Here is a 110,478-nt window from a genome sequence, read left to right on the forward strand (position 1 = left end):
AAGCTATTGAGATACCCTAAAAGTTACGCAGGGTGTGGGGGGTGTTTTAATTTTTTGACCGAATAAAGGTGTCTGAGCGCAGCGAGTTCTTTTTCGGCCAAAAAATTAAAACACCCCCCACACCCTGCGTAACTTTTAGGGTATCTCAATAGCTTACTAGGGTCTGTCTTGGGTTAATCCGTTTTGCCTTTTGCGTCAGCACTGATTCTTTCAACCAAAAAGTCTTTTAATCCAGCGGAACCGCCGTGGTCAACTAGAGCGGGGTGGTGGGGTATTTTTTTCCGCCGGAAATGAATGTCTGAGCGCAGCGAGTTTCATTTCCAAGGCAAAAAATACCCCACCACCCCGATCAATCCCCCACAACCAACAGTCTGGGAGCCCAAACCCGCTCCAAACTCAATAGCGGGAATGCCACACCTCAGGCCGGGGCACACAGAACGCGAACACGAGGCCAAACACCAGGGCCGCGACACCGATACCAAAAGCAGACACCAGGGTACCGCCGGAGTCGAGCCACTGCTTGGTGAGCCACGGCCCCACCATCTGGGTGAAGCCGTAGAGGGCCACCATGGCTGCGGACAAGCGCGGGCCCTGGTGGGGATGGAGAGCGCGGCCGATGCGTTGGGTGAGGAGAACAGTGCCCAGGAAGGTGCCTCCGACCAGGACCGCGCACAGCACCAGACCAATGGCCCCGGGCCAGAGCACGGCAGCCAGGACACCGGCCAACTGTATGATGAAATTCAACCGCAGCGCCGGCAGGTCGCCCATGATGGCGCCGAGTTTGTTCCAGAGCCAGGGCGCGGGGATGGTGAACAGGGCGACCAGCATCCAGGTGCCATCCTGCAGGAAGTGGCCATCCGGCAATTCGATTTTTGCCAGCAGCGGCAGGAAGGTCATGGGCAGGATGTAGCCCAGGCCGGCGCCGGCGTATGAGAGAAACAGCGGGATGCTGGCGCGGTCGATCAGGGGGGTGTTGGTGATGGCCTGGCCGGAATCATCGTGTTCCCGCACCGGCACATCCAGCTTGCGCAGCTGCATGACACCCCACCAGGCCAGCGGGATGGACACCACTGCCGCCGGCCACCATCGCTGGGCACCTTCGAGGAAATCCGCCGTGCCGGATACCAGGCCGCTGGATACCAACAGGCCGGCACCCACGCCAATGTACACGAGGCCACTCATGGTGGCGCGGTTGCGCAGGACCAGCCATTCCAGGATCAGCGCCGGAGCCTGTACAAACACCACGCCGTTAGCCACGCCATTGAGCCAGCGGGTGGTGGAGATGACCGTGAGGTTGTCGGTCTGGGTCATGATCAGGGTGGTGAGTACATGCACGGCCAGGAACAGTGGCAGCATGAAGCGAATCTGGTCGATGCGATGCCAGCGGATGGCCAGCATGGCGCCCATCAGGTAGCCCAGATAGTTCCAGGTGGCGACCGCGGCGCCGTCCGGCGCGCTGAACTGGTTATCCGCCACCAGGTAGGGCAGCAGCGGCGTGTAGATAAACCGGCCAAGGGTGTGCACCACCAGCAGCACCAGGCTGCCGGCCAGCAGTACCGTGAACAGCTGTTTCGGAGTGGCAGTCGGGGAAGATGTCATGAGTGTGGCCCGGTTACTGGTGGCTGGGTATCACAGCCGGGCAGTGTAAGGGAGGCGCCGGGTTTTGTCAGTGGGACCTTGGCCCAAGCCCCTCAGGCTCCCGAAGCCCGGGGGTCATTTGCCTTCGCCCACTGGTAGATCCGCTCATAGGCCTGCACCAGTTCTTCCGGCTTGTGGGGAGGCTGGATCAGCGCCTGCAGTTTTCCCTGCGGGTTCAGCAGGGCGAAGTGGCCGCTGTGATCTACCAGCAACTGGCCATCAACCTCCCGGTGCACAAACACCGCGCTGACACTTTTCGCCACTTTCCGAAGGGTATCCAGGTCGCCGGTCAGGCCATGGAAGTTTTCACCGAAGAAGCCGGTATAGGCTTTGAGTTTTTCCGGGGTGTCGTGTTCCGGGTCTGCCGTCACCAGCAGGTAATCCGGCCGGGGCAGTTCCGCCGGCAGCAGGCTGTTGGTTCGGCGCAGGTTTGCCATGGCCGCGGGGCAGATGTCCGGACAGTTGGTGTAGCCCACAAACACAAAGGTCCATCGGCCTTTCAGGCTGTCCCGGGTCACGGTTTCACCCTGCTCATTGGTCAGGGTGAACTCGGCAAGTTCACGGGGCTGGTCGTACACGTAGGTGTTGTACTGGCTCAGATCCGGTGCCGGCGCGGGCTCACTGCTGCTGAGGAACACCTGCCGGCCGACGGTCAGGCCAAAGATCAGCACAACAAGCAGTAACAGTACAAACAGCGTAATGCGTAACGACCGCCCCATGGGGCCTCCAACTCAGGTTAGTGCAACCGCCTCTGTTCAGAAAAAGACGAAGTGATCCACCAGTAACACCACGAACAGCGCCATCAGGTAGGTGATGGAGTATTTGAAGGTGTTCAGGGCTACCCGGCGATCATCCCCTTTCAGCAGGCGGATGGCATATTGCAGGAACCTCAAGCCTAGCGCCAGGGCACCGATCAGGTAAATACCGCCAGACATCCCTGTGACAAAAGGTAGCAGGCTCACCGCCAGCAGCATCAGGGTGTACAGCAGGATGTGCAGTTCGGTGTACTTGTTGCCGTGGGTAACGGGCAACATGGGAATACCGGCCTTGGCGTATTCTTCCTTGCGGTGGATGGCCAGGGCCCAGAAGTGGGGCGGGGTCCAGGCAAAGATGATCAGCACCAGCAGCAGCGCATGGCCTTCCACCTGCCCGGTGACCGCGGTCCAGCCCAGCAGCGGTGGCATGGCACCGGCCAGGCCGCCAATGGTGATGTTCTGGGGCGTGGCCCGTTTCAGGAACAATGTGTATACGCCGGCATAGCCCACCAGAGACGCCAGGGTCAGCCAGGCGGTCAGTTCGTTCACCTGCCAGATCAAGACAATCATGCCGGCGGCCGCCAGCATCACCGCAAACAAGATGGCATCGAAGGGAGCAATCCGGCCGGTGGCTACCGGGCGCTTGCGGGTGCGGGCCATGACGGTGTCGATCTTCTGGTCCACTACGTGGTTCACCACTGCCGCAGCCCCGGCCAGCAAGGCAATGCCCAGGTTACCGAACAGCAGGATGTCCCAGCCCGGCACCCCCGGCGCCGCCAGCAACATACCGATCACCGAGGTCAGGATCATCAGGGCCACCACCCGGGGCTTGGTCAGCTCCAGATAGTCGCGCCAGGAAATCCGGCCCGATACCGACTTTGCACTGTGCTGGGCCGGCAGCGCCTTTGCTTGCTCGCTCATGCCGTAACCTCCCGGTTTATGGTTGTTGTATGGGATTCTGTTGAGGCAGCCCTGGATGCTTGTGGCTGCGGTAGCTGGTGATGCCGCCAGATCAGGTGGATGACGGACAACAGCAGGCCCGCCCCCATCGCGTTGTGGCCGACCGCAATGGCCAGCGGAATGTGCAGCCAGACGTTGGCCAGGCCAAGGCTGATCTGTAGCACCAGTGCCCCGGCCACCAGCAAGACGCTGTTTTCCAGCCGGCTTTCACCCCGCTGCTGCCATAGCCTGAGCAGCAGGAAGCCCAGATACACCAGCACTATCAGCGCACCTAACCGGTGAGTGACGTGAATGGCCACCCGGCCGTCGGCTGTCAGCTGGCCGCCCAGATAATTCGGGCCTACATGCTGGGCAATATCGAAGCCATGGCGGAAATCCATCCCTTCCGGCCACCACTGGCCCTGACAGGTGGGCAGGTCGGTGCAGGCGACAGCGGCATAGTTGGCCGCCGTCCAGGCTCCCAGGGCAATCTGCAGCACCACCAGTAGCAGGCCGCCATAGAGCCACGGACGAAGCCGGGCAAGGGACAATGAAGCAGTAGCAACTGCCGGCGGCTCACCCCGGGCCCGTTTGCGCAGGCGCAGGGTCAGCAACAACAGCATGCTGAGGGTCGTGAAGCCTCCGAGCAGGTGCAGGGCCACCACCTGGGGCCAGAGCTTCAGGGTAACCGTCCACATACCGAAAGCGCCCTGCAGCACAATAAAACCGGCAATAAACAGGGGCAGCCGCAACGGCAACTGCTCCCTGCGGTGCCGAATAGCGGCAATCGCCAGGCCGAACACCACCAGCCCCAGGGTACCGGCGGCATAGCGATGGATCATCTCCGGCCAGCCCTTGGACACATCCACCGGAGTTTCCGGGAAGCGGGCGTTGGCAATGGCAATGCTGGTTTCACTCTGGGGTACGGTCAGAAAGCCATAGCAGCCAGGCCAGTCCGGGCAACCAAGCCCGGCGTCCACCAGCCGGGTCCAGGCGCCCAGCATGATTACCACCACCGCCAGGCCGCAGGCAAAAGCGGACCAGCGGGCCATGGGTTTGGCAACGGATGGCTTTTTCGCCTCAGGCAAAGACAGCTCGGGGTTCAATTCCGGTTTCACGGCCCTGACCTCCCGATCAGCCAATCTGGGACAGCTTCAACAGGTGTTTAAGGTCTTTGAGCATCTGTTTGCCGGTGTGCTCGGTTCCGTAATGCATCATTACGTTACCAAACGGATCGACCAGCAGAATCCGGGGCTCGTTGGCGGGGTTCACGCCTGCAGGCCAGGCCGGTGTTGCTCCGGGAGCAACCCGAAGCCGCTCCATCAGGCTGTATTCCTCGCTCCAGCGGGCTTCCAGTGCGGCCGGGGTGCTAGCAAGGTACGCCGCGCGGCCAACCCTCGGGGCATTCTTGCCCAGGGCAATGTTCACCTGCCGGGCCAGGTACAGTAACTGTTCGCAATCCTTCTGGCAGCTGCCGGCGGTAACCAGCATCAGCCACTTGGCTTCCGGCTGGTCTACCCCAAACCGGTCGGCCAGGGGTACGCCACTTCCGGTTTCCAGGTTCAGTGCCTGTACCGGCACCACGGGCTGCAGCAACTGGCCCTGGTTGGAATGGCCGGCGGGGTTCAGCCAGCCGGTATAAAACATGATGGTGGCCAGCACCATGGGGCCAAAGCCCACTGCAAACAGCAACAGTGCGGTACGCCGGCCACGGCGGGTCTGTTCGGGGGTGGGCTCAACACCGGGAGTCACGTTATCAGCCGTTGTCGTTGTCATTATCGGCTCCTGTCTTTCAGTTCTTTCGAGGTATGGCTGTTCTTTTTATAACTCGCCACTTTTTAACTCGCTACTTTATAACTCGCTACTACAGTCAATATAGTCAGTGCTGCGGCAAGCGCAAACCACTGGGCCGCATATCCGTAGTGGGTCTGCGGGCCCATTACATCCGGCACCCGGTCGGCCCGGTAGGCGCCGGGTTGCTGGCTGTCGGCCAGGGCAACAATCATGGCTGCAGGATCAACGCCCTCCCCGGCCACCAGCTCTGCCGGCAATGCCTGAACCCTTCTTGGCCAGGAACCGGATTCCGGCTCCGTAGCTGCCAGCACGGGTGGCTCCGGGTAATCCGCCAGCCGGCCATTCAGGGTGTACAGATCCTCCGGCGTGGTTACCAGTGGTAACTGGTCCCGGGTGCGCGGCGCCTGTATCCAGCCCCGGTTCACCACCACCGGCGGGCCTTCAAGGGGGTGGAACAGCGTCAATACTTCGTACCCGGGCATGCCGTCCCGGGTACGGTTATCCAGCAGCCAGGTCTGTTCACCATAAAAACCGGTGAGCGACACCGGTTGCCCGGGTTTCAGCACACCGGCGGACTGTTCAGCCCAGGCCTGGCTGGCCGACTCTGCCTGCCAGGTTTCCAGCAGCGCGGTTTTCTCCGCGGCGCGATTCAGTTGCCACACGCCAAGACTGATCAGCAGGGGCAGAAACAACCCGGAGAACACCAGTAATCGCCAGTCAAACTGCCAGTGGCGAGCCATCAAACAGGTCTACCCATGCTCTGCTATAGTGAGTGAAAGCTAAAAATAACGGGAATTCCCATGCTCAAGATTGCCATCGTTGTGTTGCTCGTTGCGGTTATGGCCAGCCTGTTCAGCGGTCTGTTTTTCCTGATCCATGACGGCGGCAAAACCCGGCGCGTGGTGAATTCCCTCGCAGTCCGGGTTGCCCTGAGCGTGCTCCTGCTGGCGCTGATACTTGTAGCTCTCTGGTCCGGAAACCTGACCCTGAACCCCACGCCGTAACCGCTCCGTCAGATTACATACACAAAGACGAACAGCCCCAGCCACACCACATCCACAAAGTGCCAGTACCAGGCGGCCGCCTCGAACCCGAAGTGGTTGTCTTCCGTAAAGTGCCCCTTGATGATCCGCACCAGCATGATAAACAGCATCAGGGTACCCAGCATTACGTGGGCGCCGTGGAAACCGGTGAGCATAAAGAAGGTGCTGCCGTAGATACCGGATTGCAGGGTCAGGTCCAAATCACCATAGGCGTGGGCGTATTCATAGCCCTGCACAAACATGAACACCACCGCCAGGGCAATGGTGGCGGCCAGCCACAGCTTTACCTTGGCCCGGTTACCGGCTTTCAGGGCGTGGTGGGCGATGGTGACGGTGAACGATGAGGTCACCAGCAAAATGGTGTTGATCAGCGGCAGGCCCCAGGGGCCGATCACTTCTTTCGGGCCCTGATACACCTGTGGGTCCGGGTTGTTGATCAGCGGCCAGCTGGCCTGAAACCCTTCCCAGAGCATGTTGGTGCTGCCCTTGTCGCCTTCACCACCCAGCCAGGGCACCACAAACACCCTTACGTAGAACAACGCCCCGAAAAAGGCGGCAAAGAACATGACTTCCGAGAAAATGAACCAGCTCATGCCCCAGCGGAACGAGCGGTCCATCTGATCGCTGTACAGGCCGGCCCGGCTTTCGCGGATCACGCTGCCAAACCAGCCAAACAGCATATAGGCCATGATCAGCGCGCCAATCCAGAACATGAACCAGGAGCCGCCGGTGCTCTCGCCCTGATTGCCGTTCACCATGATTGACGCTGCGCCATACAGGGTTACGCCCAGGCCCACGGTGGCAACGATGGGCCATTTGCTCTGTTCGGGAACGTAGTAGGTCTGGTGATCCGCCATAGCTGTCTCCGATGGCTTAGCCGTTATTGTTGGTTGTTGTTGCGCCTGCCCTGGCCGAACCGGATACCCTTGCTTCTGGGTCCTGGTCGTAGAGGGTGTAAGACAGGGTCAGCTTGGTAATGTGTTCCGGCAGTTCCGGGTCGACAATGAACACCAGGGGCATTTCCACGCTTTCCCCGGCGTCCAGGGGCTGCTGGTTGAAGCAGAAACACTCGGTCTTGTGAAAATACAGGGTGCCTTCGGAGGGCGACAGGCTGGGTACCGCCTGCCCCACCATGGCATGGTCGGTGGGGTTGGCGGCATAGAAGTTCACCGTGACCGCCTCACCCGGATGCACCTTCACACTCCGCTGTACCGGCCGGAACTCCCAGCTCATACCCGGGCCATTACTGGCCAGGAACTGCACGGTGACCGTGCGGTTCTCGTCCACCTGGTTCGACACCCCGGTTTCATAGCGCCCGCCGGTCTTGCCGTTAATGCCGGTGATTTCACAGAACACGTCGTACAGGGGCACCAGGGCAAAGCCAAAGGCAAACATGCCCACCACGCCGGCCATGCACCAGGCGATCACCCGGCTGTTACTGCGCTTGCCCTGTTGTGGTTGCTGTTCGGCCATGGTGACCTCCCGGTTATTTCACTTCCGGCGGTGTAGAGAAAGTGTGATAGGGCGCCGGCGACGGCACCGTCCATTCCAGCCCTTCAGCTCCATCCCACGGCTTGGCCGCGGCCTTTTCGCCACCGCGCACGCACTTGACGACAATGAACAGGAACAGCAGCTGGGTAACACCGAACATGAAGGCCCCGATACTGGACACCATGTTGAAGTCCGAGAACTGCAGGGCGTAGTCCGGAATCCGCCGGGGCATGCCCGCCAGCCCCAGGAAGTGCATAGGGAAGAAAGCCAGGTTCATGCCGATAAACGACAGCCAGAAGTGGGTCTTGGCCAGGGTTTCGTCGTACATGTGGCCGGTCCACTTGGGCAGCCAGAAGTAAGCCGAGGCGAAGATACCGAAGATGGCACCGGGTACCAGTACATAGTGGAAGTGGGCCACCACAAAGTAGGTGTCGTGGTACTGGAAGTCCGCCGGGGCGATGGCCAGCATCAGCCCGGAGAAGCCACCGATGGTAAAGAGGATGATAAAGGCCACGGCAAACAGCATGGGTGCTTCAAAGCTCAGGGAACCCCGGAACATGGTGGTTACCCAGTTGAACACCTTCACCCCGGTGGGCACGGCAATCAGCAGGGTGGCATACATAAAGAACAGCTGCCCCGCCAACGGGATGCCCACGGTAAACATGTGGTGCGCCCATACCAGGAAGGAGAGCAGGGCAATGGCGCCCACGGCATACACCATGGAGGCATAGCCGAACAGCGGCTTGCGGGAGAAGGCCGGTACGATATGGGAAATAGCCCCGAACGCCGGCAGGATCATGATGTACACCTCCGGGTGCCCGAAGAACCAGAACACATGCTGGAACAGCACCGGGTCACCACCGCCGGAAGCATCGAAGAAACTGGTGCCGAAGTTGATGTCCATCAGCATCATGGTGACCGCACCGGCCAGCACCGGCATGACGGCAATCAGCAGGAAGGCGGTGATCAGCCAGGTCCAGACAAACAGGGGCATTTTCATCATCTTCATGCCTGGTGCCCGCATGTTCAGGATAGTGGCAATCACGTTGATGGCGCCCATGATGGAAGACACGCCCATAATGTGGATGGCAAAGATGAAGAAAGTGGTACTCGGGGGCCCGTAAGTGGTTGATAGCGGGGCGTAGAAGGTCCAGCCAAAGTTGGGCGCGCCACCCTCCATGAACAGGGTCGACACCAGGATCAGGAAGGCACAGGGCAGCAGCCAGAAACTCCAGTTATTCATCCGTGGCAGCGCCATATCCGGCGCGCCGATCATCAGCGGCAGCATCCAGTTGGCCAGCCCCACAAAGGCCGGCATCACCGCGCCGAACACCATGATCAGGCCATGCATGGTGGTCATCTGGTTGAAGAACTCCGGCTGCACAATCTGCAGGCCGGGCTGGAACAGTTCGGCCCGGATCACCATCGCCATACTGCCGCCCAGCAGGAACATGGCGAAGCTGAAGATCAGGTACATAGACCCGATGTCTTTATGGTTGGTGGTCAGCAGCCAGCGGCTGATGCCTTTGGCCGGGCCGTGGTGATGTTCCTGGCTGTGGGTATCTGCAACCGCACTCATGAAAACCCCCGTTACCGCCGTTTTTTATGGCTGGTGATTGTTGTTATCTGGCGTCGATTACTCTTGGTTCTTGTAATCAAAAATCTCTTTCGGCGTGACCATCTCGCCGGTGTTGTTACCCCAGGCATTCCGCTCGTAGGTAATCACCGCGGCCAGGTCCACCTCACTCAGCTGGCTGCCAAAGGCCTGCATGGCGGTGCCGGACACGCCGTTCACCACAATGTCCATGTGCGCATCCATGTCTTCCAGGGCAATCTGGCTGCCTTTCAGGGCCGGGAAGGCCGGTGGCATGCCAGTACCATCTGGCTGGTGACAGGAAGCACAGGCACTGGCGTAGGCCTTCTCGCCCCGCTCCATCAGCTCATCCAGGGTCCAGTCTTTCTCGGTCAGCTGGCGCTCGGTTTCTGCGGCGGCTCGCTGTTCAGCTACCCAGGCGTTGTATTCCTCTTCGGGCACCGCCTCCACCACTACCGGCATAAAGCCGTGATCCTTGCCGCACAGCTCGGTGCACTGGCCGCGATAGATGCCCGGCTCGTCCACGCGGGTCCAGGTTTCGTTGATAAAGCCGGGGATGGCGTCTTTCTTCACACCGAATTCCGGCACCCACCAGGAGTGGATAACGTCATTGGCGGTGAGCAGGAAGCGCACTTTCTTGCCCACCGGAATCACCAGCGGGTTGTCCACTTCCAGCAGGTAGTTCTCACCCTTGGCCTGGCGGTTCTCGATCTGCTCCCTAGGGGTGGACAGGCTGGAGAAATAACCGAAATCGTCGTTGATGTACTCATAGCGCCAGCGCCACTGGTAACCGGTAACCTTGATGTCCACCTCGGACTCGCTGGTGTCGTACATCTCCACCAGGGTTGCCGTGGCAGGCACGGCCATGGCCACCAGGATGGCCAGGGGAATAATGGTCCAGAGGATTTCCACCACGGTGTTTTCGTGGAAATTGGCGGGCTTGGCACCCTGGGATTTACGATGGGCAAAGATCGACCAGAACATGACCCCGAACACCACCACACCGATGGCCACGCAGATCCAGAGAATGGTCATGTGAAGGCTGAAAATCTGGTTGCTGGTACCGGTTACCCCCGGAGCCATATTCATGGTCCAGTCCGCCATGACTACAGCCGGTGACAACAGACCAGCGGCTAGGGCAACTGCCCGCTTGGCATGCACGCGCATACTGTGTCTCCACAGAGTGTTATTCTTGTCGGATTTTGCGTCATCCCTCTGCGGTCTGTTCCGAAGCTCGCAACAGCGGAACCACCGAGAGTGAAAGCCTGCTTACGGATACATCAAATGTCAGTGTAGACACAGATCAAAAAAAGACTAAAAAATCATTAAACCTAAAATGGATAAGTAACCCGTTTTGATAAACAGAATTTATAAGGCCGTTGTTCACCCTACCGATCGCCGCCTGTGGACACTGGCCTGGCCGCTGATGCTGACCAACCTCACCGTGCCCCTGCTGGGGTTGGTGGATACGGCCGTGCTCGGCCACCTGGACAGCCCGGAATACCTGGGCGCGGTGGCGGTGGGCGCCAACCTGTTCACCATCCTGTACTGGACCTTCGGCTTCATGCGCATGGGCACCACCGGCCTGGCCGCCCAGGCCTGGGGCCAGCGGGATGCCTTTGCCCAGGTGGCACTGTTATTGCGTTCGCTGTTGCTGGCCGTAGGCATTGGCCTGTTACTGATCTTGTTTCATCAGCCGCTGATTGCGTTGGGCCTGAAGTTGATGAACCCCAGCCCGGATGTCGCCGCACTGGCTGCGGAATATGCTGCCATAAGGATCTGGAGTGCCCCGGCCGTGCTGTGCCAGTACACCCTGGTGGGCTGGTTGATTGGTACCCAGTTCCCCCGCGGGCCCATGGTGATGCTGATCATCGCCAACGGCATCAACATCGTGCTGGACGTGTTCTTCGTGACCGTTCTGGGCTGGAACAGCCGGGGCGTGGCCATGGCCACCGTGATGGCCGAATACGGGGCCACCGCCATCGGTGTAATGATCGTGCTCAAACGCATGCCGGAGGGCCAGCAGCTGACCCGGGAGCTGTTCGGCAAGGTATCGGATTACCTGCGCATCCTGCAGGTGAACCGCTACATCATGGTGCGTACCATCGCCCTGCTGCTGTGCCTGGCCTTCTTCACCGCCCAGGGTGCCCGGCAAGGGGATGTCATCCTGGCCGCCAATGCCGTGCTGATCACCTTCCTGCTGGTGATTTCCAATGCCCTGGACGGCTTTGCCAACGCGGCCGAAGCGCTGATCGGCGAAGCCATCGGCCGGGGCAGCAGGCGACGCTTCAAGGCGGTGTTCGCCAGCGCCCTGCGCTGGTCACTTTGGGGCGCATTGCTGCTGACCATCGGCTTTGTACTCGGGGGCCGCTGGCTGATCTGCCTGTTGACCGGCATTGAAGACGTACAAACCACCGCCTGGCAATACCTGCCCTGGCTCTGGATGTTACCGTTCGCAGCAGTGTGGAGTTACCTGCTGGATGGCGTCTTCATCGGGGCGACCCGCACCCGGGAAATGCAGGACACCATGCTGTTCTCAGCGCTCGGGGTGTTTTTGCCGGTGTGGTGGCTGACGACCGGCTGGGGCAACCATGGCCTGTGGCTGGCACTGATCAGCCTGATGCTGGCCCGGGCGGCCAGCATGGGCTGGCTGTGCTGGCGCTACACCCGGCAGGATGTGTGGTTCCAGCCCCGCTAACGATCAGGCATTACGGTTTTCCACAGAGGATTTTGCCACCAGCCGGCAGCGCCATAAAAAATATTGGCTACACTGTTTTTAAACGGCAGGCAGTTCAGCTGGCCAGCCCCGCTGAATGCCCATTGGTTGCTCCTGGAGAAGGGGAGGCGCCTTGCGACCTCATTTTGTACCTACATCGGCATCTCCTGACATGACACCACAGGCAGTCCTCGAGATTATTGACCAGGCACGTCGCCAGGAAGCCCGCTCGGGGAGCTTTCTCCGGCAGCTGAAAGACAAGGCGACCAGGCTGCCGTCATCGATCGTAATCGACGGCCAGCCTGCCACCTGCCTGTTCCAGTTTGCCGTGGAATACATCGAAATGGCGCCACGGCTGATCGAGTGCGTAGACACCTGCGCCATCGACGCCGGCACCAAGCCCCTGTTCCAGCCATTTATTGATGCCGCTATCCGCTATTTCACCCAGCCCTCGGTGCTGCTGGTCCGCTACGACGGCCTCGACGGCCTGCTGATCCGGGCTTACCTGTGCCACCGGCTGATGGAAGAAATGCACGACAACAACCGCTCGATCCGGGCCGGCGAGCTGATAGATCTGGAAGCCACCCGGGCCAACCTGCTGGCCCACGAACTGATCGGCGAGCCGTTCGCCAACGAGCTGGACGATGCCATCACCGTGACCGTATTGCAGATTGCCGGCACCCCGGATTACTACGACCTGGACCTTGACCCCTTCGTGGAGCAGTTCAACAACCGGGCCTGGGACTGGATGCGCAATTACTGGGAAAACCTGCTGGAGCGGAACCACATCCGGTTTTCCCTTGGCCCAGCCCTGTAAAACAGCATCCTGACCAACAAGTCACTGAATTTCTGTGCAATAACCCTGTATCCTTCGGCCATCCATTCACTGTTCCGGAGGCTTGCCCTGTGCTTGAGAATACCGACCTTGGAAAACTGATTGTCCGGCTCACCCTCGGTGGCCTGCTGCTGTTCCACGGCATCGCCAAACTGCTTAACGGTATCGGTTTTATCGAGGCCCAGCTGGCCAGCCATAACCTGCCGGCGATACTGGCGTACGGTGTGTATATCGGGGAAGTGGTGGCACCACTGATGGTGATTCTGGGGTATCAGACCCGCATTGGCGCGCTGATCATTGTCTTCAACATGCTTGTGGCCATTGTGCTGGTGCACAGCCACCAGCTGCTGTCGCTGGCCGGTAACGGCGGCTGGGCACTGGAACTGCAGGGCTTTTTCCTGTTTACCTCGCTGGCCGTGGTGTTTATGGGGCCGGGCAAGTACAAGCTGAAGAACTGAGTGTCAGCCCCGGTCTGCCGGGGCAACAGCCTCATCACGCCACACCTCGACCCGGTTGCGGCCGTTGGTCTTGGCGGCATACAGGGCTTCGTCGGCACGGCGCACCAGCTCCTGGCTGCCCGCGCCGATGGCCGGGCGCATGGTGGCCACACCCACGCTGATGGTCAGCTCCACCGGTGTACCGCCCTGCCCGGAAGGAACGGGTTTACCCGCCACGGCCTGGCGCATGCGCTCAGCCACCTGGCGGGCGCCTTCGCCGTCTGTCGCCGGTAACAACACCGCAAACTCCTCGCCACCATAGCGGGCCACCAGGTCGCTGGCGCGCAGAATCTCGCCCTGCAGGGTTGCTGCCAGCGAGACCAGGCAATCATCACCCACCAGGTGGCCAAAGCTGTCATTCACCTTTTTGAAGTGATCGATATCCAGCATCAGCAGGCTCAGTTCCTGGTCGTGGCGCATGGCCCGGTTCCACTCGATGTCCAGCTTGTCGTCAAAGCGCCGCCGGTTGGCGACCCGGGTCAGGCCATCGGTCAGGCTCATGGAGCGTAGCTGGTCGTTGGCCTGCTCCAGCTCCTCGGTGCGCTCCCGAACCCGGGTTTCGAGCATCAGATTGGCTTCCCGCTGAATATCCAGGGCATGCTCCTGGGCTTCCTGTCGGCGCCGGCGTTCGAGGTTGATGCGATAGGCCAGCGCCAGTGACAACACCACCACCTCGATAGCCACACCCACCTGGGGTGCTACCTCGATGGCCCGGTTGCTGGGAATCAACCCAAGCTTGGCCAACGCCAGTAACAGGTGGGCAATCAGCAGCGGTGTCCAGGCCACCACATAGAAACCGGCCAATACCTGCCCGCGCCGCCACACCAGCACACCCACCGCCCACGCCGCTGCCGTCACGAAGGCCGCCAGGGTGCTGATCAGGGCAATGGCGCACTGATAGGAACCCAGCAATCCGTAACCGATGGCGAACAGGCAGGCCATCAGCAATACCTGGAGTAACCGGTAAGCGCCCCGGCTGTATTGCCGCACCGACAGGAATTTCATGGTGAACACCAGGGCCAGCGACAGCCCCAGGGGAACCATAACAGCGGTCAGATACTGTTTGACCACCGGCAGGTCCGGCCAGAACCACTGGAACAGCAAGCCGTTGAAATTCAGCTGAACCAGGCCGGCACTCAGCACCGTGAGGACGTACCACAGATAAGTCGGGTAGCGAACAATGGCGAACAGAAACAGGTTGTACAGGGCCAGCGCCACCACAACACCAACGAACATGGCTTGCCAGCCATAGGCAATCTGCTCGTAGGCGAGGAATTCGGCCGACGGTGTGACTTTCACCGGTATCTGGATGGAACCCTGGGTTTTCACCCGCACCCAGGCGGTCACCGGTTCGGTATTGGAAGGCACCAGGAACACGAAGGTACGATGCTCTATCGGGCGGGAACGGAACGGCAGGGTATCGCCGGTATGCCAGGTTTCAACGATATTCCCGGCCTGCTCCCAATAAACAGATACTTCATCAAGCAGGGGATAGCCTACCTGCAGCAGCCGGTTACGGGGCTCGGGCGGAACCTCGACACGCAACCAGAAGGTACCGTCACTGAACCCGAGGTTCAGTACCGTATCGGCCTCGTGGGCCTGCCAGCGGTCTTGCAGCAGGCTGCGCACCCCGTCGATATTCAGTGAATCATCCGGCACCTCCAGCCATCGGAATCCCACTGGATCTGCCTGCGCTGCAACCGCACCCAGCGCCAGGAAAAGGCACAAAATGATTTGCAGAACAGCAGCGGAAAAGCCTTTCATTCAGGTTCGGAGTCCCGGTTGGTACGGTCAGGTATACTCTTCAGTCTAACCCGAAACCGGCACCGGATCCCTTATCATTAGGGGATAGATCAGCACTACCACCCGCGAGGACAGCATGTCAGAACGAAAACGCCCTATAGAACCGGGCCGCTACCGGCATTACAAAGGCCAGGATTACGAAGTGATCGGCGTGGCCCGGCACAGCGAAACCGAGGAACCCCTGGTGGTGTACCGCTGCCTGTACGGCGACTACAGCCTGTGGGTAAGGCCCCTGGCCATGTTCCGTGAAACCGTGGAAGTGGCCGGCGAACAGGTACCGCGCTTTGCCCGGGTGGATGCTGACTGACCGTTACACAACCACTTTGACTGATGCGGTCATTTCCTGCACATTAGCGCACTTTTCGTGCCGCCGGTGCCCAAAAGGTGCCGGTAAACCCAATATTCCTACCCGGAGTCTGCCATGAATGCCGTTGTTGCCGCGGTACTGATCATGCTCGTACTGAGCCTGTGCCGCATCCACGTTGTCGTTGCCCTGATCATCGGTGCCATTTCCGGTGGCCTGGTGGCCGGAATGTCCCTTGAAGACACCATCAATGCCTTCAACTCCGGCCTCGGTGGCGGCGCAACCGTGGCGCTGTCCTACGCCACCCTGGGCGCCTTCGCCGTGGCCATCGGCAAATCCGGCCTGGCCCACGCGTTGGCCGACAAAGCCCTGGCCATGGTAGGCCGCCAGGATGAAGGCGGCGCGGCCACCGGCATCCGCTTCATGATCATCGGCCTGCTGCTGGCCGTCGCCATTTCGTCCCAGAACATCCTGCCCATCCACATCGCCTTTATTCCCCTGGTCGTTCCGCCGTTGCTGTTTGTCATGGCCAAGCTGCACATGGACCGCCGGCTGGTGGCCTGTGTACTCACCTTCGGCCTGATTACCCCGTACATGTTCCTGCCGGTAGGCTTCGGTGGTATCTACCTGAATGAAATCCTGCTCGCCAACGTGGCCGACAACGGCGTAGACGCCAGCGAACTGAACGTCATGTCCGCCATGGCCCTGCCGGCCCTGGGTATGTTCATCGGCCTGCTGATCGCGGTGTTCTTCAGCTACCGGGGTGGCCGTGGCTACGACATGAAACTCATCGAACGCACCGAGCGGGTGGATGTGAAATACAGCCCGAAAACCCTGATCATGGCGCTGGTGGCCATTGTGGTGGCATTCGTGGTTCAGCTCTGGCTGGGCTCGATGATTCTGGGCGCACTGGCCGGCTTTGTGCTGTTCAACATTTCCGGTGTGGTGAAGTGGAAAGAAGCCGATGACCTGTTCACCGAGGGCATGAAGATGCTGGCGATGATCGGCTTCATCATGATCGCCGCCAACGGCTTTGCCGAAGTGATGCGGGAAACCGGCGAGATCAAGAGCCTGGTAGAGGGCTCTGTGGCCGCCATCGGTGAGAACAAGGCCCTGGCCGCACTGCTGATGCTGGTGGTCGGCCTGCTGATTACCATGGGTATCGGTTCGTCGTTCTCCACCATTCCCATCATCGCCGCCCTGTACGTGCCGCTGGCCTTGCAACTGGGTTTCAGCCCCCTGGCCATCGTTGCCCTGGTCGGTACCGCCGGTGCCCTGGGTGATGCGGGTTCACCAGCGTCTGATTCCACCCTCGGGCCAACTGCCGGCCTGAACGTGGACGGCCAGCACAACCACATCTGGGATACCGTGGTGCCTACGTTCCTGCACTACAACCTGCCTCTGCTCGCCTTCGGGTGGTTGGCGGCTATGGTGCTCTGACCCTCTACTTTGGAGTTTGCCGTCCTGATCGTAGCCTGCTGGTTTTGGGGGCTGCGATGGGGTGGGTCAGGTTTTTTCCCTTGGAAATGCAACTCGCTGCGCTCAGACATCCATTTCCGGCGGAAAAAAACCTGACCCACCCCCTCACGTCGTACCAATGAGGGGTACGGAAGGAAAAGAAGAAAAAGAGAAAGGAAATGTTGAAGAAACTGGGGAACTAGATGGTCTGAGAAAGAGATACCAGGATTAGCGACTCACTGAAAAAGTAACAACACCGCCAGATTTCTCCTGAAAAATCAGAACACTTGAAAAAGCCAAACCTTCAACAAGCGATTTCCGTGCGGTCCGGCTTAGAGGGTACGGGGGTGCTTTTCTGCAGGGAAAAAGATGTCTGAGCGAAGCGAGTTGTTTTTCCCGGAAGAAAAGCACCCCCGTGGCCTCTACCCCCCCAAAACCGGCAGGCTAGGGCCCAAGCCAGACCTATTCTCCAGAGTCAGAGCCGGACTTAAAGAACACCACCTGTTTGACGGTATGGTCATCGGTGTTGCCCTTTTTGTTTACCCGCGTTTCGATTTCCGGGGCCTCGGGTTGGGGCTGGTCGGACAACGCATCGGTGTAGCCGCAGGCCACGCACTCGCGAACCTGGTCGCCGGCGTCGGTGGTGAACATGGTAATTTTGTCCATCTCGGCGCAGCGGGGACACACGGCGCCGGCGATGAAGCGTTTCGGACTTGCCATAACGTTACTCCAGAAGAACACCCGGTTGCCGATACGACAACCGGGGTGGATTGTATCAGGCAGCTTCGTCCGTGATGCCGGTTTGTTTCAGCAGGGCATCCACCTGCGGTTCGCGGCCCCGGAAGGCTTTGAACAGTTCCATGGGCTCCTGCGAGCCGCCTTTTTCCAGGATGTTGTGCAGGAAGGCCTGGCCGGTTTCCGGGTCGAAGATGCCTTTCTCTTCGAACAGGGAGAAGGCATCCGCTGCCAGCACTTCCGCCCACTTGTAGCTGTAGTAGCCCGCGGCGTAGCCACCCGCGAAGATGTGGGAGAAGCCGTTGGGGAAGCGGTTGAATTCCGGCGACTGCACCACCGCGATGTCTTCCCGCACCTTGCGGTGCATGTCCAGCGGGTTGGTGGGGGCTTCGTCGGTGAATTCCGCATGCAGGCGGAAGTCGAACAGCGAGAATTCGAGCTGGCGCACCATGCCCATGCCGGACTGGAAGTTCTTGGCCGCCAGCAGTTTTTGCAGCAGGTCTTCCGGCAGCGGTTCGCCGGTTTCGTGGTGGCTGGCAATCAGGGCCAGGGATTCCGGGTTCCAGCACCAGTTTTCCAGGAACTGGCTGGGCAGCTCCACCGCATCCCAGGCCACGCCGTTGATGCCGGATACGTCCATCACCTCCACCTGCGTGAGCATGTGGTGCAGGCCGTGGCCGAATTCGTGGAACAGGGTGGTGACTTCGTCGTGGGTCAGCAGCGACGGCTTGCCATCCACCGGCGGGGTGAAGTTACAGGTCAGGAACGCCACCGGCAGCTGCAGCTTGCCGCGCATATCGCGCCAGCGCACCCGGCAGTCGGCCATCCAGGCACCGCCACGCTTGCCCTGACGGGCGAACAGGTCCAGGTAGAACCAGGCGATGGGCTGGCCGTTGCGGCTAATGCAGTAGGCCTTGGCGTCTTCGTGCCAGGTTTCTACATCTGCGTGCTCCTCAATCTGCACATCAAACAGCTTCTCCGCCACCCGGAACAGGCCCGGCACCACCTTATCCACCGGGAACCAGGGCCGCAGGGTTTCCGGGGAGATGTCGTACTGCTTCTGGCGCAGCTTCTCGCTGTAATAGCCGATGTCCCATGCCTGCAGGTCGTCCACGCCGTGCTCATCTTTCACAAACGCCTTCAGCTCGGCAATTTCCTTCTCTGCCTGAGGCTTCGACTTGCCCGCCAGCTGGTTCAGGAAATCCAGCACCTCGTCGGTATTGCGGGCCATCTTGGTAGCCAGAGACCGCTCCGCATAATTATCAAACCCGAGCAGTTGGGCCAGGGCGTGACGACGTTTGAGGATTTCTCCCATCACCGGCGTATTGTCCCAGGTACCCGCATCCGGGCCCTGATCAGAGGCGCGAGTGACAAACGCCTCGTAAACCTCCCGGCGCAGCTCCCGGTTGTCGCAGTAAGTCATCACCGGGTAGAAGCTCGGGAAATCCAGGGTAATCACATAGCCATCCAGCTCCTTCTGGCGGGCCGCCTGCTTGGCGCCCTCAATGGCGGTTTCCGGCAGACCGGACAGCTCGTCCACATCGGTAATGTGCTTGAACCAGTGCTGGGTAGCATCCAGCACGTTGTCGCTGAACTTGTTGGACAACTCCGCCAGCTCCCGGGACAGATCCGCATAACGCTTCTTCTTGTCCTCCGGAAGATCCACACCACCCAGACGGAAATCCCGCAGGATGTTTTCAATGGACTTGCGCTGGGGCTCACTCAACTCCTTGAAATCCTCCCGTGCAGCCAGCTTCTTATAGGCCTCGCACAGGGCACCGTTCTGGCTCACCTCCGTGCTGTACTCAGTCAGCTTCTCCAGGCAGTTCTTGTACACCTTGCGCAGGTCGTCGTTGTTCATCACACCATTGAGATGGGAAATCACCGACCAGGCGTTACTGAGCTTGTTCTCCAGCGCCTGCATGGGCTGGGCCAGGGTGTCCCAGGTGGGATCATCCTGCTGCGCCAGCTCCTGAATTTTCACGCGGTTTTCGCTGAGAATCTGGTCAATCGCCGTTTCCATGTGCTCGGTGCGGATGTGACCAAATTTCGGTAACAAATCATCTGTCAAAAGCGGGTTATTCATAGGTCCCCTTCTCAGCTGTCCGGGTTTAGGTTACTTTCAGGCAACTCCAATGCTTGGGGGAGTCTTTGGGAGGAGGGCTTTCCAAAAATTTGCGGAGCCATGGATGGCGGAGCAGAAGCGCCACAGGGATGTGCCGCAGGAGCGGTTTTTGGAAAGCCCTCCTCCCAAAGACTCCTTCCCCTCAATTCGAGGCCAGTCAAAAGGTATATGTAATGGCGAATGTACGAACTCACAAGGGTATCACACCACAATTTGGCGAACGCACCTGGGTAGACGATAGTGCGGTAGTCATCGGAGACGTTCAAATGGGCGAAGACTGCTCCGTATGGCCCATGACCGTCATCCGCGGCGACATGCATAAAATCCGCATCGGCGACCGCTGCAGCATCCAGGACGGCTCCGTACTGCACATCACCCACGCCAGCGACTTCAACCCCGGCGGCTGGCCGCTGATCCTCGGCGACGACGTCACCGTCGGCCACAAAGCCCTGCTGCACGGCTGCACCATCGGCAGCCGCGTACTGGTGGGCATGGGCTGCACCGTCATGGACGGCGCCGTGGTGGAAGATGAGGTGATAGTTGGCGCCGGCACTCTGGTGCCCCCGGGCAAACGACTGGAATCCGGCTATCTGTATGTCGGCTCCCCCTGCAAACAGGCCCGGGCCCTGAGCGACAAGGAAAAAACCTTCTTCAAATACACCGCGGCTAACTACGTGAAACTGAAAGACGAATACCTGAACGCCTCCGAATAACGACGCTTTCCGCCCCTGATTCAGATCAAATTCTGATCAGGGGCACCTTGAAAATTTCCCGCCTGCACCTACTTTCCTCAATAGCAGAAGTTCACGGAGTCCATCCGGGGGCGCCACCGGGTTGGAGCTGTTCCGCGAGCGAAGCTGATGACCATCTCAGATTCGACATCGTTAAAGGAGGAGTTCCCATGAGCAACATTACACGCTGGAATCCGATCAGTGAGTTCGAAGACATGATGAACCGCTACAACCGGATGTTTGGCCTGGCCCGCGCCAATGGTGAACGTGAAGGCAAGGACCTGTTCAGCCGCAGTGACTGGGCACCGGCAGTGGATATCAAGGAAACCGCCGATGCCTTCACGGTAGAAGCCGAACTGCCGGGCATGAACAAGGATGATGTGAAGGTCACCGTGCACGACGGCGTGCTCACCATTCAGGGTGAACGCAAGAGCGAGGAAGAAACCAAGGACAAGAAGCTGCACCGCATCGAGCGTTTCTACGGCAGCTTCATGCGCCGGTTCACACTGCCCGACAACGTGGACGAGAACAGTGTGAAGGCTAACTTCAAGGATGGCATGCTGACGCTGACCCTGCAGAAGGCCGAGCCGAAAGAACCCAAGGCCATCGAAGTGGAAGTGCAGTAACCGCCCGGTTCAGTCGTTACGCAGCTCGTCGATCACGGGTGCGGTCTCAGGCCGCACCCCACGCCATACATAAAACGATTCTACTGCCTGCTCCACCAGCATACCCAGCCCGTCAAACACTCGGGTAGCGCCGTTGTCCTGCGCCCATTGGTTGAAGGTGGTGGTCTGCAGGGAATACATCATGTCGTACACCACCGTATTGCCCGCCAGAATCGACGCCGGCACCGGCGGCAGGTCACCCTGAAGGCTGGCGCTGGTGCCGTTGATCACCAGGTCAAACGCTCCGGCTGCCTGTTCGAAACCGCAGGCAGAGAGTGCGGTATCACCGGCCTCACCGGCAAACAGGCGCACCAGCGCCTCGGCCTTGGCCACGGTGCGGTTGGCGATGGTCAGGCTGGCGGGTGCTTCTGCCAGGATCGGCCCCAGCACACCCCGCACCGCACCGCCGGCACCCAATACCAGGATACGCAGGCCTTTGAGGGCCACGCCGTGGTTGCGGGTGAGGTCCCGCACCAGGCCAACACCGTCGGTGTTGTCAGCCACCAGGGCATCGTCGGCATCCAGGTACAGGGTGTTGGCGGCACCGGCCTTTTCGGCCCGCGGAGTGCGATGGTCAGCCAGGGTCCAGGCTTGCTCCTTGAACGGTACGGTTACGTTCAGGCCTTTGCCGCCACGCTCGAAAAAGTGCCTGATGGTGCCGGTAAAATCGTCCATGGGCGCCTGGATGGCGGTGTACTCCACCGGCTCGCCGGTCTGGCTGGCAAACAGGCTGTGAATACGGGGGGATTTGCTGTGGCTGATGGGGTTACCCACCACCGCATAGAGTTCATTTGTCATCGCTTTGCTCCAGCCAGTTCCGTCCGGTCAGGAAATAATCCGTCAAACGCGCCTCTTCGCTGCCCGGCTCCGGCTTCCGGTCGTAGTCCCAGCGCACCAGCGGCGGCAGTGACATCAGGATCGACTCGGTGCGCCCGCCAGACTGCAACCCGAACAGGGTGCCCCGGTCGTACACCAGGTTGAACTCCACATAGCGACCACGGCGGTAAAGCTGGAATTCCCGCTCCCGTTCGCCCCAGGGGGTGTCCATCCGGCGCCGGACAATCGGCTCATAGGCTTCAATATAACTGTCGCCCACCGCCTGCATAAAGGCAAAGTCCTGCTCGAAATTTCCGGTGTTGTAATCATCGAAGAACAGGCCGCCCACGCCCCGGGGCTCCTGGCGGTGCTTCAGGTAGAAATAGTCGTCGCACCACTGCCTGAACTTCGGGTACACCTCGTCGCCGAACGGCTGGCAGGCGTTACGGGCCGTCTGGTGCCAGTGCACGCAATCGTCATCAAAACCGTAGTAGGGAGTCAGATCGTAGCCGCCGCCAAACCAGTACACCGGCTCGCCGTCTTTCGGGGTGGCAATGAAAAAGCGCACGTTAGCGTGGGAGGTCGGCACATAGGGGTTCTCCGGGTGTATCACCAGTGATACACCCATGGCCTGCCAGGGAGCACCGGCCAGGTGCGGGCGATGCGCCGTGGCAGAAGCCGGCATGGTATCGCCCATCACATGGGAAAAGTTCACCCCGCCTTTTTCGATCACACCGCCATCGGCCATCACCCGGCTGATACCACCGCCACCCTCCGGCCGGTCCCAGCTGTCACGAATGAAGGACGCACGGCCATCCACGGCTTCCAGCCGCTGGCAAATGCGTTCCTGGAGGCCCAGAAGGTATTCTTTTACGGCCCGGGTATCCGGCTGCTGTGACATGCTTGCTCCTAACGAAACTGTTTTCCGGTAACGATATCAATAATCCGGCTGGGTTTGCGGTTGCCGCCCAGGGCGCCGGGCACGATGCGGTCGAGCTGGTTGCCGAAATAGCGGCGCACCTGCCAGATGTTGCGGGCCGGCTGGCGGCCAGCCGGGTTGCAGGAAGTCGACACCAGCGGCATGCCGGTGGCCTCGCACAGGTCCCGAACCACCGGGTGGTCACTCACGCGCACGGCAATGGTGCTGTGCCGGCCGCGAACCCAGTCCGGGATCTGTACCAGCACATCCGGCACCAGGCAGGTGATCGGCCCGGGCCAGTGTTGCTCGGCTTCCCATTGCAACACCCGGGGCAGGGGATCCAGCAGGAAGCGTACCTGCTCCACCGAGGCGGCCACCAGGATCATGCCCTTTTCCATGGGCCGCTGCTTGAGCTCCAGGATCCGCTCAACCGCGTCCTGGTTCCAGGGATCGCAGCCCAGGCCCCAGACTGCTTCGGTAGGGTAGGCAATCACGCCGCCGGCCAGCACGGTGCGCCGGGCACAGTGTAATTGCCAGGGATTCAGGGAAGACTTCGCCGCCATAGTGAAACCGGTCAATCCACACAGATTATGGGTGATGATGCACCGGTCAGCCGGCTCTCAGGTAACCTCCCGGAGCCGAATGGGCCAGCCCTTCCAGTTCCAGTAACAACAGGGACTGCATCAGCTGGTCCGCTGGCAGGCCGGTGAGCTGGCTCAGTGCATCGGTAGATTGCGGATCATACCCCAAAGCCTCGAATACCGCGATTTCCCGGCTATCCAAACCGGCCAGCGCCGGCCCGTTATCCACAGCCTCCCCGGCCTCCGGCTGCGCCTGCATTGACCACCAGGTGCCCAGTTCTTCCAGGATGTCATCAGCGGTTTCCACCAGCCGGGCCCCCTGTTTGATCAACTGGTGGCAGCCCCGGGCTACCGGGCTGTGCACCGAACCGGGAATGGCGAACACTTCCCGGCCCTGTTCCAGCGCGGTACGGGCCGTAATCAGCGAACCGCTCTTCAGGCTGGCCTCCACCACCAGCACACCCCGGCTAAGGCCACTGATAATCCGGTTACGCTGGGGGAAGTAAGCGGCCCGGGCCTGGGTGCCGGGCGGGTATTCCGAGACAATCAGGCCGTTTTCGATAATCCGGTGTGCCAGCTGCCGGTGCTGGGCGGGATACAACCGGTCGAGCCCGCAACCCACCACGGCCACGGTCGGGTGGCCGGCATCCAGGGCACCTGCATGGGCGGCACCATCAATCCCCAAAGCCAGGCCGCTGGTCACCAGCAAACCCCGCCGGCCCAGCTCGGCAGCGAATTTCCGGGCATGGTCCAGGCCCGTACGGGTGGCGTTGCGACTGCCCACCACGCCGATCTGGTCCTGCAGCAACAAGCCGGTATCGCCCAGTGCGTATAGCAGCATGGGCGCATCGTGTATCTGGCGCAGGGCTTCCGGGAAGTGGTCATGGTGCTGGCCGATCAGCCGGATACCGTGCTGCCGGCATTGCGACCGGATTTTCATCAGTTCCGCCAGCACCGGGTGGGACAGGTCTTCGGCTTGCCAGCCATGGATCGCCGACATGGTTTCAGCCGACAGCCCCAGCGCTTTCAGGGTGGCCGGGTTCATCGACAGGACGTCAGTCAGGCAGTCGGCATTGGCCAGCACCCGCTCGCGGGCACGGGTGGCAAAGCGGGGTAACAGGGAAAGCAGCAGCCACTGGTTGTCCAGCGACCGGTCAAGACTCGATACAGACATTTTTTCATCCTTGAAAACAACAATGGCCGGACACTCCGGTCCGGCCATTTTACCTCAGCACACAGGCCTGATCAGGCCCGGGCTCAGGGGTTAACTACCTTGTCGCCCACCGCCAGCGGGCGGGTCGCCTTGAGAATCAGGCCGTAGCTCATCTTCTCGTAGGTCTGGAACACCATCAGCAGGCCGGCACGCTCGGACGGCAGCTCGATGGTTTCATTAGTAACCGGGTCACGCACCAGGTTGCCACTCTTGAGAATGGCCATCACGTTGCCAGGCTTCAGGCCTTCACGCTCGCCACGGTTGATCGCCACCACGTTGTACTGGCCAATCTGGTTTACACCACCGTCTACCGAGATCATCACGCCTTCGATGTCCTGATCCGGAGAACTGGGCACAAAGTTGGTGGTCAGGCGACGGTCTTCGTTCACCAGCAGGCGATCGCCAATGCGCACTTCCTCGCTGGACTTGTTCAGGTTAACGGTCAGGACGTCGCCGTCCTCAGCCGCAACGGTACCGCGGGCAATGCTGCGGGCTTCCAGGCCCAGGAATTCGCCGGTTTCCGGATCACGGAATTCCTTGCTGCGGCGGAACACACCCACGCGGTCGGCGGGCTTCTCGCCACGGGCGTAGATCTTGTCGCCGGCACCAGTAATGATGCGGCTGTCTTCACCTTCCAGCACGTAGGGCGCGCCGCTCAGTTCTTCCGGCGACACAATGCGGGTATCGGTCAGGAAGCTGGCAATGGCGTCCAGCGGGATGGCAGGAATTGGCGTGTCGATGGCTTCAGAGCGAACCTGCGGCGACAGCTTCACCACATCGCTGGTGGCCACCTTGGTGATGCGTGGCTTGCCGTCGATATACACCAGTGCCAGGCGATCGCCCGGGTAGATCAGATGAGGGTTGGCAACCTGCGGGTTCACGTGCCAGATTTCCGGCCAGTACCAGGGGTTATTCAGAAATCGCCCTGAAATGTCCCAAAGGGTATCCCCTTTCACGACAGTGTAACGCTCAGGATGATCAGCCCTGAACTCGGGTTCTGCATGGGCCCAGGAGGTAAACAGCAGCGCCGTGGCTGCCAGAGCGTACAACAGTTTCCTCATTGTCTGTATCCTTGATCGCGTGCCTAGAATCTATGCGTTAGGTAATGCCGCTGCGGTATGACGGCAGCTTATTACGTTGTTATTCCCGTTACTATAGAAGAAGTCTGGCGATTTGTGATGTTATCTTTTGTTCTTCCAGTGAATTCTTTGGTTTCCCTGAAAGATTTTAGCTATCGACTGATCAGTTTGTACTCAATCGGTAATTTATCGGATAATACAGGCCAAGACGTTACTTCATGATAGGTTCATGAAGAAATTTTGCGCAGACCGCTGTCGCATTTCAGAGAAGCCAAGGCACTATGATTCTAGAAATTCTTGAGTATCCGGATCCCCGTCTTCGCACCATCGCCAAGCCGGTGAATGAGGTGACCGACGAAATCCGCACCCTGATCGACGATATGTTCGAGACCATGTACGATGCCCGCGGCATCGGCCTGGCGGCTACCCAGGTAGACGTACACAAGCAGATCATCGTGATGGACCTGTCCGAAGACAAGAGCGAGCCCCGGGTATTCATCAACCCGAAGGTGGAAGTGCTGGACGGAGACCTGGAAGCCATGCAGGAAGGCTGCCTGTCGGTACCAGGCTTCTACGAAGACGTGAAGCGTATCGAACACTGCCGGATTACCGCCAAAGACCGTAACGGCGAAGAGTTCGTCCTTGAAGCCGAAGGCCTGCTGGCCGTGTGTATCCAGCATGAAATGGATCACCTGAACGGCAAGCTGTTTGTGGATTACCTCAGCTCGCTCAAGCGCAACCGCATTCGCAAGAAGCTGGAAAAGCTGCACAAGCAGAGCGCCTGAGACAATGGCTGAAGCATCGCCAGCGCAGAACTGAATTCAGACCGGGTTACGACCCGGTTTTTTCGTATCAACGACACAGAGAAGCAACCACCGTGCGCATTGTTTTTGCCGGAACACCGGATTTTGCCGCCATTGCCCTGAAGGCCCTGCTGGAAGCCGGCCATAATGTGGTGGGCGTATACAGCCAGCCCGACCGCCCTGCTGGCCGTGGCCGCAAACTCATGCCCAGCCCGGTCAAACAGGTGGCACTGGATGCCGCCATTCCCGTGTTCCAGCCGGTCAGCCTGAAGCCCGAAGAGGCCCAGCAGGAGCTGGCGGCACTGCAACCGGATGTAATGATCGTCGCCGCGTACGGTTTGATCCTGCCCAAAGCCGTGCTGGAGATCCCGACCCACGGTTGCCTGAATATCCACGCCTCCCTGTTGCCGCGCTGGCGCGGTGCCGCTCCGATCCAGCGGGCCATTGCCGCCGGCGATGCCGAAACCGGTATTACCATCATGCAGATGGATGAAGGCCTGGACACCGGTGCCATGCTGCTGAAAGTGAGCACTCCGATAAACGCCGACGACACCGGCGGCAGCCTGCACGACCGACTTGCCGACATGGGCGGCGAAGCCATCGTGGACGCACTGACCCGGCTGGCGCAAGGGGAGCTGACCGGAGAGCCCCAGGACGATGCCGACGCCAACTACGCCCATAAGCTGTCCAAGGAAGAAGGCCACATCGACTGGAGCCGCAGCGCCACCGACATCGAACGACTGATCCGCGCCTTCAACCCCTGGCCCGGCACCTTTACCGACCTGGGCGAACAACGCATCCGCATTCACCGGGCATCTGCGCTGGAGCAGGGCAGCGGCAAAGCCCCCGGCACGGTACTGAGCCGGGAGCGGGATAGCGTTGAGGTGGCCTGCGGCACCGGCAGCCTGAAAATCACCTCGGTCCAGTTGCCGGGCAGCAAGGCCCAGAGCATCAACGACCTGATCAACGGCGGCAAGCAAGTACTGTTGCCCGGCCAGGAGCTGAACTGACCATGGCCTACCAGCCCCTGCCGTTTCGTGCCGTCGCCGCCAACGTGTTGCTGGCGGTAGAAAACGGCCAGTCATTAACCCAATGCCTGCCGCCGGCCCTGAACCAGTTACCGCCGGAGCAACGGCCCCAGCTGCAAGCCATCTGCTATGGCACCTGCCGCTGGTTTCACCGGCTTGACGGCGAGCTGAACCAGCGCCTGAAAAAGCCCCTGCGCAAACCGGACCGGGTGATTCACCACCTGATGCTGGTGGCCCTGTTCCAGCTGAGATTCAGCGAACAAGCCACCTACGCGGTGTTGAACGAAACCGTAGAAGCCTGCCGGGCGCTGGACAAGCCGCACCTGACCGGGCTGGTCAACGGCGTATTGCGGGCGGCGGAAAGGGAAGGGGCGCCGGAGCCGAACGACGACAGCAGCCGCTACAGCCACCCGGTGTGGATGGTGGAAAAGCTGCGTCACAACTGGCCGGAAGACTGGCAGGCCATTCTGGACGCCAACAACACCCAGGCCCCCATGACCCTGCGGGTAAACGCCCTGCGTTTCCGCCGTGACGAATACCTGGATTTGCTGGCCGAGGCCGGTATCGAAGCCAGGCCAACCCGTTTTGCCCCCCAAGGCATTCAGCTGGAACGCCCGGTACCGGTCGAGCGCCTGCCCTGGTTCGAAGACGGCGGTGCCAGCGTCCAGGACGAAGCCGCCCAGCTGTGTACCACCCTGCTGGACCTGCAACCCGGCCAGCGGGTACTGGATGCCTGCGCCGCGCCCGGCGGCAAGACCTGCGCCATCCTGGAAGCCTGTGGCGAACTGGATGAAGTGGTCGCCATCGACGAATCAGCCGAGCGCCTGCCCCGGGTCCAGGAAAACCTCGACCGGCTCGACCTGCACGCTACCCTGACCCAGGCCGATGCCGCCGATATCGACAGCTGGTGGGACGGCACCCCGTTCGACCGCATCCTGCTGGACGTACCCTGCAGCGCCACCGGCGTGATCCGCCGGCACCCGGACATCAAACTGCTGCGCCGGGAGTCCGACATTGTGCCCCTGGCCAGCATCCAGCTTGGCCTGCTCGACGCCATGTGGTCTATCCTGAAACCGGGTGGTCGGCTGGTGTATGCCACCTGTTCGGTGTTTCCCCAGGAGAACCACCGTATAATCCAGCGATTCCTCAAGCAGCAGGAACAGGCAACGCTGGTTCAGATCAATGCCGACTGGGGCCGCGACATGGACACCGGGCGCCAGCTGCTACCAGACCCGGACAGCCACGACGGCTTTTTCTATGCCGTGCTGGAGAAACCTGACGCATGAAAATCCTGATTCTCGGCGCCGGCCAGGTGGGCGGCACCCTCGCTGAAAACCTGGCCAACGAAGCCAACGACATCACCGTGGTGGACAACGACAGCGTGCGCCTGCGGGAACTGCAGGACCGGCTGGATATCCGCACCATGCACGGCCGGGCCTCGTACCCCACCATCCTGAAAGATGCCGGCGCCGAAGACGCCGACATGGTGATTGCGGTGACCAACAGCGATGAAACCAACATGGTGGCCTGCCAGGTCACCAAGCTGCTGTACAAAACCCCCACCACCATCTGCCGCGTGCGCGCCGGGGCGTATCTGGGCAAGCAGGAACTGTTCTATAACAAGGACACGGAGAAAGAGCTGGACCGTTTGCGGGGCTTCCCGATTGATGTACTGATCAGCCCGGAACACCTGGTGACCCAGCACATTACCCGGCTGATCGAATATCCCGGCACCCTGCAGGTACTGGAATTCTCAAAGGGCCTGGCAAGGCTGGTAGCCATTCGGGCGACCCAGGGTGGCCCGCTGGTCGGGCGGGAGCTGTCTTACCTGCGCACCCACATGCCCAAGATCGACACCCGGGTAGCGGCCATCTTCCGCAAAGACCGCGCCATCATGCCCCAGGGCGACACGGTGATCGAAGACGGCGACGAGGTGTTCTTCATTGCCGCCGCCGACCACATCCGCTCGGTGATGAGCGAACTGCAGCCGCTGTCCAAACCCTACAAGCGCATCTTTATCTGTGGTGGCGGCAACATCGGCTACCGCCTGGCCAACACCCTGGAAAGCCGCTACCAGGTCAAGATCCTGGAGCGGGACCACGAGCGCTGTGTGATGCTGTCCGAGCGCCTGCAGAAAACCGTGGTGCTGGAAGGCAATGCCGCCAACAAGGACATCCTGCTGGAAGAAAACATCGAAAGCACCGATGTATTCTGTGCCGTCACCAACGACGACGAAGCCAACATCATGGCGTCGTTGCTGGCCAAGCGCCTGGGTGCCCGCAAGGTACTGACCCTGATCAACAACCCGGACTACGTAGACCTGATCCAGGGCGGCGACATCGACGTGGCGATTTCTCCCCAGCAGACCACCATCGGCAGCCTGCTCACCCACGTGCGCCGTGGCGACGTAGTAAATGTTCACTCACTGCGCCGGGGCGCGGCCGAGGCCATCGAAGCGATTGCCCATGGCGATCACCGGTCCTCCAAGGTGGTGGGCAAGCGGCTGGATGAAATCCACCTGCCGCCGGGCACCACCATCGGCGCCATCGTGCGCCATAACGAAGTGCTGATCGCCCACGACCACCTGCGGGTGCAGCCGGACGACCACGTAATCCTGTTCCTGGTGGACAAATCCCGCATCCGGGATGTCGAAAAACTGTTCCAGGTGGGCCTCACCTTCTTCTGATTGACCCCAGACAAAACAACACCCTGGCTGGCACTTAGAAATGCAGCGCCAGCCAGCGTATAATGCGCGTTTTCAAAATTCGGAGTGCTCCGTAACGCGGGGCGCCACACACAGACTGACCAGCAGGCAAACGTCGTGACAGACAAGGCAACCAACAACTCCGCGCCGGATATCAAGACCTTCCAGGGTCTGATCCTGGCATTGCAGAATTTCTGGGCGCAGCACGGCTGCGTGGTTCTCCAGCCCCTCGACATGGAAGTGGGCGCCGGTACTTTCCACCCGGCCACTTTCCTGCGATCCATCGGCCCGGAAACCTGGAACTCCGCCTACGTTCAGCCCAGCCGCCGCCCGACCGACGGCCGCTACGGCGAAAACCCGAACCGCCTGCAGCATTACTACCAGTTCCAGGTAGTGCTTAAACCGTCACCGGACAACATCCAGGAGCTGTACCTGGACTCCCTGCGTGCCCTGGGCCTGGACCCGCTGGTGCACGACATCCGCTTTGTGGAAGACAACTGGGAATCCCCGACACTGGGCGCCTGGGGCCTGGGCTGGGAAATCTGGCTGAACGGCATGGAAGTCACCCAGTTCACCTACTTCCAGCAAGTGGGCGGACTGGAATGCTATCCGGTCACCGGCGAGCTGACCTACGGCCTTGAGCGCATTGCCATGTACATCCAGGGCGTGGACAGCGTGTACGACCTGGTCTGGACCAACGGCCCGGATGGCGTGGTCACCTACGGCGACGTGTTCCACCAGCAAGAGGTGGAGATGTCCACCTACAACTTCGAACACGCCGACACCGAGTTCCTGTTCCACAGCTTCGATGTGTACGAGCGGGAAAGCGCCCGCCTGATCGAAGCCGGCCTGCCGCTGCCCGCCTACGAGCAGGTACTCAAGGCCTCCCACACTTTCAACCTGCTGGACGCCCGCCACGCCATTTCCGTGACCGAGCGCCAGCGTTTCATCCTGCGCGTACGCACCCTGGCACGTTCAGTCGCCCAGGCCTACTTCGAAAGCCGCCGCAAGCTGGGCTTCCCGCTGGCTCCGGAGCATCTCCGCAAGGAAGTACTGGCCGCCGCTGAAGCCGCCGACGCCAAGGCAAGCAAGAAGGGCAAGAAAGCCAACAAGGCACCGCAGGAACAGGGGAACGCATAATCATGGCAACACAGGATTTTCTGGTCGAACTGGGTACCGAGGAACTGCCTCCGAAAGCCCTCAAGCCACTGTCTGACGCCTTCACCCAGGGCATTGTCAAAGGCCTGGAAGAAGCCGGCGTAGAATTCGGTGCCGTGGAAAGCTTCGCGGCCCCCCGCCGCCTGGCCGTGCGCATCCGTAACCTGGCCGATGCCCAGCCTGACAAGGCGGTCGAAAAGCGCGGCCCGGCCGTGAAAGCCGCCTTCGACGACTCCGGCAACCCCACCCGGGCGCTGACTGGCTTTGCCACCTCCCTGGGCATTACCCCGGACCAGCTCGACACCCTGGAAACCGACAAGGGCGCCTGGCTGGTGTATCGCACCGTCGAAAAGGGCAAGCCCACCGTCGAACTGATGCCCGAGCTGGTGGAGAAATCCCTGGCCGCACTGCCCATTCCCAAGCGCATGCGCTGGGGCGCCGGCAAAACCGAATTCGTACGCCCGGTGCACTGGCTGGTGCAGCTTTACGGCAACACCGTGATTGAAACCCCGGTGATGAACCTGAAGCCCGGCAACAAAACCCGCGGCCACCGGTTCCACTGCCCGAAAGAGCTGATTGTGCCGACCCCAGCCGACTACGAAGTGGTGCTGAAGCAGGAAGGCTACGTACTGGCGGACTTCGCCGAGCGCCGCGAGCAGATCCGTGCCGGTGTCAACGCCCTGGCCGAGAAAGAAGCTAACGGCAAGGCCGTGATCGACGAAGACCTGCTGGACGAAGTCACCGCGCTGAACGAGTGGCCGGTACCGCTGATGGGCCGCTTCGAAGACCGCTTCCTGGAAGTGCCGGCCGAAGCGCTGATCTCTTCCATGAAGGAGCACCAGAAGTACTTCCACGTGGTGGATGCCAGCGACAACATGCTGCCGCTGTTCATCACCGTGGCCAACCTGGAAAGTAAAGATCCTTCACAGGTGATCTCCGGTAACGAGAAAGTGATCCGCCCGCGCCTGTCGGATGCCGCCTTCTTCTACGAGACCGACCGCAAGACCAGGCTGGAAGACCGCATCGAGGCCCTCAAGCCCATCGTGTTCCAGGACAAGCTCGGCAGCATTTACGACAAATCGGTGCGGGTAGCAGCCCTGGCGAAGAAGATCGCCGAGGCCATCAACAGCGACCCGGCCCTGGCCGAACGTGCCGCCATGCTGGCCAAGACCGACCTGGTGACCGAAATGGTGCTGGAGTTCACCGACCTTCAGGGCATCATGGGCCAGTACTACGCTGCCAACGATGGTGAGCACGAAGACGTCGCCAAGGCCCTGAACGAGCAGTACATGCCGCGCTTTGCCGGCGACGACCTGCCCACTACCCTGACCGGTTGTGCGGTGGCCATCGCTGACCGTATCGACTCGCTGGTAGGCCTGTTCGGCATCAACCAGCCGCCGTCCGGCACCCGTGACCCGTTCGCCCTGCGCCGGGCTTCCCTGGGTGTGCTGCGCATCATCATCGAGCGTCAGCTGCCGCTGGACCTGCAGACCGTGTGCGAATGGGCCGAGCAGAACTTCACCGTGCTGACCGAGAACAACACCGCCAGCACCGTAGTGGACTACATGCTTGACCGCTTCCGCGCCCATTACGACGAGCAAGGCATTGGCGCTGAAGTGTACCTGGCCGTACATGCCCGCCGCCCGACCCGCCCGCTGGACTTCGACCGCCGGGTAAAAGCGGTGGAAGCCTTCCGCCAGCTGCCGGAAGCCCAGGCCCTGGCCGGCGCCAATAAGCGGGTGTCCAACATCCTCACCAAGCAGGGTGGCGACAGCATCGGCGAGGCTGTGGATAACTCACTGCTGCAAGATGCCGCCGAAAAGAACCTGGCCGCCAGGGTAGAAGAGCAGGCGCAGAAAGTGCTGCCGCTGTTCGAACAGGGTGACTACGCCAGCGCGCTGACCTCCCTGGCCAGCCTGCGCGAGCCGGTAGACACCTTCTTTGACGAAGTCATGGTGATGGCAGACGACGAGGCCGTGCGTAATAACCGCCTGGCCCTGCTCAACCGCCTGCGCAACCTGTTCCTGCGGGTAGCCGACATCTCCCTGCTGCCAACCGCAGGCTGAAGGGCGGCTCCGCAGTTATACGGATAAATTTCCCCACGGATGGGGGTAGTAAAACGGCCGGCAATCCGTATAATACCGGCCGTTGATCGGCGTGTAGCGCAGCTTGGTAGCGCACTTCGTTCGGGACGAAGGGGTCGGAGGTTCGAATCCTCTCACGCCGACCATTTTCCCTCCTTGTTTTGTTTTTTCCTATTTTAGTTTTCCAACGCTGTTCCATTCCGGGTTCTTACACCCCAAGCCCATGAATTTCTGTATCCTTAGTAAATCTGCTCATGATTAAAGGGGTATTTTGATGAATGAGGCGATCGCCCGGCTACGTCAGTTCCGGGATGACAGAGACTGGAAACAATTCCACAACCCGAAAGACCTGTCGCTGGCCCTGAGTATCGAGGCGTCGGAACTGCTGGAGCTGTTCCTGTGGAAATCTCCGGACCAGGCCGATGTCAGTAAGGTAAAGGAAGAACTGGCCGACGTGATTGCCTACGCGTTGCTGCTGGCAGACAGCTATGAGCTGGACGTGGAACAGATTGTTCTCGACAAGATTGCCCTGAACGAAAAGAAATACCCGGTCAGCAAAGCCAGGGGCACCGCGAAGAAGTACACCGAGCTATGAGCCATTCGCCGATGGTGGAGATTCAGCGCTACCCCTTCAGCCGGGATGCCCTGAACGACCTGCGCGATAATGCTTTTGCCGCGGGCAACTGGCCCCTGGTTTACGTACTCAGTGACGAAAAGCGCCGGCGCGCCTACATCGGCGAAACCACCGACACGCTCACCCGCATGAGCACCCACCTCAAGCATGACGAAAAGCAGCTGCTGACTGCGGTTCACCTGATCACCAGCGAGTACTTCAACAAATCCGCCACCCTGGATGTGGAATCCCTGCTGATCAAGTACATGGCCGCCGATGGCAAGTACACCCTGCTCAATGGCAACCTGGGGCTGGCTGACCACAACTATTACCAGCGCGGTGCCCTGTATGAAGAGGTATTCCGGGAAGTCTGGAACCGGTTGATTGCCAAGGGGGTTGTGTCCCGCACCCTGGACCACCTTGATAACTCCGATGTCTTCAAATACTCCCCTTACAAATCCCTGTCCTTCGATCAGCGCCAGGGCCTGCTCACCATCATGCACGAGCTGCTCAACCCCGGTGTGAAGAACATCGTGGTGGAAGGTGGAGCCGGCACCGGCAAATCCGTGCTGGCGATCTTTCTGTTCAAGCTGCTGCATTCGGAAGAACACCAGGTCAATCTGAGGGAATTCTCCGAGGAAGAGGCCGAAATCCACTCTTTGCTCTCGTCGCTCAAGGCCCTCATGCCAAAACCGAAAATGGCATTGGTGGTGCCCATGACCTCGTTCCGAACCACCCTGAAGAAAGCCTTCAGGCATGTTGCCGGGCTCAGCCCCGACATGGTCATCAGCCCGTCTGAGCTGACCAGACAACGCTACGATATTGTGCTGGTGGACGAGTCCCACCGCTTGCGCAAACGCAAGAACCTGGGTGCTTACTTCGGCAGTTTCGACAAGGCCTGTACCGCGCTGGGCATGGACAAGCACACCTGCAGCGAAGTGGACTGGGTGTGCCAGCAGGCGGACAAGGCGATCTTTTTCTACGATGAAGGCCAGTCCATCAAACCGTCTGACGCCAATGTTGAGGTGTTCCAGCGCCTGAAAGCTGCCAGCGGCTCGGTAACCCACCGGTTACTGTCCCAGTTCCGGGTTAAGGCCGGACAGCCCTATGTGGAGTTTGTGGATAAGTTACTGAACGGCCGTGTTGATGACGGCGTGGTGTTCACCGCCAAAAACTACGAGTTTGAGGTGTTCGACTCCCTCAAGGACCTGGTCCGTACCATCAATGAAAAGGAGGAGCAGGTCGGGCTGTCACGGCTGATCGCCGGTTACTCCTGGCCCTGGGCCTCAAAGAAGGATAGTGAGGCCTACGACATCGTGATCGACGATGTTCAGCTCCGCTGGAACAGCACTAATACCGACTGGATCAACAAGGATGGCTCACACCGGGAAGTCGGCTGCATTCATACCACACAGGGCTATGACCTGAACTATCTTCGGAGAGGAGATCCGGTACGACCCGAAAAGCCAGTCCATAGTCATCGAAAAGGATAACTACCACGACCGCACCGGCGGCCAAGGCATCAAAGACCCGGAAGAGCTGAAGCAATACATCATCAACATCTACCGAACCATCATGCTGCGCGGCATCCGCGGCACCTTTGTCTACGCCTGTGACGATGCACTGCGCGAATATCTGAAACAGCACATTCCGGTTCATGCTGCTCACGTCGAAAAGCCTGAAGCCACCAACGTGGTGGAGTTGAAACCTTATGTGAACGCCGTGCCGCTGTTTGACCTGCAGGCGGCTGCGGGGGATTTCGGAGCACTCAGTGATGTCACCGACCTTGACCCTACCCAGCACCCAGACTGGGTCGCAGTTCCCGACGGAGTCCGGGTCCGCGAAGACATGTTTGCCTGCCGGGTGATCGGCGAATCCATGAACCGGGTTATTCCCAATGGAGCCTTGTGCCTGTTTCGGACGGAGCTTGGCGGGTCCAGAAACGGAAAGACTGTTCTGGTGGAGAGTATGGACAGCATTGATGCCGATTCAGAGTCACGTTACACAGTGAAGGTTTATGAAAGTTTCAGAGCGGAAGACGAGAATGGTTGGCGTCACGAACATATTCGGTTGAATCCCAACTCCCATGATGAAAGCTTCCAGCCACTTGAACTGAACGATGAAGAGGCTTTTCGATACCGGGTGGCGGGAGTGTTTGTATGTCTTATTGACGAGCAGCACACCTAGAATCTCTAAACTGATAGATTCAATAAAATATCAAAAGATAAGCAATTAAATTGATTTTTATCGACTAAAAAACCATTATAGTGGCTATTAGTTTCAATAAGTCTTTGAAATATCACTTTACTGATAAGCCGGCAAACATCATGCAAACCAAACAGGCACTACTGACAGCTATCACCGAAGAGATCCGCCATCTGCAGACCCTGGCGGAGCGCATCGAAGCGTCTGAAGAGCCGGACTTACACCCGCTCTCCGAGTTGGCGGAGCTGCTTCAAGCCCGCAGAAAGGCGCTTGACCTGAATGCGGCAGACGTAGGCGAACTGTGTGGCATCTCACCCACCACCTACCGGGCCATAGAGAACGGCACTGGCAACCCCACACTTCGCACCCTCGAAGGCATAGGGTCGGTCCTTAACTTCCGGATCTGGATCGAACTGAAATGAAAGCCCGGGTAAAAATGAAGGGCCTGGTTGCGGGAATCCTGGAAAGGAAGGGGAGCACCGTTCGCTTCCAGTACGACAAAGCCTACCTGCAGCTAGGCCAGCCAGCCCTCAGCCTTAGCCTGCCACTGCGTGAACAACCCTATGAATCAGAGGGGTTACCGGCTTACTTCAGCGGCCTTGTCAGTGAGGGTTGGCTGAAGCGGGTGCAGGCGACTGAGCAACACATAGACCCGAACGACGAGTTTTCCCTGCTGGTACACAACGGCAACGACCTGCCCGGAGCAGTAACCATTGAACTGTTTGATCTGTCTTAAATCACTGCCCGAGAGCGCCCGTATTCAGTACCACGGTGCCTGTCTTGGGCAGCTGTTTGGCACCCGAAAGGTCAACCTGGCATTGGCAGAAAGCCGCAAAGACCTGGTGACAGCCATACCACGGAAAACCCATGGTTTCTCGATCAGCGGCGTCCAGATGAAAGCCCAGCTAGCCATCGAGGCGGGTAAGCTCAAGCTTGTGGACAGTAACGGCCAGTTCATCATGAAACCCTCACCGGAAGAATATCCCTACGTGGCCGAAAACGAGCATGCCACCCTTACACTGATGCGGAGAGTCGGTTTCCCGGTGCCCCCATGCGGACTTATAAGCCTGAAGGATGACCACCTGGTATTTGTCATCCGCCGCTACGACCGGGACGTTGAAAGTGGTGCTCGAATCCACCAGGAAGATGCCATGCAGGCTTTGGGGATTTCCAACGCGGATTCCTCCCGAAAATACACGGCGGCCAGCTATCAGGAAGTCATTGAGCTGGTGATTGAGCACGGCGGCATGGCAGTTGCCATGGAGCTTCTGGAAAGACTGGTGTTCAGCTATCTGGTGGGCAACGACGACCATCACCTGAAAAACATCAGTTTCTTCCATGAACCGGTGTTCAAACTGACCCCTTGCTACGATGTCCTCGCCTCATCCCTTTACAGTTCAAAGGCGGAAAACCCCATGGCACTCAAAGTGCTGAAAGACGGGGAGCCCGAATATTACCGAACCATGGGTAATGGCTATTATGCCGGCTCGGATTTCGTGGAGCTCGGGGTTAAGGCAGGGCTGATTGGCAAAGTGGTAAAAAATCGTATCCAGGGTCTGGCCATGAAAGTTCAGAAAACCGCCCCAGCCATAATCGAGGCTTCGTTCATGCCAGAGGACATGAAAAGTCGTTACCAGTCACTGGTCTCGGAGCGGCTGCGGTTTGTTTCGCTACTGGAGCCTGGTCCGGAATGACAGAGCCTCACTGCTCCACCACAATCAACTCCCCAAGCTCAAACCCCTCAGCCTCAGCCCGCGCCTTAAACGCCTCCAGCACCTCGTCACTCACTTCCGGCGTGCGGGACATCAGCCACAGGTAATCCCGGTTGTAGCCAGTCAGGTAGGCGGTGGTGTAGCCCGAACACCACGTAAGAGCCGTAGAAAGGCCCGAAGAAGGACACTTTCAGGTAGCCCACGTCGCTGGCGCCGACAAATTTTGCCCGGCCTTCGGCTTCTTGCCATTCGCCTTCCTCGGCGTTGTAGCCCCGGTTGATGACCTTGATGCTGCCGTCGTCGTTCAGGGTGTATTCGGCAGTCACCTTACTCAGGCCTTCCTCGAAGGAGTGGTCCAGGCGGGCGATTTCATACCAGGTGCCCAGGTAGCGATCTTTGTCGAAGCCGGTGACCGGTTCGATGCCTTCAGGCAGGCCGGTGCAGCCGGAGAGCAGGATCAGGGCGGAAAGCAGGAGTGTTATCGGTTTCATGCGGCAGGGCTCCGGGCTGGAAGGATCTGGTGCCAACCATAGCAAAGCGGCAAGCAAAGATCCCCATGCGGGTGTTAAGCTCCAAAACGCTGTGGCGCTCGTATACCCAGCGTTAACCAACCAAGGAGTCGAATATGATCGGATACGTAACCATCGGCGTCAGCGATATGAACCGTGCGAAGCAGTTCTACAGCGACCTGCTGGGCGAGCTCGGCGGCAAGGTGCTGCTGGACATGGAACGCATTGCGTTCATTGGCGAGAGCATGGCCAAGCCGATGCTGGCAGTCTGCACCCCGTTCAACGGCGAGCCCAACCATCCGGGCAACGGCAACATGCTGGCCATTCAACCGGGGTCCAAGGAAGCTGTGGATAAGTTCTACAAGAAGGCCATCGACCTGGGCGCTACCTGTGACGGCGAACCGGGCCAGCGTATTCCGAACCAGTTCTACGGCGCTTACGTGCGCGATCCGGACGGCAACAAGCTGGCGTTCTATCACTTCGGCTGATCAGCCGCCGGCAACGGGGCCAGGCACATGCTGTCGGCCCCATTGCCTACCTCATTCCCTACGTTTTTATAGCCTCACACCGACAGATGGCGCCGGAACAGCGCCAGTGCGCTTGAGAAAAACACTCCGCCAATGGCCACCAGCGCCAGCATTTGCGGCCACACCACCTCCAGCCCGGCACCCCGGTACAGAATAGCCTGGGCCATGCTCACAAAGTGGGTAGTGGGGGCGGCCAGCATGATGTTCTGCACCAGGTCCGGCATGCTTTCCCTTGGGGTGATGCCGCCAGACAGCAGCTGCAAGGGCAGGATGGTGAGGATCAGCAGCAGACCGAACTGGGGCATGGTGCGGGCCACGGTGCCGATCAGGATGCCGATGGCGGTGGTGGAGAACAGGTGAATGAGCGCCCCCAGCAGGAACAGCCACACAGAGCCGGCAATGGGTACGTTCAGCCAGCCCTGAATCACCAGGGTGATCGACACAGACGCCGCCAGCAACACTACCAGGCCGTTGGCCCACACCTTGGACGCCATAATCTCGAACGGCCGCAGCGGCATCACCATCAGGTGCTCCACGGTGCCGTGTTCGCGCTCGCGAATCAGCGCTGCGCCGGTCAGGATGATGCTGATCAGGGTCACCTGGGTGATCAGCTCCATCACACCACCAAACCAGGTGCCATCCAGGTTGGGGTTGAAACTGGCGCGGGTCACCAACGTCACCGGCAGGCCGTCGGTGGAACTGCCCGGCTGCAGGAATTCCGCCACTTCGGTCATGGCGAAGCGTTCTATGTAGGTGGTGCCGATAAAAGCCTGGCTCATGCGGGTGGCGTCTATGTTCAGCTGCAGGCTTACCGGCTGGCCCTCGCGCACCTTGCGCTCGAAGCCTTCCGGGATCACCAGGGCGAAGGTGTGGCTGCCCTTGTCCAGCAGGTCGTCTATCTGGTCATAGCGCACCATGTCTGGCGGCAGAAACCAGGGCTGCTGCAGGGCATTGATGACCCGGCCGGAGAGCACGGTCTGGTCTTCATCCACCACCGCCACCGGGGCGTTGTGCAGCTCCATGGAACCGGCGGAGCCGGCGGTGTAAATCATCAGGGTGAAGGCCACCAATACGAACACCATCAACACCTTGTCCTGCCAAAGGCTGCGCAGTTCCTTGATGCCCAGATGCCAGATGTTACCGAGAGATTCCATCATCAGCGCCCCTGTTTCCGCAGCAGTACCATGGCCAGGCCGGTCAGCACCGGAATAAACGCCGCCAGCGCCAGAAACGCGCCCTGCATGTCTGCCAGGGTCAAACCCTTGGTGAACACGCCCCGGCTGATCTGCAAAAACCAGGTGGCCGGCCAGAAGGGGCCGATCCAGGCGCCAGCACCGCTCAGGGACGATACCGGCTCGGTCAGGCCGGAGAACTGCACGGTGGGCAGAATACTGAGTATGGCGGTGGCCGCCAGGGCGGCAATCTGTGTGGAGGCAAAGGTGGACATCACCTGGCCCAGGGCGGTGGTGGCGGTGACAAACAGCAAGGCGCCAAAGGTGAGGGTAAGCAGGCCGCCCTTGAGGGGCACATCAAACACATAGACCGCCAGCAACACCAGGCTGGCGTAGCTGACCATGCTGAAGGCGATGTAGGGCAACTGCTTGCCCAGCAGGAATTCCAGCCGGGTGACCGGGGTTACGTACAGGTTGGTGATGGAGCCCAGTTCTTTCTCCCGGACAATGCCCAGGGCCATCAGTATGGCCGGGATGAAGATGAGCAGGATCGGAATCACCGCCGGCACCATGGCATCCAGGCTGCGGAAATCCTGGTTGTAGCGGTAACGGTCTTCCAGGCTGACCAGGCTCAAGGTGGGTACTTCGCCCCACGCCTGCCGGGCCTGTTCGCTCAGGTAACTGATGTGCATACCCTGCACGTAGCCGAGGATGGTTTCGCCCCGGAACGGCATGGCGCCGTCCACCCACACCGCCAGCTCGGTGTCGCGGCCCCGTTTCATATCCCGGCCAAAGCCGGAAGGAATCTCGATAGCCAGGCTCAGCTCCCCGGAGCGCATGCGCCGCTCCAGCTCCTCCGCCGTCGACAGCGCCGGTTGCTCGACAAAATAGCGGGAGCCGGAGATCGCCGCGATGTAATCCCGGCTCTGGGGCGTCTGGTCCCGGTCCAGCACCGCAAAGGGCAGGTCTTCTACATCCATGGTGATGCCGTAGCCCAAAATCAGCATCAGCAGGGCCGAGCCGATAAAGGCAAAGGCCATGCGGATCGGGTCCCGCAGCAGTTCCCGGGCTTCGCGCCGGCCGTAGGCCAGCAGCCGTTGCGGGCTGAAGGTCTTGGGACGTTCCGGCAAACTGCTGTCCCGGCTCAGCAGTTTGCCGCTGGTCTGGCTTTCCGGTTCCTTGTCCACCGCTTCCAGGGTGGTCATAAAGGCGCCTTCCAGGCTGTCACTGCCGGTTTGTTCGATCAGTGCTTGGGGTGTGTCGCAGGCCAGTACTTCGCCGGCGTGCATCAACGAAATGCGGTCGCAGCGCTCGCCTTCGTTCATAAAGTGGGTGGAGATAAAGATGGTCACCCCGTCTTCCCGGGACAGCCGCATCAGCAGCTGCCAGAACCGGTTACGGGCGCCGGGGTCTACGCCGGATGTGGGTTCATCCAGAATCAGCAGTTCCGGCTCGTGCACCACCGCCACCGCTAAAGACAATCGCTGGCGCACCCCCAGCGGCAGTGCGCCGGCCTGGTGGTCCAGCACCTCTTCCAGGCCGAATTCCCCGGCCAGGCTGCTGATGCGCCCGGCAATTTTTGCCTCCGGCAGGTGGAACAGCCGGGCGTGCAGGTCCAGGTTCTGGCCCACGGTCAGCTCGCCGTACAGGGAGAACGACTGGGACATGTAGCCCACCTTGCGGCGGGTGGCCAGGTCTTTGGCATTCAGCGGCTCACCGAACAACGCCACCTTACCCTCGGTGGGGGTCAGCAGGCCGGTGAGCATTTTCATGGTGGTGGTTTTGCCGCAGCCGTTGGAGCCCAGAAAACCGAAGATCTCGCCTTTCGGGATGGTAAAGCTGACGTCTTTGACCGCGGTGAAGCTGCCGAATTTCAGGGTCAGGTTCTCCGCCACGATGGCCGGAGTGCTGTTTTCGGGAGTGGGTGAAGCTGTCGCTTGTGCCGATACCGGCACGCCCAGCTCCTGCTCCCGGCGGCTGTCCGGCAGCAGGGCGATAAAGGCGTCGTCCAGGTTATCGGTGCCGGTTTGCTGGCGCAGCTCGGCAGGGGAGCCGGTGGCCAGCACTTTGCCTGCGTCCATGGCCACCAGCCAGTCGTAGCGTTCCGCTTCTTCCATGTAGGCGGTGGCGACCAGCACGCTCATGCCACTACTTTGCCCGCGGATGGTGTCGATCAGGTCCCAAAAGCGTTTGCGGGAAAGCGGGTCTACGCCGGTGGTGGGCTCGTCCAGAATCAGCAGGTCCGGGTTGTGGATAAGTGCGCAGCACAGGCCCAGTTTCTGCTTCATACCGCCAGACAGCTTGCCGGCGGGGCGGTCCCGGAAGGCCAGCAGGCCGGTGGCATCCAGCAGGCGGTCGATCTGCAGCCGGCGGGAGGCGCCGGTGAGGCCGAACAGGTCGGCAAAGAAGGCAATGTTCTCGTCCACCGTCAGGGTGTGGTACAGGTTGCCGCCCAGGCCCTGGGGCATATAGGCAATGCGCGGAGCGGCCCGGTTGCGAAACCGGTGGCTGGCCATGTCGCCGCCCAGCACCTGCAAACGCCCCTGTTGTAACTCCCGGGCACCGGCAACCAGCCCCAGCAGGGTGGATTTACCCACCCCGTCCGGGCCGATCAGGCCCACCATGCAGCCAGCGGGGAAATCCAGCGTAATGTCGCACAGCGCAGCGGTTTCCCCGTAGCGGTGGCTGATTCCTTCCAGCCGGGCTACGGTGTCAGTCATTGGGCAGGCTCGCCTTCAGGCTGTCGGGCCAGGGCAGGCTTTCATCCAGCCGCACATAGGCTTCGCCCGGCACACCGGTTTTTACCCGGTCCCGGTAAGCTTTGAGCAGGTCCGGATTGATGCGGATGCGTACCCGGAACATCAGCTTCTCCCGCTCGCTGCGGGTTTCTACCGATTTGGGGGTGAACTGGGCTTCTGCCGCCACAAAGCTGACCTCCGCCGGCACCACGTAATCCGGCAGGGCATCCAGGATGATGCGTGCTTCCGAGCCTACCCGCACTTTGCCGGCCTGGGCCGTGGGCAGGAAGATGGTCATGTAGACGTCGGTCACATCCAGCACTGTGGCCACCTTGCCGCCGGCGGCCAGTACTTCACCGGGTTCCGCCAGCCGGTAGAGCACCCGGCCACCCACCGGGGTGGAAAGCTGGCTGTCATCAATGTTGGTCTGGATCTGCCGGATGGCGGCCCGGGCCGATTCAATGCCGGCATCGGCCGAAGCCACCTGTACCCGGGCCGCCTGCAGGGCAGCCCCGGCGGTTTCTGCCGCCGTGCGGGTGCGGTCCAGCTGCTCCCGGGAGGCATGGCCCCGGTCGACCAGGGTTTCAATACGGGCGAGTTCACCACGGGCATAGCGCTGCTCGCTTTCCCGCTGCACGACGATGGCTTCAGCCAGCAGCCGGGCCTGTTCGGCCTGGTGCAGGTTGGCTTCGGCAGCCGCCGCACGGGCCTTGAGTTCGTCGGTGTCCATTACCGCCAGCAGCTGGCCGGCTTCTACCATGTCGCCTTCACGCACCTCGAAGGATTCAAGGCGCCCGGGTATGCGGGTGGCGATATCCACTTCGGTGGCTTCAATACGGCCGTTGCCGGAAGCAATGTGCTCGGGGAGTTCGTCGCCGTGCGGCATCAGGTACCAGACAGCAGCCGCTATCACAGCCACAATCAGCAGTGCCAGCAGGAGTTTGGAGGCAATTTTGGCGCTTTTACCGGCCATATGACGTCCTTGATCAGATGAGTACTACGGAAGGGAAGTATAGAAAAAAAGTGTGACGATAGGGCTGACAGGAGTCAAGATAGCTTACGATCTATCCCGTCTGTCAGCCTGCGACACCCCTAATAAGCGCCGCGGATCAGATCAATTCCCGGCTTCAACACTTCCCGCCAGGCTTCGCGCAGTGCCGGCGTGTATTCAGGATCGTGCGTGCGCACGGTTTTCAGCAATGAGTCTTCCCACAAGTCATACCACTCAGGCTGGATGTTGTGGTTGTGCCGGTTGTGGCTTTCGCCCAAGTCCTTGAGTTTGCGATCAGACATTCCGCGGGCGACCAGGATGATCTGCATAACACCATTACGCAGCAGGTGGCGCTGGGCGCCCATGTCGGTATTCTCAAAGCGGTTGCGAATGGCATCGGAGCTGGACATGAAGAAGTTGTAGAAATCCACGAAGAATTCATCTTTGCGGCAACATCGGCCATAACTCTGAAAAACCAGGTCCGTATTGTTCATTTGCAATGGGTGTCCTTGAAACAGGCGGAATGATGTGATGATGGCGCGCATTCTAAGCTTGCGACCGAAAATAGCCATAGCGGCATCCCGCTACTACCAATGGCTGCGACAAAATGCCGCCACATCAGGGGGCTCAGGGCAGGCAATCAGTGGCTGTCGGAAAACCACCAACGGGGCAGCAAACGATTAACGCCGGGTTGCAGGAAACGATCGTCAATCAACCAAATGATACCCCGGTCGTCCGGGGTGCGGATCACCCGGCCGGCAGCCTGGGCCACCTTCTGCAGGCCGGGAATCAGGTAGGTGTAGTTGTAGCCTTCGCCAAATCGTTGCTGCAGGCGGTCTTTGAGGATTTCATGCCAGGCATCGAACGGTGGCAGGCCGAGGGTAGCCACGAAGGCGCCGATGAGCTGGTCGCCGGGCAGGTCGATGCCTTCACTGAACACGCCGCCGAGTACCGCAAAGGCGACGCTGCCTTCAGGCTTCTGGAACTCCGCCAGAAACTGCCGGCGCTGCTCCGGGCTCATGCCCGGCTGCTGGGCGCGCTGGGGAATATCCGGTGCCTGCTGCGCCAGCGTGTCACTCACTTCCTTCGCATATTTAAAGCTGCTGAAGAACGCCAGGTAATGGCCCGGCCGTTCCCGGTACTGCTGGGCGATCAGCGCAGCAATGGGTTGCAGCGAGTCCTCCCGGTGTACCTGCCGGGTGCTGATGCCGGGGGTGAACTGGACCTGCAATTGTTCGGAGCTGAACGGGCTGGGCAGGGAGGTGAAGCGGGCGTCTCCAGGCAGGCCCAGCAGGTCCCGGTAATAGACGCCGGGGCTGAGGGTGGCGGAGAACAGCAGTACCGAGTGGGCGGCCTTGAAGCGCTCGGTGAGGAAATCCGCCGGGACCAGGTTCTGGATGGTCAGGCTCGCGCGGCCCCGGCCGGTGCGCTGGAATTCACACAGGGAGTGGTCACCGAAGCTGTCCGCCAGCTTCATAAACGCCACGCTTTCGAACATCACTTCCTGCAGGGCCAGGTCCGGCGGGTTGTCGGCCAGGTAATCGGTAATCACCGAGACCATGGCCTGCAGTGCACCCAGTAATTGCGGCGGCAGAGTCGCCAGGAACACCGGCTGGGCCTGTTCGCCGTGATCCCGGATCAGCGCTTGCCAGGCCCGGGCGGTGCGGTCGAGCGCTGCTTTGACCGGTTTCGGGGCGATCTTCTTCAGCTTTAACAGCCGCTGCTGCTCCAGCTGCACCGAGTACATACCCCGGGCGCGATCCACCAGGTTGTGGGCTTCGTCCACCAGCACGCTGGCTTGCCAGTTGTTCTGGCGGATCAGGCCGTGCAGTAGGGCGGACTGGTCGAACAACCGGTTCACATCGCCGATCACCAGATCGCTCCAGCGGGCCATTTCCTGGGCGAGAAAATACGGACAAATGTCATGACCTGCGGCGATTTTCGCTAAATTCTGCTGGTTTAACGGCTCTTTGCTCTGCACCGCCTCGGCCCGGGCGTCCGGCAGGCGGTCAAAAAAGCCTTTTGCCAGGGGACAGGATTCGCCGTGGCAGGCTTTGTCCGGGTGTTCGCAGGCGTCATCTTTCGACACCAGCTCCAGGGTGCGCAGCGGCCAGGGCTGCAGCTCATCTTGCGCGGCCCGCAATTTATCCACAGCATCCAGCGCCAGCTGCCGGGCGGTGTTGCGGCAGGTGAGGTAGAACAACCGGTCCTGCCTGGCGGCAGGCATGGCCATCAGGGCCGGGAACAGGGTGCCCAGGGTTTTGCCCAGGCCGGTGGGCGCTTCCAGCAGCAGGGTGCCCGCTTTGACGGAATTCTTGTACACGGTTTCCGCCAGCTGCCGCTGCCGGGGGCGAAAGTCCGGGAACGGAAAGGTCAGGGTGGCCAGCAGGGTATCGCGCTGCTCCCGGTGGTGTTCTTCCTGCTCGGCCCAGGCTTGGTAACGGCCACACAGGGTTTCGAGTTCCTGCCAGAGCTCGTCGGCTTTGGCGGTTTCGGTGAGCACCGTTTCCTTGTCCCGGCCGGTGTCGTAATACACCAGCGCCAGCTCCACGCTTTTGCGGTTTTCCTGCCGGCACAGCAGGGCACCATAGGCCCGCAACTGGGCCCGGTGCAGGGCACGCTGGTGGGGGCGGATACGTGACACATCGCCCCGGTGGGTTTTGATTTCTTCCAGCCGGTTCTTGTGCGGGTTATAGCCATCGGCCCGGCCTGAAAGCTCCAGCCCCAAGCAATTACCAGTAAGTGAATACTCGCTTTTATAGCCATAGCCACGCTTTGACTGGATGGCCTGATGGCCGGCTATGCCCTCTTCGCTGGTGGGTGCGGGGGTGTAGCGGAAGTCCAGGTCGCCGTGGCGGGCCGCGAATTCACACAGGGTTCGGACCGCAACTTTCACACGCTTGCCTCATCGTCCTGCCAGCGCACATAGCAGACGCTGGCCGGGATGCCTTGCCGGGCGAAAAAGTGTAACCAGCGAACCTGGTGGTCCTGCAACCGGTCGCCGGGGCCTTTTACTTCGATCATTTCATAACGCTGTTCAGGTTGCTCGGCATCCGGCACCAGCCGGATCAGGTCCGGGAAGCCGCTGCGATGTTCCTTGATGTTGTGAAGCAGCCGGCGGAACAGGGCATCCAGGTGGTGGGCGGGAATGCAGTGCAGCGCCAGTTCCAGCAGGGCTTCATCCAGTACCGGCCAGAATACGAAGGGATTGGCGATGCCCTGTTTGGCCTGAAAGGTGTCGCGAATGTGCTGTTTATAGGCATGGGTTTTCAGCAGGCCAAAGCGCTCCTCAAAGGCCTGCGCGCGTCGGGCGACAAAGTCTTCCCGGGTCAGGTCCGCCGGGCCGATATGGAACGGATGGAAGAAGGCGCCGGGGATGGGTTTGAAGATCACTGGCCAGCACAGCAGCCCGAACAGGGCATTGATCAGGGTGTTTTCCACATAGACCACCGGTGCCGCCTCTGTGCTCAAGTGCTGAACCGCCGCCAACTCCACGGTGCCGGTGTCTGGCCTTGGCAAGGTGAGGGTGAATTCCCGCAGCGGAGGGTTATCCACAGGCTCGGGTTTGTCGGCCCCCACCTTGGGCGCCAGCCGCTTCAGCAGGCGACCCAGGCCCTGGGCTTCGGCGTCGCTCAGGTCACTGGTTCGCCACTGACAGGCAATGCCCCAGGCCTCCTGAAAACGCTTCATCCGTTCCAGTAAGCGAAGCTGTTTCAGCCGCGCTTCCCGGTGTCCGCTGTTTTCCCAGACCTCAAGCGCCAGTTCCCGTTCGCCCTGTCGCTCCGCCTGCCGGCCCAGTTCCAGCAACAGCCGGTCCCGACGGCTGGTGAGCCAGGGGTTATCCACAGGCCCGGGGACATCGGGCCAGACGTCCGCCGCCGGTTCGCCGATATCGAGCCGTTCCCGGCACTGGTGCATCTGCAGGTAATAATCCACTTCTGCCCGGCGCTGAAAGGCGCGGGATTCCGGGGTGAAGGGCACCGGCTCGAACTGCTGCACGCCCAGTTCCACCAGCACAAAGTCGGTCCAGCTCTGGCGCAGGTTGCCGAAAAACATCAGGCGGATGCGGTCGAACAGGGCCATGTCCTGGAGCTGGACCACTTCCGGGGCCTGTTCACCGACTGCCTCTGCCAGCCAGTGCTGCAGGGGCTTTAGTTCACTGAACGCTTCCGCCAGCAACTCCCGCATCTGAGCTTTTCCCAGCGTTTTCGGGTGGCCCTGTTGGTGCAGCCAACCGCCAAAGACCGGCCTTAGTTCAGCCAGGGTAAACAGCCGGAACAGATCATCCAGGCTCAGCTCCGGCGAGTTATCCAGCCAGCCCTCCTGCACCAATAACTTGAGCGCTTCGGCCTCCGGCACCGGCAGTTCCGGATAATGCAGCTTGTCGGCCCGGAACAGCTCACCGGTACGCATCACCATGCGGGTCAGCAGCGCCCGAGAGCCGGTGGCCAGGCCCTTATAGGCCGCCAGCCGGTTTCGCTCCTGTTGCGTTAACAAATCCGCGTGATGGTCCGCTACCCAGGCCACCAGAATATCCATGTTCTCGAGATAGTAGAGCGGATCATCCAGGCTGGCGGGAACCGGTCGGTGCTTGGTCATAGGAAAGCAGACGTTGGATTGGCAAAGAGGCACAAACTTTACGCCGGAAGGCGGGCAGGCTCAAACCCATTCCATGCACAAAAATTAATCATTGCGACCCTTGCGAATCTACTTAGTGATAACTATTATCATTTGCATCAAGACAAGGAGGACGCCATGAAATTTCTCTGCCCACGCCATCGCCAGATCTTCTCCCGCCTTTCTCTCAATGAACAGAACGAGTTATGGCTGTTCTGGATGGAATACGCCTTCACCTTCTGCGAGAACCAGGATGCCGAAAAGATGATTGCCGCCACCGGCAGCGCCTTTGACCTGGCCTGCCTGGCGCGGGCGGAGCACCCGGACTGCATGCATGTGGAACTGACGCTGGCCGCCATTCTGGTGTGCCGTGCCCTACGGGACCGGGGCGAGCACAATGCGGCGGATTATGTGCTGTTCACGGCAGTCGAAAACCTGCAGCTGGCCGAGCCCTGTGTTAACAGCGCCAGCGGCTGCTGCAGCACCGATGATTGCATTGCCGTGCTTCTGGACACCACTCGCCAGGCTGATTTCTTCAGCGAATACCTGAACTGGCCGGTATTCCCGGTGGCTCAATACCCGGCCACCCTCGCCGAAAACGCAATCAACTGAGGACGGGAGGCTCTATGGGAATGGCTCTCTTACACCCCGATCTATCCCGGCAGCATCACTACAATCCGGTGAACTGGCCCGGTGCGACGGATTCCGCTCAGGTCGCCATCTCGATTTCCGCCGACTCCCTGTGCCGGCTTTTGCAAAGCCACCAGCTGCACGTGGAAGACCTGACCTGCCTCGATGCGGAATCGAGGGCCCGGGTGCGGCAAATGCTCCTCGACCAGGTGCGTTGACCGAACGCGACCTTCTTTGTCGCAAGTCACAGGTATCCTTTGTTCTGCAACCTGGCGCACCCTCTGCGAATCCGGGAGCGCTTAAGGTAAGCTGTTTGCCATCCATTCCAGCGAATTCCGCAGTTAAGGACACCCATGGCCGCCATTGAACCCGGCTTTCACGCCATCCACGCCAACCACCTGGAAGACCTGCGCCGCGCCGTGGTCTACATCTGCCGGCAGAACCCCATGCCGCCGCTGCAGAGCGAGACCTTCCTGGTGCAGAGTAACGGCATCGCCCAGTGGCTGAAACTGGCGCTGGCAGAGAAGCGCACCGACGATGGCGTGGAAGGCGGCCTGGGCATTGCCGCCGGCATGGATTTCCTGTTTCCCGCACGCTTTATCTGGCAGGCCTACCGGGCGGTGTTGCCCGATGGCGAGGTGCCGGAACAATCCCCCTTTGATAAACGGCGGCTGGTGTGGCGACTGTACCGGTTGTTGCCGGAACTGGTGGGTCAGGATGACGCCTTCACGCCGCTGGCGCGGTTTCTGGACGGCAGCGATACCGACCTGCGCAACTTCCAGCTGGCCGAAAAAGTAGCCGACCTGTTCGACCAGTACCAGGTGTTCCGCGCCGACTGGCTAGCGGCCTGGGAGCAGGACAAGGATGTGGTGATCACCGCCCGGGGCGAAGAAAAAGCCCTGGATGCGGAAACCCTCTGGCAGCCGTTACTCTGGCGCAAGCTGGTAGAAGACGTGGGCAGCGAGGCCCACACCAGCCGCTCGCAGATTCACACCCGCTTTATGGAGCAGGGCCAGCGCATCAGCCAGCCGGCCAATCCGGGGCGTCTGCCCAGACGCATTGTGGTGTTCGGGGTGTCGTCACTGCCCCGGCAAGCGCTGGAGGCGCTTTATGTCCTCAGCCGGTTCAGCCAGGTGGTGCTGTGTGTTCATAACCCCTGCCAGTTCTACTGGGCCGACATCATCAGCGACCGGGAGTTGCTGAAAGCCGAGCGCAAGCGGGGCGCCGCACACCCGGTGCTGTCACAGATTGACGATCCGGACCAGCTGCACCAGCACGCCAACCCGCTGCTGGCGGCCTGGGGCAAACAGGGCCGGGACTACATCCGCCTGCTGGATGAGTTCGACAACCCGGACGACTACCGCGCCAGCTTCCAGACCCCCGGCCAGAAGATCGATATCTTCACCGACCATGGCGATGTGGATAACCCCTGCCTGCTGCATCAGTTGCAGAACGATATCCACAACCTGACGCCGTTGCAGGAAATCCGCCAGCAGCAGCGCACGGTGGATCTGGCCCGGGACCATTCCGTGGTGTTCCACGACGCCCACGGCCCCCAGCGGGAAGTGGAGATTCTGCACGACCAGCTGCTGGCTGCCTTCAATGCCGACCCCACGCTCCGGCCCCGGGATGTGATCGTGATGGTGCCGGACATCAACGTGTACGCGCCCCACATCCAGGCGGTGTTCGGCCGCTATTCCCCCGGCCGCAAGCGCCATATTCCATTTACCATTTCCGATCAGGGCCAGCGCCACCACGAACCGGTGCTGATAGCCCTGGAAACCCTGATGTCGCTGCCCCGCAGCCGCTTTGGCGTGAGCGAAATTATCAGCCTGCTGGAAGTGCCCGGCATTCGCGACCGCTTTGATATCAGTGAAGACGAGATCCCCCTGGCCCGGCGCTGGGTGGAAGGCACCAACATTCGCTGGGGCCTACATGGCGAGCACCGGCAAAGCCTGGACCTGCCAGCGGAGCTGGATCGCAACACCTGGCAGTCTGGTCTTCGGTCCATGCTGCTCGGTTACGGTATGGGCGATGACGAACCCTGGGGCGGAGTAGAACCCTATGGCGAAATCGGCGGCCTGCAAGCCAGCCTGGCCGGGCGCCTGGGCGAGTTCGTACACCAGCTGGAAACCCTGTGGCAGGCCCTGCAAGCCACCCGCACGCCCGGGGAATGGGAAGCCCTGTTCTCCGCCATGCTGGAGCAGTTTTTCCACAAGGTGGAAGGCCAGGACCTGCTGTTGCTGAACCGCTTCCGCCGCCAGCTCGAGCAATGGCTGGAAGATGCCCTTGCCGCCGGCCTTGATCACCGCCCGCTGCCCCTGAACATCGTCAAGGATGTGCTGCTGCAGGGCCTGGACGAAGGCGGCCTGAACCAGCGCTTCCTGGCTGGCAAGGTGAACTTCGCCACCCTGATGCCGATGCGGGCCATTCCGTTCCGCAAAGTGTGCCTGCTGGGTATGAACGACGGCGATTACCCCCGCTCCCGGCCGCCGGTGGATTTCGACCTGATGGCGCAGGATTACCGGCCGGGGGATCGCTCCCGCCGGGAAGACGACCGCTACCTGTTCCTCGAAGCCCTGCTGTCGGCCCGGGAACAGCTGTACATCAGCTGGGTGGGGCGCAGCATCAAGGACGATTCCGAGCGGCCACCCTCGGTGCTGATAGGCCAGTTGCAGGATCACCTGGACAGCCTGTGGTCTGTGGCAGGGCAGCCGAAACAGCCTGTGACCCAAGCCCTGACCACCCAGCACCCGCTGCAACCGTTCAGCCGGGACTACTTCCCGAAAGCCAATGGCCTGGGCGAAGGCGAAGAGGCCCAGCCCAAACCGCTGGCCGAGGTGCTGCAGGCCCGTGGCCTGTTCACCTACGAACGGGAATGGCGCAGCGCCCACGCTGTGGATAACTCTGAGCAGAGCCGGCAAGCCCTGCCATATCAGGCTCCTGAAGAACCCATCAGCCTGAACGAGCTGGCGAACTTCCTGAAAAAGCCCATCGACACCTTCTACCAGCGCCGGCTGCAGGTGCGCTTTGAAGACGTGGAAGACGAGGATACCGACAACGAAAACTTCGACCTGAACGGCCTGGACCGCTGGCGCCTGGATAACGAGCTGATCCAGGACAGCGTGCTGAAAGCCGCCAGCGAGGAAGAACTGTACGAGCGGCTCGAAACGACACTCGACCGCATGGCCCGGCGCGGCGACCTGGGTATGGGCGTCACCGAACATCGCCTGCGCACGGAACTGGCCGGCCGGCTGCCGGACCTGTTCGAGCGCTATCGGGGCGCCCTGGCGGAATGGCCGGAAGTGGTGGCCGAGCCTTTACCCTTCGAGTTTCGCTATTCAGGGGATCCTGGCTCGGTTGAGGTAGCGGATTTAATCGACAACCTGCGCTGTAATCCACAAGGGCAAGTGTGCCGGCTGGTCATCGCCAGCTCCGGCCTTCTGAGCAGTTCAGGCAGTGGCAAGAAAGTCCGCTACGCCAACCTGCTGCGGGACTGGCTGATTCACCTGGCCGGGCAACTCAGCGGCCAGCCCTTCGAAACCCTGATTCTGGGTAAGGACGAAGGCCGCAAGTTCCACTTCCCGGTGATGGCACCCGAACAGGCACGAAAACACTTCGAAGCCATTCTCAGAAGCTGGATGGACGCCACCACCCGGGCACTGCCCATTCACTGCGAAGCCGGCTTTGCCTGGATCACCAGTTTCTACGGCGGCAGGAAATACGTGGGTGACCACGAGCGCGCCATCAGTGAAGCGGAACAGGCCTACACCACCGCCCTGGAACGGGACACCGGCTACCTGCGCGGCGCCTTTGAAAGCCCCGAGATACTGATGGCCAGTGGCGAGTTCGAAGCCTTGCTGCACCAGCTTTACGTGCCTCTTTGGGAAGCGGAGCAGGGCAAATCAGCAGCCGAGCAGGTGGGTTACCAGGAGGAGCAGGCATGAATCAGACAATCGCTAACCGCAACCCGAACCTGGACCCGCTGGCGCTGCCCCTGAACGGCAGTGCGCTGATCGAAGCCAGCGCCGGCACCGGTAAAACCTTCACCATCGCCATCCTGTATGTGCGCCTGGTGCTGGGCCATGGCCAGGCAGAAGACAGCCCGCTGCAGAACCTGCTGCCGCCGAACCTGCTGGTGGTGACCTTTACCGACGCCGCCACCAAGGAGCTTCGGGATCGCATCCGCACCCGGCTGACCCAGGCTGCCGAGGTGTTTTCCGAGGCCGCCGACAGCCTGGAACCGACCCCGGAAACCGCACTTATCCACAAACTGCGGGATGACAGCTATCCGGACCCGGCCAGCTGGCCCGACTGCCGCAAGAAACTGCTGCTGGCCGCCGAATGGATGGACGAAGCTGCGGTGTCCACCATCCACGGCTGGTGTAACCGCATGCTCAGCGAACACGCCTTCGACAGCGGCAGCCTGTTCAAACTCACCCTGGCCACCGACCAGAGCGAACTGCTGGAAGACGTGGCCCGGGATTACTGGCGTACCTTTGTCTATCCGCTGCCGCCGGCCCTGATGGACGAAGCCCTCAGCCACTGGAAAACCCCCACCGACCTGCGCAAGGCGGTGCGCAACCTGATCGACGATCCGGACGCCCTGGGCACACCGCCAGAGAACGTGCACCAGGCCATCAACCAGGTGGTCAGCGAGCGGCTGGCACGGGCCAATGAACTGAAAGCCCACCCCTGGGCCCAGTGGCAGCAGGAAGTCACCGATCTGTTGAACGACCTGCACAAAGCCAAGCGCCTGCACGGCGGCAGCAAGAACGCCATGATCAAGGTCTGGGACAACCTGCTGGCCTGGGCCGATTCCGACGAACTGCTGCCGGAGAAACTGGACAGCGCCGCCGGTTACAAGAACCAGACCCCCGAAGGCCTGGATAATATCCTGAAAGGGGAGGAGCCCGGCCCCCATCACCCGGCCTTCGACGCCATCGAAGCCTTGATGGCATTCGGCCAGAACCAGCCCAGCGCCAAGTCCGACATCCTGCGACACGCCAGCCACTGGATTGCCAGCCGGCTGGAAGCGGAAAAACAGCAACGCTCGGAAATGGGCTTTGACGACCTGCTCACCCGCCTGGACGACGCCCTGCACGGCCCCCGGGGTGACCAGTTGGCCGCCACCATCCGCCGGCAGTTCCCGGTGGCGCTGATTGACGAATTCCAGGACACCGACCCGGTGCAGTACCGCATTTTCAACCGGGTCTATAACGTGGAAGCGAACAGCCCGGACACCTGCCTGCTGATGATCGGTGATCCGAAACAGGCCATTTACGGCTTCCGGGGCGCCGATATCTACACCTACCTGCAGGCACGGCTGGGTGTGCAGGCCCGCACTTACACCCTGGGCAAGAACTTCCGCTCCGCCGAATCCATGGTGAGCGCCGTCAACCGGGTGTTTGAACACAGCGACCAGCACAGCGCCAAAGGCGCCTTCCTGTTCGGCAAGGGCGACAGCACGCCGCTGCCATTCCAGGGTGTGGATGCCAACGGCACCAAACGCCTGTGGGCGGTGAACGGAGAAATCCAGCCCAGCCTGGTGTTCTGGACCCACGAATCCGCTGAAACCGACAAGGAAGGCAACCCGAAGGGGCTGGCCAAGGGCACCGCTACCACCGAGGTAGCCGAAACCTGCGCCAGCGAGATCGCCCGGCTGCTGACCCTGGGCCAGGCCGGACAGGCCGGCTTTGCCCTGCCGGATAACCCCGCCGACCTGGAGCCGGTGGCACCGAAAGACATCGCCGTGCTGGTGAACAATCGCAACGAGGCGGCCGCGGTGCGGGATGCCCTCGGGCGCCGGCGCATCAAGAGCGTGTACCTGTCAGACCGGGATTCGGTGCTGACCTCCCAGGAAGCCAAGGAAGTGCTGTGCTGGCTGCGGGCCTTCGCCGAACCCCGGCAACTGGCCTTTATCCGTGCCGCCCTGGCCACACCGACCCTGGGCCAGAGCTGGCAGACGCTGGACTTGCTGCTGACCGACGAGCTGGTGCTGGAACGGGAAATCGAGCGTTTTCAGGGCTACCAGCAACAATGGCAAAGCCAGGGCGTATTGCCCATGCTGCGCAGCTTTCTGATGGACTTCGAGGTGCCCGGCCTTTTGCTGCAAAGCCCCGACGGTGAGCGAAGGCTTACTGACATCCTGCACATTGCCGAACTGCTGCAGCAGGACAGCCTGCAACTGGACGGCGAACACGCGCTGGTGCATCACTTCACCCAGATCCTGAGGGCAGCAGACGAAGAAGACGAACACCGCACCCTGCGCCTGGAAAGCGACGCCGGGCTGGTGAAGGTGATTACCGTGCACAAGTCCAAGGGCCTGGAATACCCGCTGGTGTTCCTGCCTTTCGGCACCGCCTTCCGCGCAGAGAACCAGAAGCAGGCGTATGTTCGCTACCACGACGATACCCGCAAGCTGGTAACGGTGTTCGACCCAACGCCGGAAGACATCGAACAAGCCGACCAGGAACGCCTGGGCGAGGACATCCGAAAACTCTACGTGGCCCTGACCCGGGCCCGGTTTGCCACCTGGGTGGGCGCAGCGGCTGTGGATAACTGGCACCAGAGTGGCCTGGGCTATGCGATTGCCGGAACACCGGAGCAGCCCATCAGCCAGGCCCTGGCCCCGCTGGCGCAAGGCCGCCCCGACATCCGAATTACCCCGCTGCCGGAAGCCGAAAGCACGGTATTCACCGAAACCGCCCCGGAAGCCCTGGGGCCGGCGCTGGTCTCCAGCCGGGAAGCGAAGGAAGACTGGTGGATTGCCAGTTACTCCAGCATCGAATACACCGGCATGGCCGGCACCGGTATTATCTTCACCGGCGAGGTGGAAGACGCCCAGACCCAGAACCTGCTGGAAGAAAGCGCCCAGGAACCAGCCGAAAAAGCCCCGGCCATGCCCAGCGTACGGAACCATCACCACTTCCCCAAAGGCGCCGGCCCCGGCACCTTCCTGCACGAATTACTGGAATGGTGCACAGCCCAGGGCTTCCAGCGGGTTGTGGATAACTCCGAGCTGCTGCACGAACGGCTCCCCCGCCGTTGTGGCACCCGGGGCTGGGGCGACTGGGTGGAACCCCTGCAGCAGTGGCTGCTGGCGTTGATCCGGAAACCGCTGAAACTGGACCGGGACGGGCAGCAAAGCGCCAGCCTGGCAGAGCTGGGCAACCTGCGCCCGGAGCTGGAGTTCTGGTTTGAAAGCCGCAACGTCAGCATCCGACAACTGGATGCGCTGGTCACCCGTCACACCCTGAACGGCGCGGACCGGCCCCGGGCCGAAACCTACCGCTTCAACGGCATGCTCAAGGGCTTTATCGACCTGGTGTTTGAACACAAGGGGCAGTATTACGTGCTGGACTACAAATCCAATGCTTTGGGCGAGGACGACGCCGCCTACACCGACCAGGCCATGGGCCAGGCGATCCTGGACAAGCGCTACGACCTGCAATACGTGCTCTACCTGCTGGCCCTGCACCGGTTGCTGAAAGCCCGGCTGCCGGGGTACGACTACGACCAGCACATCGGCGGCGCAGTGTACCTGTTCCTGCGCGGGGTGAATTCCGCCAGTGGCGGCGCGTTTACCGACAAGCCCCCCAGAGTGCTGATCGAACAACTGGATGCCCTGTTCGATGGCGAACCAGTCTCCGGGGAGGTGGCCGCATGAGCCGTACCCGCCATACTGAAAACCAGTTTGCCCTGGACCTGGGCGACGACACGCCGGTGAACACAACGGCAACGGAACCGCGTGAGCCTGTGGATAACTCACAGCTGTTGGCCCACCTTGACGACACCGAGGCGCTGTTAGGGCAATGGCAACAGGCCGGCTGGATTCGCCCGCTGGATACCGGCTTTGCCCGGCTGATCCGGGAACTCAGCGAAGAGCAGGGCGAAAGCCCGCAGCCTCTGGTGCTGCTGTTGGCCGCGCTGACTTCCCACCAGGTGGGTCGGGGCCACGTGTGTATCGACCTGGCCACACTGCTGGCCGATGCCGGCCATACCCTGGCGCTGCCGCCGGAAGAACCGGCCAACACCGGACTGTCCGAAGCCGAGGTGGCCAACCTGCAAGGGATTGATCCACAGGATCTGCTGGCCCGGGTGCAACTGGCCGACTGCCTGGTGGGTCTGCAAGGCTCTCTCGCTGTTAGCGATGGCTCCGAGCCGGCACCGCTGGTGCTCAACGGCAGCCGGCTGTATCTTCGCCGGTTCTGGCGCTACGAACAGCGTATTGCCGACGGCATCCAGCAACGGCTGGCCTTGCCATCGCCGCTGGCAGACCCGCAATCAGTGGCCGCGCAAACCTTATCCACAGCCCTCAACAAGCTGTTCCAGTCCACCGAACCGGTGGATTACCAGAAACTGGCCTGCGCCCTGGCGGCCCGCAACCGCTTTGCGGTGATCACCGGCGGCCCGGGTACCGGCAAAACCACCACCGTGGTGAATCTGCTGGCTGCGTTGCAGGCGGTAGCGGGAGAAACTCCGGAGCGGGCAGGGCGCAAGTACCGTATCCGCCTGGCCGCCCCCACCGGCAAGGCCGCCGCCCGCCTGAACGAATCCATTGGCGGCGCCGTCAGCAAACTGCCACTGGCAGACCTTCCCGGCTCCGTGCAACTGGACGACATTCCCACCAAGGTCACCACATTGCACCGGTTACTGGGCAGCCGGCCGGATACCCGCCAGTTCCGCCACAACCAGGACAACCCGCTGCTGGTGGATATCCTGGTGATCGATGAAGCCTCCATGGTGGATGTGGACCTGATGGCCTCGGTGTTCGATGCCCTGCCCGCCAATGCTCAACTGATCCTGCTGGGCGACAAGGACCAGCTGGCCTCGGTGGATGCCGGCGCCGTACTGGGCGAGCTGTGCCAGCGGGCCTTCGACGCCCACTACACCCCGGACACCGCCAGCTGGCTGACCGCCATCACCGGCGCCCAGGTACCGGCCAGCCTTGTGGATAACTCAGGCCAGCCACTCGACCAGGCCGTGGCCATGCTGCGCAAGAGCTATCGTTTCGGGCAGGACAGCGGTATCCGGCAGTTAGCAGAAGCCGTTAATACCAGCGCTCTGACGAGCACCGTGCTCAAGCAAATTCGTGACGCCGAGTTTGAGGATGTCATCTGGCTGAACGGCCACACCCCGAAACCCGCCCCGGAACAGACGCTTGAGCTGATCTGCCGCCACGCCATCACCGGCACCCCGGAGAGCTTCCGCAACGCCGGGCAGGGACGGGTGGTGAATGGCAAAGCGCTGCCACCACCGGTGGGCTATCGCCATTATCTGGAAGTTATCCACAGCTCCGGTTTAACCGCGGACAGTCCGCGGGAAGCCTGGGATGCCCACGCGGCAGAAGTGCTGGAAGCCTTTAACGACTTCCAGGTTCTATGTGCGTTACGCAAAGGCCCCTGGGGCGTGGAAGGCTTAAACCAGCAAATCGCCCAAAAGCTGCTGGCTGAAAAACTGATCGACAAAACCGACGGCTGGTACGCCGGCCGGCCGGTGCTGGTCACCGGCAACGACTACAATCTGGGCCTGATGAACGGGGACATCGGTATCACTTTCAGTGTGCCCTGGGACAGGACCGCCACTGGTGAGCCAAAAGACACCTTGCGGGTGGCCTTCCCGAGTGGTGACAGCACCGGCGGCATTCGCTGGATTTCCCCCAGCCGTCTGCAGCAACTGGAAACCGTGTACGCGATGACTGTGCATAAGTCCCAGGGCTCGGAGTTCAACCACACCTGTCTGGTGCTGCCGGATAGACTCAGCCCAGTGCTTACCAAGGAACTGGTGTACACCGGCATTACCCGGGCCAAGAACTGGTTCAGCCTGATTACCGGCGATGCACAGGTGTTCAGGGACAGCGTAAGCCAGCAGGTCGTACGGGCTTCTGGACTAGCACTCCAACTTGGAGAAGGCTATCACCGAAGCTCGATGCGACAGTGAGGAGGGGAGGCCCTTCCAAAACCGTGCGGAGCCATGGATGGCGGAGCTCGAGCGTCACATGGATGTGCCGAAGGAGCGTGTTTTGGAAGGGCCTCCCCTCCTCACTGTTCGCCACTCCGATGTTGCTGCTCCCACAGATGAGCGTAATGACCACCGCGGGCTAGCAAGTCATTGTGGCTGCCGCTTTCCACTATTCGGCCACCATCCATCACAAGGATGGTGTTGGCATCGCGGATGGTGGATAACCGGTGGGCGATCACCAAGGTGGTTCTCTGCTGACTGACTTCTTTCAACGCGCCGAGAATTGCCTGCTCAGATAGCGAATCCAGAGACGAGGTAGCTTCATCCAAGATCAGCAGCGGCGGGTTCTTCAAAATCACCCGGGCAATGGCCACCCGCTGCTTTTCGCCACCGGATAACTTCAGGCCACGCTCTCCCACTTTAGTTTCGTAACCTTCTGGCAGGCTGTGGATAAAGTCTTCCAGGTGGGCCATGCGTGCGGCCCGGTAGACTTCTTCCTCGGTCGCTTCGGGGCGGCCGTAGGCGAGGTTGCGGTACAGGGTATCATTGAACAGGACGGTGTCTTGCGGTACCACACCGATGGCCGAGCGCAGGCTGTCCTGGGTCACGTCGCGGATATCCTGGCCATCAATCCGGATGGCACCTTTATTCACCTCATAGAACCGGAATAACAGCCGGGCGAGGGTAGACTTGCCGGCGCCGCTGGCGCCTACTACGGCCACGGTATGGCCCGCAGGTATGGTGAAGTTCACATCCTGCAGGATGGGGCGGTCCGGCCGGTAGGCGAAGTGAATGTGTTCGAAGCGTACCTCGCCGTTATCCACAGCCAGGGGTTTGGCATTCGGCGCATCCTGGATGGCGGGTCTATCCCCAAGCAGTTTGAACAGGCGCTCCACGTTTACCAGGGCCTGGCGGATTTCCCGGTAGACGAAACCCAGGGCGTTCAGGGGGATGAACAGCTGGATCAGGTAGGCGTTTATCATAGTGAAGTCGCCCAGGGTGATCTCGCCACTGGCCACTTCGCCCACCGCCATGGCCATGATGACAATCAAGGCCACGCCGATGATCAGCGCCTGGCCGGCGTTCAGGGTGGCCAGGGACAGGCGGTTTTTCAGCCGGGCCTTTTCCCAGTCGTCCAGGTCCTGGTCGTACAGTTCGGCTTCGTAGCGTTCGTTGTTGAAGTATTTGACGGTTTCGTAGTTGAGGAGGCTGTCGATGGCCCGGGAGTTGGACTGGTTGTCCCGGGCGTTGGCTTCCCGCACGAACTTCGTTCGCCACTCGGTGATCTTGATGGAGAACACCACATACACCACCACCGCCACCAGAATGGCCAGCACGTAACCCACGTTGAACACCACCAGTAGAATACCGGCCACCAGCAGGATTTCCAGGATGGTGGGCACGATGTTGAACAGGGTAAAGCGCAGCAGGAAGCTGATGCCGTTGGTACCCCGTTCGATATCCCGGGCCAGGCCACCGGTTTTGCGGTCCAGGTGAAACCCCAGCTCGCGTCGGTGCAGGTGTTCAAAGATCCGCAACGACACCCGCCGCATCGCCCGCTCGGCTACCCGGGCGAACACGGCATCCCGAAGCTCGTTGAACAGAGTGGCGCCAAAGCGCAGGGAGCCGTAGGCCACCACCAGCACCACCGGAATCCACAGCAGCATGTCGGCGCCGCGGTTCTGGTCCAGGTAATCCACAATGTATTTCAGGGCTACCGGGGTGGCTACGGTGGCCAGCTTGGCCAGTACCAGCAAAGACAACGCCAGTGCTACCCGGCCCCGGAACTCGGTCAGGTAGGGCCAGAGCCCGGCAATCACTTTCCAGTCGGGTTTGTGGTCGGCGGGGTAGTCGTTATCAGCGTAGGCGCGCACGGGATTTCCTGTTCGGTTGGTAAGGAGCAGATTGTGCCAGATTCATCGTATACTGTGGGCATTCACAGGGTGCCTGAACAGCACCAAATTTTCAGACTCAGGTATTTACATGACTTCGGATAATTCCCAGCCCAAGACCACGCCGGATCACCAGCCGCGCCCCTGGATCGATTTGCTGGTCAGTATCGTGATTCCCTCCGTTATTCTGATGAAGTTCAGTGGCGATGAGCACCTGGGCAGTGTTAATGCGTTGATCCTCGGCCTGGCCTTCCCGTTAGGCTGGGGCTTGTTCGAACTCATCCGGTACCAAAAGAAGAACTTCATTGCCCTGCTGGGCCTGATCAGTGTGGGCCTGACCGGTGGTATCGGCCTGCTGGAGCTGGACGCCGGCTGGCTGGCTATCAAGGAAGCGGCGGTACCCGCGGTGATCGGGCTGGCAGTGCTTATCTCCACCCGCACCAAATACCCGCTGGTGCGCACCCTGCTGTATAACCCCAATGTTCTGGATGTGGATAAAATCCATGCTTCATTGGAGGAGCGGGGCAGTGTGGATGAATTCGAAGAGCGGCTGATGAAGGCCAGTTACTTCTTTGCCGGAACCTTTCTGTTCTCGTCTATCATGAACTACGTGCTGGCGAAGTGGATTGTGGTGAGCCCGTCTGGCACCCAGGCGTTCAATGAGGAGCTGGGGCGGATGACGCTGGTCAGCTACCCGATGATCGCCATTCCCTCCATGGTGATGATGATGCTGATTTTCTGGTATCTGTGGCGCACCATTCGCAGGCTTACCGGCCATACCCTGGAAGAGGTGATGGCACCGCACCTCGTGGAGAAAGAGAAAGAGAAGGAACGGAAGCGGGCACAGTCTTCCAAATAGTACGAACTGGAATATCCATTCGGTACTGATAACAAAAAACGGTGGCTTCCTGCGGATGCCACCGTTTTTTTGGCCTGGATAACGCCCGGGAATCAGACGTCCAGGTTGGTTACTTCCAGTGCATTGGTCTGGATAAACTCGCGGCGCGGTTCCACATCGTCGCCCATCAGGGTGGTGAAGATCTGGTCTGCCGCAATGGCGTCTTCGATGGTGACCTTCATCATCCGGCGTGTTTCCGGATCCATGGTGGTTTCCCACAGCTGTTCCGGGTTCATTTCACCCAGACCCTTATAGCGCTGGATGTTCAGGCCGCGCGAGGCTTCCTTCATCAACCACGCCAGGGCGCCTTCAAACGACAGTACCGCCTGCTTGCGCTCACCACGCTGGATGTAGGCACCCTCCTCGATCAGGCCTTCCAGGGTTTCGCCAAGGCGGGCAATGGCCTTGTAGGAAGCAGATTCGAAGAAATCGTGGCTGAAGACGTGCTCGTAGGGAATACCGTGCACGTAGATAGTCACTTTCGGCAGGTACAGGCCACGCTCTTCGTCACGGGTAACGGAGAATGTGTACTTGGTGCCGGTCTTGGTGTCCAGTTCCAGGCCTTCGGCCAGACGTGCCACCCAGCGGGTAACGGCTTCTTCTTCCTTCAACTGTTCCGCTGTCAGCGTGCTGTTGTAGATCATCTGCTGCAGTACCAGCGCCGGATAGGCGCGGGACAGACGATCAATCATCGCCATAACGGCCTGGTAGTCCTTCACCATGGTTTCCAGTGCTGAATCCTTGATGGCAGGTGCCTCAGGGTTCACGTACAGCTGGGCGCCTTCCAAGGCGGTCTGGGTCAGGTAGGCTTCCTTCGCCTTTTCATCCTTCAGGTACTGTTCCTGCTTACCGCGCTTGACCTTGTACAGGGGCGGCATGGCAATAAACACATGGCCACGCTCGATGATTTCACGCATCTGCCGGAACAGGAAGGTGAGCAGCAGGGTACGAATGTGGGAGCCGTCTACGTCGGCGTCGGTCATGATAATGATGGAGTGGTAACGCAGTTTGTCCGGGTTGAACTCTTCCCGACCGATACCGCAACCAAGGGCGGTAATCAGCGTACCCACTTCGGCAGACGACAGCATCTTGTCGAAACGGGCTTTCTCTACGTTCAGGATCTTACCCTTCAGGGGCAGGATGGCCTGGGTTTTCCGGTCACGACCCTGCTTGGCACTACCACCCGCAGAATCACCCTCCACTATGAACAGTTCAGACAGGGCGGGGTCTTTTTCCTGGCAGTCAGCCAGCTTGCCAGGCAGGCCGGCGATATCCAGCGCACCCTTGCGGCGGGTCATATCCCGGGCTTTACGGGCGGCTTCACGGGCACGGGCCGCTTCGATCATCTTGTTGACGATCACCTTGGCTTCGTTCGGTTTTTCCTGCAGGTAATCGGCAAACTTCTGGTACAGCTCCTGCTCAACCGCGGTTTTCACCTCGGATGAAACCAGCTTGTCCTTGGTCTGGGAGGAAAACTTCGGGTCCGGCACTTTCACGCTGACAATGGCTGTCAGGCCTTCTCGGGCATCATCACCGGAGGTGGCTACCTTGGCTTTCTTGCCTAGGCCTTCGTGCTCGATGTAGTTGTTCAGGGAACGGGTCAGAGCCGCCCGGAAGCCGGCCAGGTGCGTACCACCATCCCGCTGGGGGATGTTGTTGGTGAAGCAGTAGATGTTTTCCTGGAAGGCATCGTTCCACTGCATCGCGACTTCCACGGCAATTCCGTCTTCACGTTCGTGGGTGAAGTGGAAAACCTGGTTCAGCGGGGTCTTGTTGGTGTTCAGGTGCTCAACAAAGGCCCGCAAGCCGCCTTCGTACTCGAAAATCTCTTCCTTGCCGCTGCGCTCGTCTGTCAGGCGGATACGCACACCACTGTTCAGGAACGCCAGTTCCCGCAGGCGCTTGGCCAGGATGTCGTAATGGAATTTGATGTGGGTGAAGGTTTCCGGTGAGGGAATAAAGTGAACCTTGGTACCGGAATCCTGGGTGTCGCCCACTTCGGCCAGCGGTGCGTTGGGAACACCGTGGGTATAGGTCTGCTCGTAGACCTTGGCATCACGACGGATGGTCAGGGTCAGGGTAGAGGACAGGGCGTTAACCACTGACACACCCACACCGTGCAAACCACCGGAAACCTTGTAGGAGTTGTCGTCGAACTTACCGCCGGCGTGCAGTACCGTCATGATAACTTCGGCAGCGGATACACCTTCTTCTTCATGGATATCCACAGGGATACCACGGCCGTTGTCCTTGACCGTGATGGACTCATCGGGGTGGATGATCACGCCGATTTCAGAGCAGTAACCCGCCAGAGCCTCGTCGATGGAGTTATCCACCAATTCAAAGACCATGTGGTGCAGGCCGGTGCCATCGTCGGTATCGCCGATGTACATACCCGGGCGCTTGCGCACCGCATCCAGTCCCTTGAGGACTTTGATGCTGGAGGAATTGTAGTTCGATTCACTCATTAACGAGACTCCTGAGGTGATTCCCGGTCTATTCTTCCGTCAATTTTCCATGTTCCACGTGGAACATTCTGTATTCAGGGGCATCGACACCGGCCCATAACACTTCGGGTTCCGGGTGTTCGATGGAGGTAATAAACACCTGACAACGCAATTCCTGGAGCTTGCGAGCCAACATAATCCGGTGGCGCACATCCAGCTCCGCATTGATGTCATCCAGCAGGAAGGTAACCTGTTTACCGAGATCGCTCAGAACCTTGCCCTGGGCAATCTTCATCAGGATCACGAGGGTTTTCTGCTGTCCCCGCGAAAAGGTTTCTGCCACCGGACGCCCGCCTAGCTTCAAGCGAATGTCCGCACGGTTGGGGCCGTACAGGGTGTGCCCCATCCGGCGTTCCTGTTCCCGGTGACCGGCCAGTACCTCAACCAGTGACTGGCTACGATCCCAGCCCGGATAGAACTCCAGCTTGAGGCCTTCTGTCCATCCGGCATCTAGTTCCTTTAGCACTTCATTGAAGGCTGTTTTGAACTTCCTGAAAACCTGTTCCCTGATGTCGCTGAGGGTTTCTGCAAGGGCACCAAACTGATTGTCCCATACCCGCATCAATGATTCGTCCAGTCTACCATTTCTGAGCGTTTGATTCCGCTGTGATGTCACTCTCTGGCATTGTTGCCAGGTTAAAGAAAAGGAAGGTTCCACGTGGAACACTAACCAATCCAGAAACTGGCGACGCTTGCCCGGCCCCCCGGCCACAATGTCGAAGACGCCGGGATCAATAACCGACACCGGAAGATGCATAGCCAGTGCCGACAAACTACGAACAGCCTCACCGTCCACGCGAAGAGAGGTTTCCTTGGCTGAAACATCCCGGGCGATGCCCAGGCGATGAACAACAGGTTCCTGGCTATCATCTGAAGTTCCGGCCATGCCTTTATCCAGGCCACCAAAAACCGTGAGTTTGCTCTGACCATGGGAAACGACCGCCTGGTGCCGGGTAACCCGGAACGAGCGACCGAGCCCCAGATAACCAATGGCTTCCAGTACGCTGGATTTACCACTGCCATTGGCACCGTAGATCAGGTTAAAGGAGGGAGAGAAGCTGATGGGATCCGGCGCCAGGTTACGAAAATTCTGGGTCTGAAGTTTCACTAGCGCCATAGGGAGAAAATCTCGATAAACCTGGGCCCCGTTAATGCAGCATGGTCAGGCGTTCATCCATAAACACATCCATTTCCGGCGCCAGGATATGCACATAACGGTCGAAGTACAGGAACTGTTTCAGTAACAGCGCGAACTCACGCGGGAAGTGCAGCCCGTGGCTTTCGCCAACCTTAACCATATCCATCAGGATGTTGTTCACATCATCCTCGGCCTGGTCCACCTGATAGGGCACATCGTCCGGCACCATGCGATCCATCTGACGGTACAGTTTCTGCAAATCCGCAGACAAATCTTCCACCCGCACAGAGCGACGGGTCACGCCGATACGAATCATGGCATCGGCCACGCCATCGAAGTTGCCCACCATGATGGCGGAAATAAAATCGCTTACCGCCTGCCAGGTGTCCGGCTTGATACGGCCCACAATGCCGAAATCGATAAACCCGACCCGTCCGTCCTTCAACACCATCAGGTTACCGGCGTGCACATCCGCGTGGAAAAATTCGCTCTTGGTCAGGCTGGCAAACCAGGTATTCATGGCCGTAATCAGGGTGCGTTCCGGATCGCTGGAAAATCCGCGAATACTTTCCAGGTCGGTCAGCGGTACGCCATGGAAGCGTTCCATGGTGAGGATCCTACGGCTGCTGCAATGCTCGTACACCAGGGGAACCGTGGCGTCTTCGTTGTGGGTATCGTTCAAAAACTGCCGGAAAACCTTGAGGTTATTGGCTTCCTTGATGAAATCACATTCTTCCATCATGGTTTGCTGGATTTCATCGACAATGCCCGACAGGGAAGTCCAGGACAGTTTCGGAGCCAGGGTTTCCAGGATACGGGCAGACAGATACAGAAAATTCAGGTCCGTCAGCAGGATGTTTTCCACACCCGGCTTCTGAACCTTGATCACCACATCTTCACCGGTCACCAGCTTTGCCGCATGTACCTGGGCAATGGATGCGGAGGCGAGGGCCACCGGATCGATCTCGGCAAACACCTGTTCAATCGGCCGCCCCAGTTCATCCCGGATAATCTTGCGGATAACGCTGAAGGGCAGGCTCGGGGTTTTATCCAGGCAATACTGGAACTCCTCCACATACTCCTTCGGGAAAAAAGTCGGCGAGCTGGCGATAAACTGGCCCAGCTTGATGTAGGTGGCACCCAGGTTTTCGAAGGTCTGGCGCAACAGCTGCGGGGTAGGGGGGCGATCGCCCCGCACCCAGTTCAGCCCGGTACGGCCCAGCACCGACAAGGTCTGGCCAATTCGGAAAGCACCTTTGATTCCATTCGTTACGGCACCCATAAACTCCTCCGGAAATAATTACAGCCGCATGGGCATGACAACATACAGACAGCTGTTGTCATTTTCGGCTTCAATCAGCGCACTGCTGTTTGGATTAGACAGAGTGATCTTCACCTGGGCATCGTCCAGGACGTTCATCACATCCACCAGGTAGCCTACATTGAAACCGATCTGCAGGGATTCGCCCTGGTAGTCTACCGGCAGTGCATCTTCGGCCTGTTCCTGGTCCGGGTTGTTGGCAAATACCTGCAACTGTCCCGGGGACAGGTTCAGGCGTACGCCGCGAATGTTTTCGTGGGACAAAATACCGGCCCGCTGCAGGGTATTCTTCAGGGTCGCGCGATCGGCCAGGACAATCTTGTCGCCGCCACGGGGAATAACCCGGTTGTAGTCCGGAAACTTGCCTTCAATCAGCTTGGAGGTAAAGGTGTACGCACCCACCGTGGCCCGGAGGTGGTTATCGCCGATCACCAGGGTGACGGGCGACTCGTCGTCATCCAGCAGGCGGGCCAGCTCAAGCACCCCTTTTCTCGGCACAATCACCTGGCGCAGGTCCGGACAACCGGTCTGCAGATCACAGTGAGCCATGGCGAGGCGGTGGCCGTCGGTAGCCACGGCACGGACATGGCCGCTGTCCACTTCCAGTAACAGACCGTTCAGGTAATAACGCACATCCTGCTGGGCCATGGCGAAGGCGGTGGCGTCGAACATACGGCCGAGTTCCTTCTGGGGCAACTCCAGGCGGAAACTTTCCGGCTCGTCTTCCACGTTCGGGAAATGCTCCGCCGGCAATGTAGACAGGGTGAAGTGGGAATTACCCGCGCGCACATGCAGGCGGTCACCTTCCAAAGCCAGGTCAATCGGGGCCTCGTCGCCAAGGGCGCGACAGATATCCGACAGCTTGCGGGCCGGAACCGTGATCCTGCCAGGCTGGTCCACATGTACCGGGGTTACCCGGCCTACCAGCTCCACTTCCATATTGGTACCGGTCAGCGTCAGGGTATTGTCTTCCGCTTCCAACAACACGTTGGACAGCACCGGCATGGTCTGTTTCTTTTCCACAACGCCCGCAATGCTTTGCAGCGGGGTGAGCAGGGATTCACGGCTGATTGTCAGTTTCATGGCACTCGGCTTCAGTTATCGGAAGTGAATGTTATTGGTTTTGCCACCCCGGTCAGGTGGTCAGCAGTCTCATAAAGTTCTGGTAGTCTTCCCGGATGCCCGGATCAGTTTCCTGCAACTCGATTATCTTCTTGCAGGCGTGCAGCACCGTGGTGTGGTCCCGGCCGCCAAAGGCATCGCCAATTTCCGGCAAACTGTGGTTGGTCAGTTCCTTGGCCAGGGACATCGCCACCTGGCGGGGCCGGGTGACGGTACGGGTCCGGCGCTTGGACAACAGGTCCGATACTTTGATCTTGTAATACTCCGCCACGGTGCGCTGGATATTATCAATACTGACCTGCTTTTCATGCAGTGCCAGCAGGTCTTTCAGGCTTTCCCGGATAAACGGCGGAGTAATCTCGGAGCCGGTGAAGTGAGCATTCGCTATCACCAAACGCAGCGCGCCTTCAAGCTCCCGAACGTTAGAGCGTATTTTCTGGGCAATAAAAAACGCCGCTTCGCTGCTCAGTTTCACATTGGCCTGCTCGGCCTTCTTCATCAGAATCGCGACCCGGGTTTCCAGCTCCGGCGGCTCGACCATCACCGTCAGGCCCCAGCCGAACCGGGATTTCAGTCGCTCTTCCATATCCACGATTTCTTTCGGGAAACGGTCACAGGTCACAATCACCTGCTGACCACCCTCAAGCAGCGCATTGAAGGTGTGGAAAAACTCTTCCTGGGAACGCTCCTTGCGGGCAAAGAACTGGATATCGTCAATCAGCAAGGCATCGACTGAGCGGTAGTAGCGTTTGAATTCGTTGATGGCGTTCAGCTGCAGCGCCTTGACCATATCGGCCACAAACCGTTCCGAACGCAGGTACGCCACCTTGGCCTTCGGGTTGCGACGGACAATCTCGTTACCGATGGCGTGCATCAGGTGGGTTTTACCCAAGCCTACGCCACCATAAAGGAATAACGGGTTATAGGCGCCACCGGGGTTCTCTGCCACCTGCATGGAGGCCGCGCGGGCCAGCTGGTTGGATTTACCTTCTACAAAGGTATCGAAGGTAAAGGTTTCGTTCAGGAAACTCTGGTGCTTGATATCACCCTCAACCTGCACCGGGCGCCGTTCGTTACCACCGGTCCTGCCGGCAGACGTGCTGCCTGGCGCCTGGCGCGGACTGGCCACCGTAGCCGCCACGCTTTTCTCTTCTTCAGTAACGGTCTCGCCGGTTTCATCAGACAGGCGTTCCGGAACCGGCTCGGCCACCGAACGCACCACCGGCTCGCTCGCCTTGGGGGCAGACCCCACTTTCATCTGAACCCGGGGGGCCTGACCGCCTCCCAGCTCCTTTAATACTTCTTCTATACGGCGCAGGTATTTTTCATTCACCCAATCCATCACGAAACGGTTGGGAGCGAACAGCATCAACTGCCCTTCGCGCTGATCCGACTGGAGGGGCCTCAACCAGGTATTAAACTGCTGTGCGGGAAATTCATCCCGGAGTACTTCAAGACATTGATGCCACATACTGTTCGGCACGACCGCCTGCTCCCGACTACCTGACTGTTCTTACACCGGAAAGGGCTTTCCCGTTGCTCAAGGTGACCCCGGATTCTACCCCGAGCCGGGGTTCAGTAAAAGGCCGGCTGTGCAGGTCATGAACAGCCTGTGGAAACTTTTTATTTTCAGTTTCAAATTCTTACAAACCTATCTACAGCCTTGTGTACAGAAAACCCCTGAAAAAAAGTTATACACAGGGCTCTGTGTAAACCACCGCTTCAACCCTGTGTGCAACACCTTGACCGAACCATGGATAACTCGCTCCCTGATTCCGAACCGGACTTGTTCACAATTCGACAGGGTGTTCTCCACAGGGCTCAGAGCGACCTGTCACAAGCCTTATCATTATTCTATTTTTTTGTTTCTGTTGATATTTTTAGGCTTTTCCACAGAAATCATGGTGCGTAATAACAGTAATAAATAATCTTTGAAAGAATTTAAAAAAGACTTATAGATTCTGTTAGTGAGCCTTGCGGGTTTTACCCATACGGAAAACTTGCTTTACCTGTCGCTCAAACATTGAACTTGTCTCAGGATTTGACTAGAATGCCGCTCCTGTTTTGGCTGTCTATTTTCCAGCCAGTTACCAATGTCCATTGACGATTTGTGAGATCATCACCATGAAAAGAACATTCCAGCCAAGCGTCCTGAAGCGCAAGCGTGTTCACGGTTTCCGTGCCCGTATGGCGACTGCGAACGGCCGTAAGGTAATTTCCCGTCGTCGTGCCAAAGGCCGCGCACGTCTGTCTGCGTAACTTTACACTCGCCTCATGAAGGCTTTGACGTTTCCGAAGTCTCATCGACTGTTGAAACCTTCGGACTACAGCAAGGTCTTCGATGGCGTACAGCTGAAAGTTCCGCACAGGAATTTTCTGATCCTGGCTGCTCCCAATAATCTGGGTCACGCCAGGGTCGGACTGATTTTCTCGAAGAAAAACCTGAAACTGGCGGTCCAGAGAAACCGGATCAAACGCCAGGTACGGGAAACCTTCAGAAATCAGCAGGATTTACCCGCCCTGGACATCATTGTTCTTGGCAGACAAGGCCTTGCCCAGCTGGAAAATCCAGCGGTGCATTCCGCTTTGGACGATATCTGGCGCAGAGTGAAAAAGCAGTTCAACAAGCAACTCGAAAAAACGTACCGAAAATCAACGTCTGAGGGCTCAGACGCGACGTCCCGAGGTACAGATTGATGCGCCAATTACTGCTTTTACCCATCCGGTTCTACCAATATGCCATCTCTCCAATGATGGCGAGCCATTGCCGGCACTACCCTACCTGTTCACAATACGCTGTCGAAGCCATTCAGCATCATGGCGCTCTCAAAGGCAGTTACCTGGCAGGTGCGCGTCTACTCAGATGTCATCCCTGGGCCGAAGGCGGTTATGATCCTGTACCGGGAACCGGGCACGTTGCTCCAGAGCCAACCGGCAACCTGACTGAATCCACTCACACCACTACTCAGACCAGACCCTAAGTTTATGGATATTCAACGCATCGTTTTGTTTGCCGGTCTTGCGATTGTCAGTTACCTGATGGTGCTAGCCTGGAACGAAGATTATAACCAGCCGCAAACTACCCAGGTGGTAGAGGCTGAGTCCTCCGTTAACGGCAACGCAATGGCAGACGATATGGTGTTGCCGAAGTCCGGATCGACAGCATCAGGCAACGATGAATTTGCGACACCGGAAACCGGTAGCCTGTCGTCAACGTCTGCAGCTGCGGAAGGTTCAGTCAGCAACCGCTACATCACCGTAACCACCGACGTTTTCCAGCTGAAGATTGACCGTATTGGCGGCAACGTGGTGGAAAGTTCACTGCTCCAGTACGACGAATCCCTCAACAGCGAACAACCCCTGAAACTGCTGTCCAGCACCCAGACCCGTACCTACCTGCTGGAAAGCGGACTGATCGGCCGTGATGGCCCGGATGGCCGTAACGCCTCCCAGGCACCGGTATTCGACGCTGAAAGCAGCGAATTCGAATTATCTGAAGGCCAAGACGAACTCAACATCGACCTGACCTTCACCACCGATCAGGGCGTGGCTATCACCAAGCGTTACCAACTGGCCCGGGACAGCTACGAAATCGGTGTTCGTTACCTGATCAGCAACAACTCAGAATCCGACTGGCAGGGCAACTTCACCGGCAAAATCGTTCGTGACCAGGCTCCGGACCCCACTTCCCAGGCCAGCATGGGTATCAAGGCCTATCTGGGTATGGTAGTCAGTACGCCGGAAGATCCCTACGAAAAATACGACTTTGATGACCTATCCGAAAACCGCATCAACCAGTCCGTTACCAACGGCTGGCTGGCGTTTCTGCAGCACTACTTCCTGACCGCGTGGGTTCCTGACCGTGATCAGACAGCCCAGTTCCAGAGCACCCGTCGGGATCAGTTGCACGTGATGGGCTTTGTTTACCCCGCCACCACGGTGGCTGCCGGTGATACCGCGGAAATTGGCGCAACCGCATACGTGGGCCCGAAGATCATTGATCGCCTGGAAGCCCTGGCACCCAACCTGGACCGCACCGTTGATTTCGGCTGGTTGTTCTTCATCTCCCTACCGCTGTTCATCATCCTGGAATGGTTCTATGGCCTGGTGGGTAACTGGGGTGTGGCCATTATCCTGCTGACGGTTCTGGTAAAGGCGGTGTTCTTCCACCTGTCTGCCACCAGTTACAAGTCCATGGCCAAGATGCGTGCGGTTGCTCCGCAGCTGACCCGCCTGAAGGAACTCTATGGCGACGACCGCCAGCGCATGTCCCAGGAAATGATGGCCCTGTACAAGCGCGAAAAAATCAATCCGCTGGGTGGCTGTCTGCCGATCCTGGTTCAGATGCCGGTGTTCATTTCCCTGTACTGGGTACTGTTTGAAAGTGTGCAGCTGCGCCATGCGCCGTTCATGTTGTGGATCCAGGATCTGTCCCAGATGGACCCGTACTTCATCCTGCCGATCCTGATGGGTGCCAGTATGTTCATCCAGATGAGCCTGAACCCGACGCCGCCGGACCCTATGCAGGCCAAGATCATGAAGCTGATGCCGCTGATCTTTACTGTGTTCTTCCTGTGGTTCCCGGCAGGCCTGGTACTGTACTGGCTGGTGAACAACATTCTTTCGATCTCCCAGCAGTGGTACATTACCCGCAAGATCGAAGCGGAAACTGCAGGCAAGAAGTACTGATTTAACAGTCCTTCTGACCTGACAAAGGCTCCCTTGGGGAGCCTTTGTTTTTTCTATCCCGGGAAAATGAAGATGCAGCCAGCTACAGACACCATTGCCGCCATTGCCACTGCTCCGGGCCAGGCCGGTGTAGGTATTGTTCGGGTGTCCGGCCCGAAAGCCATGACCATAGCCCGCGTCATGCTGGGCTTCGAGCCCAGACCCCGATATGCCCATTACGGTCCGTTCCGGGACCAACAGGGTGAACTGATCGATGAAGGCATCGGCCTGTACTTCCCCAATCCGAACTCGTTTACCGGCGAGGATGTGCTTGAGCTTCAGGGCCACGGCGGTACCGTGATCCTGGATGTCCTGTTGCGGGAAGTCTGCAGCCTGGGTGCCCGGCTGGCCCGGCCCGGAGAGTTCTCCGAACGGGCCTTTCTCAACGACAAGCTGGATCTGGCCCAGGCCGAGGCCATTGCCGATCTGATTGAAAGCAGCTCGGAACAGGCGGCCCGCTGTGCCGTGCGTTCCATGCAAGGGGTGTTCTCTAAACGTGTGGATAACCTGGTGGAGGCCATTACCCATCTGCGCATTTACGTGGAAGCAGCCATCGACTTTCCGGAAGAAGAGATCGATTTCCTGGCCGACGGCAAGGTAGCTTCTGACTTGCAGGGCTTGCTGGAGCAGGTGCAGCAGATTCTCGGAGAGGCTCAGCAAGGCACCATTTTGCGGGATGGCATGAAAGTGGTGATCGCCGGGCGGCCCAATGCCGGCAAATCCAGCCTGCTCAATGCCCTTGCGGGCAGGGAAGCGGCGATTGTGACCGCTATCGAAGGCACTACCCGGGATGTCTTGAGGGAACATATCCACATCGATGGCATGCCGCTGCATATCATCGACACGGCCGGCCTGCGGGACAGCCCGGATGAAGTGGAACGCATCGGCATTGCCCGGGCCTGGGAAGAAATCCGCCAGGCCGACCGAATCCTGCTGATGGTGGATGCCACCACCACCGACAAAACCGAACCCCATGAAATCTGGCCGGACTTTATCGACCAGCTGCCCGCCAGCGCACCGGTCACCGTCATTCGCAACAAGGTGGATTTGTCCGGTGAAGCTGTGGGTATCACCGCAGAGCCGCATCAAACCGCCCCGGTTATCCGGCTTGCCGCCAAGGCCGCGGAAGGCCTGGAAGTACTTCGGGACCACCTGAAACAGTGCATCGGCTTTGCCAGCACCACCGAAGGCGGCTTCCTGGCCCGGCGCCGGCACCTGGATGCGCTCGAACGGGCACGGGATTCCTTGCTCCAGGGCCAGTCCCAGCTTGAAGGCTATGGTGCGGGGGAACTACTGGCGGAAGACCTGCGGGCAGCCCAGGATGCCCTGGGGGAAATCACCGGGCATCTGACGCCGGATGAGCTTTTGGGCAAGATCTTCTCGTCGTTTTGTATCGGAAAATAGGAACAACCATGAACAACAACTCCCTGAACACCCTCGGCATATTCACCCTGTTCGCGGCGCTGGTGCTGACCGGCTGCAGCACCGTGTACTACAACACCATGGAAAAGCTCGGGTTCGAGAAGCGCGATATCCTGGTCGACCGGGTCGAGAATGCACGGGATGCCCAGACAGATGCCCAGGAAACCTTCCGCTCGTCACTGGAACGGTTCCAGAGTGTGGTGGCCATTCCCGATACCGAACTGAAGGCCAAGTACGAAGAAATCCGCGATGCCTATCAAGACAGCGAAGATGCTGCCGAGAAAGTCCGGGACCGGATCGACAGCGTCGAGGATGTGGCGGGTGCCCTGTTTGCGGAGTGGGAAGACGAGCTGGACCTGTACGAAAGCGCATCCCTGCGCCGCAGCAGCGAGCAGCAACTTCAGGAAACCCGCAATCAGTACGGGCAGCTGATTAACCGGATGCACCAGGCGGAATCCCGCATGGATCCGGTGCTTCAGGCGTTTGAAGACCAGGTGTTGTACCTCAAGCACAACCTGAATGCCCAGGCCATCGGTGCGCTGGAAACGGAGCTGGGTAAAATCCGCAGTGATGTCGACAGCCTGATCCGCAACATGGAAGCCTCCATTGCCGAATCCGAAGCCTTTATCCGCCGCTTCCGGGATCAGTAACCCCGGCGGAAAAGTGGCGACGGCGCAATTGTTCCAGTTTTTGGCACAAATTGTTCCAGTTAATTTGCTGTAATTCTCAATTGATAACAAATATCATTCGCTCCTGAAATTCATTGCTTAATTTTTGGGAGCGACACATGGTGTTCAGGTCTTCATTGCTGGCGACCTCGGTTGCGGTAATCTCTGCCGGTTATTCACTGCAGGCCACTGCGCAGCCGGTGCAAATGGACGAGCTGGTGGTCTCCGCCGCCGGTTTTGAGCAGAAGGTTACCGATGCGCCGGCGAGCATCAGTGTGATCAATCAGCAAAGCCTGCAGCAGAGTCAGTTTTCCAACCTGGGGGAAGCACTCGAAACGGTAGAGGGTGTGGACGTCCGCCAGAGCACCGGCAAAACCGGCGGCCTGAACGTCAGCATTCGGGGCCTGCCCAGTGAATACACCCTGATCCTTATTGATGGCCGTCGCCAGAACCCACCGGGTGACGTTACCCCGAACGGATTCGGCGACACCTCCACCAGTTTCATTCCGCCCCTTTCCGCCATTGAGCGTATCGAAATCATACGTGGCCCCATGTCTACTCTGTATGGTTCCGATGCCATTGGCGGTGTGGTCAACATCATCACCAAGAAAGTCTCGGATGAGTGGACCGGCTCGGTCACCCTGGAGCATACCTTCCAGGAAAACCGGGACTATGGTGATACCGGCAAGACCAGTTTCTACACCAGCGGTCCGTTGATCGAGAACGTATTGGGGCTGGCCGTACGAGGCAGCGTGCTTGACCGGGAAGCGGCCGACCTGGACTTTGAAGACGGTAGCGAGGCACCCAAGCGCGGCGTTGCACCGGTGGATGGCCGCAATCACACCCTGGGTGCCCGCCTGACCCTGGTGCCGGCCGCCGGCCACGAGTTCTATCTGGATGCGGAGCAGGGCCGTCAGGTTTACAACAACGAGTCCTGTCAGCTTGGTACGCTGGATGGCCGGGACCGCAGTTGTGGAGACGACCCTGGTGTGGCGAACGGCTATTCCGATGAACTGCGTTTCAACCGGGACCAGGTGGCGTTGGGTCACTCAAGCCAGCTTGGCTTTGGCACCTGGAGCAATGACCTGACCTACAACGTGACCGAAACTGAAGGCCGGACCCTGCCGGGGACTATCGGTGCTGCTTACGACGCCCCTTACCAGAACCTGGTGGGTGGTGCCGAGCGGGAACTGGAATCCAAAGACACCGTCTTTGATACCAAGCTGGTTGCTCCGCTAACCGACAACCATATCGCCACCTTCGGGGCCCAGTACCGGGACACCGAACTGACCGACGGCATTGCCGACACGACCTTTGAGCAGAATTCCTGGGCGGTTTTTGCCGAAGACGAGTGGTATCTGAGAGACGACCTGGCGCTGACGCTGGGCGGTCGCTATGAAGACCACGATGCCTTCTCCGGCCACTTTACGCCACGAGCCTACCTGGTGTGGAACAGCGCACCGTCCTGGACCTTCAAGGGCGGGGTCAGTCAGGGGTATCGTACGCCGGACATCAACGATCTCCACGATGGCATCAACGGTGTGACAGGACAGGGTGAAGATATCACCATCGGTACTCCGGACCTGGAGCCGGAGAAGAGCACCAACTACGAAGCCGGCGCCTACTTTGACAACCTTGACGGCTTCAAGGCCAATGCCACCGTGTTCTTCACACGCTTTGAGGACAAGATTGATGATGGCTCAGAGGTGACCATCAGCGGTGATCCCCGGATTCCCGATGGCACCTACGATCAGCTGGATAACATCGGCAAGGCGGAAACCCGGGGTATCGAGCTGGCCTCCAGCTGGCAGTTTGCCCCGGACTGGAGCCTTCGCGGCAACTACACGTATACCGATTCTGAGCAGAAAAGCGGTGACAACAAGGGTGAAAAGCTGACCAACACACCCGAACATGTGCTGCACGCCCGGCTTAACTGGCAGGCAACAGCCAAACTGGGGTTGTGGCTGTCTGGCGAATACCGGGGCGAGCGTACCCGCTACCTGAAGACCCGGGAAAACCTGAGTACGGAAGAGCTGGCCATTGACCAACAGGTCGGAGAGCTGAGCGATTATGCGCTGTTCCATCTGGGTGGCTCTTACCAGGCCAGCGACAAGGTTCGACTGACGGCGACTATCTACAACCTGTTTGACAAGGACTTCCTCGAGGGCAGCAATTACAGCTATATCAACGCGGACGGTGACCAGGTAACCGACTGGGCATCTGATTACATCTACGTGTTCCGCGGCATGGCCAGCGGCGGTACGGTGGAAGAGGGCCGCCGCCTGTGGCTTTCCGCCACTGTGGATTTCTAAGTTATCCACAGCTTCTGTTAATAAAATCCGACAACGTAAAAAGGGGAAGCCAGGTGCTTCCCCTTTTTGTGGAACCGGGATTCCAAGGCCCCGGATCCGGAAGAAAAAAGTCCCGGGAAAACCCGGGACCGGAAGTTACCGGCGTTACCCGGTAAAGGCCATGTTCTCGGCTTCAATCTGCATCAGGCTGCGGGTCGGGCTGAGCATGCTGGTGGCATGGGTCTGGGCCCGGGGCAGCAAGCGCTCGTAGTAGAACTCGGCGGTGTTGAGCTTGGTCTGGTAGAAGGATTCAGACTCATCACCGCCATTATCCAGTTTATCCACAGCCACGGCGGACTGGCGCAGCCACATGTAGGCCATGCTTACGTAGCCGCTGTACATCAGGAAGTCGTAGGCTGCGGCGCTGACCACATCCCGGTCTTTGCGGGCTGCCAGCATCACCCGTACTGTCAGCACGTTCCACTGGGCTGTGAGTTTCAGCAGCTCCACCGCCATCGGGCGCAGGCGCTTGTCGGTCAGGTGCTTGCGGGCAAAGTTGGCTACCTTGAAGGTGAACTCGCGCACCGCGCCGCCCTGGGTCATCAGCAACACCTTACGGCCCAGCAGGTCCAGGGCCTGGATACCGGTGGTGCCTTCGTACAGGGTGGCAATACGGGTATCGCGAGCGATCTGTTCCATACCGTGTTCGCGGATGTAACCGTGGCCGCCGAACACCTGCATACCCAGGTTGGCGGCTTCACAACCCAGTTCGGTCAGGAAGCCTTTCAGGATCGGGGTCAGGAAGCCCAGTTTGTCGTCGTACTTCTCGGCTTTTTCAGTATCACCTGCGGTATGGGCTTCCACCATGTGGTCGGCTACCCGGGCCGCGTAATAGAGCATGGCCCGGCCACCTTCGGCGATGGCTTTCTGGGTCAGCAGCATGCGCCGAACATCGGCGTGGTGAATCAGGCTGTCGGCCACCTGGTCCGGCTCTTTCTTGCCAGACAGCGCGCGCATGGAGCGGCGTTCTTTGGCATAGTCCAGCGCCCACTGGTAAGACAGCTCGGCCGGCCCCACACCCTGAATGGCGGTACCAATCCGGGCGGTGTTCATAAAGGTGAACATGCACTCCAGGCCCTGGTTTTCCGGGCCGATCAGGTAGCCGGTGGCACCGTCAAAGTTCATTACGCAAGTAGCGGACGCCTTGATGCCCATTTTCTTTTCCAGGCTGCCGCAGCTTACGCCGTTGCGCTCGCCCACACCGCCATCGGCGGCCGGCATGAACTTGGGCACAATGAACAGGCTGATGCCCTTGGTGCCTTTCGGGGCATCCGGCAGTCGGGCCAGGACAATGTGGACAATGTTCTCGGTCAGGTCATGCTCGCCGGAGGAGATAAAGATCTTGGTGCCGGTCAGTTTGTAGCTGCCATCGGCCTGGGGTTCAGCCCTGGTTTTCACCTGGCCCAGGTCGGTACCGCACTGGGGCTCGGTCAGGCACATGGTGCCGCCCCAGCGGCCTTCGGTGAGGGGCACCAGGTAGGTTTGTTTCTGCTCGTGCGTGCCGTGCAGGAAAATGGTGTTCATGGCACCCAGGGACAACCCCGGGTACATGGAGAACGACCAGTTGGCCGTGCCCATCATTTCCTGTTTGAACAGGCCCATGGAAGCCGGCAGGCCCTGGCCGCCAAACTCTTCGGGGGCAGATAAGCCTTGCCAGCCACCCATCACATACTGCTGGTAGGCTTCTTTGTAGCCCTTGGGGGTGATTACTTCGCCATTTTCCAGCTTGCAGCCTTCTTCGTCGCCGCTCTGGTACAGGGGGCTCAGCACTTCTTCACAGAAGCGGCCACACTCGGTAAGGATTGCATCTACAATGTCCGGAGTGGCGTTTTCGCCGGAGGCCAGGCCCTGGTAATGGGTCGGGTAGTCGAATACATCATTCAGCAGGAATTTCATGTCCCGCAGGGGCGCTTTATACACAGGCATAGCCGGTCCTCGTTTAATCTCAGTCCGATTCGTGCGGGCCCGAAAGCCCGGATGAGTGCAGTTTTACGGCATTCCCGTGGGGCTGCCATTGACGGAAAGCGCCTGAATGGCTGTCAGAATGGACAATTGGCTGAAATGACGCAGTGGCGATTTTCTGATCGGAAACGGCAAGCAGGCCGTAGATCTCTGCACTGTCAGGCTGTTCTGGCGTTAACCCGGAGTGTAAAAGTCATGCAAAATTCCCGGATGCGACCCAAGGCCAGTGGTCTGGGGCCGTTGAGTCTTATATTGTTGATGTCTCTGGTGCTGGCAGGCTGTGCCGGGCCCGCACTGGATGATTACCAGAGCACCGGGCCAGACCTGGTGCCAAGTCAGTTCTTTACCGGCGAACTTTCTGCCCGGGGTGTGGTCAAGGACTTCTCCGGCGAGGTTATCCGCACCTTCGATGCGGATATCGTGGCCAGCTGGGACGACAACGGGGTGGGCACCCTGGATGAAGTGTTCCGTTTCGATGATGGCGAAGAGCAGACCCGGGTCTGGACCCTGACGCCATCGGAGCAGGGCTACCACGCCGAGGCTGGCGATGTCGTTGAACCGGGCACCATGCGCTGGCAGGGCAATGCCATCCACATGAACTATGTTCTGCGGGTGTCATACGGCGATGGCACGATTGATGTCAGAATGGACGACTGGATGTATCTGGTTACCCCCGATACCCTGATCAACCAGACCACCATGAGCAAGTGGGGTGTGGACGTCGGGGAAGTGGTACTGGTGATCCAGAAAAAAGGCGCGGGGCCGGCTCCGCAATCCTGATAACAGAATACGGACAGGTAACTGATACCCATGTGGAAGCAATGGCTGGTGGCGCTTGTGTTGGTTGGAGTTGTGGTGGCAGGTGCCGGCGTGTATCTGAGCCTGGAAGACCCGGCTGATGCGGAAGCCGAAGACGAACCCACGGCATCCACGGTAAATATCTCGGCACCGGAAATGCGCAGGGTGCGGGATGAGGTATCGGCCGTTGCCAACCTGAATGCCATGGATGCGGTGGCCCTGACCACCGAAGTCAGCGGTCGGGTAGTGGAACTCAACCTGCAAACCGGGCGCAAGGTGCAGCAAGGCGATGTACTGGTGCGGCTGGATGATCGCCAGGCGACTGCCGACCTGGCCGTAATTGAAGCCCAGCTGGCAGACGCCCGCCGGCAATATGACCGGGCCCGCAGCCTGCGGGCCAATAACAGCGTATCCCAGTCCCAGGTGGACGAGCTGAGAACTGCGGTGGATGTTGCCATTGCCCAGCGCGAAGCAGCCCGGGTCCGGCTTCAGAATCACCGGATTGAAGCGCCGTTCTCCGGTGTGGTCGGGCTGTCGGACATCAGTGTGGGCGCCTACCTGCAAGCCGGCACTGTGATTACCACCCTGGATTCCACGGATCAGCTGGAACTGAACTTTGCAGTGCCCGAGCGGTTTGTTGGCCAGGTTCAGCTGGGCCAGCCGGTGCGGGCCACCTCTCCGGCATTCCCCGATGAAATCTTTGAAGGCGAGCTGGTGGAGCTGGCTACCCGCATCAGCGAGCTGAGCCGCACCCTGGCGGTGCGGGCCCTGATTGATAACCCCGATGGTCGCTTGCGGCCGGGCCAGTTTATGTCCGCCTCTTTGACCCTGCAGGAACGGGAAGGCTTGGTGGTACCGGAGCAGGCGGTGATGCTGCGGGGCGACCAGAAATACGTATTCGTGGCTGAAGATGGCCAGGCCCGCCGGGTTTCGGTAAAAACCGGCAGCCGCCTGCCCGGATGGGTGGAAGTCACCGATGGCCTGACCATGGAGGATGCGGTGATTATTACCGGCCAGGACCGGCTGAGTTCCGGCAACCGGGTTCGGGTGATCGAGTCAGATCGTGCCATTCCGGAGAACCGGTTCGACTCTGTGCAGGGGTCCTGAGCCATGGTGCTGTCAGACGTCTCCATCAAGCGCCCGGTCTTCGCCACGGTTCTGAGCCTGCTGATTGTTGTGTTCGGGCTGGCCGCCCTGATGGGCCTGCCGGTTCGGGAATATCCGGACATTGATCCGCCGGTGGTCTCCGTAGCTACCGACTATACCGGTGCCGCTGCCGAAGTGGTGGATACCCAGATTACCCAGGTGATCGAAGGTGCCATCAGTGGCATTGAAGGCATTCGTTCTATTGAGTCCTCCACCGAGCAGGGTGAATCCCGCACCACCATCGAGTTCAACACCTCCCGCGATATCGACATTGCTGCCAACGACGTGCGTGATGCGGTCTCCCGGGTGCTGAACCAGATGCCGGACGAAGCCGATCCGCCGGTGGTTCGCAAGGCCGATTCCGATGCCCGGCCGATGATGTGGATAACTCTGACCAGCGAAGTTTGGGATGCCGCCGAACTGAGTGATTTTGCCGACCGGGTGCTGAGCGACCGGTTGTCGGTGCTGGACGGCGTGGCTGATGTGCGCATCGGTGGCGAACGCCGCTATGCCATCCGGGTCTGGCTTGACCGGGAACGGCTGGCGGCCCGCAATATCACCGTGGCGGAAGTCGAGCAGGCCCTGCGGGCCAACAACGTGGAACTACCCGCCGGTTCGGTGGATTCCTCCACCCGCAACTTTACCGTGCGGGCCGAGGGCCGGTTATCCACAGTGGAAGAATTCCGCAACCTGGTCGTACGCCGGGATGGCAACGACCTGCTGCGACTGGGTGAAGTAGCCAACGTGCAGATGGGTGTGGAATCGGATATCGGCCGCCTGCGGGCTGCCGGCCGCACGGCCATTGGCATGGGGGTTATCCGCCAGTCCAAGGCCAATACCGTTGCGGTGTCTGACGGCGTGCGGGCCGAGCTGGACAAGATCCGTGAAACCCTGCCACCGGAAGTGTCGATCAGCGAAAGCTACGACGAATCCATCTTTATCCGTGCCTCCATCAAGGAAGTGCTGGTGACTCTGGCGATCTCGGTATCGCTGGTCATCCTGGTGATTTTCCTGTTCCTGCGGTCCTGGCGCGCCACGTTGATTCCGGCGGTCACCATTCCGGTGGCGGTGATCGGTGCCTTTATCGGCCTGGGCTTTCTGGGATTTTCCATCAACGTGCTGACCCTGCTGGCGGTAATCCTGGCCATCGGCCTGGTGGTGGATGACGCCATCGTGATGCTGGAGAACATCCAGCGCCGGATTGATGAAGGCGAGCCACCGTTGCTGGCGGCCTATCGTGGTGCCAAGCAGGTTGCCTTTGCGGTCATTGCCACCACCCTGACGCTGGTGGCGGTGTTTGTGCCCATCTCGTTTATGGGCGGTAACGTGGGCCGGTTGTTTGCCGAGTTCGGGTTTACCCTGGCGGCGGCGGTGATCTTCTCCAGCCTGGTGGCGCTCACCCTGGCCCCGATGCTGTGTTCCAAGTGGCTGCGCCACAGTCCGGAATCGGCGGAAGGCCACCGGCTCTGGGCCTTCAGCGAGAAGGTGCTCAATGGCCTGACCAATGGCTACAAGCGCCTACTGGAGTTTTCCCTGAACCAGCCAGGCCTGTTGCTGGGCCTGGGGATTGCCGGGCTGATCGTCGCCGCGGTGATTTATCCCCGCTTGCCGCAGGAACTCGCGCCCATTGAAGACCGTGGCGTAATCATCATGCCCACCAGTGCACCCCGGGGCTCCACCGTCGAATATACCGACCACTTCGTGCAGCAGGCCGAGCAGCGGTTGCTGACCTACTTGGAGGAGGGCACCGCCGAGCGGTTACTTTCCATTGTCGGTTTCCGGGATGAAGAAGACAGCGCCTTCATGATCATGGGGTTGGTGCCCTGGGAGCAGCGGAATATCAAGCAACAGCAGGTGACTACGGATATCCGTGACAAGCTGTCGGATATATCCGGTGCCCGCATCAACGTCATCAACCCGCCAGGCCTTGGCCAGCGGGGCTTCAGCCAGCCGGTGGAATTTGTGATTGCCGGCCCGGACTACGAATCGGTCCAGGCCTGGAGTGAAGAGATCATGGAGCGGGCCAGGGAAAACCCGAACCTGCTGAATGTGGATACCGATTTCGAGCTTACCCGCCCGGAACTCCGGGTGAACATCGACCGCGACAGGGCGGCCGACCTGGATATCACCGTGCAGGATGTCGGGCTCACCCTGCAGACCATGCTGGCGTCCCGACAGGTGACCACCTACCTGGACCGGGGCCAGGAGTACGATGTGATTATCCAGGCCGAGGATGCCAACCGCGCCACCCCGGATGACCTGGAGCAGATTTTTCTGCGGCCGAGGGCAGGGGGTGAGCTGATCCCGCTGAAAGCCCTGGTGTCGGTGGAGGAAATCGGCGCTAACCCGGATCTGCGCCGGATCGACCGCCTGCCGGCGGTGGTGATCAGCGCTTCCCTGGCCGATGGCTACGATCTGGGCACAGCCCTGAATTACCTGAACAACCTGGCTGTGGATAACTTACCGCCGGAAGCGCGGCTGAGTTACAAGGGGTTGTCCCGGGAATTCGAGGATTCCTCGGCGGCCATCTTTATCACCTTTGCCCTGGCCTTTGTGATTGTGTTCCTGGTGCTGGCGGCCCAGTTTGAAAGCTGGATTCACCCGATGATCATCATGCTGTCGGTGCCCCTGGCGGTTACTGGTGCGTTGATTGCCCTGGCCTGGTCCGGCATCAGCCTGAATATCTACAGCCAGATCGGGATCATCATGTTGCTGGGGTTGATGGCCAAGAACGGTATCCTGATCGTGGAATTCGCCAACCAGCTGCGGGACAAAGGTTACAGTGTGCGGGATGCCATTCTGGAAGGCGCCACGCTGCGTTTCCGCCCGGTACTGATGACCACCATCTCCACCGTGTTCGGTGCGGTTCCCCTGGTGATTGCCACCGGGGCCGGTGCGGAAAGCCGGGCGGCGATCGGTATGGTGATTCTGGGCGGGCTGATCTTCGCCACCACCCTGACCCTGTTTATTATCCCGGTGTTGTATAACCTGCTGGCCCGGTTCGCCAAGTCTGCCAACGCGGTGGAAAAAGAGCTGGACAGGCTGGCGGCCGGCCCGTCCGGGGGCTCCGGCCTGGCAAGCAGCCCGGCAAAGAAGGCCGATGAGTTCTGATGCCTGTGCACAGCCAGTTCCGGTTGCTGGGCCAGCGGCGGTTTCTGCCGTTCTACCTGACCCAGTTCTCCGGCGCCTTTAACGACAACCTGTACAAGAATGCCCTGCTGTTGCTGATTACCTACCAGGCCGGTGGCCTGATGGGCTTGTCGGTCAATGTGGTGGTCAATATTGCCGCCTTCCTGTTTATCCTGCCGTTTTTCCTGTTCTCCGGCATTGCCGGCCAGATGGCCGACCGCTATGAAAAGGCCTGGATTATCCGCCGGGTCAAGGCGGCGGAAATCGGCATCATGTCCCTGGCCGCGCTGGCTTTGTGGTTTGGCTGGTACGAACTGCTGCTGGTGTTGTTGTTCCTGATGGGCGCGCAGTCCACGTTCTTCGGGCCGGTGAAATACTCCATCCTGCCCCGGGTGCTGGCAAACGACGAACTGGTGGGTGGCAACGGCCTGGTCAGCATGGGGACCTTCGTGGCCATTCTTCTGGGCACTATTGCCGCCGGTGTTATCGCCGGTGCGGAGCAGGCGGCCCGTATTACTGCTGTGGCCGTGCTGGTGATGGCGGTGCTGGGCTACCTGGCGGCGCGCAAGGTACCGGATACCCGGGATGAAGCACCGGAAGTGATGGTGCGTTTCCGGCCCTTGCTGGAAACCTGGCGGCTGATGGCCGTGGCCCGGGAACGCCCCAAAGTGTTGGGGGCGATCCTGGCTATTTCCTGGTTCTGGTTCCTGGGCGCGGCGTACCTGACCCAGTTTCCCAACTTTGCCAAAACCTGGCTGGCGGGTGACGAAACCGTGGTCACCTTGCTGCTGGCCATGTTCATTGTGGGTATCTCCGCAGGCTCCATGCTGTGCGAACGGCTGACCAAGCATCGAATAACCCTGGCGCCGGTACCCTGGGGCGCCCTGGGCCTGACCTTGCTGGGCATTGACCTGTTCTTTGCGGTACCGGCCAACCCGGAACCGTCCACCTGGCTCAGTCTGATGACGGAGCCTGTGTATATCCGGGTGTTGCTGGACCTGGTGGGAATCGGCATCTGCGGTGGCCTGTTCATTGTGCCGCTGTATGCGTTTATCCAGTATGAAACCCCGGATCACAAGCGGGCCCGCATTATTGCTGCCCTGAATGTGATCAATTCCCTGTTCATGGTGGCCAGTGCCATTGCCGGTATCCTGGTGCTCGGGGTCTTTGGCCTGGGAATCCCGACCTTTTTCCTGATCTTATCCTTGGTGAATGCGCTGGTGTGGGTAAGTGTGCTGGGGCTCCGGCGCCGTGCCGCCCAATCTGTGGATAATTAATGGGAAAAGCTACGGATAACCGTTGAATCGTTTTTTATAAATACAATAATAACAGTAGGTTATGGTCATAAAACCGGGTCTGAGAAGCCTTTGTAAATGTGGATAACTTTCTTGAAAACTTTTCTGAACTGCTGGCTACAAGCTTCTGAAAAGCGGAAAGTTTCGGTTTTTACCCAGTCTGAAACCCCTGGCCGGCCCCCGTTTATACACAGCTCCCGGATTAATCGCCTTTCGGATACCCGAAGTTCTGGTTAAAATTTGCACATTCTGACTGTAATTTCCCGGGCGAGGCGTTATACTCGCCGCCCTGTTTTTTCCTGATTTCCGAGGTGTAGTGTGGAGTTTCCGACCCGTTTCGATGTCATTGTCATTGGTGGTGGTCATGCCGGCACTGAAGCTGCGTTGGCGGCTGCGCGCATGGGCTCGCAAACCCTGCTGCTGACCCACAACATTGAGACCCTGGGGCAGATGTCCTGCAACCCGGCCATTGGTGGCATCGGCAAGAGCCACCTGGTGAAGGAAATCGACGCCCTCGGCGGTGCCATGGCCCGGGCTACAGACCAGGCCGGTATCCAGTTCCGGGTACTCAACAGCCGCAAGGGCCCGGCCGTACGCGCCACCCGCGCCCAGGCTGACCGGATTCTGTACAAGGCAGCCATTCGCCACATGCTGGAAAACCAGCCCAACCTGGCCCTGTTCCAGCAGGCCGCGGATGACCTGGTTGTGGAAAACGACCAGGTAGTGGGCGTAGTGACCCAGACCGGCATCCGCTTCAACGCCAAGACCGTTGTGCTGACCACCGGAACCTTCCTCGGCGGCGTTATCCACATCGGCATGCAGAACCACGCCGGTGGCCGTGCCGGTGATGCGCCGGCCAATGCCCTGGCCAGGCGCCTTCGGGAACTGCCGTTCAACGTGGGCCGCCTGAAAACCGGTACACCGCCGCGTATTGACGCCCGCACCGTGGATTTCTCCGCGATGCAGCAGCAGTGGGGTGACGACCCGACCCCGGTGATGTCGTTTATCGGCAGCCGTGACGAGCATCCGGAGCAGATCTGCTGCTACGTGACCCGCACCACCGAAGAAACCCACGACATCATCCGCAGCGGTTTTGACCGCTCGCCCATGTTCGCCGGTAACATCGAAGGCGTGGGCCCGCGCTATTGCCCGTCCATCGAGGACAAGGTCAACCGCTTTGCCGATAAAGACTCGCACCAGATTTTTGTGGAGCCGGAAGGCCTGACCACCAACGAGCTGTACCCGAACGGCATTTCCACCAGCCTGCCGTTTGATATCCAGCTCAAGGCCGTGCGTTCCATTCCCGGTTTCGAGAATGCCCACATCCTGCGCCCGGGCTACGCCATCGAGTATGACTACCTGAACCCGCAGGACCTGCGCCATACCCTGGAAACCAAGTTTATCCAGGGCCTGTATTTTGCCGGCCAGATCAACGGCACCACCGGTTATGAAGAAGCCGGCGCCCAGGGCTTGCTGGCGGGTATCAACGCTTCGCTGCGGGCTCAGGACAAAGACGAGTGGTACCCGCGCCGGGACGAAGCCTATCTGGGCGTATTGGTGGACGACCTGATCACCATGGGCACCCAGGAGCCGTATCGCATGTTCACCAGCCGCGCCGAATACCGGCTGATCCTGCGGGAAGACAACGCCGACCTGCGCCTGACCGAAACCGGCCGCAAGCTGGGCCTGGTGGATGACGAGCGCTGGCAGAAATTCAGCGACAAGTGCGAAGGCATAACCAAAGAGCGCAGCCGGCTGGAAAGCACCCGCATCCACCCGAACACCGAAGCGGGCGAGCGTGCCAACGGCTACCTGAAACAGCCGATGACCCGGGACCAGTCCCTGGCTGAGCTGCTGCGCCGGCCGGAAATTGTCTACGACCACATCGCCGAGATCAGTGCCGAGCGGGCAGAAGACCCGAACGTGGCCGACCAGGTGGAAATAGAGATCAAGTACGAAGGTTACATCTCCCGCCAGGCGGACGAGATCGAGCGCCTGCGCAAGAACGAGAACACCGCGCTGCCGCTGGATCTGGATTACGACGTCATCGGTGGCCTGTCCAACGAGATCAAACAGAAGCTCAAGGACGTGCGCCCGGAAACCGTGGCCCAGGCCTCCCGCATCCAGGGTGTGACCCCGGCGGCAGTCAGCCAGATCCTGGTACACCTGAAAAAGCGTGACCTGTTGAAAAAGCAGAGCGCCTGAGATGAGTTATCCACAGCTATGGCAAAGCCAGCTGCAGGATGGCCTGGCACAGATGGGTGTTGCCCTCAGTGACAGCCAGCAGGCCAAGTTGCTGGCGTTCCTGGCCCTGCTGAACAAGTGGAACAAGGCCTACAACCTGACCGCGGTCCGGGATGAACAGGTCATGGTGTCGCGCCAGTTGCTCGACAGCCTCAGCATCATGCCATGGGTAACCACCGACCACTTGCTGGATGTAGGCGCCGGCGGCGGCCTGCCCGGCATTCCCCTGGCCATCGTATTTCCGGACAAGTGCTTTACCCTGCTCGACAGCAATGGCAAGAAAACCCGGTTCCTCAACCAGTGTGTGCTGGAACTGGGCCTGGCCAACGTTGACGTCATCCACGGCCGGGCCGAAGATTGCCAGCCGGAAAAACCTTTCAGCCAGATCAGCAGCCGCGCCTTTACCGCGCTGGAGAACCTGGTTAGCTGGTGTGGCAGCTTGCTGGCGAATGACGGCCAGTTCCTTGCCATGAAAGGCCTGTATCCGGATGATGAAGTGGCTGCCCTTCCGGAAGGCTGGCAGGTAGAATCCAGCCATTCCCTGAAGGTACCCGGAGCAGACGGCGAACGGCATTTGCTGATCGTCACCCGGGCCGACCAATCCCGGTAACCCGAAACAGCAGGAGGCAAGGCATGGCGCGCGTGATTGCAGTGACCAATCAGAAAGGCGGTGTGGGCAAAACCACCACCTGCGTGAACCTTGCTGCCTCACTGGCCGCCACCAGGCGCCGGGTGCTTTTGGTAGATATGGACCCCCAGGGCAACGCCACCATGGGCAGCGGTGTGGATAAAAACGCCCTGGAACTGTCGGGTTACGATGTGCTGACCAAGCGTGCCAGCCCGGTAGAAGTCATCGTGAAAACCGACGCCTCGGGCTTTGACCTGCTGCCGGCCAATGGCGACCTGACGGCCGCCGAAGTGGAACTGATGAACGAAATCGGCCGGGAGCACCGGCTGCGGCTGGCGCTGAACAGCGTCCGGGAAAATTACGACTACATCCTGATCGACTGCCCGCCGTCGCTGAACCTGCTGACCGTAAACTCCCTGTCGGCGGCGGACTCCGTACTGATTCCGATGCAGTGTGAATACTACGCGCTGGAAGGCCTGGCGGCACTCATGAACACGGTCGAACAGATCAAGGAAACGGTCAATCCGAACCTGGAGATCGAAGGCATCCTGCGTACCATGTACGACCCCCGCAACAGCCTGACCCTGGATGTTTCCGGCCAGCTCAGTGAATACTTCGGCGAGAAGGTGTACCGGGCGGTGATTCCCCGCAACGTGCGCCTGGCCGAAGCCCCCAGCTACGGTATGCCGGCACTTGCCTACGACAAGACCTCGAAGGGTGCGGTGGCCTATCTGGCCCTGGCGGGCGAGATGGTGCGCCGGCACGGTTCAAAAAAGACATCCGCCGCCGTTGCGGTGTAACATAGTTTGCCGTCGGGCAACCATGCACCAACTTTTTCAACAGGAAGAATGACAAACACCATGGCGGCGAAAAAACGAGGCTTGGGCGAACGAGGTTTGGGAGCGCTGTTACAGGGCTCGAAGGTTAACCTGAACCAGCAAGTGGCCGAACACGATGGCGAACTGCGGGAGATCCCCGTAGACCTCATCCAGCGTGGCCGTTACCAGCCGCGCCGGGATATGGACCCCGCCGCCCTGCAGGAACTGGCAGATTCCATTCGCCAGCAGGGTGTGATGCAACCGGTGGTGGTGCGCCCGGTTTCCGAAGGCCGCTATGAACTGATTGCCGGTGAACGCCGCTGGCGCGCGACCCAGATGGCCGAGCTCGACAGCATTCCCGCCATCATCCGCGATGTGCCGGATGAAGCCGCCATCGCCATGGCGCTGATCGAGAACATCCAGCGCGAAAACCTGAACCCGATCGAAGAAGCCTTTGCCCTCCAGCGCCTGCAGGAAGAGTTCGGCCTGACCCAGGCCCAGGTGGCAGAGGCTGTGGGTAAATCCCGCACCACCATTACCAACCTGTTGCGGCTGATCGGCCTGACCGAAGACGTGCGCACCATGCTCGAGCATGGTGACCTCGAAATGGGCCATGGCCGCGCCATGCTGACCTTACCCCCGGAACAGCAGATGCAGGTGGCCCGCCAGGTGGTGGCCAAGTCGCTTTCCGTGCGCCAGACCGAAGCCCTGGTGCGCCGCATCCAGCAGGAAAAGCCTGCAACGGAAGATTCCGGCAGCAAGGCGCTGGACCCGAACATCCGTACCCTGCAGGACGACCTTTCCGACCGGCTCGGTGCCCGGGTGTCCATTGCCCATGGCAAGCGGGGCAAGGGTAAAGTGGTGATCGAATACAGTTCGCTGGATGAGCTGGACGGTATTCTGGGCCATATCCGCTGAGCACCCGGAAATTCCTGAAAATCATCCTAAAGTATCCATTCAGGCCAGAAACACCACATCTGGGTGCAGCCGAAGCCGGATAACACAACCTGTGTAAAAACAGGCCTTTTCATCTTGAAATCTGGTTAAATTTTCGCCATTTTTTCCGTCGGGTTATGTTGAACCGCTACCGGTTAACACATATAATTCCGCGCGCTTGGAATGACAGCTGGTGATATGAGCCGTTCAATGAAAGCCATCACGTACGTGCCGCTGAAACAGTGGCTGACCATAGAGATGGCCGCTCTCACCGTTCTGAGCCTTTTGTGGTTGCTGGAAAGTCGTTTGGCCGGTTATTCCGCGTTTATCGGCGGTCTTATTTTTGTCATACCAAACGCTTACTTTGCTCACCGGACGTACCGGTACCAGGGCGCAAGGCAGATGCACCTGGCAGTCAGCAACATTTTCAGGGCAGAGAGCATCAAACTCGCCCTTACCGCAGTGTTTTTTGCGGCCGTTTTCACTTTAATGGAGCCAGTACACGTACCGGCTCTGTTATTCACTTTTGCTGTGATGGTTGTGTTGGGTACGGCATTGCGCTGGCTCATCCGGCCGCGACCACAGCGATGACTGGACGAGAGCAGTATGGCAGCTGATACCCCAGTAGAGTATATAAAACACCACCTCACCAACCTTACCTATGGCAAGCTCCCGGAAGGCTATGAGCGCGCAGACGGCAGTGTTGTGCAGGAGGCCACCTGGACCTTCGCACGCACCGGCCAGGAAGCCGCAGACATGGGCTTCATGGCGCTCCACGTCGATACCCTCGGCTGGTCTATCGCTATGGGTATCCTGTTCCTGGGTCTGTTCCGCTTTGTGGCCAACCGGGTCACCGACGGCGCGCCGAGTGGATTGCAGAACCTGGTTGAAATGACTTTTGAATTCGTTCAGGGCATCGTGCGCGATGTTTTCCACGGCAAGAACCCGTTGATTGCCCCGCTGGCACTGACGATTTTTGTCTGGATCCTGCTGATGAACATCCTGAAGCTGATCCCGATCGACTATATTCCGTCTATCGCCCATGCGATGGGTCTTGAGTACTTCAAAATTGTGCCGACCACCGATCCCAATGGTACTTTCGGTATCTCCATCGGTGTGTTCCTGCTGATCCTGTTCTACAGTTTCAAGGTGAAAGGCGTAGGTGGCTTTACCAAAGAACTGGCCTTTAACCCGTTCAATCACTGGATCATGGTTCCGTTCAACCTGTTGCTGGAAATCCTGGCGCTGATCATCAAGCCGATCAGCCTGGCACTGCGTCTGTTCGGTAACATGTACGCTGGCGAAGTTGTCTTTATCCTGATTGCGTTGTTGCCGCTGTGGGTCCAGTGGACACTGAACGTTCCCTGGGCGATCTTCCACATCCTGGTGATCCCGCTTCAGGCCTTTATTTTTACTGTGCTTACTGTGGTTTACCTCAGCGCAGCACACGAAGATCACTGATAAACCCTTAAATACACAAACCCTTAACTATCTGAAAAACTGAGGAGTCTTCAATGGAAATGGTATTTATCGCAGCTGCGTTGATCATCGGTCTGGGTGCCCTGGGCGCTGGTATCGGTTTTGGTCTGCTGGGCGGCAAACTGCTCGAGTCCACTGCGCGTCAGCCGGAAATGGCTAACCAGCTGCAAACCAAGGCATTCATCATGGCTGGTCTGCTTGACGCGGTTCCCATGATCGGTGTTGGTATCGCGATGTACCTGATCTTCGTTGTTGCTGGTTAATCAGCCGAGAATTGAGGGTGGCAGTGCCCGGCACTGCCACCGCATTCCGGACACCAGGACGCAACGAATAGCAAGAGGTATATTGCCGTGAATATAAACCTTACGTTGATAGGGCAATCGATTGCCTTCGCTATTTTCGTCTGGTTCTGCGTCAAGTATGTATGGCCGCCGATTACGGCTGCCATGGAAGCGCGCCAGAAGAAAATTGCAGACGGCCTCTCTGCCGCAGATCGGGCTTCCCTCGATCTGGAACTTGCGCAGGAAAAAGCCGCTAAAGAACTGCAGAAGGCGAAAGAAGAAGCTGCAGCCCTTATTGACCAGGCCAACAAGCGTGCCGCCCAGATCGTCGAAGCCTCCAAGGACGACGCTCGCAAAGAAGGCGACAAGCTTATTGAGCAGGCAAGGGCGGAAATTCAACAGGAGCGTGTTCAGGCTCGCGACGCACTGCGTGCAGAAGTGGCCACTCTGGCCATTGCCGGTGCCGAGAAGATTCTGGAAACCTCTGTAGACGCCAAAGCTCACAGCGAGATGCTGGACAAGCTGGCCGCAGAACTCTAAAAGAGGGTCATCATGGCAGAACTTACAACGTTAGCCCGACCCTACGCGAAAGCCGTTTTTAAAGCCGCGCAGGACCAGAATGCCGTTGATCAGTGGGATCAGGCTCTGGCTTTCGCAGCTATGGTTGCGGCTGACCAAGAGGTAAAGAACATCCTGGCCAACCCCGGCCTGTCTGAGCAACGCAAGGCGGAACTCTTCGCTGACTGTTTTGAAGAGCCGCTGCCTGAAGCACTCAGAAACTTCCTGTTGATTCTTGCTGAAAACAAGCGTCTGGCCCTGTTGCCGGAGATTTCTGCTTTGTTCCGTTTGTACCGTGCAGACCTCGAGAAGTCTGTGCACCTGACAATCGATACCGCATTCGAATTGTCTGCAGACGAACAGCAGAAACTGATCGACGCATTGTCCAAAAAGCTGGAGCGCAAGGTTGAGCTTGAAACCGCGGTTGATCAGAATCTGATCGGCGGCGTGGTAGTACGTACAGGCGACCTGGTTATCGACGCTTCAGTTCGTGGCAAGCTGGCCAGAATGGCCAAGGCTCTGGGCTCCTGATTTCAGCACAAGGTTTGAGGACAAAGGCATGCAGCAACTGAATCCATCCGAGATCAGTGACATCATCAAGAAGAGAATCGAGAACCTCGATATCTCTTCCGAAGCTAAGAACGAAGGTACGATCCTGTCTGTTTCTGACGGTATCGTACTGATCCACGGTCTGGCCGACGTTATGTACGGCGAGATGATTGAATTTGCCAACGGCACATACGGCATGGCGCTGAACCTGGAGCGTGATTCTGTTGGTGCGGTTGTTCTGGGTGACTACGAAGGTCTGGCTGAAGGCCAGAAGGTACGTTGTACCGGTCGTATCCTGGAAGTACCGGTTGGTAACGAACTGCTGGGCCGTGTTGTAGACGGTCTGGGCAACCCGATCGACGGCAAGGGCGAGCTGGGCAACAGCCTGACTTCCCCGGTCGAGAAGGTTGCACCGGGCGTTATCGCTCGTCAGTCCGTTGATGAGCCGGTTCAGACTGGCCTGAAAGCCATCGACACCATGGTTCCCATCGGTCGTGGCCAGCGTGAGCTGATCATCGGTGACCGTCAGATCGGTAAGACTGCGGTTGCGATCGACGCGATCATCAACCAGAAGCACACCGGCATCAAGTGTATCTACGTTGCCGTTGGCCAGAAGCAGTCTTCCATTGCCGCCGTAGTGCGCAAGCTGGAAGAGCACGGCGCCATGGACCACACCATCGTGGTTGCTGCCGGTGCCGCGGATCCTGCAGCCATGCAGTTCCTGGCTCCGTACTCCGGTACCTCCATGGGTGAGTTCTTCCGCGACCGCGGTGAAGACGCACTGATCGTATACGATGACCTGTCCAAGCAGGCCGTTGCCTACCGTCAGATCTCCCTGCTGCTGCGTCGTCCGCCAGGACGTGAAGCATACCCGGGTGACGTTTTCTATCTGCACTCCCGTCTGCTGGAGCGCGCTTCCCGCGTAAACGCTGACTACGTTGAGCAGTTCACCAACGGTGAAGTGAAAGGCAAGACCGGTTCCCTGACCGCACTGCCGATCATCGAAACCCAGGCTGGTGACGTTTCTGCATTCGTACCGACCAACGTAATCTCCATTACCGATGGTCAGATCTTCCTGGAAACCAACCTGTTCAACTCCGGTATCCGTCCGGCCATGAACGCCGGTATCTCCGTATCCCGGGTAGGTGGTGCAGCCCAGACCAAGATCATGAAGAAGCTCGGCGGTAACATCCGTCTGGCCCTGGCCCAGTACCGGGAACTGGCGGCATTCGCCCAGTTCGCTTCCGACCTTGACGAAGCAACCCGTAAGCAGCTGGAGCATGGTCAGCGCGTAACCGAGCTGATGAAGCAGAACCAGTACAGCCCGATGACCGTTGCGGAAATGGGCACTTCACTGTTCGCAGCCAACGAAGGCTTCCTGGACGATGTTGAAGTAAACAAGGTTGTGAAGTTCGAAGCACAGCTGCTGGACTGGATGCGTTCCGAGCAGAAAGAGCTTCTGGACAAGATCGGCCCTGAAGGTAACTTCAATGACGACATCGCTGCCGGCCTGAAAGCTGCTCTGGAGAAATTCAAGACCACTCAGAGCTGGTAAATCCACCGGGCCCGCCATTGTGCGGGCTTGCTGGTCCCTTTGAGTGTCTAACTTGAAAAGGCAGTGACTTATGGCCGTCGGAAAAGAAATACGTAACCAGATCGGAAGCATCAAGAGCACGCAGAAGATCACTTCCGCCATGGAAATGGTGGCGGCGAGTAAGATGCGCAAGGCTCAGGATCGGATGCAGGCAACTCGCCCGTATGCCGAAAAGATGCGTCAGGTAATCGGACACATTGCTAAGTCCAACAAGGATTACCGTCATCCGTTCATGCAGGAGCGTGAGGTCAAGCGGGTAGGCTACATTGTAGTTTCCTCTGACCGCGGCCTGTGTGGTGGCCTGAACACCAATGCGTTCAAGCTGCTCGTGCGCGAAATGCGTGAATGGAAAGAGAAAGGTATTGAGACTGATATCTGTGCCATTGGCCAGAAAGGCGCATCCTTTTTCCGCAGCTATGGCGGAAACGTGGTTGCAGCCCTGACCCACATGGGCGACAGCCCGAGTGCGGAAAAGCTGATTGGCAGTGTCAAGGTGATGCTGGATTCGTTCGAGGCAGGCAAGATCGACCGTCTGTTCCTGATCAGTAACGAGTTCGTCAACACCATGACCCAGAGCCCGAAGTCAGAGCAGTTGTTGCCTCTGCCGGAAGGTTCCGATGAAGACATCGGTCGCCAGTGGGATTATATCTACGAGCCGGACTCACGTCCGATTCTTGACGGGTTGATGCCACGTTATATCGAATCCCAGGTGTATCAGGGTGTGGTAGAGAATCTGGCCTGTGAACAGGCCGCCCGGATGATCGCTATGAAGAGCGCCACCGACAACGCTGGCAGCATCATTGACGAGCTTCAGCTGGCCTATAACAAGGCCCGTCAGGCAGCGATCACACAAGAGATTTCGGAGATTGTGAGCGGCGCCGCATCTGTTTGATAGCGCTCACAAACCTACTGGTTTTATTGACTACTAGATAACGAGGAACCGAGCATGAGTAGCGGACACATCGTTCAGATCATTGGCGCGGTTATCGACGTGGAATTTCCACGTGACTCCGTGCCAAGCGTTTACGACGCACTGCTGCTTGAAGGTGGCGAAACAACTCTGGAAGTCCAGCAGCAGCTGGGTGACGGCATTGTTCGTACCATCGCCATGGGCAGCACCGAGGGCCTGAAGCGTGGCCTGAAAGCAGAAAACACCGGCAAGCCGATCTCTGTACCGGTTGGTACCAAGACTCTGGGCCGGATCATGGACGTTCTGGGTCGTCCCATCGACGAGCAGGGCGAAATCGGTGAAGAAGAGCGTTGGGGTATTCACCGCAAAGCTCCGGGTTACGCCGACCAGTCAGCGTCTGCCGACCTGCTGGAAACCGGTATCAAGGTTATCGACCTGATCTGCCCGTTCGCCAAGGGTGGTAAGGTTGGCCTGTTCGGTGGTGCCGGTGTAGGCAAAACCGTAAACATGATGGAACTGATCAACAACATCGCGAAAGAGCACTCCGGTCTCTCTGTATTCGCCGGTGTTGGTGAGCGTACCCGTGAGGGTAACGACTTCTACTACGAAATGAAGGAGTCTAACGTTCTCGATAAGGTTGCCATGGTATACGGCCAGATGAACGAGCCCCCTGGAAACCGTCTGCGTGTGGCCCTGACCGGTCTCACCATGGCCGAGAAGTTCCGTGACGAAGGCCGTGACGTACTGTTGTTCGTTGACAACATCTACCGTTACACCCTGGCCGGTACCGAAGTATCCGCACTGCTGGGCCGTATGCCTTCAGCGGTAGGTTACCAGCCGACCCTGGCCCAGGAAATGGGTGAGCTGCAGGAGCGTATTACCTCCACCAAGACTGGCTCTATCACCTCTATCCAGGCGGTATACGTACCGGCGGATGACTTGACTGACCCGTCTCCGGCCACCACCTTCTCGCACCTTGACGCGACCGTGGTACTGAGCCGTGACATCGCTTCCAAGGGTATTTACCCGGCGATCGATCCGCTCGACTCCACCTCCCGTCAGCTGGATCCGCTGGTGATTGGTGAGCAGCACTACAACGTTGCCCGTGGCGTTCAGAACGTTCTGCAGCGTTACAAGGAACTGAAAGACATCATCGCGATCCTGGGTATGGACGAGCTGTCAGAAGACGACAAGCTGACCGTTTCCCGTGCGCGTAAGATCGAACGCTTCCTGTCTCAGCCGTTCCACGTAGCAGAAGTATTTACCGGTTCCCCTGGTAAGTACGTGTCTCTGAAGGAAACCATCGCCAGCTTCGAAGGTATCCTGAACGGTGACTACGACGACATGCCGGAGCAGGCCTTCTACATGTGCGGTGGTATCGAAGAGGCAATCGAGAAGGCTAAGGCAATGAAAGAGAAAGAAGGCAAGTAAACCTCCTTCTTCCCTTTCTGACCCAAGAGGCGTAAGAAATGGCTATGACCGTACATTGTGACGTCGTAAGTGCCGAGGAAAAAATTTACTCCGGTCTGGTGGAGATGCTGATCGCCACCGGTACCGAGGGTGAGCTTGGTATCCAGTTTGGCCATGCTCCGCTGCTGTCTGCGCTCAAGCCGGGCGCAGTGCGGATCATCAAGCAGGGTGGCACCGAGGAGATTCTGTACGTTTCAGGTGGCTACCTGGAAGTGCAGCCTAACCTGGTTACCCTGATGGCTGATTCTGCAGTTCGTGCAAAAGATGTAGACGAAGCCGCAGCACTGGAAGCCCAGAAGGAAGCCGAGAAGGCACTGGCGAATAAGACAGGCGAGTTTGAGTACTCCCGGGCCGCCGCCGAGCTGGCAGAAGCCGCCGCTCAGCTGCGTACCATCCAGAAACTGCGCAAGAACCTGCGTTAAGCAGGCTTGCGTCAGTGCCCGGACTGGCCTGACAGTGAACCGCATCCTCAGGTGGAGGGCTCTGTGTTTCCTACCGGAAACAGAGGGGTTTCCGCCGGGACGCGGTTTTTTATTTTCTACCGGATAAAGAGTTTGGAGCTGTACGCCCCATGAACCCGCTACACGTTGTGATCCTGGCCGCCGGTCAGGGTTCAAGGATGAAATCCGCCCTGCCGAAGGTCTTGCACCCCGTAGCCGGCAAGCCCATGTTGCACCATGTGGTCGACACCGCAAAGCAACTGGGCGCGGAGAAAATTCACACAGTGATCGGCCATGGCGCGGACCAGGTACGGGCGTCACTGCATGACGACTCGGTGAACTGGGTGCTCCAGACCGAACAACTGGGTACCGGCCATGCCGTGGCCCAGGCCCTGCCGGACCTGCCGGATAACGCCCGGGTACTGATACTCTATGGCGATGTTCCGCTGACCCGTAAAGACACCCTGGAGGCCATGGTCAGTGACCTGGACGACCGCAACCTGGCCCTGCTGACCGTGGATATGGACAACCCCCACGGTTATGGCCGGATTGTCCGTAACGACCAGGGGCAGGTTCAGGCGATTGTAGAGCAGAAAGATGCCACCGCCGAGCAGCAGGATATCAACGAAGTAAACACCGGCATCCTGGCGGTATCGGCCAGCCACCTGAAAAGCTGGTTGCCGACGTTATCTAACAGTAATGCCCAGGGTGAATACTACCTGACCGACATCATTGCCATGGCTGTGGATAACGGCCTGTCGGTCACGGTTTCGCAGCCCCTGAACCCGTTTGAAGTGCAGGGTGTGAATAACCGCCTGCAGCTGGCCGAGCTGGAACGCTGGTATCAGCGCCAGCAGGCCGAGCGCCTGATGACCGAAGGTGCCACCCTGGCCGACCCGGCCCGCATTGATGTTCGCGGCGAGCTGACCATTGGTAACGACCTGTGGATTGACGTCAACGCCGTGTTCGAAGGCAAGGTAAGCCTCGGCAGCAACGTGGTGATCGGGCCCAACTGCGTGATCAAGGATGCCACCATTGCCGATGGCGCTGAGATAAAAGCCAACAGCGTCATCGAAGGTGCCGTGGTGGGTGCCAACGCCCAGATTGGCCCGTTTGCCCGCCTGCGCCCGGGCACCGAACTGGCTGCCAACACCAAGGTTGGCAACTTTGTGGAAACCAAGAAAGCCGTGGTGGGTGAGGGCAGCAAAATCAACCACCTGAGCTATGTGGGCGATGCCTCACTGGGCCGTAATGTGAATGTGGGTGCAGGCACCATCACGTGTAACTATGATGGCGTGAACAAGCACAAGACTGTGTTGGGCGATGGCGTGTTTGTGGGTTCCAACACCTCGCTGGTGGCCCCGGTGTCTGTTGCGGACCAGGCGACCATCGGTGCCGGCTCGACCATCACCCGGGACATCAGTGAAGGCGAACTGGCCGTGGCCCGCGGCAAGCAGCGAAACATCTCCGGCTGGGAACGGCCGAAAAAAGCGTAAAGACCGATTAACGAACAGGTGACAACAGCATGTGTGGGATTGTAGGAGCGGTATCTGAACGGGACGTCCAGGGTATTTTGCTGGAGGGCCTGCGCCGCCTTGAATACCGGGGTTACGACTCCGCCGGTATGGCCGTAATCAGCAGCGCCGACCAGGTACAGCGGGCCCGGGAGGTAGGCAAGGTAGCTGCCCTGGCAGACGCTATCGCCGCGAACCCGGTTGCAGGCCACGTGGGCATTGCCCACACCCGCTGGGCGACCCATGGCGAGCCGTCCAAGCTCAACGCCCATCCCCACATGTCTGGTGACCGCCTGGCCATCGTTCATAACGGCATCATCGAAAACTACCAGGAACTGCGGGACGAACTGAAAGCCGAGGGCTTCGAGTTCACGTCCCAGACCGACACCGAGGTAGTGGCGCACCTGATCGCTAAAAACTACCGGGCCGGTGGCGGCCTGTACCAGGCGGTGAAAACCGCCCTGGATCGCCTGCGCGGTGCCTATGCCCTGGCCGTTGTCCACGCTGATGAGCCGGATCACATGGTAGTCTGCCGTCAGGGCAGCCCGCTGGTAATTGGTGTGGGAATCGGTGAAAACTTCATCGCTTCCGATCAGCTGGCCCTGCTGCCGGTGACCGACCGTTTCATGTTCCTGGAAGAAGGCGATATTGCCGACATCCGCAAAGGCAGCATCGAGATCCATGACCGCGAAGGCATAGCCGTAGAGCGCGCCATTACCCGTTTCGAGCACGGTGCCGATTCCGCCGACAAGGGCGAATACCGCCACTACATGCTCAAGGAAATCTACGAGCAGCCGAAAGTGATCAAGGCCACCATGGAAGGCCGCATCACCGACAGCCGTGTGCTGGAACAGGCCCTGGGCACCGACGCCGCCAACCTGCTGGAAAACGTGCGCCATGTGCAGATCATCGCCTGTGGTACTTCCTACCACGCCGGCATGGTGGCCCGTTACTGGATTGAAGACCTGGCCGGCATCCCTTGCTCCGTGGAAGTTGCGTCCGAATTCCGCTACCGCAAGCACGTGATCCAGCCGGATACCCTGTTCCTGTGCATCTCCCAGTCCGGCGAAACCGCCGATACCCTGGCCGCCCTGCGCCAGGCCAAGAAAGCCGGTTTCCGGGCGGCCCTGGCCATCTGCAACGTACCGGGCAGCTCCCTGGTGCGGGAATCCGACCTGGTGATCATGACCCAGGCCGGCCCCGAGATCGGCGTAGCCTCTACCAAGGCGTTCACCACCCAGCTTACCGCACTGCTGATCTTCACCCTGGCCCTGGCCCGTCACAACGGCCTGAGCGAAGAGAAGGAAGCTGAGATCGTGGCTGCTATTCACCAGCTGCCGAAGCAGGTCAGCGATGTGCTGGCACTGGATGCAGACATCGAAGAAATGTCCAAGGCCTTTATGGACAAGCACCACAGCCTGTTCCTGGGCCGTGGCTCCCAGTTCCCGGTGGCCATGGAAGGGGCGCTCAAGCTTAAAGAGATCTCCTACATCCATGCCGAAGCCTATCCGGCCGGTGAGCTCAAGCACGGCCCGCTGGCGCTGGTGGACAGCGAGATGCCGGTGGTCACCGTGGCACCGAACAACGACCTGGTTGAGAAGCTGAAGTCCAACCTGGAAGAAGTCCGGGCCCGGGGTGGCGAGCTGTTTGTATTTGCCGACAAGGCCGCACAGGTGAAAGCGGAAGAGGGCATCCATGTGATGCAGATTCCGTCGGTACACGAGATTACCGCGCCGATTGTCTACACCGTGCCATTGCAGTTGCTGTCTTACCACGTTGCTGTTATCAAGGGCACCGACGTAGACCAGCCCCGTAACCTGGCCAAGAGTGTGACGGTGGAATAAGCACGGTCACCCGTGCCAAAAGCCTCCGTTATGCTCACCAGCATCCGGGGGCTTTTTTGTTTTCAGATGACCTGAAGCAAGTTTTTGGCCCCGCCGTACGTTTAAGTACGGAGCGTTGATCAACCCCCGGCTGGGTAACCTATGCATATATATCAAGGAAGGTAACAGTTGCCTGTTGCATACTTCCCCGGCCACTACTTCAAGAAGAATTTCAGCAATGCCCGATAGCGTCTTTTCCGGTTTCACCCAGAATTTCCTAGGTAAGGCTCCAGTCTGGTACAAACAGGTCATTATCCTGTTCCTGGTTGCCAACCCGATTGTGATGGCGGTATTCGGGCCCACGGTGGCGGGCTGGTTACTGATCGGCGAATTCATCTTCACCCTGGCCATGGCCCTGAAGTGTTATCCCCTGCTGCCGGGTGGTTTGCTGGCCGTGGAGGCGTTGCTGATCGGGCTCACCAACACCGATGCGGTGTATCACGAAGTACTGATCAACTTCCCCGTTATCCTGCTGCTGATGTTCATGGTGGCAGGTATCTACTTCATGCAGGAACTGCTGCTGGTGACCTTCACCCAGATACTGGTGGGGGTACGCTCCAAGTCTGCGCTCTCGCTGCTGTTCTGTGGTGCCGCAGCCGTGTTGTCAGCGTTTCTGGATGCCCTTACGGTAACCGCGGTCATCATCAGTGTGGCGGTGGGTTTTTACTCGGTGTATCACAAGGTGGCGTCTGGTAAGGGCTATCAGCAGAAAGACCACAATGCCAACAGCGATGCCGAAGTGGTGGAACTGCACCGGGAAGACCTGGAAAACTTCCGGGCATTCTTGCGCAGCCTGTTGATGCACGGTGCCATTGGTACCGCGCTGGGTGGCGTGGCCACCATGGTTGGCGAACCCCAGAACCTGCTGATCGCCAAGGTGGTTGGCTGGGATTTCGTGGGCTTCTTCCTGCACATGGCACCGGTGAGTATTCCGGTACTGATTGCCGGCCTGTTTACCTGCTGGGCGCTGGAGAAGCTGCGCTGGTTCGGCTACGGCGGTCGCCTGCCCAAGCCGGTACGCCAGGTGTTGCAGGAATATGCCGATAACGAAAGAGCCAGCCGCACCAAGTCCGATAAGGCCGCCCTGTGGGTACAGGCAGCCGCCGCGGTGATCCTGGTGCTGGGCCTGGCGTTCCACGTAGCGGAAGTGGGGCTGATCGGCCTGCTGGTGATCATCCTGGTCACTTCCTTCACCGGTGTGATCGACGAGCACCAGATCGGCAAAGCCTTCCAGGAATCCCTGCCGTTCACCTCACTGCTGGTGGTGTTCTTTGCCATCGTGGCGGTGATCCACGAACAGCACCTGTTCAAGCCCATCATCGAATACGTACTGAGCCTGCCGGAAGGCCAGCAACCGGGCATGTTCTTCATTGCCAACGGCCTGCTGTCCATGATCAGCGACAACGTGTTCGTGGCCACCGTATACATCAGCGAAGTAAAACAGGCCCTGGATGCCGGCGCCATCAGCTTTGACCACTTCCAGACCCTGGCCGTAGCCATAAACACCGGCACCAACCTGCCCAGCGTGGCCACCCCCAACGGCCAGGCCGCGTTCCTGTTCCTGCTCACCTCCGCCATCGCCCCGCTGGTACGGTTGTCCTACGGCAAGATGGTGATTATGGCCCTGCCGTACACCGTGGTGATGGGTGGCGTAGGCCTGTACATGGTGACCCACGCCTTCTGATTCTCGACCCCGATAACAGCCTCATCTGACGCCCGTGCCGCTTTCACCGAGCTCCACGGGCGTTCTTGTATCTGCTCCTTAGTCTGTATATAGTGATCAAGTCCTTGGTTGACTACCATATATTGTGATCAAAGCGTGATCACTCAGGTAGTCGGGAATCCGGTGAGAGTCCGGAACTGACGCGCAGCGGTATTGGGGAACGAGCGTGGCATAAAGACACTGGCAAGCGCCGGGAAGTCGCCACGCAAGGCCGAACCACACGGTTTACGCCCCTGAGTCCGAAGACCTGCCAGGGATAGACACTGCACCTTCGCGTTTATAAAGGCGAGCAGGTGGGTTTTGTTTTTTTTGCTACGAAATCCACGGAAGAATACGGAAAGAAAAGACTTACTGATTTTTTTGCCACGAAATCCACGAAAAAACACGAACAAAGATTTACTACGAAAAGAAAAAAGCTTTTTATCTTTTCCTTTCGTGTTTTTTCGTGGATTTCGTGGCAAAACAGTCCCTTTCTTTTCATTTTTCCGTGTCCTTCCGTGGATTCCGTGGCAAAAACCTCCCCCTTCTCCCAAACGCAAAGGCTGCACCACCACGCGTACACAAGGAGAAGTTCCATGTCTGCCATCCTGTCCCCCGAGCCCCCGGCGGTTGCCGCTACAGAATCCCTTCAGGTCATCAAACGCAACGGCACCCTCGTTGGCTTTAACCCTTCCAAGATCACCGTCGCCGTTACCAAGGCCTTCCTTGCGGTAGAAGGCGACCAGGCTGCCGGTTCTGCCCGTATCAACGACGCCGTGCACCGGGTCACCGAACAAGTGGTGCAGGCCATCAGCCGGCGCCTGAAGGCCGGGGGCAAGGTGCATATTGAAGACATCCAGGACCAGGTAGAACTGGCCCTGATGCGGGCGGAGGAACAGAAAGTGGCCCGGGCCTACGTGCTGTACCGGGAAGAACACGCCCGCAAGCGCGCCATTGAAGAACCCATGGAAGCGCACCCGCACCTGACCGTGAAAAAAGCCGACGGCAGCGTGGCGCCGCTGGACCTGGGTTTGATGAAACTGCAGGTGGAGCAGGCCGCTACCGGGCTGGACGGCATTGAGGGCGAATCCCTGGTGGAGGAAGCCCTGCGCAACCTGTACGACGGCATTGCCGAAACCGAAGTGTTGTCTGCCCTGATCATGACTGCCCGGGGCCGGATTGAACGGGAGCCGGACTACAGTGCCGTCACTGCCCGCCTGTTGCTGGAACAGCTGAGGCTGGAAGCGGCCGAGGCGCTGGACTTGCCCCGCAACCAATCCCTGACAGAGAGTTATCCACAGGCCCTGAGCGCCTTCATCCATACCGGTATCCGCTACGAATTGCTGGACGAAGCCCTGGCCGCCTTTGACCTGGAACGCCTCGGCGCAGCCCTGAAACCCGAGCGCGACCACCAGTTCGGATTCCTCGGCCTGCAAACCCTGTACGACCGTTACTTCCTGCACTGGAACGGCGCCCGCCTGGAACTGCCCCAGGTATTCTTCATGCGCGTGGCCATGGGCCTGGCCCTGCGGGAAGACGACGCCAACGCCCGCGCAATCGAGTTCTACAACCTGCTGTCCAGCTTCGATTACATGGCCAGCACGCCGACATTGTTCAACAGCGGCACCCGCCACTCCCAGTTGTCTTCCTGCTACCTGACCACCGTGCAGGACGACCTGGAAGGCATTTACGGCGCCATCAAAGACAACGCGTTGCTGTCCAAATGGGCCGGCGGCCTGGGCAACGACTGGACCCCGGTGCGGGCGCTGGGTTCCCACATCAAAGGCACCAACGGCCAGAGCCAGGGCGTGGTGCCGTTTTTGAAAGTGGTGAACGATACCGCCGTGGCGGTGAATCAGGGCGGTAAGCGCAAAGGCGCGGTCTGTGCCTACCTGGAAAGCTGGCACCTGGACATCGAAGAGTTCCTGGAACTGCGCAAGAACACCGGCGACGAACGCCGCCGCACCCACGACATGAACACCGCCAACTGGGTGCCGGATTTGCTGATCGAACGCATGCGTGAAGACCGGGACTGGACCCTGTTCTCCCCCAGCGATACGCCGGATCTGCACGATCTCTACGGTAACGAATTCCGGGAACGCTACCAGCACTACGAAGCGCTGGCAGAGCAGGGCAAGATCAAGCTGTTCAAGAAAATTCCGGCCAAGCAGCTGTGGCGCAAAATGCTGACTGTGCTGTTCGAAACCGGCCATCCCTGGATCACCTTCAAAGACCCCTGCAACCTGCGCTCCCCGCAGCAGCATCAGGGCGTGGTGCACAGCTCCAACCTGTGTACCGAAATCACCCTGAACACCAGCGCGGACGAAATCGCCGTGTGCAACCTGGGTTCGGTGAACCTGGCGGCCCACATCAAGGACGGCGAGCTGGATGTACAACGCCTGGAACGCACCGTAAACACCGCCGTGCGCATGCTCGACAACGTTATCGACATTAACTTCTACGCCGTGCCCCAGGCCCGCAACTCCAACCTCAAACACCGCCCGGTGGGCCTGGGCCTGATGGGTTTCCAGGATGCTCTGTATCAACTGGGCCTGCCTTACACCAGCCCGGAAGCGGTAGAGTTTGCCGACGTGGCCATGGAGCAGCTCAGCTACTTCGCCATTCGCGCCTCCGCCACCCTGGCCGGCGAACGCGGTGCCTACGAAACCTACGAAGGCTCCCTGTGGCAGCAGGGCATCCTGCCCATCGACTCCATCGCTCTTTTAAAAGAGGCGAGGAAAGACGGTGACCTGTCCCTGAACACCGACAGCCGCCTTGACTGGACCCCGGTGCGGGAGCTGATCGCCAAATACGGCATGCGCAACAGCAACGTCATGGCCATCGCGCCCACGGCCACCATCTCCAACATTGTCGGCGTGTCCCAGTCCATTGAACCGGCGTACCAGAACCTGTTTGTGAAATCGAACCTGTCCGGCGAGTTCACCGTGGTGAACCCTTCACTGGTGCGGGATCTCAAGGCGGAAGGCCTGTGGGACAACGTGATGGTGAACGACCTGAAATACTTCGACGGCAGCGTGCAGCAGATCGACCGCATACCGGCGGAACTCAAAGCCCGCTACGCCACCGCCTTCGAAATCGACGCCCGCTGGCTGGTAGAAGCCGCCGCCCGCCGCCAGAAATGGCTGGACCAGGCCCAGAGCCTGAACCTGTACATGGCCGAACCCAGCGGCAAAAAGCTCGATGCCCTGTACCAGCTGGCCTGGGAACGCGGCCTGAAAACCACCTACTACCTGCGCTCCCTGGGCGCCACCGGCGCCGAAAAAACCGCCCCGGTGTCTGCGCCACAGCCGCAGGTTTGCAGCATCGATGACCCGGACTGCGAGGCCTGTCAGTAACAGACTTTTTAGCCACGGAATCCATATATGGTTTCCGTGGCCAACACAATCTTTAAGAGGATGCCCCCATGCTGAACTGGGACGACGAATCAAAACCCGCACCGCAAGCCGCAAACCCCGAAGGCCCGGCGCCGGTGAACGTAGACGACAAACGCGTCATCAACGGCGAAACCGACATCAACCAGTTGGCACCCTTCAAGTACCCCTGGGCCTGGGAATACTTCATGAATGCCAACAAAAACCACTGGACCCCGCTGGACGTCAACATGGCCCAGGACGTTCACGACTACCACCACCGCCTGACCCCGGCAGAAAAGCACGTGTACGAAAACGTACTGGCCTACCTCACCACCTCCGACATCCTCGCCATGCGCAACATCGGCCTGGCGGTGATGGAGAAAATGAGCGCACCGGAACTGCAGATCTACCAGGCCCGACAGGTTTACGAAGAAGCCCTGCACACCTGGACCTACCAGCACTGCATCGAAACCCTCAACCTGGACCAGAGCGAGATCTACAACCGCTACCGCGTGGTGCCGGAGATCAACGGCAAAATCCAGCTGGCCAACCGCCGGCTGGACGCTGCCATGCGCTCCGACATGAACCTGCGCAACCCGGACGACCTGCAGGAATTCATCATGTCTTACCTGTTCTTCGCAGCGGTGTTTGAAGGCTGCTGGTTCTATAACGGCTTCAGCCCCATCTTCGCCCTTCAGCGCCGGGGCCTGATGCGCGGTACCGGTGAACAGCTGCAGTACATCCTGCGGGACGAAGCCATGCACTTCTCCTTCGGCCTGAAAGTGGTGAACCAGATCCTGGAGGAGGAAAACATCAGTTTCGACCCCAAAGCCGTGCGCGATATGTGGGACGAATCCGAAGCGGCTGAGATGGCTTACGCCAACTACATTCTGCGCGACCCGATTATGGGTTACTCGGCGGAATACCACACCGAGCAGTTCCGGTTTGTGGCCAACCGGAGGGCGCGCACCGTAGGGCTGGAAGAGCCGTTCCCGGGGGCGAAAAACGTCTCGCCCTGGCTGGACGAGCAAGCCACCATGCGCAAGGAGAAGAACTTCTTTGAGACCCGGGTGATTGAATACCAGACCGGCGCTCAGTTGGAGTGGTAAGCAGGTAGGGGGGGCAGAGCTGTCCGATATGTCGGGCAGCTCCGGTAGGGTTATTTCCGCGCCATGGCTTCCAGCATCCGGTTCACTGCGTCCAGGTGCTCTGGCTCGTTGTGGCTCATGCCCTGGAAACAGGCGCAGATATCCAGGAAATCCCTCAGCTCGGTGCGCTGGGCCATCATCATCAGCCGCTTGGTCAGCCGCGTTGCCTTGGGCGGCTGGCTGGCCATTTTGCTGGCCATCTTCAGGGTTGCCGGCATCAGCTCATCGGCTGGTACCACATCCATCACAATGCCCAGTTCCTTCGCTTCTGCGGCGTCCACGATGCGGCCGGTCAGCGTCAGCTCGAAGGCACGCTGGTAACCAATCAGCCGTTGCATAAACCAGGCGCCACCGTCGCCGGGAATGATGCCCAGATTCAGAAACGTCTCGCCGAATTTAGCCGAGTCCGCAGCAATTCGGATATCCGCCATATTGGCCAGGTCAAACCCGGCGCCAATGGCTGGCCCGTTCACCGCGGCAATCACCGGCACCTCCACCGCCTGCATCGCCAGGGGAATACGCTGGATACCCTTGCGATAGCGTTCTGCACATTCGGCTGGATTGCCAGCGAAATCGCCGCTGCGATTAGCCATATCGCGGATATTGCCGCCGGCACTGAACGCCGACCCCGCCCCGGTGATCACCAGCACGGATACGTCCTGGCAGTGGTTGACCCACTCTGCTGTGGTGACGATGTCATCAATCAGGTGGGAGCCGGTGAGGGCATTGCGCAGGTCGTGCCGGTTCAGGGTCAGCACGGCCACCCCGTTTTCCAGGGTGAGCAGGGCATCCGTAAGTTGGGGCAAGCTGGCCATAGTGGAGTCCTTGTTCTGTAAACTCAGGGCGATTGTCTCCCTATGATTGGCCCATGCCAAGAACCTTCGACCGCCTTGGCCAAGGGCCCGTGCTGCATGGATTAACAAACAGTGGAGTTATACGAACCCGTTCGCAAAACTCCGGGGAAATGCATGGGAAATGTTAGTAACCTTCTGATATGTTTAAAATGTGGGGTTTTCAGGGGCGGAGTTATACGCCCCTAAGTAGGAGCAGGGGTGGCTCGAATCAGGGCGTATAACTCCGGCGGTAGCCGTGGTTCGTTTTCTTAGGTTGTTGTTTTTGTTTAGAAAAATTAAAAATTTCGGGCGCGTTTTGGTTGGAATTATACGAATGCGGGATATACGAACTCGTTCGTAGAATTCACTGTTATAGCGGTGGGTGAGGGTGCAAGGGGTTTTCTTGCCCTTTCACCGAAGGCTACCCGAATATACTGTATATATAAACAGTATTTTTCTGGTTTTGAAAACGGCTGCAAGAAAACAAATAGAGCGGATCGCCGTTGAGCGCTCTCCCTGCTACCCTCAAGAGCCAAGCCAGACGGATAAGTCGCGGCTTGATCCGTCTGGCTTGGCTCTTGAGGGAAGGCGGATCAACCGGCAATCGTGGTCGCCTTTGTTCCGTGCCTTCGCATCTTCGGTGCCCGCGCTGCCCCTTTGCCTGATAGCTTTCCAGGGATGTCTGCTGGATGCGGAGTGGTCTGGGAATAAGGTGGAGTATGAGAGCCTTTCAGGACGGTCCGTATAACAACACATTCATCCGACCCTCGCTTCGCTCGGGCAGATGAACGTACATCGTTAACCACACGGGTAATCTGGAGAGCCGTGCATTGTGGAAGTTTGATCCAGTCATCAGGGATGCTAGCTATTATCGTCGGCGCTTGTCATTCATTAATGGTTTGTTCAGTTTCGTGTTCCTGGTTGCCGGTACGGTGGCATTCTATTTCGACAATGTGACGCTACCTGGGCGCACGGGACTCGCTGAGTTTTCGGGTAAGTGGGCCCATGGGGTAGGGGTGGCTTCCTTTTTTGTTGCTGCCTATTGGAGTTATCAGTCACTAAAGGAGTATCGAGTCTCTTTGCTCATACTCATGGCCCCGTTTTTAGCTGCGGCGGCAGTGTCGGCAATTTTGCTAGCCATCAAGTATGGTTAACAAGTCGTTGTAGTACGTTCCGGGCCTGCCGGCCCTACACCGGACGCCCATTTCGCTGCGCTACATGGGCGCCGCTAAACGTTGGCGTTATTGGCCCGGCATTCGTAAGTTTTTAGCAGGCGGGGTGCAAAGGCCTTGGCACCGGGATTGGTTGTAAGCCCGCTCACTCTGGTGATCGCCAAGGCCGGAAAGTTCGCTGTCTGGTTTGGTTGCCACAATGGCCAGCGGTGTTTGGTATTCATGGTGTGCCCCAGTCGTGGGGCCGTCCGTCTTAAACGGTAATCGGGCCGGTAGCCTTTGCGTTCTGGTTCCTTTCGTCATCCGTCGAGTTGGTGCAAGCTTTCCGGGAGAGGGCATGCGGTCTGGGTTTCCATGCTTAACCACGGTGGTGAACGGCCATTAACCAGGCGGTCAACCGGACGCCAAAAGCGTACCGCTTTTGGTTCCCTCCGCTGCGCTCCGGCGCCGGTTACCTCAGCGTTATGTTCTCCAAGGAGGGTAGGATTATTCGGTTCCAAAACATCCGCCAGTCACTGATGAATGACGATATTGCCAGTTGGAGAAAGCTGGCTGTCTTCATCGTCCTGATCGCAGCGATCATCCTTGGCATCGTTCACTTCTGCGTGTACTTCGATTTCGAAGCGGCATCTCGTCAACTCTACGCATCCATTAGTGCGATGGTCGGCATTACTGCTGTTGCCCAGCTCGTCGGCAGTTGGTTCGTTTACCAGTATAGAGTTCCGACTTACCTCTGGGTTGGTTGCGCGGTGTGGGTTATCGTTACATTGTTCTGGCAGGGCTTGGTCGTCGTTCTGTGGTCGGCAACATAACCATGCCAGGCACGGCGACGCCTTTTTCGTTGCGGCTTCGCCTCCACTACAACGGCGCGCGTGCTGAGCGGCGTTAGGCATAAAAAATAGAAAGGAGACACCATGAGTGCAGATGTTGTAGAGAAGGCTGAAAAAATACTTTCAAATAATGAGCACCTGAGGGAATTTGCAGCCCTTAACGAAATGACCACGGAGGCGGCTAAAGCTTTGCTAGAGAGGCTTATGCGGGAGCCCGTGGTGTCAGAAAAAGTAGAAGAATTTGTTTTTTCAGAAGACGCCTCCCCAGGTCTCAAGGGGTACTATTCAGGCGAGGAAAAAGGGTATTCCCGTGGCCACGAAGCCGGTTTTGCAAAAGGGGCTGCTGTAGGCGTGTTGGCTACGTTAGCTACTGTCGTGGTTGGTGGTGCAACGTTGTATCTAAAATTCAAGGATTGAGACAGGTGCCTAACACATATGAGCCTTCTCGGAATCAACAGACAATAGTGATTTTTTGGCCGCACCAGCGGCCAACCTAAACCCATGAGCGAGAACGCCTGCTTCGCTAGTCTCGTCGAGCTGTCAGGCACTTACA

At 59.4% G+C, this 110,478-nt stretch carries 92 protein-coding genes, 1 tRNA gene, 1 pseudogene and 1 riboswitch; of the genes and pseudogenes, 60 read left to right on the plus strand and 34 right to left on the minus strand.

All coding sequences use genetic code 11. The features are described from left to right. Positions 1-396: 396 nt before the first annotated feature. The 6 genes from LWH94_RS08905 to LWH94_RS08930 form a co-directional block, all read right to left on the minus strand. A complete protein-coding gene (locus LWH94_RS08905) occupies positions 397-1,599 on the minus strand; it encodes a YbfB/YjiJ family MFS transporter (RefSeq protein ID WP_232901950.1) in 1,203 nt (400 codons plus the stop codon). Between the two features lie 92 nt (positions 1,600-1,691). Then, positions 1,692-2,357 carry an SCO family protein gene (locus tag LWH94_RS08910; RefSeq protein WP_232901951.1) on the minus strand — a complete coding sequence of 222 codons (666 nt, stop codon included), beginning with the start codon at positions 2,355-2,357 and terminating at the stop codon, positions 1,692-1,694. Between the two features lie 36 nt (positions 2,358-2,393). After that, on the minus strand, positions 2,394-3,314 hold the full coding sequence (gene cyoE, locus LWH94_RS08915) for a heme o synthase (protein ID WP_232901952.1): 921 nt from the start codon (positions 3,312-3,314) through the stop codon (positions 2,394-2,396). Continuing rightward, the gene (locus LWH94_RS08920; protein WP_232902000.1) at positions 3,311-4,384 is read right to left on the minus strand and encodes a COX15/CtaA family protein; all 1,074 of its coding nucleotides are present in this window, start codon (positions 4,382-4,384) and stop codon (positions 3,311-3,313) included. Before LWH94_RS08920 ends, cyoE begins: the two co-directional genes overlap by 4 nt. An 82-nt stretch (positions 4,385-4,466) precedes the next feature. Further along, positions 4,467-5,108 carry a hypothetical protein gene (locus LWH94_RS08925; RefSeq protein ID WP_232901953.1) on the minus strand — a complete coding sequence of 214 codons (642 nt, stop codon included), beginning with the start codon at positions 5,106-5,108 and terminating at the stop codon, positions 4,467-4,469. A 62-nt stretch (positions 5,109-5,170) separates the two neighbouring features. Next, positions 5,171-5,866, minus strand: a complete 696-nt coding sequence (locus tag LWH94_RS08930) for an SURF1 family protein (protein ID WP_232901954.1) — start codon at positions 5,864-5,866, stop codon at positions 5,171-5,173. Positions 5,867-5,926: 60 nt separating this feature from the next. Here LWH94_RS08930 and LWH94_RS08935 point away from each other — a divergent pair, with 60 nt between their 5' ends. Next, positions 5,927-6,130: a twin transmembrane helix small protein gene (locus LWH94_RS08935; RefSeq protein ID WP_094624346.1), complete on the plus strand. Its 204-nt coding sequence runs from the start codon at positions 5,927-5,929 to the stop codon at positions 6,128-6,130. 8 nt (positions 6,131-6,138) lie between these two features. Here the strand turns inward: LWH94_RS08935 and LWH94_RS08940 are convergent, their stop codons facing one another. The 4 genes from LWH94_RS08940 to coxB are packed head-to-tail and all read right to left on the minus strand — an operon-like array spanning position 6,139 to position 10,421. Beyond that, positions 6,139-7,026 carry a cytochrome c oxidase subunit 3 gene (locus LWH94_RS08940; RefSeq protein WP_232901955.1) on the minus strand — a complete coding sequence of 296 codons (888 nt, stop codon included), beginning with the start codon at positions 7,024-7,026 and terminating at the stop codon, positions 6,139-6,141. Positions 7,027-7,042: 16 nt separating this feature from the next. Further along, the gene (locus LWH94_RS08945) at positions 7,043-7,642 is read right to left on the minus strand and encodes a cytochrome c oxidase assembly protein (protein ID WP_022990454.1); all 600 of its coding nucleotides are present in this window, start codon (positions 7,640-7,642) and stop codon (positions 7,043-7,045) included. Between the two features lie 13 nt (positions 7,643-7,655). Continuing rightward, positions 7,656-9,239 (minus strand): cytochrome c oxidase subunit I, encoded by a 1,584-nt coding sequence (ctaD, locus tag LWH94_RS08950; RefSeq protein WP_022990453.1) that lies wholly within the window; start codon positions 9,237-9,239, stop codon positions 7,656-7,658. A gap of 57 nt (positions 9,240-9,296) precedes the next feature. Continuing rightward, positions 9,297-10,421, minus strand: coding sequence for a cytochrome c oxidase subunit II (gene coxB / locus LWH94_RS08955; RefSeq protein ID WP_232901956.1), 1,125 nt, complete (start codon positions 10,419-10,421; stop codon positions 9,297-9,299). Between the two features lie 259 nt (positions 10,422-10,680). Here coxB and LWH94_RS08960 point away from each other — a divergent pair, with 259 nt between their 5' ends. The 3 genes from LWH94_RS08960 (at position 10,681) to LWH94_RS08970 (ending at position 13,263) form a co-directional block, all read left to right on the plus strand. Further along, on the plus strand, positions 10,681-11,952 hold the full coding sequence (locus LWH94_RS08960; RefSeq protein ID WP_232902001.1) for an MATE family efflux transporter: 1,272 nt from the start codon (positions 10,681-10,683) through the stop codon (positions 11,950-11,952). Positions 11,953-12,142: 190 nt separating this feature from the next. Continuing rightward, a complete protein-coding gene (locus tag LWH94_RS08965) occupies positions 12,143-12,787 on the plus strand; it encodes a hypothetical protein (protein ID WP_022990449.1) in 645 nt (214 codons plus the stop codon). An 89-nt stretch (positions 12,788-12,876) separates the two neighbouring features. Next, positions 12,877-13,263, plus strand: a complete 387-nt coding sequence (locus tag LWH94_RS08970) for a DoxX family protein (protein ID WP_232901957.1) — start codon at positions 12,877-12,879, stop codon at positions 13,261-13,263. 3 nt (positions 13,264-13,266) lie between these two features. On the opposite strand, the gene LWH94_RS08975 is transcribed toward LWH94_RS08970, so the two are convergent. Next, on the minus strand, positions 13,267-14,982 hold the full coding sequence (locus LWH94_RS08975; protein ID WP_232901958.1) for a sensor domain-containing diguanylate cyclase: 1,716 nt from the start codon (positions 14,980-14,982) through the stop codon (positions 13,267-13,269). A 199-nt stretch (positions 14,983-15,181) separates the two neighbouring features. Between LWH94_RS08975 and LWH94_RS08980 the strand changes: the two genes are divergently transcribed. Further along, positions 15,182-15,412, plus strand: coding sequence for a DUF1653 domain-containing protein (locus LWH94_RS08980; RefSeq protein ID WP_058342215.1), 231 nt, complete (start codon positions 15,182-15,184; stop codon positions 15,410-15,412). A gap of 114 nt (positions 15,413-15,526) precedes the next feature. Beyond that, on the plus strand, positions 15,527-16,849 hold the full coding sequence (locus tag LWH94_RS08985) for a Na+/H+ antiporter family protein (protein WP_199457706.1): 1,323 nt from the start codon (positions 15,527-15,529) through the stop codon (positions 16,847-16,849). 480 nt (positions 16,850-17,329) lie between these two features. On the opposite strand, the gene LWH94_RS08990 is transcribed toward LWH94_RS08985, so the two are convergent. Together LWH94_RS08990 and prlC are read right to left on the minus strand one after the other, a co-directional pair. Continuing rightward, positions 17,330-17,587 carry a YheV family putative zinc ribbon protein gene (locus LWH94_RS08990; protein ID WP_058342213.1) on the minus strand — a complete coding sequence of 86 codons (258 nt, stop codon included), beginning with the start codon at positions 17,585-17,587 and terminating at the stop codon, positions 17,330-17,332. 55 nt (positions 17,588-17,642) lie between these two features. Then, positions 17,643-19,688 carry an oligopeptidase A gene (gene prlC, locus LWH94_RS08995; protein WP_094624340.1) on the minus strand — a complete coding sequence of 682 codons (2,046 nt, stop codon included), beginning with the start codon at positions 19,686-19,688 and terminating at the stop codon, positions 17,643-17,645. Positions 19,689-19,900: 212 nt separating this feature from the next. Here prlC and LWH94_RS09000 point away from each other — a divergent pair, with 212 nt between their 5' ends. Continuing rightward, positions 19,901-20,440 carry a gamma carbonic anhydrase family protein gene (locus LWH94_RS09000; protein ID WP_232901959.1) on the plus strand — a complete coding sequence of 180 codons (540 nt, stop codon included), beginning with the start codon at positions 19,901-19,903 and terminating at the stop codon, positions 20,438-20,440. 188 nt (positions 20,441-20,628) lie between these two features. Beyond that, positions 20,629-21,084, plus strand: a complete 456-nt coding sequence (locus tag LWH94_RS09005; RefSeq protein WP_232901960.1) for an Hsp20/alpha crystallin family protein — start codon at positions 20,629-20,631, stop codon at positions 21,082-21,084. Between the two features lie 9 nt (positions 21,085-21,093). Here the strand turns inward: LWH94_RS09005 and aroE are convergent, their stop codons facing one another. The 5 genes from aroE to LWH94_RS09030 form a co-directional block, all read right to left on the minus strand. Beyond that, complete coding sequence (gene aroE, locus LWH94_RS09010; RefSeq protein ID WP_232901961.1) at positions 21,094-21,921, minus strand: shikimate dehydrogenase; 828 nt, start codon at positions 21,919-21,921, stop codon at positions 21,094-21,096. Further along, the gene (hemF, locus tag LWH94_RS09015) at positions 21,911-22,840 is read right to left on the minus strand and encodes an oxygen-dependent coproporphyrinogen oxidase (protein WP_232901962.1); all 930 of its coding nucleotides are present in this window, start codon (positions 22,838-22,840) and stop codon (positions 21,911-21,913) included. Before hemF ends, aroE begins: the two co-directional genes overlap by 11 nt. An 8-nt stretch (positions 22,841-22,848) precedes the next feature. Continuing rightward, on the minus strand, positions 22,849-23,421 hold the full coding sequence (locus LWH94_RS09020; RefSeq protein WP_094624336.1) for an L-threonylcarbamoyladenylate synthase: 573 nt from the start codon (positions 23,419-23,421) through the stop codon (positions 22,849-22,851). 46 nt (positions 23,422-23,467) lie between these two features. Then, on the minus strand, positions 23,468-24,613 hold the full coding sequence (gene dprA / locus LWH94_RS09025; RefSeq protein ID WP_232901963.1) for a DNA-processing protein DprA: 1,146 nt from the start codon (positions 24,611-24,613) through the stop codon (positions 23,468-23,470). An 83-nt stretch (positions 24,614-24,696) separates the two neighbouring features. Beyond that, positions 24,697-25,713, minus strand: coding sequence for a LysM peptidoglycan-binding domain-containing protein (locus LWH94_RS09030; RefSeq protein WP_232901964.1), 1,017 nt, complete (start codon positions 25,711-25,713; stop codon positions 24,697-24,699). A gap of 299 nt (positions 25,714-26,012) precedes the next feature. Between LWH94_RS09030 and def the strand changes: the two genes are divergently transcribed. The 13 genes and pseudogenes from def to LWH94_RS09095 all read left to right on the plus strand — a co-directional run bounded on the left by def (position 26,013) and on the right by LWH94_RS09095 (position 38,020). Then, a complete protein-coding gene (gene def / locus LWH94_RS09035; protein ID WP_058342206.1) occupies positions 26,013-26,516 on the plus strand; it encodes a peptide deformylase in 504 nt (167 codons plus the stop codon). A gap of 92 nt (positions 26,517-26,608) precedes the next feature. Then, a complete protein-coding gene (fmt, locus tag LWH94_RS09040; RefSeq protein WP_232901965.1) occupies positions 26,609-27,544 on the plus strand; it encodes a methionyl-tRNA formyltransferase in 936 nt (311 codons plus the stop codon). 2 nt (positions 27,545-27,546) lie between these two features. Then, complete coding sequence (rsmB, locus tag LWH94_RS09045; protein ID WP_232901966.1) at positions 27,547-28,848, plus strand: 16S rRNA (cytosine(967)-C(5))-methyltransferase RsmB; 1,302 nt, start codon at positions 27,547-27,549, stop codon at positions 28,846-28,848. Continuing rightward, positions 28,845-30,248: a Trk system potassium transporter TrkA gene (gene trkA / locus LWH94_RS09050; protein ID WP_232901967.1), complete on the plus strand. Its 1,404-nt coding sequence runs from the start codon at positions 28,845-28,847 to the stop codon at positions 30,246-30,248. The genes rsmB and trkA overlap by 4 nt, the downstream gene beginning before the upstream one ends. Positions 30,249-30,383: 135 nt before the next feature. Then, a complete protein-coding gene (gene glyQ / locus LWH94_RS09055) occupies positions 30,384-31,406 on the plus strand; it encodes a glycine--tRNA ligase subunit alpha (protein ID WP_022990430.1) in 1,023 nt (340 codons plus the stop codon). Positions 31,407-31,408: 2 nt separating this feature from the next. Next, entirely contained in the window at positions 31,409-33,490 is a 2,082-nt protein-coding gene (glyS, locus tag LWH94_RS09060) for a glycine--tRNA ligase subunit beta (RefSeq protein ID WP_232901968.1), read from the plus strand. An 87-nt stretch (positions 33,491-33,577) separates the two neighbouring features. Further along, a tRNA-Pro gene (locus LWH94_RS09065) sits at positions 33,578-33,654 on the plus strand. A 128-nt stretch (positions 33,655-33,782) separates the two neighbouring features. Beyond that, positions 33,783-34,103 (plus strand): nucleotide pyrophosphohydrolase, encoded by a 321-nt coding sequence (locus LWH94_RS09070; protein ID WP_232901969.1) that lies wholly within the window; start codon positions 33,783-33,785, stop codon positions 34,101-34,103. 515 nt (positions 34,104-34,618) lie between these two features. Further along, a pseudogene (locus LWH94_RS09075) lies at positions 34,619-35,678 on the plus strand (DNA/RNA helicase domain-containing protein); the annotation flags it as partial. Between the two features lie 18 nt (positions 35,679-35,696). Beyond that, complete coding sequence (locus LWH94_RS09080; RefSeq protein ID WP_232902002.1) at positions 35,697-36,308, plus strand: S24 family peptidase; 612 nt, start codon at positions 35,697-35,699, stop codon at positions 36,306-36,308. Positions 36,309-36,448: 140 nt separating this feature from the next. Next, positions 36,449-36,748: a helix-turn-helix domain-containing protein gene (locus LWH94_RS09085; RefSeq protein ID WP_022990426.1), complete on the plus strand. Its 300-nt coding sequence runs from the start codon at positions 36,449-36,451 to the stop codon at positions 36,746-36,748. Then, on the plus strand, positions 36,745-37,062 hold the full coding sequence (locus LWH94_RS09090; RefSeq protein WP_022990425.1) for a HipA N-terminal domain-containing protein: 318 nt from the start codon (positions 36,745-36,747) through the stop codon (positions 37,060-37,062). Before LWH94_RS09085 ends, LWH94_RS09090 begins: the two co-directional genes overlap by 4 nt. Further along, positions 37,040-38,020: a type II toxin-antitoxin system HipA family toxin gene (locus LWH94_RS09095; RefSeq protein ID WP_232901970.1), complete on the plus strand. Its 981-nt coding sequence runs from the start codon at positions 37,040-37,042 to the stop codon at positions 38,018-38,020. Before LWH94_RS09090 ends, LWH94_RS09095 begins: the two co-directional genes overlap by 23 nt. A gap of 7 nt (positions 38,021-38,027) precedes the next feature. Here LWH94_RS09095 and LWH94_RS19525 read toward each other — a convergent pair whose 3' ends face one another. Together LWH94_RS19525 and LWH94_RS09100 are read right to left on the minus strand one after the other, a co-directional pair. Next, positions 38,028-38,132, minus strand: coding sequence for a hypothetical protein (locus tag LWH94_RS19525; RefSeq protein ID WP_332875484.1), 105 nt, complete (start codon positions 38,130-38,132; stop codon positions 38,028-38,030). After that, complete coding sequence (locus LWH94_RS09100) at positions 38,107-38,529, minus strand: lipocalin family protein (protein ID WP_332875485.1); 423 nt, start codon at positions 38,527-38,529, stop codon at positions 38,107-38,109. The genes LWH94_RS19525 and LWH94_RS09100 overlap by 26 nt, the downstream gene beginning before the upstream one ends. Positions 38,530-38,663: 134 nt before the next feature. Here LWH94_RS09100 and LWH94_RS09105 point away from each other — a divergent pair, with 134 nt between their 5' ends. Then, a complete protein-coding gene (locus LWH94_RS09105; RefSeq protein WP_199457688.1) occupies positions 38,664-39,035 on the plus strand; it encodes a VOC family protein in 372 nt (123 codons plus the stop codon). 74 nt (positions 39,036-39,109) lie between these two features. Here LWH94_RS09105 and LWH94_RS09110 read toward each other — a convergent pair whose 3' ends face one another. The 6 genes from LWH94_RS09110 to LWH94_RS09135 form a co-directional block, all read right to left on the minus strand. Beyond that, on the minus strand, positions 39,110-40,228 hold the full coding sequence (locus tag LWH94_RS09110; RefSeq protein WP_232902003.1) for an ABC transporter permease: 1,119 nt from the start codon (positions 40,226-40,228) through the stop codon (positions 39,110-39,112). A 2-nt stretch (positions 40,229-40,230) separates the two neighbouring features. Beyond that, positions 40,231-42,966: a ribosome-associated ATPase/putative transporter RbbA gene (rbbA, locus tag LWH94_RS09115; RefSeq protein ID WP_232901971.1), complete on the minus strand. Its 2,736-nt coding sequence runs from the start codon at positions 42,964-42,966 to the stop codon at positions 40,231-40,233. Continuing rightward, a complete protein-coding gene (locus LWH94_RS09120; RefSeq protein ID WP_232901972.1) occupies positions 42,959-43,957 on the minus strand; it encodes an HlyD family secretion protein in 999 nt (332 codons plus the stop codon). The genes rbbA and LWH94_RS09120 overlap by 8 nt, the downstream gene beginning before the upstream one ends. 119 nt (positions 43,958-44,076) lie before the next feature. Next, positions 44,077-44,547 (minus strand): globin domain-containing protein, encoded by a 471-nt coding sequence (locus LWH94_RS09125; protein ID WP_442914979.1) that lies wholly within the window; start codon positions 44,545-44,547, stop codon positions 44,077-44,079. A 68-nt stretch (positions 44,548-44,615) separates the two neighbouring features. Further along, complete coding sequence (locus LWH94_RS09130; protein WP_232901973.1) at positions 44,616-46,871, minus strand: ATP-dependent DNA helicase; 2,256 nt, start codon at positions 46,869-46,871, stop codon at positions 44,616-44,618. Further along, positions 46,868-48,574: a VRR-NUC domain-containing protein gene (locus LWH94_RS09135; RefSeq protein ID WP_232901974.1), complete on the minus strand. Its 1,707-nt coding sequence runs from the start codon at positions 48,572-48,574 to the stop codon at positions 46,868-46,870. Before LWH94_RS09135 ends, LWH94_RS09130 begins: the two co-directional genes overlap by 4 nt. Before the next feature lie 156 nt (positions 48,575-48,730). On the opposite strand from LWH94_RS09135, the gene LWH94_RS09140 reads away from it, so the two are divergent. The 5 genes from LWH94_RS09140 (at position 48,731) to recD (ending at position 59,164) form a co-directional block, all read left to right on the plus strand. Next, a complete protein-coding gene (locus LWH94_RS09140; RefSeq protein ID WP_014420008.1) occupies positions 48,731-49,204 on the plus strand; it encodes a hypothetical protein in 474 nt (157 codons plus the stop codon). Positions 49,205-49,224: 20 nt separating this feature from the next. Then, entirely contained in the window at positions 49,225-49,440 is a 216-nt protein-coding gene (locus LWH94_RS09145) for a hypothetical protein (RefSeq protein WP_232901975.1), read from the plus strand. Positions 49,441-49,575: 135 nt separating this feature from the next. Beyond that, the gene (recC, locus tag LWH94_RS09150) at positions 49,576-53,169 is read left to right on the plus strand and encodes an exodeoxyribonuclease V subunit gamma (RefSeq protein ID WP_232901976.1); all 3,594 of its coding nucleotides are present in this window, start codon (positions 49,576-49,578) and stop codon (positions 53,167-53,169) included. After that, positions 53,166-56,891, plus strand: a complete 3,726-nt coding sequence (gene recB / locus LWH94_RS09155; RefSeq protein WP_232901977.1) for an exodeoxyribonuclease V subunit beta — start codon at positions 53,166-53,168, stop codon at positions 56,889-56,891. The genes recC and recB overlap by 4 nt, the downstream gene beginning before the upstream one ends. Continuing rightward, positions 56,888-59,164, plus strand: coding sequence for an exodeoxyribonuclease V subunit alpha (recD, locus tag LWH94_RS09160; RefSeq protein ID WP_232901978.1), 2,277 nt, complete (start codon positions 56,888-56,890; stop codon positions 59,162-59,164). Before recB ends, recD begins: the two co-directional genes overlap by 4 nt. 101 nt (positions 59,165-59,265) lie before the next feature. On the opposite strand, the gene LWH94_RS09165 is transcribed toward recD, so the two are convergent. Then, positions 59,266-61,059 (minus strand): ABCB family ABC transporter ATP-binding protein/permease, encoded by a 1,794-nt coding sequence (locus LWH94_RS09165; protein ID WP_232901979.1) that lies wholly within the window; start codon positions 61,057-61,059, stop codon positions 59,266-59,268. 109 nt (positions 61,060-61,168) lie between these two features. Between LWH94_RS09165 and LWH94_RS09170 the strand changes: the two genes are divergently transcribed. Beyond that, positions 61,169-61,936 (plus strand): VC0807 family protein, encoded by a 768-nt coding sequence (locus LWH94_RS09170; RefSeq protein ID WP_199457680.1) that lies wholly within the window; start codon positions 61,169-61,171, stop codon positions 61,934-61,936. 92 nt (positions 61,937-62,028) lie between these two features. Here LWH94_RS09170 and gyrB read toward each other — a convergent pair whose 3' ends face one another. The 5 genes from gyrB to dnaA are packed head-to-tail and all read right to left on the minus strand — an operon-like array spanning position 62,029 to position 69,546. Next, positions 62,029-64,443 (minus strand): DNA topoisomerase (ATP-hydrolyzing) subunit B, encoded by a 2,415-nt coding sequence (gene gyrB, locus LWH94_RS09175; RefSeq protein ID WP_232901980.1) that lies wholly within the window; start codon positions 64,441-64,443, stop codon positions 62,029-62,031. Positions 64,444-64,471: 28 nt separating this feature from the next. Further along, on the minus strand, positions 64,472-65,599 hold the full coding sequence (gene recF / locus LWH94_RS09180) for a DNA replication/repair protein RecF (protein ID WP_232901981.1): 1,128 nt from the start codon (positions 65,597-65,599) through the stop codon (positions 64,472-64,474). 31 nt (positions 65,600-65,630) lie between these two features. Further along, positions 65,631-66,902: an ABC1 kinase family protein gene (locus LWH94_RS09185; RefSeq protein ID WP_232901982.1), complete on the minus strand. Its 1,272-nt coding sequence runs from the start codon at positions 66,900-66,902 to the stop codon at positions 65,631-65,633. An 18-nt stretch (positions 66,903-66,920) separates the two neighbouring features. Continuing rightward, entirely contained in the window at positions 66,921-68,024 is a 1,104-nt protein-coding gene (gene dnaN, locus LWH94_RS09190; protein ID WP_058342178.1) for a DNA polymerase III subunit beta, read from the minus strand. Between the two features lie 52 nt (positions 68,025-68,076). Continuing rightward, on the minus strand, positions 68,077-69,546 hold the full coding sequence (dnaA, locus tag LWH94_RS09195) for a chromosomal replication initiator protein DnaA (protein ID WP_094624301.1): 1,470 nt from the start codon (positions 69,544-69,546) through the stop codon (positions 68,077-68,079). Positions 69,547-70,187: 641 nt separating this feature from the next. Here dnaA and rpmH point away from each other — a divergent pair. The 7 genes from rpmH to LWH94_RS09230 all read left to right on the plus strand — a co-directional run bounded on the left by rpmH (position 70,188) and on the right by LWH94_RS09230 (position 77,193). Beyond that, positions 70,188-70,322 (plus strand): 50S ribosomal protein L34, encoded by a 135-nt coding sequence (gene rpmH, locus LWH94_RS09200; protein WP_008172542.1) that lies wholly within the window; start codon positions 70,188-70,190, stop codon positions 70,320-70,322. Between the two features lie 15 nt (positions 70,323-70,337). Further along, the gene (gene rnpA, locus LWH94_RS09205; RefSeq protein ID WP_232901983.1) at positions 70,338-70,760 is read left to right on the plus strand and encodes a ribonuclease P protein component; all 423 of its coding nucleotides are present in this window, start codon (positions 70,338-70,340) and stop codon (positions 70,758-70,760) included. Then, positions 70,760-71,044, plus strand: a complete 285-nt coding sequence (gene yidD, locus LWH94_RS09210; RefSeq protein ID WP_082641126.1) for a membrane protein insertion efficiency factor YidD — start codon at positions 70,760-70,762, stop codon at positions 71,042-71,044. Before rnpA ends, yidD begins: the two co-directional genes overlap by 1 nt. Positions 71,045-71,048: 4 nt before the next feature. Continuing rightward, on the plus strand, positions 71,049-72,752 hold the full coding sequence (gene yidC / locus LWH94_RS09215; protein ID WP_232901984.1) for a membrane protein insertase YidC: 1,704 nt from the start codon (positions 71,049-71,051) through the stop codon (positions 72,750-72,752). 72 nt (positions 72,753-72,824) lie between these two features. Further along, on the plus strand, positions 72,825-74,195 hold the full coding sequence (mnmE, locus tag LWH94_RS09220; protein ID WP_232901985.1) for a tRNA uridine-5-carboxymethylaminomethyl(34) synthesis GTPase MnmE: 1,371 nt from the start codon (positions 72,825-72,827) through the stop codon (positions 74,193-74,195). A gap of 8 nt (positions 74,196-74,203) precedes the next feature. After that, entirely contained in the window at positions 74,204-74,863 is a 660-nt protein-coding gene (locus LWH94_RS09225) for a DUF2959 domain-containing protein (protein ID WP_232901986.1), read from the plus strand. A 137-nt stretch (positions 74,864-75,000) separates the two neighbouring features. Then, positions 75,001-77,193: a TonB-dependent receptor domain-containing protein gene (locus LWH94_RS09230; RefSeq protein ID WP_232901987.1), complete on the plus strand. Its 2,193-nt coding sequence runs from the start codon at positions 75,001-75,003 to the stop codon at positions 77,191-77,193. Between the two features lie 144 nt (positions 77,194-77,337). Here LWH94_RS09230 and LWH94_RS09235 read toward each other — a convergent pair whose 3' ends face one another. Beyond that, on the minus strand, positions 77,338-79,158 hold the full coding sequence (locus LWH94_RS09235) for an acyl-CoA dehydrogenase C-terminal domain-containing protein (protein ID WP_232901988.1): 1,821 nt from the start codon (positions 79,156-79,158) through the stop codon (positions 77,338-77,340). A gap of 246 nt (positions 79,159-79,404) precedes the next feature. Between LWH94_RS09235 and LWH94_RS09240 the strand changes: the two genes are divergently transcribed. The 22 genes from LWH94_RS09240 (at position 79,405) to LWH94_RS09345 (ending at position 107,051) form a co-directional block, all read left to right on the plus strand. Then, positions 79,405-79,974: a DUF3833 domain-containing protein gene (locus LWH94_RS09240; protein WP_036220016.1), complete on the plus strand. Its 570-nt coding sequence runs from the start codon at positions 79,405-79,407 to the stop codon at positions 79,972-79,974. A gap of 30 nt (positions 79,975-80,004) precedes the next feature. Further along, positions 80,005-81,099, plus strand: coding sequence for an efflux RND transporter periplasmic adaptor subunit (locus tag LWH94_RS09245; protein ID WP_199457671.1), 1,095 nt, complete (start codon positions 80,005-80,007; stop codon positions 81,097-81,099). Positions 81,100-81,102: 3 nt separating this feature from the next. After that, positions 81,103-84,249 (plus strand): efflux RND transporter permease subunit, encoded by a 3,147-nt coding sequence (locus LWH94_RS09250; RefSeq protein WP_058342169.1) that lies wholly within the window; start codon positions 81,103-81,105, stop codon positions 84,247-84,249. After that, complete coding sequence (locus LWH94_RS09255; protein ID WP_058342168.1) at positions 84,249-85,544, plus strand: MFS transporter; 1,296 nt, start codon at positions 84,249-84,251, stop codon at positions 85,542-85,544. Before LWH94_RS09250 ends, LWH94_RS09255 begins: the two co-directional genes overlap by 1 nt. A gap of 336 nt (positions 85,545-85,880) precedes the next feature. After that, positions 85,881-87,767 carry a tRNA uridine-5-carboxymethylaminomethyl(34) synthesis enzyme MnmG gene (gene mnmG / locus LWH94_RS09260; protein WP_232901989.1) on the plus strand — a complete coding sequence of 629 codons (1,887 nt, stop codon included), beginning with the start codon at positions 85,881-85,883 and terminating at the stop codon, positions 87,765-87,767. Position 87,768: 1 nt separating this feature from the next. Further along, positions 87,769-88,416, plus strand: coding sequence for a 16S rRNA (guanine(527)-N(7))-methyltransferase RsmG (rsmG, locus tag LWH94_RS09265; RefSeq protein ID WP_232901990.1), 648 nt, complete (start codon positions 87,769-87,771; stop codon positions 88,414-88,416). Positions 88,417-88,439: 23 nt separating this feature from the next. Continuing rightward, positions 88,440-89,234, plus strand: coding sequence for a ParA family protein (locus tag LWH94_RS09270; protein ID WP_232901991.1), 795 nt, complete (start codon positions 88,440-88,442; stop codon positions 89,232-89,234). Between the two features lie 60 nt (positions 89,235-89,294). Further along, positions 89,295-90,170 (plus strand): ParB/RepB/Spo0J family partition protein, encoded by an 876-nt coding sequence (locus LWH94_RS09275; RefSeq protein WP_232902005.1) that lies wholly within the window; start codon positions 89,295-89,297, stop codon positions 90,168-90,170. A gap of 228 nt (positions 90,171-90,398) precedes the next feature. After that, positions 90,399-90,779 (plus strand): ATP synthase subunit I, encoded by a 381-nt coding sequence (locus tag LWH94_RS09280; protein WP_232901992.1) that lies wholly within the window; start codon positions 90,399-90,401, stop codon positions 90,777-90,779. A 15-nt stretch (positions 90,780-90,794) separates the two neighbouring features. Then, positions 90,795-91,649 carry a F0F1 ATP synthase subunit A gene (atpB, locus tag LWH94_RS09285; protein WP_199457664.1) on the plus strand — a complete coding sequence of 285 codons (855 nt, stop codon included), beginning with the start codon at positions 90,795-90,797 and terminating at the stop codon, positions 91,647-91,649. Positions 91,650-91,702: 53 nt separating this feature from the next. Beyond that, entirely contained in the window at positions 91,703-91,930 is a 228-nt protein-coding gene (gene atpE / locus LWH94_RS09290) for a F0F1 ATP synthase subunit C (RefSeq protein WP_014423137.1), read from the plus strand. Positions 91,931-92,017: 87 nt separating this feature from the next. After that, complete coding sequence (locus LWH94_RS09295; protein ID WP_058342163.1) at positions 92,018-92,488, plus strand: F0F1 ATP synthase subunit B; 471 nt, start codon at positions 92,018-92,020, stop codon at positions 92,486-92,488. A gap of 12 nt (positions 92,489-92,500) precedes the next feature. After that, the gene (locus LWH94_RS09300; RefSeq protein WP_058342162.1) at positions 92,501-93,037 is read left to right on the plus strand and encodes a F0F1 ATP synthase subunit delta; all 537 of its coding nucleotides are present in this window, start codon (positions 92,501-92,503) and stop codon (positions 93,035-93,037) included. A 28-nt stretch (positions 93,038-93,065) separates the two neighbouring features. Further along, the gene (gene atpA / locus LWH94_RS09305; protein ID WP_058342161.1) at positions 93,066-94,610 is read left to right on the plus strand and encodes a F0F1 ATP synthase subunit alpha; all 1,545 of its coding nucleotides are present in this window, start codon (positions 93,066-93,068) and stop codon (positions 94,608-94,610) included. A gap of 70 nt (positions 94,611-94,680) precedes the next feature. After that, positions 94,681-95,541 carry a F0F1 ATP synthase subunit gamma gene (atpG, locus tag LWH94_RS09310; protein ID WP_058342160.1) on the plus strand — a complete coding sequence of 287 codons (861 nt, stop codon included), beginning with the start codon at positions 94,681-94,683 and terminating at the stop codon, positions 95,539-95,541. 54 nt (positions 95,542-95,595) lie between these two features. Next, positions 95,596-96,990 carry a F0F1 ATP synthase subunit beta gene (atpD, locus tag LWH94_RS09315; RefSeq protein ID WP_199457663.1) on the plus strand — a complete coding sequence of 465 codons (1,395 nt, stop codon included), beginning with the start codon at positions 95,596-95,598 and terminating at the stop codon, positions 96,988-96,990. A 38-nt stretch (positions 96,991-97,028) separates the two neighbouring features. Then, a complete protein-coding gene (locus LWH94_RS09320) occupies positions 97,029-97,451 on the plus strand; it encodes a F0F1 ATP synthase subunit epsilon (RefSeq protein WP_058342158.1) in 423 nt (140 codons plus the stop codon). Between the two features lie 149 nt (positions 97,452-97,600). After that, positions 97,601-98,965, plus strand: coding sequence for a bifunctional UDP-N-acetylglucosamine diphosphorylase/glucosamine-1-phosphate N-acetyltransferase GlmU (gene glmU / locus LWH94_RS09325; protein WP_232901993.1), 1,365 nt, complete (start codon positions 97,601-97,603; stop codon positions 98,963-98,965). A 29-nt stretch (positions 98,966-98,994) separates the two neighbouring features. After that, positions 98,995-100,827, plus strand: coding sequence for a glutamine--fructose-6-phosphate transaminase (isomerizing) (gene glmS / locus LWH94_RS09330; RefSeq protein ID WP_058342156.1), 1,833 nt, complete (start codon positions 98,995-98,997; stop codon positions 100,825-100,827). 217 nt (positions 100,828-101,044) lie between these two features. Beyond that, positions 101,045-102,550: a sodium/proton antiporter NhaB gene (nhaB, locus tag LWH94_RS09335; protein ID WP_058342155.1), complete on the plus strand. Its 1,506-nt coding sequence runs from the start codon at positions 101,045-101,047 to the stop codon at positions 102,548-102,550. Between the two features lie 88 nt (positions 102,551-102,638). Then, positions 102,639-102,858: riboswitch (cobalamin riboswitch) on the plus strand. Between the two features lie 306 nt (positions 102,859-103,164). Next, positions 103,165-105,924: a ribonucleoside-diphosphate reductase subunit alpha gene (locus LWH94_RS09340; protein ID WP_232901994.1), complete on the plus strand. Its 2,760-nt coding sequence runs from the start codon at positions 103,165-103,167 to the stop codon at positions 105,922-105,924. A gap of 68 nt (positions 105,925-105,992) precedes the next feature. Next, on the plus strand, positions 105,993-107,051 hold the full coding sequence (locus tag LWH94_RS09345) for a ribonucleotide-diphosphate reductase subunit beta (RefSeq protein ID WP_232901995.1): 1,059 nt from the start codon (positions 105,993-105,995) through the stop codon (positions 107,049-107,051). Positions 107,052-107,101: 50 nt separating this feature from the next. Here the strand turns inward: LWH94_RS09345 and LWH94_RS09350 are convergent, their stop codons facing one another. Continuing rightward, the gene (locus LWH94_RS09350; RefSeq protein ID WP_232901996.1) at positions 107,102-107,905 is read right to left on the minus strand and encodes an enoyl-CoA hydratase-related protein; all 804 of its coding nucleotides are present in this window, start codon (positions 107,903-107,905) and stop codon (positions 107,102-107,104) included. An 848-nt stretch (positions 107,906-108,753) separates the two neighbouring features. On the opposite strand from LWH94_RS09350, the gene LWH94_RS09355 reads away from it, so the two are divergent. The 3 genes from LWH94_RS09355 to LWH94_RS09365 all read left to right on the plus strand — a co-directional run bounded on the left by LWH94_RS09355 (position 108,754) and on the right by LWH94_RS09365 (position 110,342). Beyond that, on the plus strand, positions 108,754-109,077 hold the full coding sequence (locus LWH94_RS09355; RefSeq protein ID WP_232901997.1) for a hypothetical protein: 324 nt from the start codon (positions 108,754-108,756) through the stop codon (positions 109,075-109,077). Between the two features lie 536 nt (positions 109,078-109,613). Beyond that, positions 109,614-109,907 carry a hypothetical protein gene (locus tag LWH94_RS09360; RefSeq protein WP_232901998.1) on the plus strand — a complete coding sequence of 98 codons (294 nt, stop codon included), beginning with the start codon at positions 109,614-109,616 and terminating at the stop codon, positions 109,905-109,907. A 102-nt stretch (positions 109,908-110,009) separates the two neighbouring features. Continuing rightward, on the plus strand, positions 110,010-110,342 hold the full coding sequence (locus tag LWH94_RS09365; RefSeq protein ID WP_232901999.1) for a hypothetical protein: 333 nt from the start codon (positions 110,010-110,012) through the stop codon (positions 110,340-110,342). The last annotated feature ends 136 nt before the right edge of the window (positions 110,343-110,478 follow it).

This window comes from Marinobacter sp. G11 (assembly GCF_021282325.1).
Taxonomy (GTDB): Bacteria; Pseudomonadota; Gammaproteobacteria; order Pseudomonadales; family Oleiphilaceae; genus Marinobacter; species Marinobacter vinifirmus.

Excerpts from the sequence above, each read along its gene's own strand:
- LWH94_RS19525 (WP_332875484.1), bottom strand. The coding sequence starts at position 38,132 with ATGTCCCGCACGCCGGAAGTGAGTGACGAGGTGCTGGAGGCGTTTAAG.
- LWH94_RS09235 (WP_232901988.1), bottom strand. The coding sequence starts at position 79,158 with ATGCCTGTGTATAAAGCGCCCCTGCGGGACATGAAATTCCTGCTGAAT.
- LWH94_RS08990 (WP_058342213.1), bottom strand. The coding sequence starts at position 17,587 with ATGGCAAGTCCGAAACGCTTCATCGCCGGCGCCGTGTGTCCCCGCTGC.
- LWH94_RS09350 (WP_232901996.1), bottom strand. The coding sequence starts at position 107,905 with ATGGCCAGCTTGCCCCAACTTACGGATGCCCTGCTCACCCTGGAAAAC.
- LWH94_RS09135 (WP_232901974.1), bottom strand. The coding sequence starts at position 48,574 with ATGACCAAGCACCGACCGGTTCCCGCCAGCCTGGATGATCCGCTCTAC.
- LWH94_RS09360 (WP_232901998.1), top strand. The coding sequence starts at position 109,614 with ATGAATGACGATATTGCCAGTTGGAGAAAGCTGGCTGTCTTCATCGTC.
- recD (WP_232901978.1), top strand. The coding sequence starts at position 56,888 with ATGAGCCGTACCCGCCATACTGAAAACCAGTTTGCCCTGGACCTGGGC.
- cyoE (WP_232901952.1), bottom strand. The coding sequence starts at position 3,314 with ATGAGCGAGCAAGCAAAGGCGCTGCCGGCCCAGCACAGTGCAAAGTCG.
- recC (WP_232901976.1), top strand. The coding sequence starts at position 49,576 with ATGGCCGCCATTGAACCCGGCTTTCACGCCATCCACGCCAACCACCTG.
- LWH94_RS09080 (WP_232902002.1), top strand. The coding sequence starts at position 35,697 with ATGCTGCGCGGCATCCGCGGCACCTTTGTCTACGCCTGTGACGATGCA.
- LWH94_RS09250 (WP_058342169.1), top strand. The coding sequence starts at position 81,103 with ATGGTGCTGTCAGACGTCTCCATCAAGCGCCCGGTCTTCGCCACGGTT.
- gyrB (WP_232901980.1), bottom strand. The coding sequence starts at position 64,443 with ATGAGTGAATCGAACTACAATTCCTCCAGCATCAAAGTCCTCAAGGGA.
- LWH94_RS08940 (WP_232901955.1), bottom strand. The coding sequence starts at position 7,026 with ATGGCGGATCACCAGACCTACTACGTTCCCGAACAGAGCAAATGGCCC.
- LWH94_RS09170 (WP_199457680.1), top strand. The coding sequence starts at position 61,169 with ATGACTTCGGATAATTCCCAGCCCAAGACCACGCCGGATCACCAGCCG.
- rpmH (WP_008172542.1), top strand. The coding sequence starts at position 70,188 with ATGAAAAGAACATTCCAGCCAAGCGTCCTGAAGCGCAAGCGTGTTCAC.
- LWH94_RS08925 (WP_232901953.1), bottom strand. The coding sequence starts at position 5,108 with ATGACAACGACAACGGCTGATAACGTGACTCCCGGTGTTGAGCCCACC.
- rnpA (WP_232901983.1), top strand. The coding sequence starts at position 70,338 with ATGAAGGCTTTGACGTTTCCGAAGTCTCATCGACTGTTGAAACCTTCG.
- LWH94_RS08960 (WP_232902001.1), top strand. The coding sequence starts at position 10,681 with ATGCTGACCAACCTCACCGTGCCCCTGCTGGGGTTGGTGGATACGGCC.
- rbbA (WP_232901971.1), bottom strand. The coding sequence starts at position 42,966 with ATGACTGACACCGTAGCCCGGCTGGAAGGAATCAGCCACCGCTACGGG.
- LWH94_RS09255 (WP_058342168.1), top strand. The coding sequence starts at position 84,249 with ATGCCTGTGCACAGCCAGTTCCGGTTGCTGGGCCAGCGGCGGTTTCTG.
- LWH94_RS09245 (WP_199457671.1), top strand. The coding sequence starts at position 80,005 with ATGTGGAAGCAATGGCTGGTGGCGCTTGTGTTGGTTGGAGTTGTGGTG.
- rsmG (WP_232901990.1), top strand. The coding sequence starts at position 87,769 with ATGAGTTATCCACAGCTATGGCAAAGCCAGCTGCAGGATGGCCTGGCA.
- LWH94_RS09185 (WP_232901982.1), bottom strand. The coding sequence starts at position 66,902 with ATGGGTGCCGTAACGAATGGAATCAAAGGTGCTTTCCGAATTGGCCAG.
- LWH94_RS09085 (WP_022990426.1), top strand. The coding sequence starts at position 36,449 with ATGCAAACCAAACAGGCACTACTGACAGCTATCACCGAAGAGATCCGC.
- glmU (WP_232901993.1), top strand. The coding sequence starts at position 97,601 with ATGAACCCGCTACACGTTGTGATCCTGGCCGCCGGTCAGGGTTCAAGG.
- LWH94_RS09225 (WP_232901986.1), top strand. The coding sequence starts at position 74,204 with ATGAACAACAACTCCCTGAACACCCTCGGCATATTCACCCTGTTCGCG.
- LWH94_RS09240 (WP_036220016.1), top strand. The coding sequence starts at position 79,405 with ATGCGACCCAAGGCCAGTGGTCTGGGGCCGTTGAGTCTTATATTGTTG.
- atpG (WP_058342160.1), top strand. The coding sequence starts at position 94,681 with ATGGCCGTCGGAAAAGAAATACGTAACCAGATCGGAAGCATCAAGAGC.
- LWH94_RS09140 (WP_014420008.1), top strand. The coding sequence starts at position 48,731 with ATGAAATTTCTCTGCCCACGCCATCGCCAGATCTTCTCCCGCCTTTCT.
- atpA (WP_058342161.1), top strand. The coding sequence starts at position 93,066 with ATGCAGCAACTGAATCCATCCGAGATCAGTGACATCATCAAGAAGAGA.
- yidC (WP_232901984.1), top strand. The coding sequence starts at position 71,049 with ATGGATATTCAACGCATCGTTTTGTTTGCCGGTCTTGCGATTGTCAGT.
- LWH94_RS09105 (WP_199457688.1), top strand. The coding sequence starts at position 38,664 with ATGATCGGATACGTAACCATCGGCGTCAGCGATATGAACCGTGCGAAG.
- LWH94_RS09345 (WP_232901995.1), top strand. The coding sequence starts at position 105,993 with ATGCTGAACTGGGACGACGAATCAAAACCCGCACCGCAAGCCGCAAAC.
- LWH94_RS09100 (WP_332875485.1), bottom strand. The coding sequence starts at position 38,529 with ATGAAACCGATAACACTCCTGCTTTCCGCCCTGATCCTGCTCTCCGGC.
- dnaN (WP_058342178.1), bottom strand. The coding sequence starts at position 68,024 with ATGAAACTGACAATCAGCCGTGAATCCCTGCTCACCCCGCTGCAAAGC.
- rsmB (WP_232901966.1), top strand. The coding sequence starts at position 27,547 with ATGGCCTACCAGCCCCTGCCGTTTCGTGCCGTCGCCGCCAACGTGTTG.
- recB (WP_232901977.1), top strand. The coding sequence starts at position 53,166 with ATGAATCAGACAATCGCTAACCGCAACCCGAACCTGGACCCGCTGGCG.
- LWH94_RS09300 (WP_058342162.1), top strand. The coding sequence starts at position 92,501 with ATGGCAGAACTTACAACGTTAGCCCGACCCTACGCGAAAGCCGTTTTT.
- yidD (WP_082641126.1), top strand. The coding sequence starts at position 70,760 with ATGCGCCAATTACTGCTTTTACCCATCCGGTTCTACCAATATGCCATC.
- LWH94_RS08920 (WP_232902000.1), bottom strand. The coding sequence starts at position 4,384 with ATGGCCCGCTGGTCCGCTTTTGCCTGCGGCCTGGCGGTGGTGGTAATC.
- LWH94_RS08935 (WP_094624346.1), top strand. The coding sequence starts at position 5,927 with ATGCTCAAGATTGCCATCGTTGTGTTGCTCGTTGCGGTTATGGCCAGC.
- LWH94_RS09030 (WP_232901964.1), bottom strand. The coding sequence starts at position 25,713 with ATGAGGAAACTGTTGTACGCTCTGGCAGCCACGGCGCTGCTGTTTACC.
- LWH94_RS09005 (WP_232901960.1), top strand. The coding sequence starts at position 20,629 with ATGAGCAACATTACACGCTGGAATCCGATCAGTGAGTTCGAAGACATG.
- glmS (WP_058342156.1), top strand. The coding sequence starts at position 98,995 with ATGTGTGGGATTGTAGGAGCGGTATCTGAACGGGACGTCCAGGGTATT.
- LWH94_RS08910 (WP_232901951.1), bottom strand. The coding sequence starts at position 2,357 with ATGGGGCGGTCGTTACGCATTACGCTGTTTGTACTGTTACTGCTTGTT.
- LWH94_RS08985 (WP_199457706.1), top strand. The coding sequence starts at position 15,527 with ATGAATGCCGTTGTTGCCGCGGTACTGATCATGCTCGTACTGAGCCTG.
- LWH94_RS09145 (WP_232901975.1), top strand. The coding sequence starts at position 49,225 with ATGGCTCTCTTACACCCCGATCTATCCCGGCAGCATCACTACAATCCG.
- LWH94_RS08945 (WP_022990454.1), bottom strand. The coding sequence starts at position 7,642 with ATGGCCGAACAGCAACCACAACAGGGCAAGCGCAGTAACAGCCGGGTG.
- LWH94_RS08905 (WP_232901950.1), bottom strand. The coding sequence starts at position 1,599 with ATGACATCTTCCCCGACTGCCACTCCGAAACAGCTGTTCACGGTACTG.
- LWH94_RS09275 (WP_232902005.1), top strand. The coding sequence starts at position 89,295 with ATGGCGGCGAAAAAACGAGGCTTGGGCGAACGAGGTTTGGGAGCGCTG.
- LWH94_RS08965 (WP_022990449.1), top strand. The coding sequence starts at position 12,143 with ATGACACCACAGGCAGTCCTCGAGATTATTGACCAGGCACGTCGCCAG.
- trkA (WP_232901967.1), top strand. The coding sequence starts at position 28,845 with ATGAAAATCCTGATTCTCGGCGCCGGCCAGGTGGGCGGCACCCTCGCT.
- nhaB (WP_058342155.1), top strand. The coding sequence starts at position 101,045 with ATGCCCGATAGCGTCTTTTCCGGTTTCACCCAGAATTTCCTAGGTAAG.
- LWH94_RS09120 (WP_232901972.1), bottom strand. The coding sequence starts at position 43,957 with ATGGCCGGTAAAAGCGCCAAAATTGCCTCCAAACTCCTGCTGGCACTG.
- atpB (WP_199457664.1), top strand. The coding sequence starts at position 90,795 with ATGGCAGCTGATACCCCAGTAGAGTATATAAAACACCACCTCACCAAC.
- LWH94_RS09320 (WP_058342158.1), top strand. The coding sequence starts at position 97,029 with ATGGCTATGACCGTACATTGTGACGTCGTAAGTGCCGAGGAAAAAATT.
- LWH94_RS09090 (WP_022990425.1), top strand. The coding sequence starts at position 36,745 with ATGAAAGCCCGGGTAAAAATGAAGGGCCTGGTTGCGGGAATCCTGGAA.
- recF (WP_232901981.1), bottom strand. The coding sequence starts at position 65,599 with ATGGCGCTAGTGAAACTTCAGACCCAGAATTTTCGTAACCTGGCGCCG.
- atpD (WP_199457663.1), top strand. The coding sequence starts at position 95,596 with ATGAGTAGCGGACACATCGTTCAGATCATTGGCGCGGTTATCGACGTG.
- def (WP_058342206.1), top strand. The coding sequence starts at position 26,013 with ATGATTCTAGAAATTCTTGAGTATCCGGATCCCCGTCTTCGCACCATC.
- LWH94_RS09000 (WP_232901959.1), top strand. The coding sequence starts at position 19,901 with ATGGCGAATGTACGAACTCACAAGGGTATCACACCACAATTTGGCGAA.
- LWH94_RS09230 (WP_232901987.1), top strand. The coding sequence starts at position 75,001 with ATGGTGTTCAGGTCTTCATTGCTGGCGACCTCGGTTGCGGTAATCTCT.
- aroE (WP_232901961.1), bottom strand. The coding sequence starts at position 21,921 with ATGACAAATGAACTCTATGCGGTGGTGGGTAACCCCATCAGCCACAGC.
- LWH94_RS09365 (WP_232901999.1), top strand. The coding sequence starts at position 110,010 with ATGAGTGCAGATGTTGTAGAGAAGGCTGAAAAAATACTTTCAAATAAT.
- LWH94_RS09280 (WP_232901992.1), top strand. The coding sequence starts at position 90,399 with ATGAAAGCCATCACGTACGTGCCGCTGAAACAGTGGCTGACCATAGAG.
- prlC (WP_094624340.1), bottom strand. The coding sequence starts at position 19,688 with ATGAATAACCCGCTTTTGACAGATGATTTGTTACCGAAATTTGGTCAC.
- LWH94_RS08930 (WP_232901954.1), bottom strand. The coding sequence starts at position 5,866 with ATGGCTCGCCACTGGCAGTTTGACTGGCGATTACTGGTGTTCTCCGGG.
- LWH94_RS09340 (WP_232901994.1), top strand. The coding sequence starts at position 103,165 with ATGTCTGCCATCCTGTCCCCCGAGCCCCCGGCGGTTGCCGCTACAGAA.
- atpE (WP_014423137.1), top strand. The coding sequence starts at position 91,703 with ATGGAAATGGTATTTATCGCAGCTGCGTTGATCATCGGTCTGGGTGCC.
- LWH94_RS09020 (WP_094624336.1), bottom strand. The coding sequence starts at position 23,421 with ATGGCGGCGAAGTCTTCCCTGAATCCCTGGCAATTACACTGTGCCCGG.
- hemF (WP_232901962.1), bottom strand. The coding sequence starts at position 22,840 with ATGTCACAGCAGCCGGATACCCGGGCCGTAAAAGAATACCTTCTGGGC.
- mnmE (WP_232901985.1), top strand. The coding sequence starts at position 72,825 with ATGCAGCCAGCTACAGACACCATTGCCGCCATTGCCACTGCTCCGGGC.
- coxB (WP_232901956.1), bottom strand. The coding sequence starts at position 10,421 with ATGCGCGTGCATGCCAAGCGGGCAGTTGCCCTAGCCGCTGGTCTGTTG.
- LWH94_RS09070 (WP_232901969.1), top strand. The coding sequence starts at position 33,783 with ATGAATGAGGCGATCGCCCGGCTACGTCAGTTCCGGGATGACAGAGAC.
- ctaD (WP_022990453.1), bottom strand. The coding sequence starts at position 9,239 with ATGAGTGCGGTTGCAGATACCCACAGCCAGGAACATCACCACGGCCCG.
- LWH94_RS09110 (WP_232902003.1), bottom strand. The coding sequence starts at position 40,228 with ATGGAATCTCTCGGTAACATCTGGCATCTGGGCATCAAGGAACTGCGC.
- glyS (WP_232901968.1), top strand. The coding sequence starts at position 31,409 with ATGGCAACACAGGATTTTCTGGTCGAACTGGGTACCGAGGAACTGCCT.
- dprA (WP_232901963.1), bottom strand. The coding sequence starts at position 24,613 with ATGTCTGTATCGAGTCTTGACCGGTCGCTGGACAACCAGTGGCTGCTG.
- LWH94_RS09125 (WP_442914979.1), bottom strand. The coding sequence starts at position 44,547 with ATGGCTATTTTCGGTCGCAAGCTTAGAATGCGCGCCATCATCACATCA.
- LWH94_RS09270 (WP_232901991.1), top strand. The coding sequence starts at position 88,440 with ATGGCGCGCGTGATTGCAGTGACCAATCAGAAAGGCGGTGTGGGCAAA.
- LWH94_RS08980 (WP_058342215.1), top strand. The coding sequence starts at position 15,182 with ATGTCAGAACGAAAACGCCCTATAGAACCGGGCCGCTACCGGCATTAC.